The 115,343-nt window shown below is 37.4% G+C and carries 83 protein-coding genes, 1 tRNA gene and 7 pseudogenes (1 of these 91 cut by a window edge); 32 read left to right on the forward strand and 59 right to left on the reverse strand.

Annotation, left to right across the window (positions count from 1 at the left end):
• The 3 genes from BN200_RS00895 to BN200_RS00905 all read left to right on the forward strand — a co-directional run.
• Positions 1 to 419, forward strand: a 419-nt coding sequence (locus BN200_RS00895; RefSeq protein ID WP_019220519.1) for a uracil-DNA glycosylase, incomplete at its 5' end; no start/stop codon positions are given.
• A gap of 76 nt (positions 420 to 495) precedes the next feature.
• Positions 496 to 3,123 (forward strand): aminopeptidase N, encoded by a 2,628-nt coding sequence (gene pepN / locus BN200_RS00900; protein ID WP_019220520.1) that lies wholly within the window; start codon positions 496 to 498, stop codon positions 3,121 to 3,123.
• Between the two features lie 284 nt (positions 3,124 to 3,407).
• Complete coding sequence (locus tag BN200_RS00905; protein WP_019220521.1) at positions 3,408 to 5,729, forward strand: ATP-binding protein; 2,322 nt, start codon at positions 3,408 to 3,410, stop codon at positions 5,727 to 5,729.
• On the opposite strand, the gene BN200_RS00910 is transcribed toward BN200_RS00905, so the two are convergent.
• From BN200_RS00910 to BN200_RS00975, 13 genes are all read right to left on the reverse strand, one after another.
• Entirely contained in the window at positions 5,726 to 6,250 is a 525-nt protein-coding gene (locus BN200_RS00910; RefSeq protein ID WP_034988537.1) for a methylated-DNA--[protein]-cysteine S-methyltransferase, read from the reverse strand. The two genes, BN200_RS00905 and BN200_RS00910, sit on opposite strands and share 4 nt — an antisense overlap.
• Before the next feature lie 417 nt (positions 6,251 to 6,667).
• Entirely contained in the window at positions 6,668 to 7,495 is an 828-nt protein-coding gene (locus BN200_RS00915; RefSeq protein WP_019220523.1) for an outer membrane protein, read from the reverse strand.
• Between the two features lie 1,059 nt (positions 7,496 to 8,554).
• Positions 8,555 to 11,479, reverse strand: coding sequence for a bifunctional [glutamine synthetase] adenylyltransferase/[glutamine synthetase]-adenylyl-L-tyrosine phosphorylase (locus tag BN200_RS00925; protein ID WP_019220525.1), 2,925 nt, complete (start codon positions 11,477 to 11,479; stop codon positions 8,555 to 8,557).
• Positions 11,480 to 11,573: 94 nt separating this feature from the next.
• A complete protein-coding gene (locus BN200_RS00930; RefSeq protein ID WP_019220526.1) occupies positions 11,574 to 12,956 on the reverse strand; it encodes a sensor histidine kinase in 1,383 nt (460 codons plus the stop codon).
• Positions 12,953 to 13,639, reverse strand: a complete 687-nt coding sequence (locus BN200_RS00935; protein ID WP_019220527.1) for a response regulator transcription factor — start codon at positions 13,637 to 13,639, stop codon at positions 12,953 to 12,955. The genes BN200_RS00930 and BN200_RS00935 overlap by 4 nt, the downstream gene beginning before the upstream one ends.
• A gap of 80 nt (positions 13,640 to 13,719) precedes the next feature.
• The gene (locus BN200_RS00940; RefSeq protein WP_019220528.1) at positions 13,720 to 15,231 is read right to left on the reverse strand and encodes a Do family serine endopeptidase; all 1,512 of its coding nucleotides are present in this window, start codon (positions 15,229 to 15,231) and stop codon (positions 13,720 to 13,722) included.
• A gap of 189 nt (positions 15,232 to 15,420) precedes the next feature.
• Positions 15,421 to 15,879, reverse strand: coding sequence for a cytochrome c-type biogenesis protein (locus tag BN200_RS00945; RefSeq protein ID WP_019220529.1), 459 nt, complete (start codon positions 15,877 to 15,879; stop codon positions 15,421 to 15,423).
• Complete coding sequence (locus BN200_RS00950; RefSeq protein ID WP_019220530.1) at positions 15,876 to 17,861, reverse strand: heme lyase CcmF/NrfE family subunit; 1,986 nt, start codon at positions 17,859 to 17,861, stop codon at positions 15,876 to 15,878. The genes BN200_RS00945 and BN200_RS00950 overlap by 4 nt, the downstream gene beginning before the upstream one ends.
• A 7-nt stretch (positions 17,862 to 17,868) precedes the next feature.
• The gene (ccmE, locus tag BN200_RS00955) at positions 17,869 to 18,348 is read right to left on the reverse strand and encodes a cytochrome c maturation protein CcmE (RefSeq protein ID WP_034988540.1); all 480 of its coding nucleotides are present in this window, start codon (positions 18,346 to 18,348) and stop codon (positions 17,869 to 17,871) included.
• A 189-nt stretch (positions 18,349 to 18,537) separates the two neighbouring features.
• Positions 18,538 to 19,272, reverse strand: coding sequence for a tetratricopeptide repeat protein (locus tag BN200_RS00960; protein WP_034988542.1), 735 nt, complete (start codon positions 19,270 to 19,272; stop codon positions 18,538 to 18,540).
• 295 nt (positions 19,273 to 19,567) lie between these two features.
• Complete coding sequence (locus BN200_RS00965; protein ID WP_019220534.1) at positions 19,568 to 20,980, reverse strand: sensor histidine kinase; 1,413 nt, start codon at positions 20,978 to 20,980, stop codon at positions 19,568 to 19,570.
• Entirely contained in the window at positions 20,977 to 21,645 is a 669-nt protein-coding gene (locus tag BN200_RS00970; protein ID WP_019220535.1) for a response regulator transcription factor, read from the reverse strand. Before BN200_RS00970 ends, BN200_RS00965 begins: the two co-directional genes overlap by 4 nt.
• Positions 21,646 to 21,663: 18 nt before the next feature.
• Entirely contained in the window at positions 21,664 to 21,900 is a 237-nt protein-coding gene (locus BN200_RS00975) for a hypothetical protein (RefSeq protein WP_034988818.1), read from the reverse strand.
• A 368-nt stretch (positions 21,901 to 22,268) separates the two neighbouring features.
• Here BN200_RS00975 and BN200_RS00980 point away from each other — a divergent pair, with 368 nt between their 5' ends.
• The 4 genes and pseudogenes from BN200_RS00980 (at position 22,269) to BN200_RS00995 (ending at position 26,988) form a co-directional block, all read left to right on the forward strand.
• Positions 22,269 to 24,419: a transglycosylase domain-containing protein gene (locus BN200_RS00980; protein ID WP_019220537.1), complete on the forward strand. Its 2,151-nt coding sequence runs from the start codon at positions 22,269 to 22,271 to the stop codon at positions 24,417 to 24,419.
• Between the two features lie 17 nt (positions 24,420 to 24,436).
• Entirely contained in the window at positions 24,437 to 25,033 is a 597-nt protein-coding gene (locus BN200_RS00985) for a DUF1214 domain-containing protein (RefSeq protein WP_019220538.1), read from the forward strand.
• Positions 25,026 to 25,562: a DUF1254 domain-containing protein gene (locus BN200_RS00990; RefSeq protein ID WP_019220539.1), complete on the forward strand. Its 537-nt coding sequence runs from the start codon at positions 25,026 to 25,028 to the stop codon at positions 25,560 to 25,562. Before BN200_RS00985 ends, BN200_RS00990 begins: the two co-directional genes overlap by 8 nt.
• A 641-nt stretch (positions 25,563 to 26,203) precedes the next feature.
• Positions 26,204 to 26,988: pseudogene (locus BN200_RS00995) on the forward strand (DUF1499 domain-containing protein).
• Between the two features lie 1,300 nt (positions 26,989 to 28,288).
• Here BN200_RS00995 and BN200_RS01000 read toward each other — a convergent pair.
• A tRNA-Gln gene (locus tag BN200_RS01000) sits at positions 28,289 to 28,363 on the reverse strand.
• 1,021 nt (positions 28,364 to 29,384) lie between these two features.
• Here BN200_RS01000 and BN200_RS01010 point away from each other — a divergent pair.
• Positions 29,385 to 29,987, forward strand: a complete 603-nt coding sequence (locus BN200_RS01010) for a superoxide dismutase (protein WP_019220541.1) — start codon at positions 29,385 to 29,387, stop codon at positions 29,985 to 29,987.
• Positions 29,988 to 30,071: 84 nt separating this feature from the next.
• Here the strand turns inward: BN200_RS01010 and BN200_RS01015 are convergent, their stop codons facing one another.
• Complete coding sequence (locus BN200_RS01015) at positions 30,072 to 32,165, reverse strand: S9 family peptidase (RefSeq protein WP_019220542.1); 2,094 nt, start codon at positions 32,163 to 32,165, stop codon at positions 30,072 to 30,074.
• An 899-nt stretch (positions 32,166 to 33,064) separates the two neighbouring features.
• On the opposite strand from BN200_RS01015, the gene BN200_RS01020 reads away from it, so the two are divergent.
• Positions 33,065 to 33,502, forward strand: coding sequence for a Ros/MucR family transcriptional regulator (locus tag BN200_RS01020; protein ID WP_019220543.1), 438 nt, complete (start codon positions 33,065 to 33,067; stop codon positions 33,500 to 33,502).
• Positions 33,503 to 33,605: 103 nt separating this feature from the next.
• Here the strand turns inward: BN200_RS01020 and BN200_RS01025 are convergent, their stop codons facing one another.
• On the reverse strand, positions 33,606 to 34,016 hold the full coding sequence (locus tag BN200_RS01025; RefSeq protein WP_034988823.1) for a SufE family protein: 411 nt from the start codon (positions 34,014 to 34,016) through the stop codon (positions 33,606 to 33,608).
• A gap of 111 nt (positions 34,017 to 34,127) precedes the next feature.
• Positions 34,128 to 34,500, reverse strand: a pseudogene (locus tag BN200_RS01030) (DUF5330 domain-containing protein).
• A gap of 889 nt (positions 34,501 to 35,389) precedes the next feature.
• On the opposite strand from BN200_RS01030, the pseudogene BN200_RS01035 reads away from it, so the two are divergent.
• Positions 35,390 to 36,224 (forward strand): annotated as a pseudogene (locus BN200_RS01035) (peptidoglycan-binding domain-containing protein).
• 556 nt (positions 36,225 to 36,780) lie between these two features.
• Here the strand turns inward: BN200_RS01035 and ppdK are convergent.
• The 3 genes from ppdK to BN200_RS01050 form a co-directional block, all read right to left on the reverse strand.
• Positions 36,781 to 39,456, reverse strand: coding sequence for a pyruvate, phosphate dikinase (gene ppdK, locus BN200_RS01040; protein WP_019220548.1), 2,676 nt, complete (start codon positions 39,454 to 39,456; stop codon positions 36,781 to 36,783).
• 183 nt (positions 39,457 to 39,639) lie between these two features.
• Positions 39,640 to 40,296, reverse strand: coding sequence for a DsbA family protein (locus BN200_RS01045; protein WP_019220549.1), 657 nt, complete (start codon positions 40,294 to 40,296; stop codon positions 39,640 to 39,642).
• An 85-nt stretch (positions 40,297 to 40,381) separates the two neighbouring features.
• Positions 40,382 to 40,882 carry a DUF721 domain-containing protein gene (locus BN200_RS01050; RefSeq protein WP_019220550.1) on the reverse strand — a complete coding sequence of 167 codons (501 nt, stop codon included), beginning with the start codon at positions 40,880 to 40,882 and terminating at the stop codon, positions 40,382 to 40,384.
• 207 nt (positions 40,883 to 41,089) lie between these two features.
• Between BN200_RS01050 and mutY the strand changes: the two genes are divergently transcribed.
• On the forward strand, positions 41,090 to 42,148 hold the full coding sequence (gene mutY / locus BN200_RS01055) for an A/G-specific adenine glycosylase (protein ID WP_051007739.1): 1,059 nt from the start codon (positions 41,090 to 41,092) through the stop codon (positions 42,146 to 42,148).
• 50 nt (positions 42,149 to 42,198) lie between these two features.
• Here the strand turns inward: mutY and BN200_RS01060 are convergent, their stop codons facing one another.
• Positions 42,199 to 43,287: a site-specific DNA-methyltransferase gene (locus BN200_RS01060; RefSeq protein WP_425277063.1), complete on the reverse strand. Its 1,089-nt coding sequence runs from the start codon at positions 43,285 to 43,287 to the stop codon at positions 42,199 to 42,201.
• Between the two features lie 401 nt (positions 43,288 to 43,688).
• On the opposite strand from BN200_RS01060, the pseudogene BN200_RS01065 reads away from it, so the two are divergent.
• The 7 genes and pseudogenes from BN200_RS01065 (at position 43,689) to BN200_RS01095 (ending at position 53,561) form a co-directional block, all read left to right on the forward strand.
• Positions 43,689 to 44,389 (forward strand): annotated as a pseudogene (locus BN200_RS01065) (HAD family hydrolase).
• 958 nt (positions 44,390 to 45,347) lie between these two features.
• On the forward strand, positions 45,348 to 45,695 hold the full coding sequence (locus tag BN200_RS01070; protein ID WP_019220553.1) for a hypothetical protein: 348 nt from the start codon (positions 45,348 to 45,350) through the stop codon (positions 45,693 to 45,695).
• Positions 45,696 to 45,872: 177 nt separating this feature from the next.
• Positions 45,873 to 46,226 (forward strand): hypothetical protein, encoded by a 354-nt coding sequence (locus BN200_RS01075; RefSeq protein ID WP_019220554.1) that lies wholly within the window; start codon positions 45,873 to 45,875, stop codon positions 46,224 to 46,226.
• 240 nt (positions 46,227 to 46,466) lie between these two features.
• Entirely contained in the window at positions 46,467 to 46,832 is a 366-nt protein-coding gene (locus BN200_RS01080) for a hypothetical protein (protein ID WP_019220555.1), read from the forward strand.
• Between the two features lie 643 nt (positions 46,833 to 47,475).
• A complete protein-coding gene (gene thrC / locus BN200_RS01085; RefSeq protein WP_019220556.1) occupies positions 47,476 to 48,873 on the forward strand; it encodes a threonine synthase in 1,398 nt (465 codons plus the stop codon).
• Positions 48,874 to 48,957: 84 nt separating this feature from the next.
• Entirely contained in the window at positions 48,958 to 50,238 is a 1,281-nt protein-coding gene (locus BN200_RS01090; protein ID WP_019220557.1) for a M16 family metallopeptidase, read from the forward strand.
• Positions 50,239 to 50,676: 438 nt separating this feature from the next.
• Positions 50,677 to 53,561, forward strand: a pseudogene (locus BN200_RS01095) (EAL domain-containing protein).
• A 47-nt stretch (positions 53,562 to 53,608) separates the two neighbouring features.
• On the opposite strand, the gene BN200_RS01100 reads toward BN200_RS01095, so the two are convergent.
• Entirely contained in the window at positions 53,609 to 54,193 is a 585-nt protein-coding gene (locus BN200_RS01100; protein ID WP_019220558.1) for a YqgE/AlgH family protein, read from the reverse strand.
• Positions 54,194 to 54,264: 71 nt separating this feature from the next.
• On the opposite strand from BN200_RS01100, the gene BN200_RS01105 reads away from it, so the two are divergent.
• Entirely contained in the window at positions 54,265 to 55,119 is an 855-nt protein-coding gene (locus BN200_RS01105; protein WP_019220559.1) for a protein-disulfide reductase DsbD domain-containing protein, read from the forward strand.
• Here BN200_RS01105 and BN200_RS09520 read toward each other — a convergent pair.
• From BN200_RS09520 to cyoE, 5 genes and pseudogenes are all read right to left on the reverse strand, one after another.
• Positions 55,114 to 55,533, reverse strand: a pseudogene (locus tag BN200_RS09520) (integrase); the annotation flags it as partial. The gene BN200_RS01105 and the pseudogene BN200_RS09520 overlap by 6 nt on opposite strands.
• 228 nt (positions 55,534 to 55,761) lie before the next feature.
• On the reverse strand, positions 55,762 to 56,229 hold the full coding sequence (gene rnhA, locus BN200_RS01110) for a ribonuclease HI (protein WP_019220560.1): 468 nt from the start codon (positions 56,227 to 56,229) through the stop codon (positions 55,762 to 55,764).
• Positions 56,230 to 56,234: 5 nt separating this feature from the next.
• Complete coding sequence (locus BN200_RS01115) at positions 56,235 to 57,194, reverse strand: homoserine kinase (protein WP_019220561.1); 960 nt, start codon at positions 57,192 to 57,194, stop codon at positions 56,235 to 56,237.
• A gap of 23 nt (positions 57,195 to 57,217) precedes the next feature.
• A complete protein-coding gene (gene ispH, locus BN200_RS01120; RefSeq protein ID WP_019220562.1) occupies positions 57,218 to 58,249 on the reverse strand; it encodes a 4-hydroxy-3-methylbut-2-enyl diphosphate reductase in 1,032 nt (343 codons plus the stop codon).
• Positions 58,250 to 58,434: 185 nt separating this feature from the next.
• Positions 58,435 to 59,367, reverse strand: coding sequence for a heme o synthase (gene cyoE / locus BN200_RS01125; protein ID WP_019220563.1), 933 nt, complete (start codon positions 59,365 to 59,367; stop codon positions 58,435 to 58,437).
• A 395-nt stretch (positions 59,368 to 59,762) separates the two neighbouring features.
• Here cyoE and BN200_RS01130 point away from each other — a divergent pair, with 395 nt between their 5' ends.
• Complete coding sequence (locus tag BN200_RS01130; protein ID WP_019220564.1) at positions 59,763 to 60,302, forward strand: invasion associated locus B family protein; 540 nt, start codon at positions 59,763 to 59,765, stop codon at positions 60,300 to 60,302.
• 106 nt (positions 60,303 to 60,408) lie between these two features.
• Entirely contained in the window at positions 60,409 to 61,827 is a 1,419-nt protein-coding gene (gene tldD, locus BN200_RS01135; RefSeq protein ID WP_019220565.1) for a metalloprotease TldD, read from the forward strand.
• Positions 61,828 to 61,890: 63 nt separating this feature from the next.
• On the opposite strand, the gene BN200_RS01140 is transcribed toward tldD, so the two are convergent.
• From BN200_RS01140 to BN200_RS01175, 8 genes are all read right to left on the reverse strand, one after another.
• On the reverse strand, positions 61,891 to 63,144 hold the full coding sequence (locus BN200_RS01140) for a class I SAM-dependent RNA methyltransferase (protein ID WP_034988825.1): 1,254 nt from the start codon (positions 63,142 to 63,144) through the stop codon (positions 61,891 to 61,893).
• Positions 63,137 to 63,886 (reverse strand): TlyA family RNA methyltransferase, encoded by a 750-nt coding sequence (locus BN200_RS01145; protein WP_019220567.1) that lies wholly within the window; start codon positions 63,884 to 63,886, stop codon positions 63,137 to 63,139. Before BN200_RS01145 ends, BN200_RS01140 begins: the two co-directional genes overlap by 8 nt.
• A gap of 1 nt (position 63,887) precedes the next feature.
• Complete coding sequence (dxs, locus tag BN200_RS01150; RefSeq protein ID WP_019220568.1) at positions 63,888 to 65,810, reverse strand: 1-deoxy-D-xylulose-5-phosphate synthase; 1,923 nt, start codon at positions 65,808 to 65,810, stop codon at positions 63,888 to 63,890.
• A 192-nt stretch (positions 65,811 to 66,002) separates the two neighbouring features.
• Positions 66,003 to 66,260: an exodeoxyribonuclease VII small subunit gene (locus BN200_RS01155; protein ID WP_019220569.1), complete on the reverse strand. Its 258-nt coding sequence runs from the start codon at positions 66,258 to 66,260 to the stop codon at positions 66,003 to 66,005.
• 7 nt (positions 66,261 to 66,267) lie between these two features.
• Positions 66,268 to 67,374, reverse strand: a complete 1,107-nt coding sequence (ribB, locus tag BN200_RS01160) for a 3,4-dihydroxy-2-butanone-4-phosphate synthase (protein WP_019220570.1) — start codon at positions 67,372 to 67,374, stop codon at positions 66,268 to 66,270.
• A gap of 3 nt (positions 67,375 to 67,377) precedes the next feature.
• Complete coding sequence (aroC, locus tag BN200_RS01165; RefSeq protein WP_019220571.1) at positions 67,378 to 68,478, reverse strand: chorismate synthase; 1,101 nt, start codon at positions 68,476 to 68,478, stop codon at positions 67,378 to 67,380.
• Between the two features lie 130 nt (positions 68,479 to 68,608).
• On the reverse strand, positions 68,609 to 69,427 hold the full coding sequence (fabI, locus tag BN200_RS01170; RefSeq protein WP_019220572.1) for an enoyl-ACP reductase FabI: 819 nt from the start codon (positions 69,425 to 69,427) through the stop codon (positions 68,609 to 68,611).
• Positions 69,428 to 69,540: 113 nt separating this feature from the next.
• Positions 69,541 to 70,440, reverse strand: coding sequence for a DnaJ C-terminal domain-containing protein (locus BN200_RS01175; RefSeq protein WP_019220573.1), 900 nt, complete (start codon positions 70,438 to 70,440; stop codon positions 69,541 to 69,543).
• 270 nt (positions 70,441 to 70,710) lie between these two features.
• Here BN200_RS01175 and pdxH point away from each other — a divergent pair, with 270 nt between their 5' ends.
• A complete protein-coding gene (gene pdxH, locus BN200_RS01180; protein ID WP_019220574.1) occupies positions 70,711 to 71,334 on the forward strand; it encodes a pyridoxamine 5'-phosphate oxidase in 624 nt (207 codons plus the stop codon).
• A 712-nt stretch (positions 71,335 to 72,046) separates the two neighbouring features.
• Here pdxH and ubiA read toward each other — a convergent pair.
• On the reverse strand, positions 72,047 to 73,054 hold the full coding sequence (gene ubiA, locus BN200_RS01185) for a 4-hydroxybenzoate octaprenyltransferase (RefSeq protein ID WP_019220575.1): 1,008 nt from the start codon (positions 73,052 to 73,054) through the stop codon (positions 72,047 to 72,049).
• Positions 73,055 to 73,145: 91 nt separating this feature from the next.
• Between ubiA and purD the strand changes: the two genes are divergently transcribed.
• Positions 73,146 to 74,429, forward strand: coding sequence for a phosphoribosylamine--glycine ligase (purD, locus tag BN200_RS01190; protein WP_019220577.1), 1,284 nt, complete (start codon positions 73,146 to 73,148; stop codon positions 74,427 to 74,429).
• 610 nt (positions 74,430 to 75,039) lie between these two features.
• Here the strand turns inward: purD and BN200_RS01195 are convergent.
• From BN200_RS01195 to BN200_RS01225, 7 genes are all read right to left on the reverse strand, one after another.
• A complete protein-coding gene (locus BN200_RS01195) occupies positions 75,040 to 75,564 on the reverse strand; it encodes a DUF6101 family protein (protein ID WP_019220578.1) in 525 nt (174 codons plus the stop codon).
• Positions 75,565 to 75,713: 149 nt separating this feature from the next.
• Positions 75,714 to 77,123 carry an FAD-binding oxidoreductase gene (locus BN200_RS01200; protein WP_019220579.1) on the reverse strand — a complete coding sequence of 470 codons (1,410 nt, stop codon included), beginning with the start codon at positions 77,121 to 77,123 and terminating at the stop codon, positions 75,714 to 75,716.
• A gap of 2 nt (positions 77,124 to 77,125) precedes the next feature.
• On the reverse strand, positions 77,126 to 78,088 hold the full coding sequence (locus BN200_RS01205; protein WP_019220580.1) for an L-threonylcarbamoyladenylate synthase: 963 nt from the start codon (positions 78,086 to 78,088) through the stop codon (positions 77,126 to 77,128).
• Positions 78,085 to 78,756, reverse strand: a complete 672-nt coding sequence (locus BN200_RS01210) for a ribonuclease HII (RefSeq protein WP_019220581.1) — start codon at positions 78,754 to 78,756, stop codon at positions 78,085 to 78,087. The genes BN200_RS01205 and BN200_RS01210 overlap by 4 nt, the downstream gene beginning before the upstream one ends.
• 1,549 nt (positions 78,757 to 80,305) lie before the next feature.
• Entirely contained in the window at positions 80,306 to 81,223 is a 918-nt protein-coding gene (locus BN200_RS01215) for a 4-(cytidine 5'-diphospho)-2-C-methyl-D-erythritol kinase (protein ID WP_019220583.1), read from the reverse strand.
• Between the two features lie 270 nt (positions 81,224 to 81,493).
• Positions 81,494 to 82,345, reverse strand: a complete 852-nt coding sequence (locus tag BN200_RS01220; protein WP_019220584.1) for a S49 family peptidase — start codon at positions 82,343 to 82,345, stop codon at positions 81,494 to 81,496.
• 192 nt (positions 82,346 to 82,537) lie between these two features.
• The gene (locus BN200_RS01225) at positions 82,538 to 83,329 is read right to left on the reverse strand and encodes a tRNA1(Val) (adenine(37)-N6)-methyltransferase (RefSeq protein ID WP_019220585.1); all 792 of its coding nucleotides are present in this window, start codon (positions 83,327 to 83,329) and stop codon (positions 82,538 to 82,540) included.
• Positions 83,330 to 83,532: 203 nt separating this feature from the next.
• Between BN200_RS01225 and BN200_RS01230 the strand changes: the two genes are divergently transcribed.
• The 4 genes from BN200_RS01230 (at position 83,533) to glyS (ending at position 89,658) form a co-directional block, all read left to right on the forward strand.
• Positions 83,533 to 84,603, forward strand: coding sequence for a polyprenyl synthetase family protein (locus tag BN200_RS01230; protein WP_081585524.1), 1,071 nt, complete (start codon positions 83,533 to 83,535; stop codon positions 84,601 to 84,603).
• 91 nt (positions 84,604 to 84,694) lie between these two features.
• Positions 84,695 to 86,389 carry a tetratricopeptide repeat protein gene (locus tag BN200_RS01235; RefSeq protein WP_019220588.1) on the forward strand — a complete coding sequence of 565 codons (1,695 nt, stop codon included), beginning with the start codon at positions 84,695 to 84,697 and terminating at the stop codon, positions 86,387 to 86,389.
• 100 nt (positions 86,390 to 86,489) lie between these two features.
• Positions 86,490 to 87,443, forward strand: a complete 954-nt coding sequence (locus tag BN200_RS01240) for a glycine--tRNA ligase subunit alpha (protein WP_019220589.1) — start codon at positions 86,490 to 86,492, stop codon at positions 87,441 to 87,443.
• On the forward strand, positions 87,436 to 89,658 hold the full coding sequence (glyS, locus tag BN200_RS01245) for a glycine--tRNA ligase subunit beta (protein WP_019220590.1): 2,223 nt from the start codon (positions 87,436 to 87,438) through the stop codon (positions 89,656 to 89,658). The genes BN200_RS01240 and glyS overlap by 8 nt, the downstream gene beginning before the upstream one ends.
• Before the next feature lie 692 nt (positions 89,659 to 90,350).
• On the opposite strand, the gene BN200_RS01250 is transcribed toward glyS, so the two are convergent.
• The 9 genes and pseudogenes from BN200_RS01250 to BN200_RS01290 form a co-directional block, all read right to left on the reverse strand.
• Complete coding sequence (locus tag BN200_RS01250) at positions 90,351 to 90,845, reverse strand: F0F1 ATP synthase subunit B (RefSeq protein WP_019220591.1); 495 nt, start codon at positions 90,843 to 90,845, stop codon at positions 90,351 to 90,353.
• Between the two features lie 11 nt (positions 90,846 to 90,856).
• Positions 90,857 to 91,423 carry a F0F1 ATP synthase subunit B gene (locus BN200_RS01255; protein ID WP_019220592.1) on the reverse strand — a complete coding sequence of 189 codons (567 nt, stop codon included), beginning with the start codon at positions 91,421 to 91,423 and terminating at the stop codon, positions 90,857 to 90,859.
• A gap of 142 nt (positions 91,424 to 91,565) precedes the next feature.
• Positions 91,566 to 91,796: a F0F1 ATP synthase subunit C gene (locus tag BN200_RS01260; protein ID WP_004855165.1), complete on the reverse strand. Its 231-nt coding sequence runs from the start codon at positions 91,794 to 91,796 to the stop codon at positions 91,566 to 91,568.
• A gap of 58 nt (positions 91,797 to 91,854) precedes the next feature.
• Complete coding sequence (locus BN200_RS01265) at positions 91,855 to 92,613, reverse strand: F0F1 ATP synthase subunit A (RefSeq protein WP_019220593.1); 759 nt, start codon at positions 92,611 to 92,613, stop codon at positions 91,855 to 91,857.
• Positions 92,614 to 92,620: 7 nt separating this feature from the next.
• The gene (locus tag BN200_RS01270) at positions 92,621 to 93,046 is read right to left on the reverse strand and encodes an AtpZ/AtpI family protein (RefSeq protein WP_019220594.1); all 426 of its coding nucleotides are present in this window, start codon (positions 93,044 to 93,046) and stop codon (positions 92,621 to 92,623) included.
• Positions 93,047 to 93,279: 233 nt separating this feature from the next.
• Positions 93,280 to 93,675 (reverse strand): annotated as a pseudogene (locus BN200_RS09525) (integrase); the annotation flags it as partial.
• 949 nt (positions 93,676 to 94,624) lie between these two features.
• The gene (gene der, locus BN200_RS01280) at positions 94,625 to 96,052 is read right to left on the reverse strand and encodes a ribosome biogenesis GTPase Der (protein ID WP_019220596.1); all 1,428 of its coding nucleotides are present in this window, start codon (positions 96,050 to 96,052) and stop codon (positions 94,625 to 94,627) included.
• Positions 96,053 to 96,063: 11 nt separating this feature from the next.
• Positions 96,064 to 96,729, reverse strand: coding sequence for a DUF2659 family protein (locus tag BN200_RS01285; protein ID WP_019220597.1), 666 nt, complete (start codon positions 96,727 to 96,729; stop codon positions 96,064 to 96,066).
• A 671-nt stretch (positions 96,730 to 97,400) separates the two neighbouring features.
• A complete protein-coding gene (locus BN200_RS01290) occupies positions 97,401 to 99,173 on the reverse strand; it encodes an SLC13 family permease (protein WP_034988828.1) in 1,773 nt (590 codons plus the stop codon).
• A gap of 366 nt (positions 99,174 to 99,539) precedes the next feature.
• Here BN200_RS01290 and BN200_RS01295 point away from each other — a divergent pair, with 366 nt between their 5' ends.
• Both BN200_RS01295 and nhaA read left to right on the forward strand, forming a co-directional pair.
• Complete coding sequence (locus tag BN200_RS01295) at positions 99,540 to 101,231, forward strand: hypothetical protein (protein ID WP_019220599.1); 1,692 nt, start codon at positions 99,540 to 99,542, stop codon at positions 101,229 to 101,231.
• Positions 101,232 to 101,384: 153 nt separating this feature from the next.
• A complete protein-coding gene (gene nhaA, locus BN200_RS01300; protein ID WP_019220600.1) occupies positions 101,385 to 102,734 on the forward strand; it encodes a Na+/H+ antiporter NhaA in 1,350 nt (449 codons plus the stop codon).
• A 928-nt stretch (positions 102,735 to 103,662) separates the two neighbouring features.
• Here nhaA and BN200_RS01305 read toward each other — a convergent pair.
• A complete protein-coding gene (locus BN200_RS01305; protein ID WP_019220601.1) occupies positions 103,663 to 104,916 on the reverse strand; it encodes an aspartate kinase in 1,254 nt (417 codons plus the stop codon).
• Between the two features lie 193 nt (positions 104,917 to 105,109).
• On the opposite strand from BN200_RS01305, the gene ubiG reads away from it, so the two are divergent.
• Entirely contained in the window at positions 105,110 to 105,853 is a 744-nt protein-coding gene (gene ubiG, locus BN200_RS01310; RefSeq protein WP_019220602.1) for a bifunctional 2-polyprenyl-6-hydroxyphenol methylase/3-demethylubiquinol 3-O-methyltransferase UbiG, read from the forward strand.
• An 11-nt stretch (positions 105,854 to 105,864) separates the two neighbouring features.
• Here ubiG and grxC read toward each other — a convergent pair whose 3' ends face one another.
• Positions 105,865 to 106,128, reverse strand: a complete 264-nt coding sequence (grxC, locus tag BN200_RS01315) for a glutaredoxin 3 (RefSeq protein ID WP_034988830.1) — start codon at positions 106,126 to 106,128, stop codon at positions 105,865 to 105,867.
• 47 nt (positions 106,129 to 106,175) lie between these two features.
• Positions 106,176 to 106,961, reverse strand: a complete 786-nt coding sequence (locus BN200_RS01320; protein WP_019220604.1) for a ComF family protein — start codon at positions 106,959 to 106,961, stop codon at positions 106,176 to 106,178.
• Between the two features lie 185 nt (positions 106,962 to 107,146).
• On the opposite strand from BN200_RS01320, the gene BN200_RS01325 reads away from it, so the two are divergent.
• Positions 107,147 to 108,031, forward strand: a complete 885-nt coding sequence (locus BN200_RS01325; protein WP_019220605.1) for a methyltransferase domain-containing protein — start codon at positions 107,147 to 107,149, stop codon at positions 108,029 to 108,031.
• Positions 108,032 to 108,046: 15 nt separating this feature from the next.
• Here BN200_RS01325 and BN200_RS01330 read toward each other — a convergent pair whose 3' ends face one another.
• The 3 genes from BN200_RS01330 to BN200_RS01340 all read right to left on the reverse strand — a co-directional run bounded on the left by BN200_RS01330 (position 108,047) and on the right by BN200_RS01340 (position 113,673).
• A complete protein-coding gene (locus BN200_RS01330; RefSeq protein WP_034988559.1) occupies positions 108,047 to 109,402 on the reverse strand; it encodes an L-cystine transporter in 1,356 nt (451 codons plus the stop codon).
• A gap of 2,085 nt (positions 109,403 to 111,487) precedes the next feature.
• Positions 111,488 to 112,861, reverse strand: a complete 1,374-nt coding sequence (locus tag BN200_RS01335) for a glutamate--cysteine ligase (protein ID WP_019220607.1) — start codon at positions 112,859 to 112,861, stop codon at positions 111,488 to 111,490.
• 68 nt (positions 112,862 to 112,929) lie between these two features.
• Positions 112,930 to 113,673 (reverse strand): 16S rRNA (uracil(1498)-N(3))-methyltransferase, encoded by a 744-nt coding sequence (locus BN200_RS01340; RefSeq protein WP_019220608.1) that lies wholly within the window; start codon positions 113,671 to 113,673, stop codon positions 112,930 to 112,932.
• A gap of 203 nt (positions 113,674 to 113,876) precedes the next feature.
• Between BN200_RS01340 and BN200_RS09315 the strand changes: the two genes are divergently transcribed.
• On the forward strand, positions 113,877 to 114,020 hold the full coding sequence (locus BN200_RS09315) for a hypothetical protein (RefSeq protein ID WP_019220609.1): 144 nt from the start codon (positions 113,877 to 113,879) through the stop codon (positions 114,018 to 114,020).
• 90 nt (positions 114,021 to 114,110) lie between these two features.
• Here the strand turns inward: BN200_RS09315 and BN200_RS01345 are convergent, their stop codons facing one another.
• Positions 114,111 to 115,343, reverse strand: partial view of an AsmA family protein gene (locus BN200_RS01345; RefSeq protein ID WP_034988834.1) — the 3' portion only. 633 nt of this gene lie beyond the right edge of the window; 1,233 of the gene's 1,866 nt are visible here — the last part of the coding sequence; its start codon lies off the right edge, out of view; its stop codon occupies positions 114,111 to 114,113.

Here is a 115,343-nt window from a genome sequence, read left to right on the forward strand (position 1 = left end):
AAGGAATTCCTTTTGTAGGAAAAGCAGGAATGTTACTGAATAAAATTCTTGCATCAATTGGTTTAACAAGAAATAATGTTTACATAGCCAACACTATTCCTTGGCGCCCACCAGGAAATCGTACACCAACGCCAAGAGAAGTTGCATTATGCCGTCCTTTTATTGAACGGCACATTTATTTAGCTAATCCTCGTATTCTTATAGCACTGGGAGGGGTTGCTACACAGTTTCTTACGGGAACACAAAATGGAATTATCCGAACCCGAGGGAAATGGCACATCTATGAAAGCGAGAACAACATAAAAATACCTGTTATGCCAACCTTTCACCCTGCTTACCTTCTCCGGACGCCGAGTCAAAAAAAGCTTACGTGGCTAGACTTTCTAGAAGTAAAAAATCGCTTAGACAGCCTTTTATAATTCGTTCATTCTGCTTTACCTCAGTGCGTAAGCTTTCTCTCAATTTGTAACTCTTAAACACTCATAGGAAAAAATTATGCAACAATCAGCAGTCCCTATTTATCATCTGGAAGACTATCAGCAAACCCCTTACGCTATACCTAAAACAGAATTACACTTCCGTTTAGCACCAACAAAAACTTCTGTTACAGCAACATTGTTTCTTGAACCGCGTCACAATACAAAAGAATTAACACCTCTTGTGCTTTCTGGTGATGATCTTACATTAATTTCTGTTGCTCTTAATGGCGAGAGATTGTCTGAAGATGCTTATAAAGCCACTCCTTCACGTTTAGAAATTACCGCCCCACCAGCTGCTCCTTTTACATTGCAATTGGTTACGGAAATAAATCCTGAAAGCAATAGCCAACTCATGGGGCTTTATCTTTCAAATGGTGTTTATTGTACACAATGTGAAGCAGAAGGGTTTCGCCGTATTACTTATTTTTATGACCGCCCAGATGTTCTTTCAACCTATACGGTAAAAATTGAAGCGGATTCTCAAACAATCCCCATCTTACTTTCCAATGGCAATCTCATTGAAACAGGAACTCTTGAAGATAATTACCATTTTGCCATTTGGGAAGATCCTTATCCCAAACCATCCTATCTCTTTGCTCTCGTTGGTGGTGATCTGGATAAATTAGAAGACCATTTTACCACTATATCTGGTCGACGTATCAAACTGGCTATCTATGTGGAAAAAGGAAAGGCCAAACGTGCAACCTATGCAATGGATGCCCTTAAACGTTCGATGCGTTGGGATGAACACTGTTTTGGGCGCGAATACGACCTTGATGTTTTCAATATTGTTGCTGTTTCTGACTTTAACATGGGTGCAATGGAAAACAAAGGGCTTAACATTTTTAATGATAAATATGTTCTTGCAGATCCTGAAACAGCAACCGATCATGATTATAGAAATATCGAACGGATCATTGCGCATGAATATTTCCATAATTGGACTGGTAATCGTATTACTTGCCGTGATTGGTTTCAACTCTGTTTAAAAGAAGGCTTAACGGTTTATCGTGATCAAGAATTTTCCTCAGATCAAAATGTACGCAGCTTACAGAGAATTAACACTATAAAAACACTGAAAGCTACGCAATTTACTGAAGATTCTGGTCCCCTTGCTCATCCTGTACGTCCCCATCAATATAGCCAAATCAACAACTTTTACACCGCAACCGTTTATGAAAAAGGTGCAGAAGTTGTTCGCATGGTGCACACTCTTTTAGGCCCTACTCTCTTTTGTAAAGGGATGGATCTCTATTTTCAACGTCATGATGGACAAGCTTGTACAATTGAAGATTTTATCGCCTGTTTTGCTGAAGTCTCTGGACGAAATTTCTCACAATTTATGCTGTGGTATGAACAGGCTGGCACACCCACTGTAGAAATCGATAGCCATTATAGTAATGGTGTTCTTACGATTCATGCAAAACAACATATTCCAGCAACCCCTCAACAGAATACAAAAAAGCCTATGCTGATCCCTATTGCATTTGGTTTGTTAGGGCATAACGGGAAATCTTTAACTTATGAAGCCGATACAGATATTCAATCAGATGTTATGCTTCTCTCCCAAGAAAATCAAACATTCACCTTAAGAGGACTGAGCGAAAAACCTGTCTTATCACTGCTTAGAGACTTCTCTGCGCCTATCAATCTACAAACTCCATTTAATGAAAGTGAACTCATCTTTCTTGCACAAAATGACAGTAATCAACTCAATCGTTGGCAGTCACTTAACCATTTGATGACGCAAGCTCTCATTCAAGCCATTCAGGAGAAAAAGCCCGCAAAAGAGGATATGCCCTCTGCTTTGCTAAAATTAATTGAAAATATTCTTACAGATGAAAATCTTGAACCAGAGTTTCGTGCATTTTGTTTAAGTTTACCAAGCGAAATTGAACTTGCTCATATAATTGGTAACAATGTCGATCCAGAGCGTGTTCACTCTGTGCGCAATCAGTTTTTAGCTTCACTTGCACGTATACATGAAGAGCTCTTCACAAAAGTTTATGGACAAATGCAAACCAACGAGCCCTATTCACCAAACACCGTGCAAGCTGGAAAACGAGCATTACGGAATACTCTGCTAGACTATCTTTCCATCGCTGAAGCACACCCCAATCGTGCTGCTATACAATATGCAACAGCTGATAATATGACTGACCGTATGGCCAGTATAGCTATTTTAGTACAGCGCTTTCATGAAAGTGAGCAGGCGCAAAATGCCTTAAATGATTTTGAAAACCGATATCAGCATGACCCTTTGGTTATGGATAAATGGTTCTCGATTCAAGCAATGGTTGCGGGAGTATCAACACTTGATCATGTTCGAAAACTCATGCAGCATCCGCTTTTTTCACAAGATAATCCTAATCGTGTACGCGCCTTGATTGGTGTCTTTGCCTCTCATAATTTAACCGGATTTAATAGAGTTGATGGTGCATCTTATCATTTTCTCTGCCAAATCATTTTGGAAATTGACAAAAAAAATCCACAGCTCGCTTCATGGTTATTAACAAGGATGCGCTCTTGGCGACAATTAGAACCCATTCGGCAACAAAAACTTGAAACTGCATTAAAAACAATTGCAGCAGCACCTCAATTGTCAAGCGATGTGGCTGAGATCATCTCTCGTCTCCTCTCTTAAGAAAAAATATTTATAATCAGTATATTATAATATTATTTATAAAATAATATCAACGAACTCTTCGATCATATAGGCCTATAAATAGGTTATAAAATACTTGTTTATAGGTCATGTTAAAATTCCTTTCCCTTTCCATAATCCACATTCAATAATAGTAAAATACCTTTTTCTAAAAAAAGACTGGACAGAGGACTCATGTTTTGATTCACTGTAACCGATGGGGTTTACGATGAATATTGAAGCAGTTTTTACAATACATTATTCCATAATTAAAGGAACGAGAAATGGCTAAATTGGACGCATATAATGCGCCAACAGAGATGTATGCTGATTCAAAGTCGAGTGCTCAAAATCATAAAGCACAGACAAAGCGTATCAGTCTGCTTGTGGGCTCGACCTATCAAAAACTTCTTTTTACTGAACTTTTGTTGCGGCGTTCACTTCCATTTGTCATTATTATATTTCTCGTTGTATTGGCAGCAATTCGTTTTGTCTCAATTTATGATTTGCGCCATACGATAGATAAAAATACGTGCTCCACCCTTACTCTCTTAGCTTCTCATATCAGCAATACAATTGATCGTGACTTACTTGCCGCTACTGAGAAAAGAAAAATCGCTTCTCTTTCTCAAAATCATTTGCAAAATATCCTTAGCAATTTTGACAACCAAGGTCTGATCAAAACTGGCACTACTATCGCCATAGTCGATCAAAAAGGTAATGTGTTAGCATCCTCTAGTTCTGAAATAATTTTAGGAAAACCTCTACAGGATTTTACCTCTGAGAGCATTGCTTTACGCTCTCTTGGAAAACATGCTGGAATCATGAAAATCACAATAGGAAAAGATGCTCCTGCTCTCGCTTCATTCCACCAAACAGAAAATGGACAATATGGCGTTTTTGTCAGCGAAAAAACGCAACAGACCTATATGGAATGGCGCAAAATTTTCTCGTTAAATATGACCCTGTTCATAGGAACAAGTGGGGTTATTTTAGCTCTCCTCTGCGCTTATTATAATCAAATTGTACGAGCACGCAAAACAGATTCACTTTCAGAAAAAAATCAAAATCGCATTGATATGGCAATGATGCGTGGACGCTGTGGACTGTGGGATTGGAATATGGCAAGCGGGCGTGTTTACTGGTCACGAGCAATGTATGAAATGCTCGGATACATACCTCAAGATGCACTGCTCTCAATTTCCCAAATTACCGCTATTATCAACCCAAACGATGCTAATTTTTTTGATCTTGCGCAAGAATTAATGAGTGGTAAAAAAAAGCATATCGATATTAATGTCCCCATGCGTCATGCCGATGGTTATTATGTATGGATGCGCATTCGTGCTGAAGTAACGGATGAAGAAGAACCTCATTTGGTTGGTATTGCCTTTGATATTAGTGAACAGCGCCAACTTGCAGAAGAAACAGCACAAGCTGACCTTCGTATCCGTGATGCCATTGAAAATATTTCTGAATCTTTTGTATTATGGGATTCAGAAGGACGTTTAGTCATGTCCAACAGTAAATTTTGCGAATATGCCGCTATCCCTAAACAAGTTTTACAATCAGGAATTCAGCGTGCAACCGTTGAAGCCATGGCACGCCCTGCAATGAGTGAATATCCTCTCAAAGATGATGGTGCTGGCAACTTAACCAGTATTCGCCAAACTGCAGATGGTTGTTGGCTCAAAATTAATGAACGACGTACCCAAGATGGAGGGCTTGTCTGCATTGGTACAGATATTTCTGAACTGAAACAACAACAGGAAAAATTTGAAGACAGTGAAAGACGCCTTTTTTCTTTCATTCAAGAACTTAAACGTGCTCGAGGAAGTGCGCAACAACGTGCAACAGAAGTTGAAAAACTTAATAAAAGTTTGAAAGCAGAAAAAGAGCGCGCTGAAAGTGCTAACAAAGCTAAATCAGAATTTTTAGCCAATATGTCCCATGAATTGCGTACGCCACTTAACGCCATTCTTGGCTTTTCAGATATCATGTTGCAATCTACCTTTGGTCCTCTTGGTTCACAACGCTATAAAGAATATATGCATGATATTTATAATTCAGGAACCCACCTTCTCACTCTTATCAATGACATCCTTGATATGTCCAAAATCGAAGCTGGAAGATTTACTCTTGATTGTAAAAATATCGATCTTGAACCCATCATGAGTGAAGCAGTGCGAACGCTTACACCACAGGCTCAAGAAAAAAATATTTCTGTTACAACAAATATTGCTCCAGAATTGCATGCAGAAGTTGATGGCCGTGCTATGAAACAGATCTTCCTTAATCTTATCTCCAATGCTGTTAAATTCACACCTTCTGGCGGAAGTATTAATGTTTGCGCTTTCAAGAAAAAAAATAATCTTGTTTGTAGGATTAAAGATACAGGCGTTGGCATTCCCCAATCAGCAATCAAAAAACTTGGACAACCCTTTGAACAAGTAGAAAATCAACTCACCAAAACCCATACTGGCTCAGGTCTTGGATTAGCCATTTCGCGTTCCTTGCTAGAACTACACAAAGGGAAGCTTGAAATTATCTCTAAAGAAATGAAAGGCACAACTGTAACCATTACAATGCCCATTAAACAAAGTTAAATTTCTTCCTTTTGTTCCCGTTGTAGTAAAATCTTTTTCCGCCAGATACCCCAACGATATCCGGAGATAAAGCCGTCTTTGCGCACAACACGATGGCAAGGAATGAGTAAGGCTAGTTCATTACGTGCACATGCATTCGCAACTGCACGAAAAGCATTGGGCATACCAATGCGTTGTGCTAACGCTTCATAGGAAATTGTTTCACCACAGGGTACTTCACATAATACCGTCCAAACTTTCTTCTGAAAGACTGTACCTTTTATATCTAAGGCAAAATCATATTTCCTTACAAAGTGAGGACTTTCTATCATTGCTATAATATGTGCGACTTCTCTCTTAAATGTGCCATCATCATCCACTTGTTTGACATCGCTAAAACGCACCGTAAATTCCTGTAATAATTGTTCTGCAGTATCTGCCAATGCTATCTTACAAATCCCTTTGTGAGACTTTGCTACCAAAAGCACTCCTATTGAGACGTTTTTCAAACAAAATATTCTCTTTTGGGTAATGTTTAACATTTTGATTTTTTTTATATTTTTAAAAGATTTTGAACACCATAAATGAAATAAAGAAAGGAAGAAAATTTTCTTATGACCATCTTTGTCTCTCTCTACAAGATGATAAAAAAAATCACCTTGAAATCCATCTTCTTATCCATTGACTCAAAATCATACTTTAACTCTTTTCTAGAATAGAATGTGAAAATAACAATAAGAAGCTAAACTCTCTCTATACCTGTCCATTCATAACTCTATAGAAAACCAAATAATCATCAGCTTAAAGGCGTATCATTTTAATATAAAAGTACATAGTACACAAACTACTGCGCATAAAAGGATATCTCTCTTTAAAAAGAATACTTGATGATACAAACCTGAAAAAAGAAAAGCCTCATTCGAAAATGAGACTTTTTGACAATTTAATCTTACAAAAAATTAAAATTTATATGCTACACCAACGCGGAAATCATTCGTTTTGTAGCGCATTTCAATTTTTTCATCTGCGAATTTCTTCTTACCATAATCTGAATAACGGTATTCTGCACGTACAATAACATTATCAGTCATTGCAAAATCAACGCCCCCTCCAAGGGTATAACCAATCATTGTCTTTTTTTCATCATGCAAAAAATCAGAAATATCAGCCGCTTTTGCTGTTTTATTTGTTGTTTCGGTTTTGTCTGCTTCCTTTTCAAAGATATTTTGAAGCTGCGTATAAGCAACGCCTCCTGCAACATAAGGCATCATACGCTCCACAGCAAAACCAACTTTCACCCGTGTAGCACCAAACCATTTTTGTTTTAAAGTATGAGACACAGTTTCATACGTCGCCGCTGCAGAAGTTTCTTCTGTATCGCCTGAACTTTTCTGCAATTTTACTTCTGGCGTAACTGCTGGTGGAGTGATAGTCTTCGTATTCTTTTTACCAGACCACATTACATCTGTATCAATACCTATAATGAAACCATCATCGATATCAAAATTGGAACCTGCATAAATACCGCCTACAAAACCAGAAAGTTTAGGCAAAAGGTCCTTTTTAACAGGAGTCCATTTTCCTGTATTTCCATCTTTTAAATAACTTAAAGCTGTCTTACTTGAAAAATTACCAATTTGTCCACCAAGGTAAAATCCTGTCCAAGAAAAAGCAGGAACTGCAACCACAGGCACTGGTTGTTCTGGAACTATAACATCCGCTGCCTGAGCTATAGAAATTGAAATTAAAGAAAAAATAGATGTTGTGATTAAGTATTTTGTAGTCATAATTGCTCCCCTAAAAGCTAAAGTGACACATAATTGTAGATGGTTTCACATTTTTTTCAAAAAATCTGTAGCAAAAATAACACAGTTATAAAAAAAATAACTTTCTAGTTGAAAATTCCCCAAAAAATTCATAAATCGTGCTACTATTTGGATTCTTTATCTACTATTTGGATTCTTTATCTCAATTTCTTTTATAATTTCGTAGTTGCATGACATTACATAAATAATCGTAAGTTCATTTTTAAAAAAATGAAGTTTTTGAATGTAATCCGTAAAGCTTCTTACTCCATTTGCTTAATGTATTTCCGTTATGGAAGAAGTAAAAATATAGAGATACAAGCTTTGCAATATTTTGTCTCAATTCAGGTAATACAAATGCCAATTCTCACTCTTTTCTAAAAGAAATCTTCAGCCTCTCTCAGTACATGAAGATGTTCCACTTGAGAGAGTTTTACGACAGGCAATGCATTATTATAATATGCACTCAACCATAAAGGATGAAAAATACTCTCATCCCTTAAAAGGAAAAAAGTGCATTTTAATTTTATGAATGAATATAATATAAATCCGTAAATTAGCGTAAAAACCACTTCAATCAGCACAAAAAATTAACTGAAAATGGTTTTTGCTCTCTATTCCATTAAAGCAAATAACCAGAAAGTATAAAAAATCATGCATTGATTGGCGAAACTTCAGTGGAGAGCATGGACGTTTCATGTAAAAATCACACTCTCATTCATAGAATGACATCCGAAAGAATGTACTTCTCAAATTTAGACTAAACTTAATGATCCCATAATCGTAAAGTTTTTTTTCTATCGAACAAATAAACAGTGTTACCACTCGCGATCAAAAAACTTACAAAAAATTTCCAATAGAGACCTAAAAAAATAGAAAGCTCATATTTTATAAAAAATACTTTTCGCAGTAACTTGTTTATTTTACTGTTTTTTTTATGATTCATAGATATCTTTTTATATTATGTTTTTATAATCTATCATCCTATTTGGTTACATTTTATCCTTATAACCCCTATGCAATTTTCTCATAAAAACATCTTCAATATTTCATGACTTGTTTAAAAATTGAACATACTGATTGCCCCGTTTCCTCTATTAATTTTTCAACACGCTGTAAATCAGGTTCTCCAACACTGTTTAACAAAAGATCGCTTAATCCCGGTGGCATATCATTAAGATCAAGAGCATCATTTAAGCAAAGTCGTATAATTTGGCTTAAATTTGTGTAAATACCATAGGCACGATGTAGATCAGAAATAAATGACTGATGAAAAAAATTGCTTGGTAATTGAGTCAAAATATCTGCTGTCGTTGCTCCAATTTCAAACGCAATCATATGCGTAATAAGGGCAAATTGGGCAATAAACTCCAAATCCATGATGCCACCGGGTATCGTTTTCAAATCCCATCGATTCTCTGGCGGTTTTTCTTTTTCAATCAATAGACGCATTTCCCATATTGCTTTTGCTACATCCTTCTTGTTACGAGAAAAAGCAATAATCGCACAGACCTCCTTTTCTAACTTTTGTAAAAAATCGAGATCTCCTGCAATACCTCGTGCCCTTGTCAAAGCAAGATGTTCCCATATCCATGCTTCTCCACGATAATATTTCTTAAAAAATGGAAAAGAAACAGCAACGGGTCCTTTATTGCCTAATGGTCGCAATCTTAAATCAACGGCATAAAGAACACCTTGACTGGTAAGAGACGATAAAGCTGCAACCAAGTGCTGTGTCAAACGCGTATAATATTGGGGAATATAAAGCGGTTTTTTTCCATCAGATATTTCCGCATCCTCATCATGTTCATAAAGCAAAATAAGGTCAATATCCGAACCAGCAGTTAATTCACGGCTTCCAAGTTTCCCCACACCCAGTATGCCAAAACGCCCTCCTTTAACGCTACCGTGAAGATGCGAAAATTCCTCTTGAACTACAGCAAACGTTTTTGCGATCATAAGATCAGCAAGTGCCGTAAATGCAAAACCTGCTCTCTCACCAGTAATTGCACCATTCAAAATCCGAATACCAATCAAAAAACGTTGCTCATCAGCAAAAAGCCTTAAGTGGTTGAGAATTTCTTCATAAGAAGAAACACCTTCAAGAAAATATTCAAGCCGTTTTTCTAGATAAGCTTTTGTTGGCAATTCTGAAAAAATAGTTGGATCTAACATTCCATCAAAAACATGGGGTTTACGTGTAATAATTTCTGCAAGACGTGGAGCTGCACCCATGATAAGCACTAACATCTCCAACAGAGAAGGATTAGACTGCAAAAGACTAAAAAGCTGAATTCCTGAAGGCAACCCTTGTAAAAAACGATCAAAACACAACATGACTTCATCAGCTCGTTTTGTCGCGCCAAAAGCTTTCAAAAGTGCTGGAGTCAATTCTGTTAATCTCTCACGCGCTTCTGCAGATTGCGTTGCTTTATAACGCCCGCAATGAAGTGTGCGCATAATACGACAAATATCACTCGCTCTTTCAAAACCTAAACGGCTTAATGTTATTAATGTCTCTGGATCATCTTCTTCACCGGTAAAAACTAAATTGCCGATTTCCAAACCCAGTTCTTGTTCATTCTCAAACAATGCAGCATAATGTTTTTCGACAACCTGAAGCGTTTTTAATAAATCGCAGATAAAGCTGCTCGTGTCTTGATAGCCCATCAAATAGGCAACACTGGTAAATTGAGAAACATCATTTGGGAGAAGATGCGTTTGTTCATCCGAAAGCATTTGAATACGATGTTCTACATTGCGTAAAAAAGCATAACTTTTTACAAGGCTATCTCTCGTTTTCTCACTGATCCAACCCAGATTATGAAGTTCTGCTAACATTGCAACTGTCTGACGCCCACGCAATTGAGGAAAACGCCCACCAGCAATGAGTTGTTGTGTCTGGACAAAAAACTCAATCTCACGAATACCACCTCGTCCTAACTTTATATTATGACCATAAGCAGCAATTTGACCATAATTTTTATATGCATGGATTTGACGCTTGATCGAATGAATATCTGCAATTGCAGCATAATCTAAATATTTCCGCCACATATAAGGAAAAAGCTCTTTGAGAAAGTGAAAGCCTGCCCTTTTATCACCTGCAACTGGGCGTGCCTTAATCATAGCTGCCCGCTCCCAATTTTGTCCACGCCCCTCGTAATAACGCAAGGCAGTTCTTACCGGTAAAGCTAAAGGTGTTGAACTTGGATCTGGTCGAAGTCGAAAATCAAGACGAAAAACATACCCTTCTGCAGTACGTTCTTGAATGATACGGATTAATCGACGTACCATTTTAGAGAAGAAATCAATATTCTCAGAAAGATTACCAATATGAGGTGACATTTCATCAATAAAAACAATAAGATCAATATCAGAAGAATAATTAAGTTCTCCTGCCCCCAATTTTCCCATCCCCAGAATGATTAAACCACAGTCTTTTTCTGGATCTTCACGGCTCAATAAATTTATTTTACCATGATCATGTGCTTCTCTTAAAAGAAAACGGAGTGCCACACCTAATGCAGCTTCTCCCAAACGGGTCAACCAAGCACATGAAATTTCGTAAGTAAAAATACCACCCAAATCAGCTAAAGCAATGAGAATATGCGCTTCTCGTTTTTTGCGTCTTAAAGCCGTCATTAATGCATTTTCACGTATCGATTCACTTTTATCAATAAGCGCAATATCCTCTATAATTTCGCTCAATCTTGTTTCTATATCAACATGTAATAAGGGACTGAGATACGAGGGATTGGCAATCAAAGCTTCACGCAAAAAAGGCGATAAGGTCATAACTGCGCTTAGAAAATTAATCTGTTTTCCTTGATTTGAAAGAGAGAAAACAAGCGACTTTAAATTTTCTTTCCTCGCTTGTTCTTCAAGATCTTTTAACCATTGAGAACCACTTTCATCGAGAGGGCGTAAAGAAAGAAACTGTGTTTTTAAAAAAGCATTTTTCATTCGCACTGCCTAAAAAGCATTTAACCTTTCTTTCTTCTGCCTTATACTTAAAAAAGCTATTCTGTGTAAAAATAGAACGGTTAAGTAAAATACTTTAAGGAAATAATAAAACAGCTCTAAGCCCTGGATTAGCGTCTTCAAGTAAAAGTTCACCTCCATGAAGTTTCATAACAGCTTTTGCTATACTTAAACCAATACCAAAACCGGGTCGTGTTCGGCTTTCTTCAAGACGAAAAAAGCGCTCTGTTACTTTTTCACGTTTATCCGCTGCAATTCCCGGACCATTATCGCTAACGACAACTAACAAATGTTCACCACGATATTCCATCGATAAGCAAACTTTCGCCTTCCTTCCATCTTTAGATGCATATTTAATCGCATTATCGATAAGATTAAAAATCGATTGCGCAACAAGCTCACGATTTAATTTCAGCTCTTTATCAAAGATATCCCCTAACCGAAGTAAAACACCGGACTCTTCAGCAAAAGGTTCGTAAATTTCAATAGCATCTTCAAGGATCAGTTTCATATTCATAGTTTCAAGATGCTCAATTGTACTACTCGCCTCAATGCGTGAAATCATTAAAATAGCATTAAAAGTACGAATGAGTTGATCTGATTCAGCAATGATACCCTCAAGTGCTTGACTATATTCAAGCTTTGTCTTTTGCCCCGAAAGGGCTGCTTCAGCACGATTTCTAAGACGCGTGAGCGGTGTTTTTAAATCATGAGCAATATTATCAGACACTTGACGCAAACCAATATTTAATTCTTCAATGCGGTCTAACATAACGTTCAGATTAGCCGATAACCTATCAAACTCATCCCCTACCCCAGAAACAGGTAAACGCCCACTGAAATCCCCCTCCATCAAGCGCTGTGATGCAGCCGTTACATGATCAATTCTCTGCAATGCCCGCCTACCAACAAAAAACCATATGAGTAAAGCCCCTCCAACCATTGCTGCAAGAGCAATCATGACTGCTTTACGAATAACCGCCACAAAACGTTCTGGTTCATCTAAATCTCGCCCCACAAGAATTTTCATAGCATTGGGCAAATCAACAATAATTGCTAAAGCACGATGTTCACCTGTTTTGCCATGTTCTCCAAAACGTGAATATAAAAAAGAATTGGCAATAAAGCCATTACGATTCAAAAGGCCTAATTCAATACGTGCAACATTGCCTGCTAAAATACGCCCCATAGGATCAGCAACAAGATACAGAAAAGCTCCTGGTTGACGCGAACGATAATCAATAGTGCGTATTAATAAAGGGAGCCCACCATAGTTATAAGCGTTTTCGATACGTCTTAATTCTTCACGCAAAGCCTGTTCAGTTTGCTCGGTTAACAATGAAACAGAAAATGCCATTATATAAATAGAAAGACCTGTTGCAACTAACCCAAACAGTAAAATATAAAGTGCTGAAAGCCTTAGCGCAGTTGTGCGCATCATATTAAGTAAACGATTCATATTTTGTTATCTGGTGCCTTCAGCATATATCCTGCTCCACGTATGGTATAGAGAAGTGGAACATCAAAATCTTTTTCAATTTTTGCTCTTAAACGAGATATATGAACGTCTATGACATTTGTTTGTGGATCAAAATGATAATCCCAAACATTTTCTAAAAGCATGGTACGGGTGACAACCTGCCCAGCATATCGCATCAAATATTCAAGTAAACGAAACTCTCGTGGCTGTAACATAATATTTCTCTCACCTCGTTTTACTGTATGTGCGAGCCGATCTAGCTCAAGATTGCCTACGCAATAAACCGTTTCTGCCTCTTTAGGATTTTTCCGCCGTTGCAACACTTCAACACGGGCAAGAAGTTCAGAAAAAGCATAAGGCTTTGTCAAATAATCATCACCTCCTGCACGCAATCCCATCACACGATCATTCACTTGTCCTAAAGCTGAAAGGATGAGAGCTGGTGTTTCATTGCCTTTAGCACGCAATTCAGCAATAATAGAAAGACCATCACGATGCAAAAGCATCCGATCAACAACCATAACATCATAATTCCCCGTTTCAGCTAGAGCATATCCCGTCTCACCGTCATACGCAACATCAACCGAATGTCCTGCCTCCCCAAAAGCTTTTTCGAGATAACGCCCCGTTTCATGATCATCTTCGATAACGAGTATCTTCATAAAACGCATCTCCGTTATTTGATTAAACAGCGTTGTAGGACAAAAGTGTACAAAACTTTTGTCCTACCATTCATTAGGTATTATTTTTTTAAAATAGGAAGAGCAACAAAACGATTTTGCTCATTGGTTCGCACTTGAAGAAGTATGGCCTTCCGTCCTAACTTTTGAGCATTTTTGATTGTATCCGTAATATCAGAGACCTTTTTAACAGATTTATTATTCACTGTCACAATCACATCACCAGGACGTATTCCTTTATCTGCGGCATCGGAATCTGGATCTACATCCGTTACAACCAATCCTACACCATCATCAGAAGGAGCAACAATCAAACCATAATCGTCCAATGTTTCATCTGAATTCTTGTTCTCATTCGGATATTTCGAGCCATCCTTCATACTTTCATCTTCAGGCATCGAATCAAGTTTCACCTTAATATTCTCTTCCTTCCCAGATTTCCAAACACCTAAGGTTACTGTTTCTCCAGGGCTCATATTGGCAATACGCTTTGCTAGATCACGGACATCATTAATCTTTTCACCATTCACTGAAATAATAACATCACCTGCCTTGATACCCGCTTTTGCCGCTGGTCCCTTTAATGGATCAGTAATTAAAGCACCTTTAGCTTCCTTCAAACCAATTGAATCAGAAATTTCTTTCGTTACAGGTTGAATTTGAACCCCAAGCCAACCACGCTGAACTAAACCTTTTTCAATAAGTTGTTGCACAACCTGTTTTGCTGTTGCTGCCGGAATAGCGAAAGCAATCCCAACATTTCCGCCAGAAGGAGAAAAAATTGCTGTATTCACTCCAACAACCTTTCCATTGAGATCAAAAGTTGGACCTCCAGAATTTCCTCGATTCACAGCGGCATCAATCTGAATAAAATCATCATAAACACCAGTGCCGATATCACGCCCACGTGCTGAAACAATACCTGCTGTTACAGTTCCACCAAGACCAAATGGATTACCAATAGCAACAACCCAATCACCAACGCGAAGCTTTGTATCATCACCAAAATCAACATAAGAAAATTTTCTTTTTTCATTGACTTTTAAGACTGCAAGATCGGTTCGTGGATCTGTTCCAATGAGTTTCGCATTCAATTCCGTGCCATCATCAAGAACAACAGTGTAGCTTGTACCATCAGAAATCACATGATTATTGGTCACAATATAACCATCAGACGAGATAAAAAAGCCCGATCCAAAAGCTATAGGACGCAGTCTATGCGAATGTTGAAAAGATTTGTTGTTAGGCTTATCACGATTATAAAATTCTTGAAAAAACTTTTTCAAGGGATGTTGATCTGGTAATTGGTCAAAGCCTGGAGTACTAAAAAAGTCACTAAAGAACCACTCTTTTTTCTTTTTATTGCTCTTCACCTGCACTGAAACAACAGCAGGCTTCACTTGAGAAACAATATCTGCAAATCCCTGTTGTTGTATTAAGGAAGTAAATACAGAATTTGCATGCGCTTTTGTCGTCCACAAGCTTGATCCACATCCACTGAAAAACAGTGCAGATTCTAAAGCAGCAGAAAAACTTACTGCAGCTAATGTTGTGAAGAATTTCTTTTTAACCATTTGGTACATGCTCCTATTTAATCATATTGTTATCCCAATCCTGTCTGGCTCTTTATAAAATAACAGACCTTACCGTTTTCTGTCTAAATTGTTAAAGTTTTGTAAGGTTTAAAGACATAAATAACGCATCATGATGAAAAAAAGCTGATCTCAACTGAAATGACCCTATTTTTTCCTTTCACATCTGTGTTAACAAAAAGGTATTTTTGACTGTTTTTCTTTATCAGCGTTTAAAGTAATGCCTTTTTCGCGCATGGACCGTCTTATTCGGAAAAATATGGTGTTTGTACCAATGAGGATAATTATCAAAGGCGATAACCATAAAAACCAAGTCGTTTTATTAAATGACGGCTTTAAGAGGATAAATTCACCATATCGCTCAACAAGAAAATCAATAATCTGCTGATCACTCTTACCCATTTTTAAATGTTCACGGATTAAAAGCCGTAAATCGCGCGCTAATGCAGCATCTGAATCATCAATTGATTGATTTTGACAAACTGGGCAACGTAAATGTGATGAAATATGACGCGCACGCGCTTCAAGAACTGTATCCTTTAAAACTTCATCTGGCTCGACTGCTCTTACTAATGATTGAGAAAAAACAGTAATAAAAAAAAGCAAAGTGCAAAATAGTTTTTTTTTCATCTTAATGCCTTTTTAGAAACTTTAAAGCGAGAAACTTTCCTTTGATGCCCCACAATGCGGAACCAATAACCAAAAAGAGAAAAACATCCCCCCATAGCCATCATCAAGGCCCCTAACCAAACACATATTATGTAAGGCTTCCACCATATATGTAAAACAAGTCCTCGTTCATCTATTCGTCCTGGAACAATATAGAGTTGAGATAAACCATGATTTTGAAGACCAACTTCCGTTGTCGGCGTATTTTGACTTGGATAGAAACGCTTTGATGCTTTTACATTCCCAATCCTGTTTTTATTTTCATATATTGTAAAATAAAACTCTATTGCCGAATAATTTGGACCAGCTTTATCACGCATTTCATTTAAATGAAGAGTTTTACCCGCTATCGTTACCCTATCTCCTTTATGCATGATGAGAATACGCTCTTGCCCAAAAGTTGCTACATAAATAATACCAAATAATGTAACACTTAACCCCATATGCGCTATTGTTGCCCCAAAAACAGACCATGGTAATCTAATAAATCTCTTAACCCGCACTAGCAAAGTTATCTTATGATCTCCGCTCTTTGCCCAAAGATCAGCTAAACTGCCTAAAAACACAAAAGTTGAAAGTCCAATTCCTAGAACAACAAAAATATCACGCAAAGAAGCGACATAAAATGTAATGAAACAAACTATAGCGACTAATGCAAAAACAAACCACAGTCGTTCAAAAACCGCGAGCAAATCACCGCTTTTCCACGCTATCATTGATCCAAATGGAACCAAAAATAACAATAACATCATTAAAGGACCACAGGTAAGGTTAAAAAAATCCGCTCCTACAGAAATTTTTTGCCCTGTCAATACCTCAATAAAATAGGGATAGAGCGTACCAACCAAAATTGTCGCTGTGATTGTTGTGAGTAACAAATTATTTAAAACAATAAAACCTTCACGCGAAATTGGCTGAAAAAATCTTCCCGGTGTCAAAACAGGTACACGCAAGGCAAAAAGAAGCAATGCCCCTCCCGTGAAAAACAATAAAAGTGCAAGAATTGCTTGTCCTCGTGCTGGATCAACAACAAAACTATGAACTGACATTAAAAGACCAGAACGAACAAGAAAAGTTCCCATAAGAGAAAGAGAAAAAGTAAGAATGGACAAAAATAAAGTCCAATTTTTCAACGTTCCCCGTTTTTCAAGAACAAGAGCAGAATGTAAAAGAGCTGTTCCTGAAAGCCAAGGCATAAACGAAACATTTTCCACCGGATCCCAAAACCAATAACCACCCCATCCTAGCTCATAATAAGCCCAATAGGACCCCACCATAATACCCAACGTCAAAAAACACCAAGCAAGTAGAAGCCAAGGACGAATCCAATGTGCCCAAAGCCTATCGACATATCCCAGAATCAATGCCGCTACGGCAAAAGAAAAACAAAGTGAAAAACCAACATACCCTAAATAAAGAAGTGGTGGATGAATTGCTAATGCGATATCCTGCAAAAGAGGATTGAGATCTTTTCCCTGCAAGGCAGGCGGATTAACACGTAAAAAGGGATTGGATATAAAAAGAACAAATAAAAGAAAAGCGCTTGTCATCCAACTTTGGCATATTAAAACGAGTGCCTTAAACGGTTCTGGCAAATGCTGGCTGAACAACGCTACCAGTGTACTAAAAAAAGCAAGACTTAAAACCCATAACAACATAGATCCTTCATGATTTCCCCAAACACCAGTAATTTTATACAGCATGGGCTTTTCTGAATGAGAATTCTCAACCACATTCAAAACAGAAAAATCAGAAACAATATAGGCATGAACAATAATCAAAAAAGATAAGCATAATAATGTAAAAGTAATATATGTTAAGGAAACGGCTGTTTGCATTAATGAACGCTCACCCCGCAAAAAACCTAAAGCAGGTAAAAAAGCCCCTAATAAACTTACTGCAAAGGCTGCTGATAAAAAAAGATGCCCCAGTTCAACAAGCACAATCGAATTATTTCTCCACTTTGTGATGTTTATTCAAACGATCAGCTGTTTCTTGAGACATATAAGTCTCATCATGTTTTGCTAAAATACGCGTACCTATAAAAAAACCCTGTTTATCAAAATATCCTTCTACGATAACACCCTGCCCCTCACGAAAAAGATCGGGTAAAGCACCACTGAAAATCACTTTTTCATGTTTTACGTTATCCGTCACGAAGAAAACAATCCCCCTCTCTCCAAAATATTCAACAGTCCCCTTTTCAACAAAACCACCTAAACGCAAAGGATGCCCCATTAGAATATCTTCTTTTGTAACTTCAGATGGCATGCGAAAAAAGCTTACGGTATTACGCAATGCATACATAATAAGACTTGTTGCAATCGCTATAATCAAGCAACACAATAAAACCAACAGCAATCGCTTTTTTTTTCGTTGCTTTAAAATGACTCTCAATGAAGGAGAGTTATGGAATGATTGACTGTTCATAGGCTATCTTAGAAAATTCTTTTATTCATGCGGTATATCAATATTCCTTATCCCCATGTCTTATCTTTTAAAGACAGCTTGGCATATTTTTTCATATGGGCGCAACTTTTTATCAATATCTTTAATATTCTCAGATATCCCCTCTAATTTAAGTTTCTAAACTGGCTACAGTCGATTTTTCTTAAGATTCTAATCAGATGCAGCACGTAACTGAATAATCATAGCTTCAATACGTGATCTTCCTTTAAAATCCTCAGGCATTGTCTCAAGAAAATTTTGTAAAAACTGTACTGCCTGTACAGATTTCCCAGCTTGATGAAGCGCTTCAGCGAGTAATAAACGAGGATAAAAATCATTTGGCGCTAAATCTGCTGCTTTTTGAAAAACATTTTGTGCTTCTTGCATAATTATTCCGCCTTCATAACCAATCAATGCCAATCCATATCCTAAAAGCCTTGGAGCCGTTTCTCCATTTAAGCGAAGTGCCTCTAAATAAATGTTTACAGCATCCTGAAAATAGCCCTCCTCGAGATATCCTACTGCTAATGCGTCTGCCAGCTTGCCATCATGGGGTAAACGGAGAAAAAGGACTTGTAGACGAACAAGCTGTTCGTGTTTATTCAAGGTCTTTGGATCTTTCTCCATAAGTTCGCTAAAAAAATAACTTTTAACCTCTGGATTGCCTGTAAAACCGTAAATGCTCCAAGTTATAAAAAGAACAAATAAAATACTCAAAATATTAAGAACATATCTCTTTTTATCATGTGTATAAGACCTGTTAAACCCAACCGAATATATATGGTTTCTCTCACTCTTAATATCTTGAGCTCTCAATTCTTTTTTTGTTTCATAGTGATTTAGCGAAAGAAAAAGTATACTTGCCAGAAAAGTGAGAAAAACTGCCGATAAGATTAGTAAGAGCATATCATTTTGCTACCAATATAAAAATCAAAAAGTAGAACCAATTTATCTTCCTCCCTTCATTGATGAAAATACTGAGAGAAAAGCAATTTTCATCTGTAATATGGTAAAGTTTATCATCACTTTTTCCAATACGCATAAAAGCAATAAAAATAAAATTTTATTTCTCAAATCTGATTACCAACAGATGTTAATCTTCAACATTCTGAAATGATTTCCTGTTTTGCGCACTCCATGCAAAAATATTGCATCACTCTTATAAATTCTAATAAAGATGTTCTATAGAGAGAAATATCTATTACCTTCTTGGTAATAAAACTTTTGCATATAAACCTCCCAAATCAGAACGCGATAAGAAAAGGCGTCCGCCATATTCGCTAACCATATCAGAAACGATCGCTAATCCTAAACCTGTTCCCGGCTTACTTTTATCAAATCGACGCCCCCTTTTTAAAGCTTCATCAGTTTGTTCTTCTGTTAAACCAGCACCATCATCTTCTACGAGAAGGCTAAAGAATTTTGCTTCTTCAATATTTTTTTCTAAATGACAAGAGATCAGAACCTTTGTGCGTGACCATTGGGCAGCATTTTCAATTAAACTCCCTACAACTTCCTCTAAATCTTCCCTTTCACCAGAAAAAATAATATCACTGACATCCATGACAAAACGAAACTGTTTCTCAGGATTAAGCTTTTCCATGACCTGTACCAAACGATTAACGACTTTGCGAACAGACGTGTGATAAATCACACTATCGCGTTGTGCGGCAATGCGCGCACGTTGTGTATAATGATTTATTTGGTCCTGCATTACTTTAGTCTGCTCTTTCAATAAAATCGCTTGTTCTCCATACATTTTATCAGCCTCATTCATAATAACTGATAAAGGAGTCTTCAAGGAATGCGCAAGATTACCAACCTGTGTACGACACCGTTCAATAACACGTTGATTATTATGAATGAGAGCATTCATCTCTTGTGCTAGCGGCAAAACTTCGCTTACTAAATCTGTATTAACATAATTAACTCTCCCTTCGCGAATATCATTCAACGCTTGTCGAATAAGCTTCAACGGTTGAAAACTAAAGAGAATAAGAGCAATGTTTACAAGAACACTGCCTATACCAAAACTCCAAAGAAAAATTTGTAAAGTCCTTTTAAATTCATGCACTTGTGCATGTGCCTCATCAATATTCCCAATGAGACGAAAACGTGCAATATGGTCCTGATTATCAAGAACAACATCGCTCTCAATCACTTGTAAATTCTGATCATTGATCCCTTTTATTTGATAAGAACGAAAAAATTTATTGTTAAAAAGTCTATCAGCATCACTGGGGGAAAGTATTTGCCTGCTTCCCAATGATGGAGATGTCAATCTTCCTTTTAGGTTAGGTGATACAGCAACAACTTCCCAATACCAACCCGATGTTGGGTCTGCATAACGAATATCGTTAATCCCTAAATTTCCTTTTAATTCACCCTCAGGTGACACAGTCACCATCGCAATAAGGCTGTAAAGATGAGCAGAAAGAATACGCTCTAAGTTTTGTTCACTTGAACGCTGATAAAATAAAATACTGACTGCAGAAATCAATGAAAGCGAAATAACAACCCATAATGTTGACAAGATCATAACGCGTAAACTGAGAGATCTACAGATGAGAAAAAATATCCCCTTAAGCCGCTCCTTGTTCTTTAGAACACTCATTGATCACCTGGCATTCTCACTCGATAGCCCATTCCACGAACAGTCTCAATTAAATCCACCCCAAGTTTTTTACGCAAACGTCCTACAAAAACTTCAACTGTATTCGAATCTTTGTCAAAATCTTGATCATAAAGATGTTCGGTAAGTTCCGTTCTTGAAACTATTCTATCGCAATGATGCATGAGATACGAAAGAAGTCTGAATTCATAGGATGTCAATTTAATCAATTGACCATCAACAAAAACGCGAGAAGTTTTTGTATCTAATAAAACTTTACCACAACATAAAGTGCTTGTTGCATGACCAGTAGAGCGACGAATTAACGCTCGTAACCGTGCCATCAATTCCTCTAAATGAAAAGGCTTCACAACATAATCATCTGCACCTGCATCAATGCCAAGCACCTTATCAGACCAGCGATCTCGAGCTGTGAGCATTAAAACAGGCATGAGATGACCTTCTTTGCGCCATCTTTCAACAACACAAATTCCATCTAGACGTGGCAAACCAATATCAAGTATCACAGCATCGTAAGACTCTGTGCTACCTAAAAAATAAGCCTCTTCACCATTGAAGGCACTATCCGAAACATATCCCGCATTTCTTACGGCTTCCGCTAATTGACGATTGAGGTTGCGATCATCTTCAACGATTAAAATACGCATCACACTCTCTGCCAAGATCTAATCGGCGGGGACCAAAATTTCAACACGGCGCAGTTTTTTACCATCATGGGCAGGAACTACGACTACAACCACACACATATCTTTTCCATCCTGAAAAACTGGTGTGGAACGTACTAAAACAGCCGTCTTTTGACTAGCAATCTCCTTACCAATTTTAGCACACTGAGCAGCTTGCATAGAATCTGTACCTAGAAAAACTGCTATTATTAGAAATAAAAAAACTCTCTTCATCATAGATATTTTATAATCTATTTTAGGTGAATATAGAATGAACACTGTCTTTTTTGTCTCTCCAAAAATCACGCATGAGAAACATTCTCCATTCTGTATAACAGAATAAACGCTCAATTCTACCCCAAATTTTAACAATTTCAAAATAAAATCTGCTTGAAAGATTATACAATCATTGGAAAAGGCGTTTTTTAAACAAACCATAAAAGATGAAGATTATAATTTATAGAAGATAAAATCCTTATCTCAAAGTAAACTCTTTCTTCAATTAAGATCTTTCTTTGTCAAAACTATAGCAAAAAAGTATTTTTACTCCATATAACCATTACAGAGTTGTTTGGTGGCATTACTTTTTCATAGGCTCTCTTTCAATGTTTGACTTTTTTAAAAAAAAGAAAGCACAACAGGATAGACCCTTTCACAGTCCTGCACTCATTGAACTAGATGCACTTCTCGACACAGCACTTTATCGCCTCCGCTCTGCTAATGGTTCCTTCTGGAAAGGAGCAAAAATCCTCTCACAATCTTTTCATATCCAAGGATGGAAACGATTGATAATCGAAATTCTCAATGAAATACTCACATTAGGATTGATCGGTTTTACCCTTTTTACCATCGTTGGTATTTCTGTTTTCGAATTAACCAAAAAAGATTGGTATTCTCCTAAAAATTTTTCCATTCTTTTTCTAGATCGATATGGGAATCCCATTGGTCATCGTGGTGCATTACCGGCTCTTTCTGTTCCCGTTGAAGAAATACCTGATTATGTTATTAAGGCAGTTCTTGCAACAGAAGACCGCCGTTTTTTCGATCACTGGGGGATTGATTTACAAGGACTGACGCGAGCCATTTCCCAAAACATGCAAGCTAAGAGTGTGGTTCAAGGTGGCTCAACCCTTACACAACAATTGGCTAAAAATTTGTTCTTAACAAATGAGAGAACCATAACACGCAAAATCAAAGAAGCCTATCTTGCTCTTTGGCTAGAAGCAAATTTCAGCAAAAAACAGATTTTGCAACTTTATCTTGACCGTGCCTATATGGGAGGAAACAATTTTGGTATCGCAGCAGCTGCAAAATTTTATTTTGGAAAAAATATACGCAATATATCCCTTAGCGAATCTGCTATGTTAGCAGGACTCTTCAAGGCTCCAACCAAATATGCTCCTCATAGTCACCTCTTTGCTGCCCAAACACGTGCCAATGTGGTACTGGCTAATCTTGTTAATAGCGGTTTTATGACTGAAAGCCAAATTATCAACGCTCATCGTCATCCTGCCAGAGCACTTCTAAAAATAAAAAATACTCAACCTGATTATTTTCTTGATTGGGCATTCGACGAAGTCAAAAAAATGGCGGACCAATTTCCAAGTCATAGTTTAATCATTCAAACCACTCTCGATCCGGATATTCAAAAAGCAGCAGAAGAATCAATCGCGTATCATTTACAGCAATATGGTCAACAATACCGTGTTACACAGGCTGCTACCGTCATACTCGACAATAATGGCGCTGTATGTGCAATTGTTGGAGGAGTAGATTATAATAAAAGTCAATTTAACAGAGCAACACAAGGCGGCCGACAACCTGGTTCTTCATTCAAACCTTATGTTTACGCAGCTGCAATGGAACAGGGTCTGTCTCCCTCAACAATCGTCTCAGATGCTCCTATCAATTGGGGAGGCTGGTCACCGAAAAATAACTCAGGTCGTTATCTGGGTAAAATCGACTTGGCAACGGCTTTAGCTTTTTCCATCAATACCGTGCCTGTTTATCTTACCTATCAATATCTTAACCGCGATACAAAACCGATCATAGATCTGATCAAAAATATGGGAATTCATGCACATATTTTAGCACATAAAACTATGATTTTAGGGACCTCCAATATGACCCCTATGGATCAAGCAACCGGCTTTAATGTTTTTGCCAATGGGGGAATGGCTGGAAATCGCCATGGTTTTACGCAAATCAGGACAACAGATGGACATGTGCTGTGGGACTTTGAGCATAACGGAAATAAACCACATCGAGTCCTCAGTAGCCAATCAGCAGCTTATATGAATCAAATGATGGTTGGTGTCACAACAAGAGGATCCGGTAAACGTGCTGCCCTCCCTATGACCCTTGTTGCTGGAAAAACTGGAACATCACAATCTTATCGTGATGCATGGTTTGTTGGCTTTACTGGAAATTATACTGGAGCTGTATGGATGGGTAATGATGATTTTTCACCAATGAATCGGGCTTTTGGCGGTGGTGTTCCTGCCATGATATGGCACACCATCATGCTTTCTGCACACCAAAATATCATGCTCAAACAGCTTTATGGTGTTAAAGATTCTCTTCTCCCTTATCAACCACCAACACGTCCTTCCAATAATGATTCTGAACTTGCACTGCCAATATCCCATACACCCTCCTCTGAAACATTGAATATCATACGTCTGATTAACAATGATCTTAAAAAAATGTCTGTAACCTCTTTGAAAAAGGAAACTGTCGGAGCTTCAAAGCTTTGACTTCTGGAGTTTCTATCATGTTTGTTAAGATCATTATTCCCTTTTTCATTTGTGCTTTTTCCATTTTATGTGGAACACTGAGTGTCGATTATGTCCTCAATTCCTTTAATCATTTTGGACGCTTTACAATTGGAGAATGGAATGCTTACCCTGAAGTGGGAACATCCAACACTGATCCGTACACGCGCGCCCGCACTGCCAAACAAAGTGATATTTCAATTGGGAACACAGAAGGACTTACTTTTCAAATTTGGACAGATAACCACAGGCGTCCACTCCAACCCAATTGCCATTACTTACTTAAAGGTTACATCCCTGAAGCCCGCCTCTTTACACTTTATACAGCTGACAGATCACTCAAACCATACACTTCATCCAAGGAAATACCTTTCGAACTTTACACCAATAATATTACCTATGAAAGTGATGGTTCATTACGTATCAATATCTCACCAACACCGCAAACTGGCAATTGGCTTGCAACGGTTAGTCAAAAAGAATTCGGACTTATTCTTACTCTATACGATACCCCAATTCTCTCTGCAACGGCATTGCAAAAGCTCACCATGCCATCTGTAGAACAAATTCCATCAGGACAAATAAACTGTGATTAGATTCTTTCACGCTGCACTTCTTGCAATCATTGGCGCTACCATTGTCCATATTTGCGTTCTCTTTCTGATCCCCTATTGGGAAAAAAATAATATATGGACAGAACTTAAAAAATCAGGAAAACCTTATCAATTTGTTGACTTAGATAGGCATAACCCTCTTCAGCAGACCACTGATCCGTTCTTTCTCCTTAAAGTCTGTAGATTTGATCTCGAAAATGGTCCTGTTCATTTAAAGGCTTTGAAAACAAATCAATTTTGGTCACTCGCAGCCTATACACAGAACGGAATTATTTTCTACAGCCTAAATGATCGAACGGCTCCTGATACTACACTTGATCTCATCATTGGAAAACCGATACAAATCATAGAGATCAAACAGTCAAAGCCTAAAAATAACGCTAATTCAGTTTTGGTCGCTAAAAATTTGAATAAAGGTTTTGTGATCTTACGCATCTTTTCCCCTTCTTTACTTGCAAAAAAGGAAAGCGAAGCCTTCTTTTCATCTGCAACCTGCAGAACTATTGAATGAATAAAATCACACCGCCTTATCACTGTACAAAAATTCACTCTCTATACAATTGAACGAAAGCAATACCAAATATTCAGTTTCAAACGCAATCCGCTAAACATTAGAATTTGAATTGCAATTCTTATTCCAATTTTTAAATACCTGAATTTTTTCTTGGAATAAAAATCATCTAAACTGATTAATGCAATACTCTTTTGTTGAGACAATAATCTACTATACAACTTCGCAGAACAAATGAACATATTGATGGTAAAAGTGGAAATACAACGGGGCTTTTATTGCACTGAAAGCATATCATGTTCGATATGCAAAACCTCTCTTCAACCAGAAGAAAATAAATGAGAATAAAGTACTTTTTTGGCAAGCGCACTCATCACAAAGCTTGTCTTTTGAATTGACTTTCACGTTGTGACAATCCGCCCCGATAAAGTTTAAACCATTATATTGTTAAATCCATTGGGGGAGATAATAATTATCCAACCCAATTAGCGAAAAAGACTACAGAAGTTGATGGAGTATAAAGCATCCTTGATCTTAAAAGTAGGTGCTTTACTTTTGTTCTATAACGAGAAGCGTTCTATAAGATATGAAATCTCAGGAAAATTTCGCTTCTGTTCCATGATCGAGGGGAAGAAAGCTTCATGAAAAAGATATATGTTCGGTTAGTCTCAAGAGCAGCGGTATGGTCACCCCGTTTTGGCGTGCTGGCTTTCTCTATTTTGTTTTTTCAATCCTTTTACAGCGTTTTTCCATAATTGGCGTCGTTGATTTCATAATTTTAATCGTCATCTCTGCTTGCTGTGTTGTCGTATCCCTTTTTCTTGCACTCAAAGCACTATACAGTCTGTGGGTATACGGTGCTCTGGGGGGAATGAATGCTTTAAAAGGTATCATTTATTCGTTGATCACTGCTACGCCATTGGTATTATTTTTTGGATTTTGGTTTTCTTTGCCTGCTCTTCACGATGTTTCTACCGATACACAAAGACCGCCAGCTTTTTTTCGCACAGCACGTCCTAGTGATGCGTTGCCACTTAAAAGTGTTTTGATAGAACAAGCGGCATTACAAATGTCACAATGGCCCGAAATGTCGGGACGTCGTTATGATGGCTCACCTGATCGCATTCGCGATTCTGTTCTTAATGTTTTAGCTGCTTATGATTGGCCTATCATTGCTCAACAAGAGTTTAAAGATGAAGAACATGAGATTTATATTGAAACGATAGCAAAAACTTTTTACCTTGGCTTTATTTCGGATATTGTAATTCGTTTAACCGATGAAGGCGATACAACTTTTGTTGATATGCGTTCTGCTTCACGTTATTTGCCAAGGGATTTAGGGGCGAACGCTGCTTTTATTATCGATTTTATGGATGCACTTGATACAGAAATAGCATCACTTCCTCTTTCTCAAGATGATGAGTAAAAATTTAAAAGTCTTGTATGCTCTATTGGATAACACTGCTTATTGTTAAAATAAATTTTTCGATGTATAAAAACGAACAAATAGCTTATCAATTCCTATAACATATTAGCACTTCTTGACCGCATCTCCAAAAGACTTATAAAAGCTGCTCAGAACATAAATTGTGGTTAAAATCCTCGAATTCGAATTCTTAATTTTAAAATCATAGTGCATTGATCTTCATTATATTGTGAAAAATCTCATAACAATATTAAAGAATTGGTACAATAAGCTAAAAAATACTCTTTACAGGCTTATTTTTCTCAAGAAGATAATTAAATTCATCAATACATTAAATATTTTGATTAAAAATACAATGTAATTTAATATAATTAAATAAAAAATTAAATTTAAAGAACATATTTTATAAAAATATAAAAAATTAAATTAATAAATATTATAGCAATTAAAAAATATTATTTTTTGAATATTTTGTTAATAACTCTCTGTAAATTAGAGTTAATATCATTAAATTTATTTATAATGAGCGTAATAATTCTAAGCTTTATTTAAAAAATCTTAAAGCTCCCCCCTACTCTAGCGCTAAGTTTATAGACTGATATTTTATCCAATATGATGTCTCCTACTCTGCCCCATCTCTAATTCATACGTCTTGCAATCTACCAGAAATAGCTCTTCTAATTCTTCCTGCGATTTTTCCTCCAATGTTGTATCAACTTATAGCATGAGCATAATCTTTAATATCGCACACTGCTGATCAAATTGTTTAAACGATGTGAATCACTCTATAAGCGTACCCATTTTAATTCTCTTTTGATATTAAAAACCTAATTATAAAAATAAAATTTAAATAGATATTATGTAAATTAGATAAATTTTAAATATAATTCATAAATAATAAAATAAATTATTTTTACATTTTCATTATGAATCTTTATATTTTAAATTAAATGATAATTTTTATAATTTGTTTTCAAATAATTTGATTGTTTTTATAAAAAATATAAAGAGTATTTTTATAATTTTATTAAAATTAGTTTTATAGTTATTTTTTTGTGAACATATACTGCACGATGCTACACTTTTATTACTGATCGTACCTTCTTTTTTATTACACACAAAATCTTTTGTCGTCCTTATGGTAACTATCAAGCTGCTTTTCTCAGCGGATAGAAACATCTGACTATAAAAGTAATAAAAAAACTTCAAAAAGGTTCGGGATAGACAGAAAATAACTTAAAAGAATCAACGGAAATAAAATTCCCGCACTTTCTGATAACTCATTGATTTTATTAAAGTATGGCTGGGGTACCTGGATTCGAACCAGGGAATGCCGGTACCAAAAACCGGTGCCTTACCGCTTGGCTATACCCCAAAAGAAAAACACGCTCACAGCGACTTTTGCACCTTATAGCGATTCCTGTAATTGTACGCAATATCTGAAAATCAAAGCTCTTATTTTTTTATCATAAAGTTTTTAAATCTCGTTAGTGTTCCGTTGATACAAAGTTCGTAACAAAAACTTGTTTGTATGTACATCACTCAAACACGGGCTAATTAACCATCTATTATTTTGCATTTTTTGTGTTTTGTCATTTTATCTGTTGACTCCATCCTTCATTCATAACATAAAATCCCAATTTATATTTTGCTGACATATCTAGCATTGACTATCATTTCTTATTATAGCCTCTTTCTTGATGCATTTAAACCTAAGCTTTTTAGATAAAATCAGAAGAACGTAAACGTTTTGTATGTTCGACTTTTTTCTTCTTGACTGCACTCTTTATTTTCAGTTGTTCCACGCATAAAAATGCGTCCTCCCACCACTCAAAGGTTGTGGCAATAATATAGGGCGAACTGAATGAGATTACCATGGAAAATCCTACTTTTGGCTAATATGTGCACATTATCAGTCACAATTCAACTTATGAAATGTTTTAGACCTTTGCAAAATCAGTAATAACTTTAAAAGAATAATCGCTACCAGCCCATTGAAAAAGTCTGATAAAAACTCTAACATTTTTAATGTTAAGTAAGCTAAAAAATCTTTGCAAAATCCAATCAAGGATATTTTTGCAGAGTTTTAAATGTTGAAGAAATATTTTAACAAGTATGTGTATCAACTCATGAGAACGTGGGGGTTTTTTCATTCTTTAAAGAAGATGTTTGCTTTTTCTGTTAACCGACAGGTTCGTGAACCCCTTCAGGAGGAGGACTAAGTCAATCAATGGTAGTTTGATTAAGCAAATGCAGCTAAGAAGAAACATCTTTACACCAAGAAATGATCATGAAAACTTGATATAAACAAACTTCAACATTTGCTTTTAGATGCTGTAAATGGCAAATTAGACTTGTGGAGTGAGCTTAACAATTAGAATCGAGGAGATTTTTAAATGGCTTTTGAACTGGCACCTTTGCCTTATGATTACGATGCTCTTTCGCCTTATATGTCACGTGAAACACTTGAATATCACCATGATAAGCACCACCTCGCTTATCTAACCAATACTAACAACTTTGTAAAAGATTTAGACTTAGAAAACGAAAGTCTTGAAAACATTGTTAAAAACAGCTTTAATCAGAATATTGGCTTGTTCAATAATGCAGCCCAATACTACAACCATAATCATTTTTGGCATTGGATGAAAAAAGGAGGGGGTGGTCAAAAACTACCTGAAAAATTAGCAAAAGCTATTGAAGCTGATTTGGGTGGTTATGATAAGTTCCGCGCCGATTTTATTGCTAGTGGCGTTGCACAATTTGGTTCTGGATGGGCATGGCTTGCTGTTAAAGATGGTAAACTTGAAATAATGAAAACGCCTAATGGCGAAAACCCTTTGGTCCATAATGCCCAACCTATTCTCGGTGTTGATGTGTGGGAACATTCCTATTACATTGATTATCGCAATGCGCGTCCAAAGTATCTTGAAGCTTTTGTCGATCATTTAATTAATTGGGACTATGTTTTGAAACTTTACGAAGATTGTGGATTTTAAATTGTTTACATAACTTTTTATGTTGTATTAAAGGCTCCATACTTCATGAGGGTATGGAGCCGTTCAAAGAGAGAAGGTATCACATTAGCAACAGTTTTTTCCTGCTCTTTTTAAGATATACGCGTAGATATATGCAATTTCTTCCAGCTTTGAAAAACGCCCAGCCGATCCTGCATGACCTGAATCCATGTTAATACGTAATAAAATCGCATTATTGTCTGTTTTTAAGTCACGCAACTTTGCAACCCATTTTGCTGGTTCCCAATAGGTTACTCGAGGATCAGTTAATCCTGCAATTGCAAGGATAGAAGGGTATTTTTGAGCTTTAACATTATCGTAAGGTGAATAGGAGGCGATAAGATTGTAATCCTCCTGTGATTCAAGAGGATTCCCCCATTCAGGCCATTCTGGAGGTGTTAACGGCAACGAAGCATCTAACATCGTTGTTAAGACATCAACAAAAGGCACATTTGCTACGATCCCAGAAAAGTCCTGTGGTGCTATGTTTGCGATAGCCCCCATTAACATCCCTCCTGCTGAACCACCATGAGCAATGAGACGATCATGTGCCGTGAATTTATTATTTACAAGATAGCGTCCACAGGCAATAAAGTCTGTAAATGTATTGTATTTAAAACGGTGTTTCCCTTTCTCATACCATTCAACTCCCTTTTCTTTTCCTCCGCGAATATGGGCAATAGCATAAACAAAACCTCTGTTAACCAAAGACAGTAAAGTGCTATTGAAACTTACAGGAATAGAAATTCCATAAGCACCATAACCGTAGAGAAGACAAGGAGCACTGCCATCAAGAGTTGTGGTTTTATGATAAAAAAGTGAAATAGGGATTTTCTCACCATCCTCTGCAGTTGCCACAATGCGCCGTGCTATATAATCATCCTTGTTATGCCCTGAGGGAATTATCTGCGTTTTGAGAAGTGTTCGTTTACGACTTTTCATCTCATAGTCAAAAACTTGATCAGGTGTTGTCATAGATGAATAGGTAAAACGAATGGTTTGACTGTTATATTCTGCAGCCCCCTGTAAACTTAAAGAATAAGCCTCTTCTGGAACAGAAACGGAATGAATTTGTTTGGTGGTACGCTCCATTACTTTTATAAGAGGAAGCCCCTCAAAGCATTCAAGCCAAACAAGAAAGTCTTGATAAGCATCATGGCATAGAATCAAACGTCCAAGCTGATGTTTCACAAGTTCAGACCAATTTTCTGATTGTGGAGATGTGTATGGTGCTACCATAATTTTGAAATCTTTTGCGTTATCTAAATTGGTCAGAATATAAAAAACATCACCACCTTCTGTAAGAGAATATTCAACACCTTTTTGTCGCTTGCGTACACATTGGGGAACAGTGAGAGGGGCCTCAGCAGGGATCAGCCAAATTTCTGACGTTTCATGATCATGAATATTAATATAAATGACATCATTGAGTTTGGAACCACTCACGTTTAAAAAAAATCCTGGATTATCTTCACGAAAAATCAGCTTATCTTGCGATTGATCAGTATTTAATCGGTGATAATAGAGCTCTGAAGGCCGATGATTTTCATCCATCTTAGTATAAAAAAAACCTTCCGATTGAGCATCCCATACAATCTGTCCGGATGTATCAACAATTGTATCCGTATAATCAGATAATGTTTCCAAACTACGAATTTTAGCTGTGTAAAATTCTGATCCCTTATCATCATAGGTCCATGCAACATGTTTATGATCAGGAGATTCTTGAACTGAACCAAAATTGAAATATTCCTTCCCCTCAGCCAAAGCATCACCATTAAGATAAACGCTTTTTTGCTCTCCATTCCTCGCTGTCCGAAAATAATGAGGGTACTGACCTCCGGTAACATAAGAGAATCCATACGCAAAAGGCCCATGTTTTATAGGAACAGAACTGTCATTCTCTGGAATTCGTCCCTTCATTTCAGCAAAAAGCAGTTCTTGTAATGGCTTGGTATCAGCCATTTGAGCAGCTTGATAGGCATTTTCTTGTTCAAGATGATGCCTAATATTTTCATCAAGACAGCTAGGATTTTTTAAAACGTCTTGCCAATTAGATGCACGCAACCAATGATAGGGATCATCACGGCAAATACCATGATACAAGTCTTTATAAGTAATTTTGGGTGCTTTGGGTGGCAATACAGAAGAACGAGTCATATACGATCCTATATGAAAATATATCTATGGTTTCGTTTATAAATGGGAATCATATCATTTATGCGAATGCATAAATCTATAGGTTTAACGCACTTTCATAAATATAACTGCGATCATTTCCACAATTACTCTTTGGACTTCTTTTTATTACATTTTATAAGTACTGTCCTCTGAAAATTACGCCACTCTCATAAACACTCTAAAAAATTGCTCTCTTTGAGAGCAACGCTGAATTTTTCTCTAAATAGCAGAAATAACTCCTCAATAATACACAATAAAATTTATTTTAAGTGAGAAAATTTATTTAGAATGTATAATTTAAGGAGGAAAAAATTCTTCAATACCATAATAATATATGTTTATGTATTATCCTCATAACGTTTTACATCTGTTAAATAGAGTGTGACTTCTCAGTTTATTCACCGTATTTTTGCATTAAAGGAGATTTTCAAGTCGCTTTTCATATTCAGAAAAGCGCATCTTATCATGACATAAATAAGATTTTCAAAGTTTAAAAATAATAGTAAAATGTTATAAATATACAAAATGAGATATTTATTTTGTATTTACGTTTTTAAATTTAATATTTTATTTCTTTTTTTGCTAAAAAAGAAATAAAATATTTCTATACTATTTTTTATATTTATGATATATTTCAACATTATGCATGATTTTTTATAAAAAAACTATATTATAATAAAAAATAAGTCATTTCTTCTTATCCTGTATTATGACAAAAAGTAGGTTTTTGTTTGATTTTTTTGTGTTTCGGCGATTTTATAGAATAATTGAATTGACAAAAAAGATTTTTGTACAATATGAAACCTACGTGCATCGGATCTCTGTATTATGAGTATGAGTGCCAATGATATCTCGATTTTAAATTAAAGGAAAAAAGAATGGAACATCGTCCAGTCTTAGAGACTGAAAGCAATTTAGTTATTACATTAGTTGCTGATATTGTTGCTGCTTACGTAAGTAATAATTCGATCCGACCGACTGAAGTGCCAAGTTTAATTGCTGATGTCCATGCCGCTTTTCGTAAAGCAGGAAACGCGGATTTAATAGAGGTTGAAGTCGAAAAGCAAAGGCCTGCGGTTAATCCAAAGCGTTCGGTCTTTCCCGATTATCTTATTTGCCTTGAAGACGGAAAGAAATTTAAATCCTTGAAACGTCATCTCATGACCCATTATGGAATGTTGCCAGAGGAATATCGTGAAAAGTGGCAATTGGACAGTTCTTATCCTATGGTTGCACCTAATTATGCAAAAGCGCGCTCGGCTTTGGCGAAGGAAATGGGACTTGGACGTAAAAGCAAACGGAAGAAAACAAAATAACCACATTTTTCAAAAAAGCCTTGTCTCTAGTCTATGAAAGTGTTTTTGAGAAAGCACGTTTTCAATGAGGGTCTTGTACGGTTTTTGCTATGGGAGTTTGTTCTTATAGGTAACTTTCGTTGCGGATTCTCTCAATCATCGATTTAAGGCCATTCGATCGTTGTGGTGTAAGATTTTCTTTTAAACCAAGTGTTTCAAAAAGTCCTTCGGCATCGGAATCACGAATCTCGGAGGCTTTTTTTCCTGAATAGAAGGCGAGAAGAATATAGATAAGTCCACGCACAATGTGAGCATCGGAATCACCCTGAAAGGTCAGTATTGGATTTTCTGAATCATCACGTGAACATAAAAGCCACACTTGGCTTACACAACCAGGGACTTTGTGCGCATCATTTCGAGCATTTTGGGGAAAAGCTGGTAATTCATGGCCAAGTTCAATCACATAACGATAACGATCTTCCCAGTTATCCAAAAGAGAAAAATTTTCTATAATATCATCGATCGTTTCTGCCATAACCTTCAGTCCTGTTTTGTTTTTTATGATCATGTTGATGTATTTGGCTGACAGAATAAATGCTTATTCCTCTTAGCATAAAACCAATAGTGAGCATTAAAAACTTTTATTTCAAGGGAGTATTGGATGATTCTTTTTTTGTGGAGGCTTTTCATCCACATTGGGGGAAATATCTTTAAATTGAGCCATATTCTTGTCGCTTAATATATTTCCAAGATACTCGTAAGCTGCTTTTGCACCATAACGCGCACGTTCCCATAGTAAACTTAAAAGAGATTTTCCGACTTTGCAGGTTTCTGTATTACGGTCACAGAATCTTCCTAAGTCACTGAGAGTTCCTTTAAAAGCCGTCATTACATCACTTGTTGTTGTCTCAAACTCTCTCTGGCTAAAGGAAGGGTTATTGCTCGACTTTGCTGCAAAAAATGAAATGATGATAAAAACAAAAACAAAAAAATGATAATTTGATTAAAAAACGTATCATAGGCAGCCAATGTACTACATTTTCAAATAAAACAAAAGCTACAGTTTACGCTCTTTCTCGTTAATAAAAAACTTATAAAATCGAGCACTTGTTTAGCAGATTCGTGTCGTTGACTAAAAATATAGCATATGACTGTGCAAAAATGAGATGCATTATCTTTTCTTTAGCAATTTAACATTAAATTTACATAACCAAAAAGGAGCCATTGGAGATAGAGAGGATCGTACTCTCATCACACTAACCTTGAGAATGAATATATTTTTTCAAAAAAACAATAAGATAATAGTTGTAGTAATAGCTGAATCTTAAAATCCCTAGTCGCACCTGTTAGAATTTTCTGTTACTACAAAAAAGCTCCAATATTAGAGAGGATTAAACAAATTGTTTATTGATCTTACGGATATATTTTTGAAAATAAGTCCAGCTAAAGTGTACGCAATTTATTGAATATTAGGGGAATGGATTTATATCGGAGCATGATAGACCCATGCTAACAACCACACCATGAACAGAGAAGCGTAAAAGTGCGAGTATGAAAAACATTTGAGAAAAGCTGTCATCACTTTGTCAATGTTATAGGATGTCTCTAACTTAACTGCAAATGCTATCAAATATATGCGCAAAAAATATATAATAAGATAATGCATAGACTGTCTTTGAGATACTCATGAAGCATTGATTACGGGTGATAATGAAATTGAGAAACATGGATCAAGGATTTTGTTTATTTATAAATACCACTTTTGAATAAGATATTTTATTTATTTTAACAATTTTAAAGGATAGAGAACAATAACATAGCTTCCTCTCACTCTCGATGAAAGTGAGAATAATTTTATATTTGTTTCTATATAATTAACAATCGTAATTAGAATTAAAAATTAAATTAATGACAAAAAAAAGAAAAATAAGAAAGAAAAAAAATCAAAAAAATCGCTTACAGAGTAGTATTATTATAACAATTTTTCTCATAAATATTCTTTTATTTTTTTGTTATAAAAAAGATTTATCTCTATACACAAAAAAATACTTTGTTTTTTGTTGGTTTTATTCTTTTTACTATCAGTTTTGGATTTTTTGCATTTAATGCTCTATTTTCACAAATAAAAATACATCAAAATATTTTTACACAACCGAAATTCACATCCTTTCCAAATAGAGAACCAAATCCCGCTTTGTTCTTAAAAGAAGAAAAATTTCAAGCAAGTCCGCATGTTCCTTCTGTACGATCTCCGAGTTCTTTAAACAAAAACTCATCGTCACATTCTGCATCACAAAGCATACTAGAAATGCAAAAGAAATTAGCAAAACTAGGACTCTATGATGGTCCTTTAGATGGACTACAAGGACCTAAAACGCGTCGTGCCATGACACTATGGAAACAACAAACTGCTGAGAAAATGCAAAACAATGTTTTACAAAAAACTATAACAGACGAAATTGCGATGCTAATTAAGCAGAGCGAAATGGAAATGACCAATGAGAAAACAAAAGATCTGCCTCATTCAACAGAACCTGTTTTAGAGCCTACTGTTGCAGATATTATAGAAGTGCAAAAAGCTTTACGTATTTTTGGTAATCAAGAGGTCATTGTTACAGGTATAGAAGATCAAAAAACAGTAGAAGCTTTAAAACAGTTTCAAAAAATGTTTGATCTTCCCATAACCGGTCGGATCAATCATACAGTTTTGGTGAAAATGCGTGAAATCGGTTTATTAAATTGAATGTGATCAGCTATTTTACTAAAATAAACCTTGAAACCATGTTTGTATCCTATAGCTCTTTTCATACATTCATCAAAGATACACTCCCTCTCTCTCATATACGATTTATAGGATATCCTAGAGATTTTCTTTTTCTTAGTGCACCCAGGTTCATTTCACAACGCCGTCCGTGAAGGGTATAACGGTAAATCCATTGAACAACACTACTCTCTTTAGGCTTGTGAAGAAGCAAGACGGCACCATCGTACTCTTTGCCAACTCAAAATGTTGCGAGAGCTCTTGGCATTTGAGACGGTTCATAAGAGGTACTTTTCTCCTTATCTTAACAGTTTTTACCCACATGTCAGTCCCGCTTTTGACGTGCAAGCAAATAATTTTGATTGATTCAGCATAAACAGATTTGAAATGAGAAAATCTCGCGATATCCGGTGCTCCCATTCAAGCTGCAAAAACAATGAATTATCATTGTAAATCAATATCTTATTTCTGTAATGAAAGAAACGAAGAATCCGTAACAACTTATTTAGCCACTACAGCAACTCTACAGAAGAATACTCTAAAACGCCTCTCTCTTTTTTGCAATTGCTGCTTGCGCTGCTGCTAAGCGCGCAATTGGTACTCGGAAAGGAGAACATGAAACATAATCCAGATCATTTTCTTCACACAAAGCAATAGAAGCAGGATCGCCTCCATGTTCACCACAAATTCCCAATTTAATTTTTGCACGCTGCGAACGCCCACGCTGCGCAGCAATGGCAATCAGCTCTCCCACTCCATCACGGTCAATCGATACGAAAGGATCTTGTTCCAAAAGTCCTTTTTGAAAATAGGTTGCTAAAAAAGGTGCGGCGTCATCCCGTGAAATACCAAAAGTGGTTTGCGTCAAATCATTTGTACCAAATGAAAAAAATTCGGCAGTTTCAGCAATTTCATCTGCTAGAAGAGCCGCTCTTGGCAGTTCAATCATTGTCCCAACCATGTATTGAAGAGTGCGTCCCTTCTCCTTCATTACTTCACACGCTACCTGATCGATATGTGCTTTGACAAAATCAAGTTCAGATTTCAGTGCCACAAGTGGTACCATAATTTCAAGCATAACAGGAGATGCAGTTTTTTGAGCAGCTTCCGCAGCTGCTTCAAAAATTGCCCGTGCCTGCATTTCGACAATTTCGGGATAAGTAATGGCCAAACGGCATCCTCTTAACCCAAGCATAGGGTTAAATTCATGCAACTGCTGTGCGCGTTCAACGAGCGCTTCCTTAGAAACTCCCATAACTTTCGCAACATCAAGAATTTCTGCATCTGTTTTTGGCAAAAACTCATGGAGTGGCGGATCTAGTAAACGAATAGTAACAGGCAAACCACACATAATCTCAAACAATTGAACAAAATCTGAGCGTTGCATCGGCAAAAGCTTATCGAGCGCTTTACGACGCCCGCTTTCATCATCACTTAAAATCATCTCCCGCATAGCAATAATGCGTTCACCAGAAAAAAACATGTGCTCCGTACGACACAGACCAATACCTTCTGCCCCAAAGGAATGCCCCATTCTTGCATCAGAGGGTGTCTCAGCATTAGCGCGGACTTTTATACGCCGCATCCCATCAGCCCACTCCATTAATTTTGCAAAATCTCCGCCAAGCTTAGGTTGCAACATCGCAACCTTGCCTTTAAAAATTTCTCCACTCCCACCATCAATCGTAATGACATCGCCTTTTGTAAAACTTTGCCCTGAAGCAAACATTGTGTTTGTATTATAATCAATCCGCACACTCCCTGCCCCAGAAATACATGGCTTTCCCATACCACGCGCCACAACAGCAGCATGACTTGTCATACCACCACGTGTCGTTAAAATCCCTTCTGCAGCGTGCATACCGTGAATATCTTCTGGACTTGTCTCTACGCGTACCAAAATAACTTTTCGTCCTTCTACCGATGCAGTTTCTGCCTCGTCCGAAGTAAAAACAATTTCACCAGTTGCTGCACCCGGAGAAGCAGGTAAACCACGTGCAACAACAAAACGCCCTGCTTTAGGATCAAGTGTTGGATGTAGAAGTTGATCAAGCGATTTTGCATCAATGCGCATGACCGCCTCTTCACGGCTTATCAACCCCTCTTCAACCATTTCAATCGCCATTCTTAAAGCCGCACGTGCTGTTCGTTTTCCCGAACGAGTTTGCAACATCCACAATTTACCTTTCTCAATCGTAAACTCGAGATCTTGCATATCGCGATAATGCTGTTCAAGCTTTTGCCCAATCTGACACAATTCTCCAAAAGCTTCTGGCATAATTTTTTCTAAAGAGGGCCTATTTGAGTCCGCAGCAATACGTGCATTTTCTGTGATATTTTGTGGAGTTCGAATGCCTGCCACAACATCTTCACCCTGTGCATTAACTAAAAACTCACCGTAAAGCTCTTTTTCCCCTGTTGATGGATTGCGTGTAAAAGCAACACCTGTTGCTGAATCCTCCCCCATATTGCCAAACACCATCGCCTGGACATTAACTGCCGTTCCCCAACTTTCAGGAATATTATGTAAACGACGATAAGTGACCGCACGTGCTGTCATCCAACTTGAAAAAACCGCTCCAATCGCACCCCATAATTGTTGTTCAGGATCTTGCGGAAAAGGTTTGCCTAACTTTTCTTCAATATGTGCCTTGTAAGAAACAATAACATCTTGCCAATCAATCGCTGTCATTTCTGTATCAATAGCATAACCATTGCGTACTTTTGAATCATCAAGAATCTCCTCAAAATATGCATGCTCTAATCCCAACACAACATTCGAATACATTTGAATAAATCGACGATAACTGTCATAAGCAAAGCGTTCATTGTTGGTTTGTAAAGCAATTGCTTTCACAGTTTCATCATTCATGCCAAGATTAAGCACTGTATCCATCATTCCCGGCATAGAAGCCCGTGCTCCTGAACGAACAGAGAGTAAAAGTGGCCTTTTTTCGTTACCAAATTCACGTCCTGTTTGTTCACCAATATGCTTAAGAGCTTGTTCGACAGCCTCCTGTAATTCCTTTGGATAGGACTTACCGTATGCGTAATAAAAATTACAAACTTCTGTCGTCAGAGTAAATCCAGGAGGCACAGGCAGACCAAGATTACTCATTTCTGCTAAATTAGCCCCTTTACCACCAAGAAGATTGCGCTCACTTGCGCTTCCTTCGGCACTGCCATCACCAAAGCTATAAACCCATTTTGTCATCGTAAAAGTCCTCCCATATCAGCATCAAAACATCATTTGATCCCGGCTAATCCTCAAAAGCAATATTCAACTCAAAATTGGCTAAACCAAAGAAACATCGCTTTATCAATACGCAAAATCCCTTTCCTCCCAAAAGAAGGGCACCGATCATAAATATCAACACCTATCTTCTGAAGAAAAAATTTAGTTTTTAAGAAAACTCTCAATCACTGAAAAGAAGGCTTCTACTGACATCGCACCTTCATATTTATTACCATTAATAAAGAAGGTAGGTGTTGCATTGACACCAAGTTCTTTTCCACGTTCAAAAGACGCATTCACTTCATCCAAAATGGACTGATTTTTCAAACAAGCATTAAAACTTTCATCAGTAAAACCAGCCATTAAGCCAATTTTCTTCAACGGCGTGACAGCATCTCTTCCCCAAACCCACTCAGACTGCTTTTGAAATAAAACTTCTATCAAAGGAAAATAACGATCTTCTGGTGCACAGCGCGCTAACATAAAGCCTGCTGTTGCACGAGAATCAAAAGCAAAATCTCGGAAAATAAGTTTCACTTTGCCCGTTTTGATATATTTTTTACGAATTTGAGGAAGTACATCATTATAAAAATGTGCACAGTGAACACACGTTAATGAAGCATATTCAACAATTGTTATTGGTGCGTTTTCCTCTCCCTCAAACCTATCCTTAACCTTGCCTGATTTAAGAAGTTCCACCATATCAACAGTTGAAACTGGCTTAACTTCACCAGCTAAAACGGCGTTTACACTGATTTGTATGGTTGTTATTAGAGCAAAAATTACCGTGAAAGACAAAAAGGAACGACAGTTTATCATCAATAATACTTTTCTGTTGTTATTAAACGAATAAGAATCCAACACTCTTTCATATACTAAAGAAAAATATGCAAAACACTCTACTCTATTTATTCTTTTTTTCTGCAAAAATGCAACAGCCAAGTTCATAAAGTGATTGGCGTAAACTTTCATTTTCAACCCCCTCAAGCATTTTTTTTACGCATTTTTTGTCTTTTTCACTCACAGATAACTTTCTTGGCAACTGATCACTGAGAACCGAAACGCGCCTTTGTTCAATTTTGATGCGATTAAGGGCAACATACCCAAAAAAACCATTAATTCTTTGAATCAATTCCTCTGTCTCATGCATCAATTTTAATGCAACAAACCCTTCACACGCCACAACAAGTGTTCCAGGTTGAAAAATTTCATCTTGATCTACGCGACGTTTCCAAATAATTTTAAGTGGTACTGTATGTTTAGCGATATCACGTCCTACAATCTGTGACCAATTCTCTATAAGCGTAACATTAAGCCCTGTTCGCTTACGTAAAACTGGATCAAGCATTTTGAATACCGTCTCAGAAAGAGAATAAAAATGGCGCTTTTGCAATTGTTTGCTCATTTTTCTAAATTATCATCAAAACATTTACCCAATTATAACAATTTTTTCTTTCATCTAAAAATTCTTACTCTGAGAAATTAATGAAATATCGAGAAAATTCCACTGACTTAACCAAAAGTCCTATAATCAGAAAAAAACCAACTATGAATTGCAAAATAAGGACTTTTTTCTTTTGCATTTTATATCTCCCTATGGTTGACAAAAGTCATGCATGAAATTTCTTCACGCCTTCTTTCTTGGTACGATCAAAAACACCGGCACCTCCCCTGGCGTATTACTCCTGAAGAACAAATGCAAGGCATCCGCCCTGATCCTTATTGCGTTTGGCTTTCTGAAATCATGCTGCAACAAACAACAGTCGAAGCTGTTAAGCCCTATTTTAAAAAATTTCTGCAACTTTGGCCTAACCTTTCTTCTTTAGCAAAAGCCTCACAAGATGATATTATGAAAGCGTGGGCTGGTCTTGGCTATTATTCACGTGCACGCAATCTTAAAAATTGTGCTCAGCAGCTTGTCGAAAACTACGCAGGACAATTTCCACAATCTGTAAAAACATTGCGCACTCTATCCGGTATTGGAGATTATACTGCTGCTGCTATCGCAGCTATTGCTTTTAACCATCCTGTCGCTGTTGTTGACAGTAATGTCGAACGTGTTGTAGCACGCTTATTTGCTATCACCTCAGTCTTACCCAAAGCAAAAGCTGAAATTAAAGAAAAAACACAAAAAATTACTGCTTTAAATCGCCCCGGTGATTTTGCCCAAGCTATGATGGATCTGGGAGCAACAATTTGTACACCACGTAAACCATCTTGTTCTCTCTGCCCTCTCCAAAGTTTTTGTAGAGCAGAAAAAATGCAAAAAGCAGAGTTTTTTCCAGTCAAAGCTCCTAAAAAAGAACGTCTTTCAAAAACTGGTGCCGCTTTTGTTGTCCTTAATGAAAAGAAGCAAATTTATCTCGAAAAGCGACAGGGTGAAAAATTACTCGGTGGTATGACCCAAATTCCTAACAATATTGGAACAAAGAATCCAAATGGACTCCAAAATGCACCCTTTACTGCTAATTGGCAATTTAAAGGACAAATTACCCATGTTTTTACCCATTTTTCCTTGAAACTTGATATCTACTATATTGACGGTATTCGCGAAATAAAACATCAAAATGGCTGGTGGTGTAACATTCACCATCTTGCTGAACAGGCACTCCCTACCGTGATGAAAAAAGCCATTGCTGTCGCAATTCCCCATCCTTTCAAGTTTAAATAACGCTCCTCACTGAATAGATGAAGTCTTTAGTTAACGTAAACGCATTCACCTTATACAATACCCGTTTTTAACATCTGCGAACGTATTACCATTCTTAACTCATCTATTGATTTCAATTGTCCATTTTCCTCATAATACCAAAATGCCCAACCATTACAGCTTTGCGAATCTTGAGCCTTTCGCCCCATCGCATGAATAGAACCAGCTTCACCACTATACATGAGAGTGCCGTCGGCTCTTACAACAGCAGATACTTGCTTCTTTCGATCATAAAGAATTGCTCCAGGACGAATTAAACCCGCTTCAAGGAGACTGTTGAATGCAACACGCGGTTCTGCTTTTTTTCTATCAAAAATCGCTAATTCTGGTTCGGCTAAAGGTTCAACCTTAGCAATCCTTTCATAGGCTGCATCAATATATTGTTGCTCACGTTCAATACCCACAAAATCACGCCCCAACAGTTTAGCAACAGCACCTGTCGTTCCCGAGCCAAAAAACGGATCAAGAATAACGTCACCAGGCTTACTAGACGCCATAATAATACGCGCTAATAAAGGTTGTGGTTTTTGTGTTGGATGTAATTTACGTCCTGCTTCATCTTTTAAACGTTCAGCACCAGTGCAAAGAGGGAAAAGCCAATCTGAACGCATTTGTGTATCTTCATTGGCAGCTTTTAAGGCATCATAATTAAATGTGTATTTTTTATCCTTTTGATCTCGAACAGCCCAAATAAGCGTCTCATGAGCATTTTGAAAGCGGCGACCACGAAAATTAGGCATGGGATTATTCTTACGCCAAATAATATCATTCAGAATCCAAAAACCTAAATCTTGTAAAGCCGTACCAACCCGAAAAATATTATGGTAAGATCCAATAACCCAAAGTGTTCCATTGGGTTTTAATACACGACGACATGCAAGCAGCCACGCACGTGTAAATGCATCATAAGCAGCAAAACTCTCAAACTGGTCCCATGCATCATCAACTGCATCAACAAGCGAATGATCTGGACGGTATAAAGCACCCTCTAATTGTAAATTATAAGGAGGATCAGCAAAAATCACATCGACAGAATGTTTGGGCAGTTTTTCCAGTACTGCAACACAATCTCCTTTTAAAATTTCATTACGCCATGACATCTGTGAAGAAGTCTGGACAAAGTCTTTTTGAAGCTGAATAACTGACATGAAATACCCAACACAATGAACTGAAATTATCCCATAATCAAAAATGACTTATAGGCCCGCATTATTAATCTATATTCACAAAATAGAGTAAATGGATCGTTAAACTCATTTAAAATTGTTGCTCATTTCTGCAAAATTGATATTAGTTTTGCTTTTTTAAGAATAATAAAGCAATTTCATACTGTTAAATCCTTATTTCTCTTTGTTTCAAGAGACCCTTCACATATCCTTCCCTTTGTTTTATCAAACAATAGGAATCGTTTTCAGAGCATATTTTTATGAAATAAAGTCTTCTCACTGTCATTTTTAAGCAAATTTTCAAGCTTAATAAGTAACATATAAAGGAATATCTCATGCCCCAGATAGATCTCATTATTTTTGATTGTGACGGAGTTCTGGTAGACTCTGAATATCTCGCAGCACAAATTGGATCTCAATTACTTAAGAAAACTGGATATGAAATATCACCTGAAGAATTGAGTACACGTTATGCAGGGCTAATCTTTCTTGATATTCTTAAAAAAATTGAACAGGAAACAGGAAAACCCATTTCTGCTTCTCTTATAGATCAGATGACAGATCTTTTTCGAGCACAAATAAAAATTGAATTACGTGCTATCGATGGGATAAGAGAAGCAATAGACGCTATACAATCTCGCTATCCTTATTGTATATGCTCTAATGCAAAAAGCACAGATATAAAAGAGATGCTCACTATCGTTGATCTCTATGATTTTTTCGATGATAAAGATAAAATATTTTCTGCTCCTGAAGTTGGGACAAAAAAACAAAACCTGCCCCTGATGTTTTTCTTTTCGCTGCACAACAATTGCGCGCAAAACCTCAAAATACTCTTGTTATAGAAGATTCACTTCATGGCGTACATGCTGCAAAAGCAGCAGGTATGCGTGTTATCGGTTTTACTGGAGGTTCGCATAGCTATCTTGGGCATTCTAATGCACTTGTAGAGGCTGGTGCTGAAACAGCTATTACAAAACATGCCCATTTACTTGAAGTCTTAGAAGCTATGGCAGTATGGCAAGATTTATCATAAAAAAAGTCCCTTAGAAAGATATCAACTCATACTGTGTCTCAGTAATATTTTTACTAAAAATTTCTTGCCTTGATAAAGCATACCATAAAAATTAAGAACTGATTGCACTGGCTGCGTATGGCTAACAACTGCTCTTGATTATGCTTATAATCAATGGCAGTTCATTTTTACACAATGTATATTCTACTCATTGTGAATGAAAGTTATACATTTTTTTATAATAAAAAGCGCATATAATTGGATATGCTCCCTACTCTATTCAGCAGTTGGATAATAATAATTAGTTAATCGCAACAATAATAAATACAAAATGCAAATAAAATCTCAATACAATTCTTATCCTAGAGCCTACAGTTCATAACATTCACTATCACGTATAAATTTGCATTCATATTCAGATTATGACTAGATCAAAAATATCTTAATCATCTTATTAAATTTTTTATATCTCTTTTTAATACATAACAGAAATTAAACAGTGTATTCATCAATTTATCTTAAGAACTTTAAATCATAAATTATAAAGTTACATTTTGCATCTTAAGTTATTTTTTATAAATCTACATAATAGAAAATATTAATTAGAATCCATTTAATTATTATCATTTAAATCATAATTATGATTTAAAAAGAAAATTCTATAATAAAAAATATCCAAAATAAGAATAAATAATCATTCTAAAGATGAGAAATTCACGAAAATTTCAATAAGAATCTATAAAATATTTTTTAAAACATTTCTTTAAAATTTTTATCTTATTTTATCATATCTTTAATAATTATAAAAAATATAATTACATTGTGTATTTTTACTATTGATTAAATATAAATAATAATATACATTATGGTTAATATATCATTCTCTATGTGAATACAATTTGTATATATACAATCTATTTACACCGTATTTGATGATGTATTTAATTAATTTAAAAATATAAAATATTGAGGTAAAATTATGAAAAAAGTACTTAGAAATCAGCTCTTGAGTATTTTCACAGCTAGTGTTTTTTGTCTTTCACAAGTTGCAAATGTTCATGCAAATCACTTAGACAATGACTCTCAACCAGTATCCCGTATTTCCGTAGTAGAACAGGGAAATAAAAAAACAATTAATATGGCCTCTTTTTATATTCCAAGTTTAAATCATGGAACAGGGAATGAAGCTGCTTTTGAAGGAAAAGTTGAAAAGGTAGTTGGACCCCTTACAATAGGTGTAGGAGTAATGACCGCTGGATACGCCATCAGCGCAATTTCAACTATAATAGGATGGATAACGCAAATCATAGCACTCTTCAAAAAGTAAAGCACAAAAAAAATACCTTCATTATGTGCTTACAACATCATAAAAGCACATAATGGAGTGTATCTCCCCTCCCATAAGTGGCAAAGATCATCAAAAACTGCCATTTTCTGCATTTACTGGCTTCCTTGATGAATCTGCTTATCTTTATTAAAGAATAAAAGTATTTAAGGTAAAATTATGGTTAAAGTATTTAAAAGTCAAGTGTTCAATATTTTTATCGCGGTGTTTTTTTCTCTTTCACAAATCATAAGTGCTCATGCAAATCATTTGAGTAATAGTGCTCAGCAAGAGAAACTTTCTGTTTCTGAAATAGAACACGGAAAAAACAAAGAAATCAACATAACTACTCTTTATGCCGCAAACTTCAATCATCAAGCGGAAAACGAAACTGCTCTTGAAGGAAAATTTGAAAAAGTAGTTGAACCTATCACAATAGGGATTTTTGGTATTGGTATAGCAATCGGGTACGCAACAACTGCAGCGGGTCTGTTCTTAGGGTGGATAATAAATCTCATCAGATACAAAAAATAAATCTCCTTAGATACCAAAAAAGTTAAAGCTCACAAAACCTCTTTCTTAAATATGGAAACTTAATAATTCAGTATAGAAAACACAAAGAGTTTAAGCTCTTCTGTACCCATTATTTTGTGATCCATAAAACACATCGTTGGTTCTTGTGAGAAAAAACGAGCCAATTTCCTGTAACTGCATCTCCTAGCTTTTTAGATGCATTTGATGAACAATTAATTCAAAATATTTTGAGGTAAAATTATGGTTAAAGTATTTAAAAATCAAGTGTTTAGTGTTTTTATCACGGTGTTTTTTTCTCTTTCACAAATTATAAATGCTCATGCAAATCATTTGAGCAATAATCCCCAGCAAGAGAAATTTTCTGTTTCTGAAATAAAACACAGAAAGGAAGCAGTCAATATGGCTGCTTTCCATACACCCGGTTTCACTTATACAGCACAAAATGAAACTGACACTGAAGGAAAAATTGAGAAGGTGTTTGAGCCTATTACGCTAGGAGCTCTTACTGCTGCAGGAGCTATTGGTTTTGGCTTCCTGATCGGATCTATCATGGGTATATTTACTGGTATACTTGGATGGGCAGTAGGTAAAATTAAAGGAAAATAACTGTAAATTATCAGGCTACTTTTTTCTTTTTTAAAAGTAGTTTTTAAAATGCAGTCTGTCTCACATAATTGGGCAGACTGTTTCTTGTGCTTCTGTTATTCAATAACCTTATTCATTACCAATAAATACTGACTAGCAAAATATAATACCTATCAGTATGGAAACTGACACTTAAACGAAATAAAAATGACTCTAGAAGTACAGCTTAAACTCCATGAAATAACCTCATAAATCCTCCAACATGAATCATACTATACCATTTGTAAAATATTAATTTGTAGATGATATTTTTATTATAAAAATAATAATAAAAAACTAAGAATAATTGATTTTTAAATCTTTGCAAGAAATCTATTCAATAAATATTATCATCTATATTTTAATAATTGGCCAAAAATTTATCAAATAACATGAATTGTAAAATAAGAGAATGAATAATAGAAAAAAATCTCTCCTCTATGACAAAAATTCTATGAATATTCATGTTTTAAGTTTCAACACCCTCAAAAGTTAATCACACTGTTTTTCATCCTTTATAAGAAGAAGAAAACAAACTTCCATTGATTTAATCATTCAAATATCATTAAAAACATGAAATAAATAACTTCACCAACTTGTTAGAAATAAACGAAGGAAAAAACTTATGCGCTATATCAGCACGAGAGGTGAGGCTCCTGCTTTAGGCTTTATTGAAACTATCATGACAGGACTGGCTAATGATGGTGGACTGTACCTTCCAGAACAATTCCCTCAGTTATCATTCGATGCGTTACGAGCACTTCGTGGTCAATCCTATACGACAATCGCTAAAACTATTCTTTGGCCCTTTGTGAATAACGAAATCGAATATACCTCTTTTGAGAATATGATTTCTGAATCTTATGCTACCTTCCATCATCCTGCAATCTGTCCATTGCTGCAAACTGGCCCTGATGAATTTGTTCTTGAACTTTTTCACGGTCCTACTTTGGCGTTTAAAGATATCGCAATGCAGTTTCTTTCTCGGCTGATGGATTATGTTCTTATCCAAAAAAATAAACATGCAACAATCATTGCTGCCACATCAGGTGATACAGGGGGAGCTGCAATACAAGCTTTTGCAGGAAGAGAATATTCAGACGTTTTTATCTTGTTTCCTAAAGGGCGCATATCACCGGTTCAGCAGCGGCAAATGACAACCAATCATAGCAACAATGTGCACGCCATAGCCATTGAAGGGAATTTCGATGATTGCCAAGCATTGGTTAAAGCAATGTTTAATGACCATAATTTCCGGCAAAAAAAAGCGCTTTCGGGCGTTAATTCTATAAATTGGGCCCGTATCATGGCGCAGATTGTTTATTATTTTTCATCCGCACTTTCCTTAGGTGCTCCTGATAGAGCTGTCTCATTTACTGTTCCTACTGGAAATTTTGGTGATATTTTTGCAGGGTACGTTGCTGCCCGTATGGGGTTACCGATTGCCCAATTGGTCATTGCAACAAATGATAATGACATCCTCGTACGCACATTGACCAACAACACTTATGAAACACGGCCGATAATCCACACGACATCGCCCTCTATGGATATTCAAATCTCTTCTAATTTTGAACGCTTACTGTTTGAAAGTGGTGGGCGTGATCCGGTATGGATTCGCGATGCAATGAAAAGCTTGAAAAAATCAGGATATTTTAATCTCAACAAAAAGCAGCTCAAAAATATTCGCTCCCTGTTTTCTGCAGGGAAAAGTAATATAGCTGAAACAGCACAAACAATTGAAAGGGTTTATAAGGAAAGTGGCTATCTCGCTGATCCACATACTGCTGTTGCACTTAAAGTAGCTCGTGAAAACAGAAAACCTCATATTCCGATGATCGTCCTTTCTACTGCTCATCCTGCTAAATTTCCTGATGCCATCAAAAATGCCTGTGGACTTAATGCCCCATGTCCATCTCGTCTCAACAATTTAATGGAACGTGAAGAACATTTTATAGGTCTTGCTAATGATGAAAAAATAGTAAAAGATTATATTTCTTTAAAATCACGTGCATCTTATTAAAGTTAGCTGCATTAATTTAAATCAATAATATTCCAATACTTTTATAATGAAAGTATTTGGCTTGTTTGACGGAGTCGTGAATACATGGGTGTAGATATTAGCCGCCTGAGTAATGGTTTGACCATCGCTACACGTAGAATACAACAAATTGAAAGTGTAGCTCTCGGAATATGGGTTAAAGTTGGTTCACGTAATGAAACTTTCACGCAGCATGGCATGGCCCATCTTCTTGAACATATGGCCTTCAAAGGAACGGAAAACCGTACAGCTTTTCAGATTGCACGTGATATTGAAGATGTCGGTGGCGAAATCAATGCCACTACCAGTATGGAAACAACTGCCTATTTCGCACGCGTACTTAAAAACGATATCCCCCTTGCAATTGACATTCTTGCCGATATTTTGATGCATTCAAAATTTGATGAGGATGAATTAGAACGAGAAAAACAAGTGGTTTTTCAAGAAATTGGTGCTGCACTCGATATTCCTGATGATGTTGTTTTTGATCACTTTACTGAAACAGCCTTTCGTCACCAGTCTCTTGGGCGCTCTATTTTAGGAACACCAAAAACAGTTCAATCATTTACATCTGCTGACCTCCATAGTTTTATGAATAAACACTATAGCGCAGACCGTATGATCGTAGTTGCAGCAGGTGCTGTACAGCATGAAAATTTCCTACAAGAAGTTGAAAGCCGCTTTAGCACGTTTCGTCCCCATTCGACAGCACCTCTCACCAACCTTGCTAATTATGTCGGCGGCGATTTTCGTGAATATCGTGATCTCATGGACACACAAGTTGTTCTTGGTTTTGAAGGGCGTGCCTATCATGCACGTGATTTTTATGCTGCGCAAATTCTTTCAATCATTCTTGGTGGAGGTATGTCATCGCGACTCTTTCAAGAAGTAAGAGAAAAACGCGGATTATGCTATTCTATTTATGCTTTTCATTGGGGTTTTTCAGATATCGGACTCTTTGGCCTTCACGCTGCCACCGGACAAGAAAAACTAAAAGAACTTCTTCCTGTAATTCTCGATGAGCTCTCTAAGGCAAGCAAAAATATCCATACTGATGAACTGCAACGAGCACGAGCACAATACCGTGCGAGCCTTACAATGGCGCAGGAAAATCCCTCTAGTCAAGCCAGTTTCATTGCTCGTCAAATGCTTCTTTATGGTCGAGAAATTCCAATATCTGAAACGATTGAACGCTTAGAGCTTATTACTCCCGCAAGATTAACTGATTTGGCTAGCCGTCTTTTTATCAATTCTACTCCAACATTAGCAGCTGTTGGACCTGTTGGCTCTCTCATGAATTTTGATGATTTAACATCAACACTTTCATCAAATATGAAATCAGTTTAAATTAACCTTTCTCAAACGCTTTAATGCATTATTGGTGATGATGAAGTGTAAAAAACTGAATAATATAATCAATGTACGCGTCTTACGATAAAATTCACCACAAAAAATCTTCTTCCTGAATAATTTTAGAAAATATTTATCAAAGAAATGTACAAAACTATCCAACTTACGCTTCATGTGATAAGGAATCTCGTAAACATCTGTGAAATCTGGAAACTAATGGCTTAATTTTTTTCTCCCCTAAAAATGAAATTCTATCAATTTAAAACCTCATTGAGGTAAACAGATATGTAGTCTATATTTGTGTGAGACAACGTGACTTTTTAAAAGGAAACGATAACTTTTCGTTATGTAGAATAAATTATAAAAGGTGGACATATTTTCTTGAAAAGATCAATTTAAATGAAACATCATAAAAAATTCTGAGAGTGAAACATTGTGAAGAGTTTGCGTAAAATAATTAACATCATCTTTGTTATAATCCTCAGCTCTTTTGTCCATCTTACATCAGTACAAGCAATTGAGCCTGTTAAAATTTCTTCTCAGGATGCCGCTCTTGATCTTTCAAGAGCTATCGAAATTCATCATACGGACAATTCTATCTTTCAAACAAGTACAGTGCCAGGACCAGATGGTATTGTATGGCGCATTGAAGTGCAGGCGAAAAGTGAAAAATTTTCTGGAAATTGGGCGGTATTTTCTCTTGCAAATCCAACAGACGAACAAGTTGACCGTCTTATCGTTGCTCCCCATTATCGCATGGCACACTCCGGTTTCCTTTGGCCTGACCTTGGATCAGCGCGCATTCAATCCATCACGCCAAGCGAAGGTTTTTCCCTTGATCGCCAACCTAGTGCAAACTCTGATATCTTTCGTATTACCCTTAATCCTGGTGCTGTTGTTACATTTGTCGCAGAGCTTAATTCTGCAAATTTACCGCAAATCTATTTATGGCAACCTGAAGCCTATAAAGATGCCATTAATTCTTATACGCTTTATCACGGTATTCTTCTTGGTATATCAGGACTTTTAGCGCTTCTCTTAACTGTTCTTTTTGTCGTTCGTGGTACAGTTCTTTTTCCTGCAACAGCTGCTATCGCCTGGGCGGTGCTTTTTTATATTGGCATAGACTTCAATTTTTTAAATAAATTCTTTGCCGTTACACTAACAACACAGCCAATCTGGCGTGCTGGTACAGAAGTAGCGCTTGCCGCCACACTCTTCGTTTTCCTTTTTACCTATCTCTGTCTTAACCGCTGGCATTATCACTTCAGTTATGGCGCAATAGTATGGACTATCGCTCTTTGTAGTTTGGGAGCGTTTGCTATCTATGACCCAACGAGAGCAGCTGGAATAGCCCGTTTGTCATTTGGCATTACCGTTGTGCTTGGTATCATTTTAATCAGCTATTTTTCAATCCGAAGTTATGACCGCGCAATCATGCTTATTCCAACATGGCTGCTCATCAGCTGTTGGTGTTTGGGAGCCTATGCTTGCATAGCGGGATATGTAAACAATGATATCATGCAACCGGCTTTATCAGGTGGATTAGTGCTGATTGTTCTTCTCATCAGTTTTACTGTCATGCAACAAACTTTTTCCAATGATGCTTTCCATGAAGGAATATTTTCTGACCTTGAACAGCAAGTGCTCGCTGCAAAGGGAGCTGGAAATATTATTTGGGATTGGAATGTCGAACGTGATCGTATTGTTGTGCATCCAGATATGAAACCCCTCTTTGGAATTGAAATTCACAACCTTAATGGTCCTATGCAAAACTGGATTTCAGCTTTGCACCATGATGATCGTGAGCGCTTTCAAGCCGTCTTGGATATCATCCTTAAAAATAAAAAAGGACGCATCGATCAAATTTTTCGACTGTCCTCCGGTGGTGGTTATTATCACTGGTTTTCTCTTCGTGCACGTCCAGCTATGCAAAAAGATGGAAAAATTACCCGTGTTATTGGTACCATTGTTAATATTACTAACCACAAAAAAGCCGAAGAACGCTTATTGCATGATGCAATCCACGACAGCTTAACGGGACTCCCTAATCAACAAATTTTTTTCGACAGACTACAAAACTATACCTCTTTAGCTAAAGCAAATATTAAAATTAGACCAACCGTCTTTATGATTGACTTTGACAATTTTCGTCAAATTAATCGCAAATTAGGCATAGCTGTTGGTGACACTGTGTTGCTCATTATAGCACGCCGCTTGAACCGTCTTATTAACTTTCAAGATACCTTATCACGTCTTTCTGCAGATCGTTTTGCAATCATTTTACTCAGCGAAACTGAACCACAAAAAATTGCAGCATTTGCAGATCATCTGCACAAAACAATTTCAGCACCTATTGCACTTACAGAAAAAAAATAACGCTTTCAACATCAATTGGACTGGTCACATGGAGTGAAAATAGATCAACTGCCAAAGATATTTTAAATGATAGTGAACTGGCGATGATCCGCGCAAAACAAATGGGGGGGAACCACATTGAACCTTTTCGCCCTAATTTTCGCACGTTAGGCCTCGAGCATAATACTATGGGGCAAGATATTCACTATGCGATAAAACGTAATGAAATAAAAATTCTCTACCATCCTATTCTTAATTTATCAGATGGACATATTATTGGTTTTGAAACAATTGTGGAATGGCATCATCCAAATTATGGAAATCTTAACATCTCTGATTTTATCAAGATCGTAGAAAACGAACAAATTGTTATGGATTTGGCAGAATTTATCATCGATAATGCCGTTCTTGATCTCATCAATGTACAAGAAAAATTCTTCCAACACTCTTTCTTTATTTCAATCAATTTACCAAGCGCGGAAATGATTCACCCTCGCTTCATAAGTCAATTACGCTCCACTCTGCTTCGCCACCCACTCAGCAAAGGGGGATTGATGATAGAAATATCGGAGTTTGTCTTGAGAAAAAACCCTGAACAATCAGCGCATTTTCTTGAACAAATTAAAGCACTAAGACTAAATCTCGCATTGGATAATTTTGGAACAGGTTATTCATCACTTGCGTATCTCGTCCGCTATCCATTCGACATGGTTAAATTAGATCGTTCCCTTATCTCAATCGATTCCCCTAAGAAAAAACTTATTCTCAAGTCTATTATCAATATGGCAATTGATCTGAATTTACAAATCATTGCAGAAGGCGTTGAAAATGAAAAAGAAGCGCTCTTCTTACGTCAAGAAGGCTGTAAATATGTGCAAAGCACACTTGTTACTAAACCAATTGCCATTGAAGAATTAATCATTCTCGTTCAAAATCACTTCCCTTATAAAACCAAGGCATAAAATAGGAAACATTGTTGAATTAAAACTCAGAAAATAGTAGGATTTTTCTACGCGTGCCCTATTTCAGAAACAAGATAGGTCGGGTTGATTCCCATGCGGATTAAACTTTCATCATATTTACTACTTAAATTACTTTCAAAAAGAAAACTAGGTGATGTGGGGCTAATTAACCAGCCGTTCATGGAAATTTCTGCCTCGAGCTGTCCTGCTTCCCATCCAGCATAACCTAATGCGATCAATGCATGTTGAGGACCTTTTTCACAACTGATTGCTTTTAATATATCAATCGTTGTAGTAAAACAGATCTTATCCGCAACAAGAAGGGTTTCTTCACAAACATAATCATCCGAATGGAGCACAAAACCACGTGAAGGATCAACAGGTCCACCATAACGTACAGGAAACTTTTTTATGGGTTCAGAAAGATGTTTTTTTTGACCACTGTTTATGACCCCAAGATGAAACAAAAGTTCAGGAAAATCGATATGGTGCAATTGATTGAGAATAATCCCCATAGCACCAGAACCAGAATGTGCACAAATATAAATAACAGAACGAATAAAGCGTTTGTCATTCATCCCAGGCATTGCTATGAGTAACTGTCCACCTAAAAAGCCATCACGTTGCTTCATTAATCTGTTATTCTCCATAACTTATATGTTAAAATTTGGTCCAATTCATATAAAAAGAAAATAAAGCTCAAATGAAAAAAATTCAAATCTTTATAAAATTAAAAAATATTCTAATTTTATTTTATAAGGAATTTTTAGTTACTTTAAACTTAACATTCGTATTTTTAGGACTGCTTCACTACTCTGTCAGTGCTCAAACAAAACAAGACGCATATCTTGTTACAACACCTTGGTATGAATCAGATGGGGGACGCGTCAGGTTATCTCTCACCAATCCTTCTCTCTCGAGAGTAAGAAACGGCGTTATTGAAATTGTTCTTAAACCTGGATGGAAAACATACTGGCGTAATCCAGGTAATTCGGGCATGGCACCGTTTTTTAATTTCAAGCAACAAGTTTCTTATGAAATCTTTTACCCTACACCACAGCTTTATGAAACAGAAAATGACTGGTCAATCGGTTATGAAAATGAAGTCTTATTACCTTTCACCCTCGCCAATACAAGCGACAATCTAACTGGTTCTTTCACTCTTGGATTATGTAATAAAATCTGCCTACCATTTACTGTCAATTTTCGTTTTTCTCCATCCATTCAAAAAAATAAACAGCTTCCTTCATCCCTATTAAAGAAGGCTCAAGATGCCTTACCTCATACAACACATGATGAGTTAAAAATAAGCGCTAAAAAAGAGGCAAATACCCTCTTCATCAAAATACAAAATAACAAGAACACCATCCCGCTCTCTCTCTTTTTAGATGGAGGCGAAATGCAAATTGGGCCAGCAAAAAAAGTAAGTGATACAGCCGAGTATACACTCTTTAGCGCTCCACTTTATTTCATACCAGATCAAGAAAACCACACTATTTTTTATACAATTTCTTTTAAAGATTATGCTTTCAGTGGAACATTCATCGTTCCTCTCTGAAACAGGCAGATAGCCTAATTTAGAGAGAATATAAAGGTGTAAATGTAAAAACCAGTTCCCATCCTTACCATCATTCTTTAGTTTAGTTTTGCGATTTTCAAAAGCATCTACAGCAATATTCTTTTAAATAATAGAGATTACGCATTGTCTCACGCTTTTGTTTATTGCGTTCTTTAATGAGAACACGCCCCTCACGCACAATAGAACGCCACTTGGTTGCAATTCATGGGTTTGTTTAAAAAATATCTCTCAAGGCACCCAAGCCCATCTCAAACAGCTTCCGTGAATGGCATAACGGTAAATCCATTGAGCACCACCATCTTTATGCTTGTGAAATTAACAAGCTAGCACCATCTATTATTTACCAGCTCCCAATGTTGTGACAATCCTTGGGACACGATTCATAAAAGGCATTGTTCTCCTTCCTTCTATAGTTTTACCCACATCTCATCCCGTTTGTGACGTGCAAGTGAATGATTTTGAGTGATTCAACATAAACAGATTTGAAATGAGAGAATCTTACGATATTCGGGGCTCTCATTTAATATGAGTAACGATAAATTATCATTATAAAATAATATCTTGCATCTGAAATCAAACCTTCTTTTCATTCCGTGATTAAAAAGAAAAGCTTGCAAAAAACTATTTTGAAAAACATCCATTTTCCCGATATTCAACAATCGCCTTCCGTGCAAGTGCATCTGCACGCTCATTATCTGGATGACCTGCATGCCCTTTTACCCAGTGCCATCTGATAGTATGGTGAGAACAGATATTCTCAAGAGTTTGCCATAACTCTTTATTTTTAACAGGTTTTTTTGACGCAGTCTGCCAATTATTCTTCTTCCATCCTGCAAGCCATAAAGATATACCGTTGCGGACATAAACTGAGTCGGTATAAAGATCGACCGAACAAGATTCTTTAAGTGCCTTTAACGCACAAAGTGCTGCCATTAGCTCCATTTGATTATTAGTCGTTTGCACTTGTCCACCATAAAGCTCACGCTCATGACCATTCCAGCGTAAAATTGCTCCCCATCCTCCAATTCCAGGATTTCCTGAGCAAGCACCATCTGTATAAATTTCAACGACTTTTTGCTGATGTGACATAAAATTTAAAAACCTAATTCACTGCGTAAATCTACAGTACTGAAAAAACAAAGCTTGTGCCAATATTCCCATGGATCTTTCTTAACAACAACACTACCAGGCGGTGTATTGAACCAATCATAAAGACGTGTGAGTAAAAAGCGTAAAGCTGCACCTCGCGCCAATAAAACAATTGCATTCAATTCTAAAGGCAACAATGGCCTCATTTTTTGATAACTTTCCAATAGCCCACGTGCTTTGATAAGGTTATAGGAATGGTCATGTTCAAAACACCAAGCATTCAAACAAATAGCTAAATCATAAGCTAAAAAGTCATTACAAGCAAAATAGAAGTCAATAATGCCAGAAAGACAATCGTTCAAAAAAAACACATTATCATTAAACAAATCTGCATGAATAATACCTGTCGGCAAACTTGATGGCCAATTTTCTTCTAAAAAAGCCAACTCAGTATCAATTTTTTGTCCAAACTCTCTAAGCAACGGATCCTCTCTTACTTGACAACGTTTCCATAAGAGTTTCCAATCCACAAGAGAAAGAGTATTTCTTCGACTAAGCGAAAAATCCTGAGCGGCTAAATGCAACTGAGCTAGACTCCCCCCCACTTCGCAACAATGATAAACATTGGAGTGGTGAACCGACATCCCTTCCAAAAAAGTAATAATAGCAGCAGGACGTCCTGCTAATTCACCAATCATCGTCCCATCATTTTGAATAACCGGTTGAGGACAAGGAATTCCCCGCCGCCCCAAATGTTGCATGAGACTGCAAAAAAAAGGCAAATCATCTCTTGCAATACGTTTTTCATAAAGCGTTAGAATAAATCTTCCTTCTGTTGTATACAGCGTGAAATTAGAATTTTCGATCCCCTCCACTATGCCTTGATAGGAGAGAAGCGAACCTATTGAATAACGTGTTAAGAATGCCTTCAAATCATTTGAATCAATATCTGTATGAACCGCCATTATTCTGCTTTCATTGAAGGCATTTATATATCCTGACTTTTGCTTTTTAGCGTCTCAGCTTGACCATTCATAAAAGCCATGTCTTGAGGTGTCAAAACAACGTCACGTAATTCGCGATTGACCAAAAATGTCTCATTTTCCACTACTGTTTCAGCCAATTCTATGGTAACATCATAACGTTCACGAAAAGCAGAAATAATTTCATCAACAATAATTTCAGGAGCAGAAGCTCCCGCTGAAAGACTTACGACAGAAAGAGCACCCAAATGATCAAAGTCAATTTCGTCAGCCCGTTGAACTAAAATAGACTGTCGTGCACCAGATCGCTCAGCAACCTCTACCAAACGTCTTGAATTAGAAGAATTTGGTGCACCAACAATCAAAAATAAATCGCTCCCTAATGCAGCCGCCTTAACAGCATTTTGGCGATTCGTCGTAGCATAACAAATTGACTCGGCAGCTGGTGGTTCCAATGCAGGAAAACGTCTTTGTAATATATCAAGAATCCCTGCTGTATCTTCAACAGAAAGTGTTGTTTGCGTTACAAATCCTAACTTATCTGGATCATCTGGTTGATAATGTAGGGCATCTTCTACTGTTTCAATTAACGTCACGGCGCCTTTTTCAAGCTGTCCCATTGTTCCTATCACCTCAGGATGACCAGCATGACCAATCAATATAACATGACGTCCATGACGTTGATGTCGCATTGCTTGTTTATGAACCTTAGAAACCAACGGACATGTTGCATCGAGATAAAATAAATTATAGCGATCAGCCTGTTCTGGTACAGATTTTGGTACACCATGAGCAGAAAATATCACAGGTTGATTACGATGTTCTTCTGGAATCTCATCAAGTTCTTCCACAAAAATGGCTCCCCGTTGCTGCAGTCCTTCAACGACATAGCGGTTGTGCACAATCTCATGACGAACATATACCGGAGCACCATATTTTTTTAATGCAAGAAGAACAATCTGGATCGCGCGATCAACTCCTGCACAAAATCCACGTGGACTACAAAGACGTATTATTAAAGGGGAAAGTACAGACATAAATCCTCCTTAATATTTATAACTTTGACCATATGTTCAAACCTGCTATTTTTACGCACAATACAAACAGTGTAAAGAGAAAAATTTAAATAGCTTCGTGCCCTATAACAGCGCATCACCTATGATACATTCTTAATAATTATTTAAGCGGAGCTATTTAAAGTTTTCTCTTTAATTTCATTGTACTAGAGAATAAAATACCAAACAAAGAATTCAATCAAAAGAATTCCAAATATAGCCGCTAAATAAAATAACGAAAAGAAAAACGTCTTTTTTGCCATCAAAATAGTTGCATCATGCGTATCAGCTTTCCACAAACGATAAGCAAAATGCATAAAGATAATGCTCAAAATTGTTGAAAAAATACCATAGAAAACACCTGCAAAACCAGTAACAAAAGGTCCAGTAGCACATATTGCCATTAGAATAGTATAAAATAAGATTTGTTTTTTTGTCGAATGCTCACCTCGTACATTAGGCATCATAGGAATACCCGCTGCACCATAATCAAGAGATGAAAAGAGAGAAAGCGACCAAAAATGCGGTGGAGTCCACATAAAAATGATTAAAAATAATAAAAAACTCTCAATACTCACTGTGCCGGTTGCCGCAGCCCATCCAATCATAGGTGGAAAAGCTCCTGCTGCACCACCAATAACAATATTTTGCGGCGTTATACGCTTTAGCCAAATTGTATAGACAACAATATAAAAGAAAATTGTGAATGCAAGAAAAAGTGCTGAAAACCAATTAATGAAACTCCCCATAATCAATACAGAAAGTACAGAAAGAACCATGCCAAAAATAAATGCCTTCTTAGGGCTGATTTTACCGCTAGGAATAGGGCGAGTTTTAGTACGTTCCATCATCGCATCAATATCCGCATCATACCACATATTCAGTGCCCCAGCACCACCACCACCTACAGCAATACACAAAATTGCTAAAAAACCATACAATGGATTTATAGAAACAGGTGAGAGGATCAATCCAACCAGAGCAGTAAAGACAACAAGCGACATAACCCGTGGTTTTAATAATGTGATATAATCATAAATACTCGTTTTTGGAGAAATGGACTTACCACTTATAACCGATAATTCTCTTGGAATAGACATTCCGCTCACAAACCTTTCCCATCTCTGTCATCCATAGGCAAATATTTTCTGGCATACGGGAATGACCAACTAATGTACTTTTGAGAACATAGGGGATACTTATCTTATAGATATCCATTAAAAACAGAGAGAAGTATCTGCAACAAAAATACATTTTTTCCATATACATTTTTTCTTACATTTAAAAATGTATCATAAAAACAAAATACATCCTACCAAACATCATACAGCAAAGCTAAAAGCTTTTTCCTTATAGGATACTGTTTTTTCACTTTTCCTTTCATGAATATGGGTTAATATGTCTTTGGTAGAAACTGATTTTGTGTTACAATTCCAGTTTAAAATTTTTTTATATAAACCTCTGCACAATAGTGTTGATTTAGGTAAGGTTTTCTGTGATACTTTATAAATTGATAAAAAAAACTTTCTTTGTTGTTGCTATTCTTTACGCACTTTATAATATCTCTATCACTCACGCTGTTGCACAAACACCAAACATGCAAAATGTCCCTCCCCCACAAACCTATGGTGCATGGACAAAAGTTTGTTCTCTGCCGCCAGGTACACCGAATATACAATGTGAAGTTGTACAAAACGTCCATGCACAGAATCGCCATGATATTACCCTGCGGGTTACTTTTTATAAACTCCCTAAAAATCAGGGTGTTTTGATGCGTGTTTTTGTTCCCATCCGCGTTGAATTGCGCCCTGGTGTTGGACTTAAAATTGACGATAAAAATATGGGACGAATAGAATATCGTCGTTGTCTGGGTGATAACTGTGTGGCTGAAGCTGTTCTTAAAGATGATATATTACAATTTTTTTTAAAAGGTAAAACAGCAACTTATTTTATCTTCACAACTCCCGAGCAAGGAATTGGAAGCCCTGTTGACCTCCAAGGACTTAGTGATGCCTATAAAAATTTACCAATGTAATAAAATTATACACATTGATGAATCAAAATATCTCATAATTTGTTTTACAGCTTCTTGAAAAAATAAATGAAACCTTTCAGATATCAATGAAAAGAGAATAACAAGTATGAAATCCCTAATCGACCATTTTGATATTCCTTCAGCTAAAGTGCAATCACTTGTGCAAGAATCACTTCACCATGCTGATGATGGTGAGCTTTACCTTGAGTATACAGAAAGTGAAACGCTTTTATTTGATAATGGACAGCTTAAAAATGGCTCATTTCATCAAGATATGGGGTTTGGTCTGCGCGTTGTTGCGGGAGAAGCCACTGGATATGCGCATTCTAGTGAATTATCAGCTGCTGCACTCAAACGTGCCAGTGAAGCAGCAAAAACTGTTACTTACAAGAATCATGCGGGACCTTATAGCGCAGCTCCTCAACCAACAAACAAAAAACTTTATCAACCACATAATCCTCTTAATGTTCCATCATTTGAAGAAAAAAGCGCACTTTTGCAAAAAATTGATAACTATCTACGTGCAAAAAATGATAAATTGCATCAAGTAACTGTTTCTCTTTCCGGTTCACTACAGCATGTTGAAATTTTACGCGCTGATGGCCATCTTGTTCGTGATGTCCGTCCTCTTGTGCGACTTTCTATATCTGTGGTTGCTGCTGAGGGTAATCGGCGTGAAAATGGTTTCTACGGATGTGGTGGACGACAAGTATTTAGCCAATTCATTAGCGAAAACAATTGGAAAGAAGCTGCCGATGAAGCTTTGCGTATGGCTCTTATAAACTTAGAAGCAGAAGCAGCTCCAGCAGGAACATTTGATGTTGTTTTAGCCAACGGATGGCCTGGCGTTATGCTTCATGAAGCCGTAGGCCATGGATTGGAAGGAGACTTTAACCGCAAAAAAACATCTGCTTTTTCCGGACTTTTGGGCCAACAAGTTGCTGCAAAAGGTGTGACAGTTGTTGATGATGGTACAATTCCAGAATGCCGTGGTTCACTCACCATTGATGATGAAGGTACACCATCAGGATATAACGTTCTTATTGAAGATGGAAAACTTGTTGGTTTTATGCAGGACAGGCTAAATGCTCGGCTTATGGGTGTTAAGCCAACTGGAAATGGACGGCGTGAATCCTATGCATATGCACCAATGCCACGAATGACAAATACGATCATGTTAGGAGGCGATAAAACACCTGAAGAAATTTTATCCTCACTCAAAAGCGGTATCTATGCTGTTTCCTTTGGTGGTGGACAGGTTGATATTACTTCTGGAAAATTCGTCTTTGAATGCACGGAAGCTTACAGAGTAGAAAATGGCAAAATTGTAGCCCCCATTAAAGGTGCAACTCTTATTGGAAACGGACCAGAAGCCATGAAACGTATTACAATGATCGGAAATGATAGCAAACTTGATAATGGTATCGGTATGTGCGGAAAAGCCGGACAAAGCGTTCCTGTTGGCGTTGGACAACCTCATCTGCGCATTAATAATATGACAATTGGTGGAACAGCACTTGCATGAAAGATACAAATCAACTTGATTAAAAAAAATTCAACAGAATTTAAAAGAGTTTTTCCATTTAGGTTAGAACTTCCAGTGTGTCTTCGCTTTGCGCTTGCTCAAAAATGCAACAATTTCAACATGTGGTGACCATAAAAATTGATCAATTGGTATGATTTTCTCTATTGTGTAGCCACCGGCAACAAGAAGAGATAGATCTCGAGCCAGCGTAACGGGATTGCACGAAATGGCCACTACACGGGGGATTGTTGTTTTCGCTAGCTCACGTACCTGTTCTCGTGCACCAGCGCGTGGAGGATCAAAAACAACGCACTCAAAACACGACAGCTCCTTCGCAGAAAGTGGATGACGAAAAAGATCACGTTTTTCACAAGTGACTGTTTTTAAACCCGTCGCAAAACGTGCTGCCCGATCTAAATTTGCTAATGCTGTCTCATCATTTTCTACCGCATGAACATTCATCTTTTTTGCCATACGTAAGGTGAATGTTCCTACCCCTGAAAACAAATCAACGGCATTCTTTGCTTTCTTTAAATAGGCTAAAATAATATCGCCCATAATATTTTCTGCCTCACAAGTCGCTTGGAGAAACCCACCAGCAGGAAATTCAACACAAACATCTCCAAAGTAAATGAGTGGTTTTTCTTGTTCAACCAAAACTTCACCTTCAACAGATAAACGTGTCATTCCACATGTAAGAGCTGTATGAACCATTTTCTGTCGGATATACTCGTCCCTTACAATACACCCTTCAAAAGCAACATCTAAACCATTTGCAACAGATGTCATTGTAACCTGAAAACGCTTGGTATGATTGCCTATAAGAGCGCAAAGTAGCTTGATAGAATCGAGTTTAGAGATAATCTCTAAACGTGTAACTGGACATTCCTCAAGTGCGATAACATCATGAGATAAATAACGGTTGAAGCCAACAATATGACCTTTCCGAGTAGCAAGGGCTGTTAAAGTGATTCGACGGCGATTTTGATATCCACATTCAATTAAAGGAGAAACAAAAACATAAATCCCATATCTTTTTAACGCATCAACAACCAATTGTCGTTTCCAAGAGCGATAAGTATCAGCATGCCAATGCTGAAGAACACACCCTCCACAATTTTCAAAATGCTGGCAGACAGCATCAATGCGTTCTGATGATTTTTCTTCTAAAGCAATAAGTTTTCCATATTTTCCATGAAGAGAAACTATAGCGACTTCGCCTGGTAAAGTAAAAGGAACAGAGATAACGCCATGTGAGCTGTTGGAAATACCGTGACCACTTGCTCCAATATGGTCGATTACAACTCTGTTACTCACTCTTTTTTTCTCCGAATAACAAATATTCCAAATTGCCATCAGCACCTGTAATGGATGAGGGAAGCAAACCTTTTGCGGTCCACCCTCTTTGCGTATTGAGCCAATCAAAAAGTCCCTCAGCAGTTTGTTTTGCTCTTGAGAAATCTCTCAATATCCCCCCCTTACCAAGAAATTCTCGACCAATTTCAAATTGTGGCTTTACCAATAAAACGGCTTGTGCTCCCTGCTTTGCTAAAGACAAAACAGGAGGTAATGCAAGTTTGAGAGAAATAAAACTAACGTCTGAAACAATAAGATCAATCTCCCGTCCATCTAAATGTTCCTGTTTTAAATCTCTAACATTGAACCCTTCTAATAAGGTTATCGCACTGTTACCAACTAAACGTGCATCCAATTGATTATGACCAACATCAATAGCAATAATATGCTCTGCTCCACGCTCTAAGAGAACTTGTGTAAAACCACCTGTCGATGCTCCGATATCAATGGCTGTCACTTTATCGGTTATAATCGGAAATGCATCAAGTGCACATATCAATTTCAGAGCTGCACGTGAAACATAATTCTGTGCAGGATCACAAACGGTAATTTCTGCGTCATCAGAAATGATTTGCCCAGCTTTTAAAATAATTTCACCATTAACCTTAACCGTTTGGCGTACAATAGCATCACGTGCTCGCGAACGCGTCGTAAAAAAGTTTTTTTCAACTAAAAGAATATCGAGCCTTTTTCTAACGGCCATCTCATACTCGAACTTTCTGCACTGTCCGAATCTTACGTCCTAGAGCAGAAAAAACCGTATTAACAATACCAACAGCATCCAGTCCTATACGCGAAAGAACTTTCTCTGGTGAACCATGGTTCAAATATTCATCAGGAAATTTTAACGTGCGAACTTTTAAACCCTGTTCTAAAAGCCCTTCTTGCGCCAAAAATTGCAATAAGTGCGCTCCAAACCCGCCTATTGCGCCTTCTTCAATGGTTACTAACACTTCATGCTCACATGCTAAACGACGCATCAAATCTTTATCTAAAGGCTTCGCAAACCGCGCATCTGCAACTGTCGTAGATAATCCTTCCGCATTCAACCTATTAGCTGCCACCAACACTTCCGACATCCGCGTTCCAAAACAAACCAAAGCTATCCTGCTTCCCTCACGTAAAACACGTCCTTTACCAATCTCTAATAACTCACCGCGCTGCGGTAAATCCATGCCAATCCCTTCACCACGTGGATAACGAAAAGAAATTGGCCCCTGATCATATGCTGCAGCGGTACGCACCATATGCATCAGTTCCACTTCATCAGAAGGCGCCATGACAACAAATTCAGGAAGAGTCGTCAAAAAAACAATATCAAAACTGCCAGCATGCGTCGCGCCATCTGCGCCTACAAAACCTGCTCGATCAATCGCAAAACGCACAGGTAATTTTTGAATCGATACATCGTGGATAATCTGGTCATAAGCGCGCTGTAAAAAAGTAGAATAAATCGCAACAAAAGGTTTGTATCCTTCACAGGCCATACCAGCAGCAAAAGTGACTGCATGCTGCTCCGCGATACCAACATCAAACATTCTTGTAGGAAATCTTTCAGCGAAAGAATCAAGACCTGTTCCAGTGGGCATTGCCGCTGTTATAGCAACAATCTTATCATCATGACTTGCCTCTTCGCTTAAAGCTTTAGAAAATACTTTCGTATAGGGAAGAACATTGCTTGATGCTTTAACTTGTTCACCTGTTATAATATCAAAACGATTAACACCATGATATTTATCCAATGACGCTTCCGCAGGTGCGTATCCCTTGCCCTTATGCGTAACAACATGTATTAAAACAGGACCGGTAGGATATTCACAAACATTCTTTAAAACAGGTAACAAATGCTTGAAATTATGACCATCTATTGGTCCAACATAGTAAAAGCCAAGCTCTTCAAATAACGTTCCTCCAACCAAAAGTCCACGTGCAAATTCCTCTGAACGGCGTGCTTTATCTAAAAAGAATTTTGGTAATTTTTCGCCTATTGTCTTTACTCGTTCACGCAAACTACGGTAAGCGGGACGAGAAACCAATCGTGCAAGATGAGCACTCATTGCACCTGTTGGTGGTGCAATGGACATATCATTATCATTAAGGACAACAATCAAGCGTGCATCCAAAGCACCAGCGTTATTCATCGCTTCATAAGCCATGCCAGCAGACATAGCACCATCACCAATCACTGCAACAATGTTGCGTTTCGTTTCTGCTTTTAAAGCACTTGCTACCGCCATACCAAGACCAGCTGAAATAGAAGTCGAAGAATGCCCCGCACCAAAGGGATCATACACACTTTCTGAACGTTTTGTAAAACCTGACAATCCCCCCTCTTGACGCAATGTACGAATTCTAGCTCTACGTCCCGTTAAAATTTTATGCGGATAAGCTTGATGACCAACATCCCAGATAATCCTATCCTCAGGTGTATTAAAAACATAATGCAAGGCAATAGTAAGCTCAACAACACCCAGTCCCGCACCAAGATGACCACCTGTTACGGAAACCGCATCAATTGTTTCTGCACGCAACTCATCAGCTAACCGCACCAAATCAGATTCAGGCAATGCCCGCAAATCTTGTGGTACACGAACACGATCAAGCAATGGCGTTAATGTTCGAGACAAAAAAAACTCCCTAAATATTATCTTATCAAGAAAACGAAATAAGAAACTGTCTTCTTCACTTTTTGGTTTACAGTGTATGCATTTCTATCGGAATATTTTATCTCTGTGGAATTCTCTACAAATTTTCTTGATAAAAAAACCGATAAAAGGTGCTCCCTATAAAATTACAACCAATATTCCAAATATTTAGCATTATTCAGAATCAAGTAGTTCTACACCTTGTGGAGAACCTTCTTCTGAAAGTTGAATTCTTTCAACTTTAGCTTCTGCAGCTTTCAAAAGTTTCTCGCAATGTTTTTTAAGAGCTTCACCACGCTCATAAATATCTATTGATTGTTCTAAAGGTACATCCCCACGTTCCAAATTCTCAACAATCACTTCAAGCTGCTTTAGCGCTTGCTCAAAACTCAATGTCGTAACATCATCCGCCTTTTGTATCTCTTGTTTCATGCGATCCTCACAAGATATCTGTTCTGGAGATACGAATTCCAAAACCCTCTAAACCTACATAATGACGCTCTTTAGAAGCGTAAAGAATAACAGAACTAATCCCTAAATGTTTTAAGATTTGTGATCCTAAACCAATTTGACGCCATTCTTCTTCGCGTTCAATCGCTTGCGCATGGTTTTCTAAACCCTTCATTGCCAGTATCTGACTGCTAACAGCTGATTGTACACCAACAGATCCTTCACGCAAATAAACAAACACACCACGTTTTTCTTTTTCCATCATCCGCTGCGTAATCTCTAAAATATCTGAAGTTTGACCAAAAACATCATTCATAATATTTTCACGATGCAAACGCACAGGAATATCCTCACCATCACGGATATCACCAAAAATGATTGCAACATGTTGAACAGCCTCCCAAGGAAGTTGATAACTTTGAACAACAGCTGGTCCTACTGATGTTTCAATATGCATCTCTCCAACATGCTGGATCAACATTTCCTTACGTTGGCGATAAGCAATCAGATCTGCAACTGTTATGATATGCAATTGCTTCTCTTGTGCAAATCTTGTAACTTCCTCTCCATGTTTCACGCTGCCATCATCATTAACCAATTCACCAATAACGCCAACCGGTGGTAAACCAGCCAATCTGCATAAATCAACAGCTGCCTCTGTATGACCGGAACGCATGAGAACTCCCCCTTCATGCGCAATCAGAGGAAAGATATGTCCTGGACGGACGAAATCGCTTGCACCAGCATTTGAATTAGCAAGATTACGCACCGCTAATGCACGATCGTGTGCTGAAATCCCTGTCGTTGTTCCATGTTTAAAATCAACAGTCACAGTAAATTGGGTACGATGCGCTGAATTATTCTCTAACACCATAGGAGTAAGATTAAACCGTTGCGCTTCTTCTTTTGGCATCGGAGCACAAACAATACCGGTTGTATGGCGAATGATAAATGCCATCTTTTCTTCTGTGCAATGCACAGCAGCAACAGTCAAATCACCTTCGTTTTCACGGTCATCATCATCTGTAACCACCACAATTTCACCGCGTTCAAAAGCGCGAAGTGCAGCAACAATTTTTTTTTGATCATATGTCATTATTTACCTTTCGAAACACCCAACTTGTCCGCGATGCCTAAGATAATGATCCGCAAGGGCACAAGCAACCATTGCTTCACCAACAGGAACAGCACGAATCCCAACACATGGATCATGACGCCCTTTCGTTATAACATCTACATTATTGCCATCAATATCAATTGAACAACGAGGAATCAAAATCGAAGAAGTAGGCTTTACTGCAAAACGTGCAACTATTGGCTGTCCACTCGATATTCCACCTAAAATACCACCAGCATGATTGGATAAAAATAGCGGTTTTCCATCACTCCCCATCCGCATTTCATCTGCATTTTCTTCTCCCCTCAAGCGTGCTGCAGCAAAACCATCACCTATTTCAACACCCTTCACCGCATTAATCGACATCAGCAATGATGCGATATCTTGATCAAGTTTTGCGTAGATAGGTGCTCCTAAACCCGCTGGAACATTTTCTGCAACAATCTCGACAACAGCACCAACAGATGAACCCTCTTTACGAACTTTATCAATATAATCACTAAAAACCTGTACCATCTCTGCATCAGGCGTAAAAAAAGGATTGTTATCAACCTCTGACCAGCTCCAACGATTGCGATTAATCGTATGAGGACCAATTGCTATCACAGCTCCCCGTACAATCAAATCAGGAATAATTTTACGAGCAACAGCACCTGCTGCAACACGTGCTGCTGTCTCACGGGCTGAAGCACGTCCACCACCTCGAAAATCACGGATGCCATATTTAACATCATAGGTATAATCTGCATGCCCTGGACGATACTGATGAACTATTGCGCTATAGTCCTTAGAACGCTGATCCGTATTTCGAATCAAAAGGGAAATTGGTGTTCCTGTTGTCACCAATGTCATCCCATCATTCTGAATAATAACTCCTGAAAGGATTTCTACTTGATCCAACTCTTTGCGCTGTGTTGTATATTTGGATTGTCCTGGTTTACGTTTATCAAGATAAGATTGAATTTCCCAAAGAGTAAAAGCAATGCCAGGAGGACAGCCATCGATGACACAACCGAGAGCCTCACCATGACTTTCACCCCATGTTGTTACACGAAATAAATGACCAAATGTATTATGTGACATAAAAAATGACTCGTTTCTTTGTCAGAGATATGCAGCTAACGCATATATCGAACTTTGCACAAACAGCCCCCTTTTTAAAATACCCTTGGCCGTTTTGAATTCGGTTAAATCACCGCTGTTTCATAAAATTTTATTCTTTAACAACAGAAATATCTGGTGCATCAACAGCTTTCATACCTATGATGTTATAACCTGAATCTACATGATGCACTTCACCGGTAACAGAACGAGACAAATCTGAGAGCAAATAAAGAGCAGAATCACCTACCTCTTCAATTGTCACTGTACGACGTAAAGGAGCATTATATTCATTCCATTTTAAAATATAACGGAAATCACCAATACCAGAAGCAGCCAACGTTTTGATTGGACCAGCAGATATAGCATTCACACGAATATGTTTGGGACCTAAATCTACTGCAAGATATTTCACACTCGCTTCAAGAGCTGCTTTTGCTACTCCCATCACATTATAATTGGGAACAACCTTTTCTGCACCATAATAAGTTAGCGTTAAAATTGACCCGCCATCCGACATTAATTTTTCTGCCCGCTTTGTCAAAGCCGTTAAGGAATAAACAGAAATATTCATGGTCATCATAAAATTCGATTCGCTTATATCGACATAACGACCACTTAATTCCTCTTTATCAGAAAAACCGATAGCATGAACTAAAAAATCGAGCTTGCCCCATTTCTTCTCTATTGCGCTAAAGACTGCATCAATGGATGCACCATCAGACACATCACAATGACCACAAACAAAACCCTGTACTTCTTCAGCCAGAGGCTCAACACGCTTTTTCATTGCCTCACCTTGATAGGTAAAAGCAAGCTCTGCACCTGCGCTATTTGCCGCTTTAGCTATCCCCCAAGCGATAGAACGATTATTGGCTAATCCCAAAATTAAACCACGCTTGCCATATAATAAACCATTACCCTTAGCCATTAGCATTGCCCTGTTGCTACTTGAAATTAATAACTGTTTATTTGCCTATGACATAGGTTAACTTTTTCTTCAAGCAATTGCTTTAAAACCAAACAAATATATCTCGAAAATCATCATTTTTGCATTTGTAAAAACTGTTCTAATGCAGCATCTCCTCCTTCTGGCAACATGACACGAATATGCACATAAAGATCGTCTCTTTTGCCGTTTTTTAAACGAAGCCCTTTCTCTTTCAGCCGTAAAATACGGTCAGAACTCGACCAAGCAGGAATTGTTAAAACTACACGTCCCTCCAAAGTTTCAACTTCTTCTTTTGCTCCTAAAACAGCGTGCTTAAGAGGAACTGGTAAATCAAGATGGAGAGCCCTTCCTTCAACCCGCAAACGAGGATGTTTTTGAATGTGAATGGTTACCAATGCATCTCCTGTTTGTCCATAAGCAACCTCTTCTCCCTGACCTTTTAAACGAATAGTTTGCCCATCTTCAACATAGTCTGGAAGCTTAATTTTTAACTTTTTCCCATTAGGAAAAACAGCTTCCACTTTTTCTACACCAACCATCTGCTCTAATGTTACCGTAAGATTAGCACGAATATGAGCCCCCTGTTGAGGTCGATTATATTGCGCAGAATTTGAAAAGCTCCCTCCTCTGCCAAAAAGATCGCGAAAAATATCGCTCGGATCAAAACCTGCACTCCCTGAAGAACCAAAATCAAATCCCTTTGCTCCTCCTGAAAAAGGATTGTGTCTATTGCTAAAATTTTCACCAGCACCATAGGTTTGATAAAGTGGTTTTCCCTCCATATCAATTTCACCACGATCAAATTGCGCTTTTTTGTCTTGATTACCTATAATTTCATAAGCTTGATTAATTTCAGAAAACTTCTCTTTAGCCTTTGCATCATCCATATTGTGATCTGGATGATATTTTTTTGCTAATCTTCTGAATGCTGATTTAATTTCTTGCGGTTTTGCAGTACGGGACACACCGAGAATCGTATAGGGATCACGCATATTACCCTCTTTTCAATCTTTTCATTTTCAAAATATCAACTGATACGTTATTCAATATCCCTCACAGCTTCACCAAGCACTCCTCAAGAATAATATTTCTCTCTCTATATATGTCTACAAAGAAACTAAAATACCAGATAAAGTAGATATTTTTTTACTATAGCGCTTATATTCTATGCTAAAGAGAAAAAACAGCTTTTTAAGTTTCGATGATAAAATAAATTAATTCCTCAAAAGCCTCACACGTGCTCACTGACATCCGGAGATACTATGAGCAACACAGTACAAACAGATAATGACTTTATGCAAATGCAAAAACCTTTTGCACTCTTCGCAAAATGGCTTGAAGAAGCAACAGTAAGCGAAATCAATGATCCTAACGCTATGGCGTTAGCAACAGTTGATCCAACAGGTTTACCGAATGTTCGTATGGTTCTTCTTAAAGACTTCAGTCCCCAAGGTTTTGTCTTCTATACCAACTATGAAAGTACTAAAGGACAAGAAATTTTAAAATCAATGAAAGCATCCTTAGTTTTTCATTGGAAATCACTCCGCCGCCAGGTCAGAATTCGTGGAATTGTTGAAAAAGTTACTCCTCAGGAGGCAGATGCCTATTTTCAATCGCGACCACGTGGCAGCCGAATCGGTGCGTGGGCTTCTAAACAATCTCAACCATTAGAAAGCCGTTTTGTCCTCGAAAAAGCAATTGCGCAATATACTGCGCGTTACGCAGTAGGCAATATCCCACGCCCATCTTATTGGTCGGGTTTCCGTGTTAAGCCTCTTTCTATTGAATTTTGGTGCGACCGCCCATTCCGTTTACATGATCGCCTACTTTTTACACGCGATTCTATTGAATATGCCGATTGGCAAAAGCAAAAACTCTACCCTTAATCCTTCAAGCTTTTAAAAATAAACCCTTTGTTTTTCTTATAAAGAAACAAGTTTGTACCATTATTAGCCAGCTCAAAATGCTGCACCATCCCTTACTACTTGAAACGGTTCATTGAAAGCATTTTTATTCCTTTCTTAATCGTTTTTTATCCACATGCTCATCCTATTTGTGACATAAGTGATTTTCATTGATTCAACGTAAATTTGAAATGAGAGAGTCGTACGATATTAAGTTCTCTCATTCACGTTGCGAAATGATAAATTATCATTATTAATTAATATATTATCTAATTAAACGACTTATTTGCAAAAATATTAGAGTGAAATGTTGCTTTCAATTTAAATCAGAGAAATACATCCTTTAGGCAAAACTTATGTGAGAATAATCTTTTGCCAATTGTACAGCTTGAAGAGAGGTTACAACTATAAAGCTTATCCAAGTAAATGCTTTAGTTCAGCAAAACCAGATAAGGTAATTAGAAATAATCTGATTTAATTAAGAACATAGAGTTGTTAATTGCAACATCCTATCTCAAGCCTGTTTTAAACTTTTTTCTACAAATTGCGAAAATGTAACAAGATACTAATTTTACATGGAAAAGAATTTAAAGACTGAAATAAAAAATTTTAAAATCAAGAACAACACCCTTAGCTCTTCATTCCCTTCCTTTTCAGCATTAAAGAATATATGGATTTTATTCTCTTTTTCTGTCTAGCTAAATGTAGGATAAAGTATCCTTCCTATACCACCGCATATTAAACCGACAAAAATTACAAAACCAATAAACGAATTCGATTTGAAGAGCTTTAGACATTGCGAACCGTCATCTATATTAATAACTTTAATTTGAAGAAACATATGGATGCTTGCCACAAAAATCCCCAAAAAGCTTATAATGGGAACCTGCGCCAAATAAAACGCTAAACTGACGAACAGCAAAAAACCACTATACAAGTATACCAGAGCACGCTTGGTCCCTTTACCAAAAAGAAGAGCTGTAGAAAATACACCAACAGTAGCGTCATCTTCCTTATCTTGATGCGCGTAAATTGTATCATACCCGATTGTCCACAAGATTGATCCCACATACAATAAGATTGGTGCCCAACTCAAACGTCCACACACCACTGCCCATCCCATTAATGCGCCCCAATTAAATGCAATACCTAAAAAAAACTGCGGCCAATATGTTACGCGTTTCATAAAAGGATACAATGCAACTGCTACTAATGACGAGATACCTAAGAAAAAACTAAACCAATTAAATTGTGATAAAACGCCTAAACCAACCAAACATTGCACTAATATAAAAACTTTTGCTTGAAATCGACTCACATGACCTGTTGGTAATGGACGAGAACGTGTTCTCTCTACCTGAGAATCAATTTTGTAATCAATAAGATCGTTCCAAGTACATCCTGCACCCCGCATAGCTATAGAACCCAGAAAAAAAAGGAACAGATACCAAAACCAATTCGTTAACATTGGTAAAAGAGATACTCTCTGCATCTCATAAGAGAGAAAAGCCATCGTTGTTGACCAAAAACAAGGCCACATCAACAATTGCCATCCGATAGGCCGATCCCAACGTGCCAGTTGAGCATAAAACCACAAAGAGCAAGGAAGAAAATTGTAAACCCACTGCTTAGAGGAGGCATCCATAACCCTTCCCTGCTTCTCACAAGATTGAATATGTGCAACATTTTTATTTTTTTTCATCAAATGGCTTCACCTTTAGTCTTGCGATAGAAGCATTTCACTCTTATGACAAGAAAACTGATTTCATCATCTTCTGTGATAGGAGCAAGCAATGAACATTCTTCTTATCGGCTCAGGCGGACGGGAACATGCTTTAGCATGGAAAATAGCAGCATCTCCACTGCTCACGAAATTATATTGTGCTCCTGGAAATCCTGCAACCATAGAATTGGGTGAAAATATTGATTTGGACATTAATAATCACCCTCTCGTCATTGATTTTTGCAAAACACATTCTATTGACCTTGTGATTGTTGGACCAGAAGCTCCACTGGTTGCTGGAATAACAGATTCCCTTAATAATGCTAATATCTGTGTATTCGGACCTACTCAAAAAGCTGCTCAGTTAGAAGGTTCAAAAGCTTTTACAAAGGATTTATGCCGTAAAAATAACATTCCGACAGGAACTTACCAATGTTTTAATGATGCTGCAAAAGCAAAAGCCTACGTTCATCAACAAGGTGTTCCCATTGTCATTAAAGCTGATGGTTTAGCTGCTGGAAAAGGTGTTGTTGTTGCTATGACAATAGAAGAGGCATTTAACGCCGTTGATGCTTGCTTCAAAAGTGCTTTTGGTGATGCAGGACACAAAATCGTTGTAGAATCCTTTCTTGAAGGTGAAGAAGCAAGCTTCTTCTGTCTTTGTGATGGTAAAATTGCTATTCCCTTTGGATCTGCTCAAGATCACAAACGTGTCGGTGATGGTGATACTGGAGCCAATACCGGCGGCATGGGAGCGTATTCACCAGCTCCCATCATGACTAAAGAAATGGTGAATCGTACCCTCAAAGAAATTGTTGAACCGGTTTTACATAGCATGAATCAGATGGGATCTCCCTTTAAAGGTATTCTCTTCGTTGGACTGATGATAACGAAAAAAGGACCTGAACTCATTGAATTTAATGTACGATTCGGCGATCCAGAATGCCAAGTTTTAATGATGCGTTTACAAGATGATATTCTCCCGATTTTGCTTGCAGCAGCGCGGGGAAATCTTGAAAATACCTCTCTTCAATGGTCTGAAAAAACTGCGTTAACTGTTGTTATGGCGGCTGATGGTTATCCAGATTCTCCCCAAAAAGGAACTGTTATCCGCAACCTTGATAAGGTAAATGCTCTCCCTGATGTGAAAGTTTTTCAAGCCAGTACTCTATTGCGCAATGGAGAACTCATTGCCAATGGTGGACGTGTTTTAAATATAACAGCAATAGGAGAAACTATTCTGCAGGCGCAAAAACGCGCCTATGAAGCCGTCGATTGTATTGATTGGCCAGAAGGTTTTGTCCGCCGCGATATCGGATGGCGCGCTGTTGCGCGAGAAAAATCAACCCTTTGAACAATCTTTTTTGAGAATTCTATCATTTTATGGAAAAAGCACAGAGCATAAATTTGCTCCCTGTTCTGGGTGATTCATTATTTTAGAAAGAATATTGAATTTCCTCTTAAAAAAATTTGCTCATTACAAAATAGGTAAAATAAGAAGATTTTCTGAGTACGAAATAGTGATTGCAATCTTGTAAGTATCGTTACTACTGCTTTTCTTTCAGAATCGCTCTCTGATTACTTTTTACAAACACTCTTTTTCTTTCCTCTAAGCTTGAAAACAAGCATGATAGCCTCCCCTTGCCTTTATAGAGAGAAAAGTAAAGCTATGAATTTTTTTTACCTCAAAACCCCATGCAATGTTTGAATGATGCTACAAAAGCAAAGTCTAACTTTGTCGATAAGATGTTCCCATTGTCATGAAAACCAATAGCTTAACTGTTAGAAGAAAAGGTGTTGGTATTTTAACGATAATAGCAGAAGCATTTAACGCCACTAACACCTATAACACAGCGCTCTTTAGAATAAAACCCTCATCTCAATTCGACAAAAATACAGAATATAGCGAAACTCAAAGACTCTAGCGGCATAACAGCGCATAACATGCAAACATATTAATATGACTATAGTGCAACCCGATTCGCGATCATTAAACGCAAACCCAACGGATTGCGATAACGGAGCAAAAAGCGCTTTTGTTTAAAATGCAATGTCGTAGAAAAAAATCGACGTAAATCAGAACGATCTTTCACCACCATAAGACGATTATTGTCATCAATCATAAGCATCGGAAGACTATAAGTATCCGCCCATAATCGCCAATCTAGAAGAACATTATTCAAATCTCTAGAAACTAACAGCGGAATACAAGCTTCCTCATCTGCATGAAGCAGCTCTAATGCAACAGCCCTCTCTCCTGAAAGAGTTGTTACAGTACGTGCCGCAATTCCTTTGAAATGGTAAGATAGCACTAAACGTGATAGGCTTGAAGAAGTATCCGTTTTTAAAAAAACACCCCGCTCACTTAACAAACAAATCATTTGATTGCCCGTTTTCGCTGAAAAATACGTCGTTGTTTGTGGCAAATGGCACGGATCTAATCGAAATTCAAGCACCGCTTTTGCCTGATTAAAGCATTGATTAGCCATATAGAATGTCCCAATTTATCTTAACAATATACACCCTCTAACAGCTTTTCGTCATCGGATTATTAAAAGATTGAATAAAAAACAACTGGTTTCTTTTTTGGTTATTGAAATCTAAACAAAAATACATGACAAAATTCAACGCTCTTGAACTATAATATTTTTCCAGGGTTCATAATTCCTAAAGGATCAAGAGTTTTCTTAATCTTCTGCATAATATCTAATGCAACAGGTGATTTGAAAGTGCGAAGCTCCTCGCGCTTAAGCTGACCAATTCCATGCTCTGCAGAAAATGTGCCCTGATAGTGCATCACTAGACCATGAATGCGGTGATTCATTTGTGACCATAATTGCAAAAATGCTATAGTATCGGCTCCAACGGGCTGTGTAACATTATAATGCAGATTTCCATCACCCATGTGACCAAAACAAACCACCCGAGCACCTGGAGCAATCTCTTCAACAATAAGAGCCGCCTCAGCAATAAAATCAGGAATGGAAGCAAGAGGCACAGCAATGTCGTGCTTAATAGATCCTCCCGCTAATTTTTGTGCATATGATATACTTTCACGCAATTGCCAAAAAAAATCTTGTTGCTTTAATGATTGGGCAATAATTGCATCTTCTATTACAGTATCTTTTAAAGACTGCTCTAAAATGGTTCTTAACACCGACAGCGCCTCATTATCACCCTGTAATGATGAAACATTAAGTAATACATACCACTCATGCTCATGTTCAAAAAGATGCTTCTCGCACATCTTATACTCTAAAGCCATTTGCAAACTCAGTTTGCCCATAAGCTCAAAACCAGTTAACATCTCCCCCCCAAAGCATTGCGCAAGAGATAAAAACTCAAGAGCTTTAACTGGACTGTGTAAGCCGACAAAAGCAACAGCTTTTCCTTTGACCTTTGGAAAAAGCTTTAAAACGGCTGCTGTTATAACGCCTAACGTACCTTCCGCACCAATGAAAAGATTTTTCAAATCATAACCGCTATTGTCTTTCTTTACAAAACGCAAATCATCTAAAATACCGCCATCAGGTAAAACGACTTCTAAACCAAGACAAAGCTCACGCATATTGCCATAAGCTAAAACAGCTGTCCCTCCAGCATTAGAGGAAAGATTTCCCCCTATCTGGCATGAACCTTCTGAAGCCAAAGAAAGAGGGAAAAAACGCCCCGATTCATCTACTTTTTTCTGTAAAGTCTGTAAAATGACACCAGCCTCCACCACAGCAAAATTACCCTCAAGATTTATACATCTAATCTTGTTTAATCGTTCCATGGATAAAAGAACGCTGCACCCATTTTCATCTGGCTGTTGACCACCGACAAGACCTGTATTGCCACCCTGTGGTACAATTGGTGTACGTGTTTGACTAGCCAATTGCATAATTGATGAGACTTCCACTGTGGAAGATGGACGTAAAAGCAATGGTGTTTTTCCATGAAAAAGTCCACGCTCTTCACGCAAATAGGGTGCAATAAGAGCCTGATCTGTTATCGCGTGTGCAGCACCAACAATTTTTCTAAATCTTTCAATTAAATCCTGCTCCATTTTTATTTCCCCTTTGGAGCCGCTGCACGTATGAGACGATCATTAATAGCCTCACCCAATCCGTAAGACGGAATAGGTTCTACCGCAATAGATCTTACTTTAAGTGAATCTAATTGTCTCATATATCGAAACAAATGAGAAGCTGCCTCTTCCAACCATCCGCTTTCACTAAGATTTAAAACAGAAACGGCATTTTCAACCCCCATAATGCGTTTTCGACCAAATGCTAAAAGTGCTTCTCCATGTTCTACCTTGTGAACATTCAAACGAACCACAGCATTGGGCGCATAATGCGATTTTAACATACCTGGTGCCTCAATCGCAGCACATTGATCTATCCTTTTCAATGATTTTCCAGCAACTTCTTCAATTTCTTCAGCAGCAATCCCTCCAGGACGCAAAAGATAAATATTTTCATTACAAACCTTAATAATCGTTGATTCAAGCCCTATTTTAGAAAATCCTCCGTCAAGTATCAAAGGAACAGATTCTCCTAAGGATGCCAAAACAGCTTCAGCTGAAGTCGGACTAAGGAATCCTGATCGATTTGCACTAGGAGCAGCGAGAGGTCGACCAAAACGTTGTACAACTTCTGCAAAACAGCTATCTGGAAAACGAACAGCCAATGTATTGAGACCAGAAGTGGTTAAAGGATGGATATTATGCCGTGCCTTTAAAGGGAGAACGAATGTCAAAGGACCTGGCCAAAATACTTCCATTAAGCGACGTGAAAGAAAATCAATTTCAACATAGTGTTCCGCCATGAAAATACTGCTTACATGAGCAATAAGAGGGTTAAATTTCGGACGCTTCTTGGTAAAAAAAATAGAAGCGATAGTTTTCCCATTAGTTGCATCACCAGCCAATCCGTAGACAGTTTCTGTCGGGAGTGCTACTAATCTCCCCTGTTCAAGCAGCGCAACTGCTTCTTTTATCGAAGCATCATTGAGAGGTAGAATCGTCATGATATATTCTCTCTGTCGCGATTCTTAAGCGGTGCAAAACTATAACGATGTAATCCCACAACCGGTCCATATTTTTCAAGAGCGGTACGATGTGCGAGCGTTGCATAACCTACATGCTTTTCTAAACCATAACCTTTATAAACCTGCCCTGCGCATTCCATCATCTGATCACGCGTTACCTTGGCAATAATGGACGCTGCCGCAATTGAGACCGAACGCTGATCGCCTTTAATCAAAGCAGTTGCTGGACATGGTAGCTGAAAGGGAATATCGCGTCCATCAACCAGCGCATAGTGGGCTGGAACGGCTAATCCTCTAATACAGCGACGCATTGCTTCTAAGGTTGCTTTTCTAATATCAGATTGATCAATCGTACGGGCGCAAAGACTGGCTATTGAAACTGCTAAGGCACTTTGTAAAATTTTATGATAAAGCTCATCACGCCGCTGGGCAGAAAGTTTTTTCGAATCATTCAATCCATCTGGAATACGCTCTTTATCCAAAATAACTGCTGCTGTTACCACAGGTCCAGCCAGAGGTCCACGTCCAACTTCATCAACACCCGCTATATACAAGAAACCCTGTTTCTGCAAATTCAATTCACACGAAAAATTTGGTTTAAACGGCAAATTTAATATATGCGGTAAATTATCGATATTTTGAAACATGAAGTTATTTTTGCACCGCTATACGTTTTCCGCAAGTCCTGCAGAAGAAATAGCCCATAGAGTAAATCATTCTGCCTTCTCCACAAACAACAAAAAAACTTCATATATGAAATGTCTTATCAATATTTTCAATTTCTTTAAATATACCCCACAGCATCTTACATGCTACCGTATGAATTTGAAAAATATATACTCGGATAAAATGACACATCTGTGATAATACAATATTATCGCCTTTAAGCAATTTTTAAAGTTCTGTGATTACTTGCTAAACCAGAGGATAATTCAATATCGACTGGGAATCCTGTAAAAGAAGAAGCTTTTATCTAATCACAAGGTAATAGATTGAGAGTTTTCTGATTTATTGATGTGAAATTGCCATGCCCAATTCACATCCTCTTCATCTTGTCAAAGGAATCAAACAGCCATAGCAAAAATTTGCGTATTTGATTGAGCAACGCATTAGAAATATGGATAAATCCATAGAACGTAAAAGTTTTTTGACAACTAAAAAATAGGCTTGCCGAATTTACACTGTATCATACCTCTTAAACCAAGGTAAATTTATTGAAGGGTCGTATGGATTGTAAAGGAGTATGATACCATTGGCAGAACCTTGCTAAAAGTCATAAAAAGACAGAGAGAATTCATTTTGATGAAATTTTTCAATACCGTAGAAAAATTCTATACCAAGCAATCAAAAAACGCATATCATAGCCGATGTTGAACAACGCAAAAAATACCATCAACTGCTCAAAATTTTCTGAAAATATTCAAAGATCTTTTTAAGTGGGCAATTGAATAAAAATAATCTAGCTTTAGCGAATAAAAGCCCCCTCTCCCCAAAAGAGTGATTTGCTATTTGGACAAAAGAAGATGTTAAGAACATAGTTTCATAAATGGCATGATAGCTGTGAACACCTCTTGATTGATATTCTTTTTTACATGAGTTTACGTTGTGGAGATGCTGTTCGTATTGGTTGAAAAAATGGCAAAGATAATATTTCTCTTAAGACAGAGAAAAAAATTCTAAACAGATTATTTTACGTCCAATTTTGTCTGAACTAGTGGAAAGCCTGTAAGTTGGTTCCATCCGTGATGAAAAATTCCTTTTTGGTGAAAAAGGTAAGAAACTAGCTAAAGAAAGCTTCAGGACTTTAGTTTAAAAGCATGCAACCAAGCAGGTATCAAAAATCACCAATCGTAAAAAAATGAGCAGCGATACGCATAGCAAACTTATATGCAACGCTATCACAACTGAAAGCACTTTTGAGATTGAGAGAGGCTATTCTAACATCTCCTTCATATTTATACACAAAGCACAGATCGTAAAAAAAACTTGCTCTTTAATTGAGCAAAAAACCCTCCAAAAGTTAGAAATAAAGATAAAAAAATGAATAGAATCAATATTCTTCTTGCAACTGCTATAACCTATTGATTGTATCGCTCTCTATTCTCTCGCTAGGATCATAACACCATTGCTTTTTACAAATCGTGATGTTCTCCATTACCTTATCTTTACTTTTAAATCTTAGCTTAACATCAAAAACTAGGGTTTTGCTAAAGTTACAATAGGTCTAACAAACCAATCTGGATACATCGCTTTGATAAAAAGAGCAGCCTGTTGCGCTGTTTGCTTATCTTTAAAAATACCAAAACAAGTTGCGCCAGTCCCAGACATGCGAGAAAAAAGAGCTCCACTCTCATCTAATGCCCATAAAACTTCAGATAGTCGCGGTGCAATTTTTAAAGCAGGAACAAAAAGATCGTTACGTGTTTCCCGTAAGGCTTCAACCAATGAATCAACAGTCTTGAGAGCTGCCAAATCAATTTTTAAGGGGGGATGATCATGCTTCTCCAAAGCCTTAAAAACAGCTTGCGTCGCAATCTGTTGACCATGATTAACTAAAACCATTGCAACAGAACACGCCTCTTTTAGCCGTGTTATATCTTGCCCAATTTCTTTAACAAAAAGTGGCTGCTGATATTCCAATGCAAAAAGACACATCGGAACATCAGCACCAAGCACTAAGCTCATTTGCGCTAATTCTTCACAAGAGCAACCAAGAGCCCATCGCTGACGCAACAGACTTAAAACACCAGCCGCATTGCCCGAACCGCCACCAATCCCTGAAGCAACCGGCAGTAATTTAATAAGTCGAAAAAAAGCGGGTTGAGCACATTCAGGAAAGGTGTTACACATAAAATTATGCGCACGAACAACCAAATTCTCTGCATTAGAAACAAGTCCATCTGCAAATGGACCTGTCAAAACAAAGCGATTACTCTCAAAAGGGGTATAGCTTAAACAATCACCACTGAGACTAAAATAAACCAAACTTTCTATTAAATGATAGCCATCAGGCCGTTGCCCTACAACATGCAAAGCTAAGTTCAATTTAATAGGGGTAAATACATAAGAAAACCCTTGGAATAAAGCCTGTCCATCTCTTATATCATTTGACATAATATTGATCAGTGCGGGGATCTTTTACCAGTGTTCCCCTTATGTCAACTTGTGATTTAAACTGTGCACGGTAAACGTGACACCATACCCTTTGTAATCTTTTCCTTAACACACAATAAGTATAAAGAGCTATAATACAAACCAAACTTACTGCTATCATTCGTATCATTTTAAATCTCTTCTTTTCTAACAAGTGTTTTCAGGCAAAATCATCAACCAAACTTAACCAATATGAAATCACTCCTCATCATTATAAGCTATAATGCTTCATTATAAACCATAATGTTGCCAAAGTGCTCGCTCTTGCGCTACCGTCACCGCACTATCAATTGCTGTATGGACCGCATAAGCTGTAACTCCTGCAGGAGCTTTAGGTCCAAAAAGACTTTTTGGAGGCGTAATTAATCGCAGTTTTGCATCATCCCCAAACCGCTCCTTAATAACAGAGCGCACATCATTCAATCCATCAATAAGGCCGAGCTCAACCCCTTTCTTTCCGCTCCAAAACATTCCTGTAAAAATATTTGGATCATTAGATAACTTCTCTGCACGCCGCTCTTTCACCAAATCAATAAAAGTTTGGTGTACTTCGAGTTGCAGAGATTTCAAATGGTCAATATCCGCCTTTTTCTCCGGCTGAAATGGATCCAATGTAACCTTATTTTTTCCTGCTGTATAGACACGACGCTCGACTCCTATTTTCTTCAAAAGCTCAGGAAAACCAAAAGAAGTTGTAACAACACCAATGGAGCCAACAATCGAAGAAGGATCAGCAAAAATTTCATCTCCAGCACAAGCAATCATATAGCCACCCGATGCTGCTATATCTTCAATAAAGATAAGAACCTGTTTCTTCTTTTCCTCTGCCAAATCACGAATACGTTTGAAGATCAAACGTGATTGCACAGGGGAACCACCAGGAGAATTGATAATAAGTGCAACAGCTGGTGCTTTTTTGTAAGCAAAAGCCTTGTCCAAAAGATTTGCACACCTCCCTAATGAAAGGCTCCGCGTTATCGATGAATTTGAATCAATAATCGCACCATGAAGACGTACCACAGGAATTTCAGTTTTACTGGAACAAAAACGATGTGGAATACAATTTTTGATAAACTTAACCAAAGTAAAATTTCCTTATAAGTTCTTAAGCATTAAATAAGCAGGGACAACAGAAAGGAAGGACCTTACAACACCCGAAAATACCAATCAAACCCCACATTGCAACCAAAAATAAAACTTCACCCAAAATTGAAGTCTCCTGAAAAAATAAAATCTTTGTTCGAATTTAAAGAATAAATTGGAAAACACAAGATATCATTTTAAAAGTTCCCAAAAACTTATACGACCATTATTAATTGCATCAATTTCTGGTGAAAAAGCATGACTATCCCCTGCATGTATAACCAGTGGCGGCAATAGAGATAACGCCGCTCTACTGCCTCGTCTTGCATAAAACAAAACACGAATTGCGGCTTTTGTGGTACGTGCATGAATAGGAATTACACAAATATTGCCAAAACGTCCCTCTAGGGCACACAAGATATCAGTCAATGATTGCGGACGTGCAATTAATCCCAAATATCCACCCGGCTTAACAATTGCCGCTGCACTGCGCAACCAATCATCAAACATTGATTCAGGCATAACATGTGCCTCAAACTTCTGTTCATCAGGCGTATTGCGATCAGCAGGATTATTAAAAGGTGGATTCATAATTGCAAAATCAAAAGTATTATCCCTTAGTCCTGCTTCCAAACGAAACCTCCCTTTGAAGGTGATATCTGCTTTTAACAAGCAAACGCGCTTAGAAAGGCTTTCATTTTGTTTTAACAGAAGTGTTTTTTGAGCGTAAGAGACCATAAAAGCTGAACGTTCAACCAATGTAACATGAGCCTCCAAACAACGCGAAGCCACTGCCAATCCTGCAGCACCAGCACCAGCACCCAAATCAACAACTTTACCCTTGAAATTATTGGGCACCAAACTCGCCAATAACATAGCGTCCATACCAGAACGGTGACCACGTAAACGTGGTTGAACCAAATAAAACTTTCCACGATGAAACGCATCTATTGTTTCATCGCTATAATCCTGTGTTTTATTCATCTAAAATCCCAATATTTACCCTCATAATCCATACTCTTATCTGCCAAATCTTGTTACAATAAAAATGCTTTAAATTTCTCCCATAATTTCATAAAAACACGATGCCCCCCCCCAAGCATAAAAAATTTTTCCTTGCGGATATTACTCAAAGATTGCATTTTCAAACACGCTATCAATGCTTGAGTCAAAGCAAAACCCCCTTTATGCTATGGATAGGATTCATATATGTTCATTACAATACTCTAGGAGTAAAAATATTGCCTGCTGCCGTAAAATCAAATCAGAGACAAAATAATCCAATTTCTCTCCAATCCCTCATTAATCTCACCAAAAATGATATGGAATGCGTAAACCAATGCATCCTTTCTATGGCAAAATCAGATGTTGAAATGATTCCTGAAATTTCCAATCATCTCATTTCATCAGGTGGAAAACGATTGCGTCCAATGATCACATTAGCTGCCGCTCGTATGTTTGATTATCAAAGTGATGGACATATAAAACTCGCAACAGCTGTTGAATTTATGCATACAGCAACCTTATTACATGATGACGTCATCGATGAAAGCAATTTACGACGGGGGAAATCTACTGCAAGAATGATTTGGGGCAATCAGGCAAGCATACTTGTTGGTGATTTCCTATTAGGACAAGCTTTTAAAATGATGGTCGATGTTGGTTCCATAGAAGCGCTCTCTGTCTTAGCAAATGCTGCTGCAATTATTGCCGAGGGAGAAGTTATGCAACTTTCTGCGACAAAAAATATAGAAACGAGCATTGCAGAGTATCTCACAATCATCAATGCAAAAACGGCTGCACTTTTTTCAGCTGCTGCTGAAGTTGGGCCCATTATTGCCGGTTATGGACATAAAGAGCGTCTTGCCTTGCGCGAATATGGAACATTTTTAGGGTTAGCTTTCCAATTGATTGATGATGCACTTGACTATGGTGGAACTACTAAATATTTGGGAAAAAATATCGGCGATGATTTTAGAGAAGGAAAAATCACCATGCCTGTTATTCTTGCCTATACCCGAAGCAACGCTGCGGAAAAAACCTTCTGGAAACAAGCACTTGAAAATGACAATAGCAATGATGAAACCTTCGCACATGCACAACACTTAATAGAAAAATATGATAGTCTTACAGACACAATAAAATACGCGCGCAGCTATGGACAACATGCAATCAATGCTCTTGCTATAATAAATGAAAGCCCCTTTCATAAGGCATTAGTTGAAACTGTTGACTTTTGTATTGCACGTGTAAACTGATTATTTGTAATAATCACAATATTTTTCAATAAAGTAACCGGATATGGTTTATAAGGACAGTCTATTGATTATCTTAAGAAGGGTTAGCTTTATGCGCAGTGTAACAGTATCCGGCTTTTTTACTCTCATTATCACCGGTATTATACTGATACCATCCCACGGCTATAGTAAAATTGATACCACTCTCAATACAAGCTCATTTATAGGTGCTTATCTGGCTGGGAGAGTCGCAAATCACGAAAACAAAACTGATCTTGCCATCAATTATTTTAAAAAGGCTCTCAGTTATAAACCTGAAAATATTGAAACACAAATAGAGATGCTCGAAGCAATGCTCTTTTCAGGTGCTTTTAAAGAAGCTGCTCAACAAGCCCAAAAATTGAAGGAGCGAGGTATTATGAATCCCTTTGTTTCCTTGACGTTATCGATCAAAGATCTCATCAAAAAAGACTACAATAAGGCTAAGTCTCTTCTGCAACTCAAAACACCTCCCGCTAGCAACAATCCAATACCTGAATTAATCAGTGCTTGGGCTACATTCGGGTCTGGGCAAAAATCTCAAGCCATTGCTGACCTTCAAAAAATTCAAGGACCCGCTTGGTATAAGCTTTTTATAAACTATCATCTTGCACTCATGTGCGATCTCGCAGGACACAAGCAAGACGCACAAACATATTTCACTCAAGCGCTCAAAAACCAACAATCCCCTCTTATAGCCCCTAATACCTATGAACGTATTATCATAGCCTATGCTTCCTTCCAATTGCGTTCTAAAATGCGCACTCAAGCTATTGAGACACTCAAACACGGCGAACAGGTGCTATCAGGTCGAGAAATACTTAAAAACATTCGAAAAAAAGTTGAAAAAGGTGTTCCTTTAGAAAGATTCATTAAAACACCTCAACAAGGAGCTGGCGAGGTCTTGTATAATTTTGGAACAGCCCTCAACCATAAAAACTCGCAAAGAATTGCACGTATTTTTACACAATTATCTCTAGTTTTGTCGCCTAAAAATGATGCAACAATGTTTCACCTGGCAAATATCTCTGCAAAAGTGAATGACCTCAGTCAAGCCGTTAAACTTTACCGCTCTCTACCACAAAGCTCACCTTACTATAGAATTGGACAGTTACAGCTCGCCTTCATTCTTGCAAATAACGATAATTACAGTGAAGCTATCAAATTGCTCACTTCCTTAAAGAAAAAATTTCCCAATGATCATCACATTTTGATAACAATCGCTGCGCTTTATATGCAAGATCATAAATTTAGTGAAGCTGCCAAAACTTTGGATCATGCTATTGCACAGATAAAAAATTTTCAACAAGATGATTGGAAGCTTTTTTATCAGCGCGGAATCGCCTTTGAACGTTTAGAGCAATGGCCAAAAGCGGAAAGTGATTTACGAAAAGCACTTGATTTTTTTCCCAACCAACCGCAAGTTCTTAATTATCTAGGCTATTCACTTGTTGAGCGTGGTGAAAAACTTGAAGAATCACTTCATATGCTGCAAAAAGCTTCTGCCTTACAGCCTCAAAATAGTCATATCCTTGATTCTCTAGGGTGGGCTTACTACAAGCTTAAGCAATATAATCAAGCTGTTCAAATATTGGAAAATGCTGTCAGGTTACAACCTGAAGATCCAACATTGAATGATCATTTGGGCGATGCCTATTGGCAAGTTGGACGCAAACGCGAAGCAATATTTCAATGGAATCACGCAATCGATGGGGAGCCAAAAAATGCCAAGGAAATTCAAGAAAAATTGAAATTTGGATTGCAATAAATGATGTTGCTTGACCATAACCACATGAAACAATAGACAGTCATGGGGCTGAAATTTCTTTGGTCGCTATCTGTTGATAAAACATTAAAGAGTATAGAGCGTGAAACTGCCTGAATATCTCAATCCTACACATTCTTTTCAAGGACTTATTTTAACTTTGCAAAATTATTGGGCCCAGTATGGATGTGCAATTTTACAACCCTACGATATGGAAGTTGGAGCTGGAACTTTTCATCCAGCAACAACACTTCGCTCACTGGGACCACGTCCTTGGAAAGTGGCATACGTCCAACCCTCTCGACGCCCTACAGATGGGCGATACGGTAAAAATCCAAATCGTTTACAGCACTATTATCAATTCCAAGTGCTTCTCAAACCCTCTCCTCCCAACTTACAAGATCTTTATATCAAATCGCTACAAGCTATCGGTCTTGATACAAAACTTCACGATATTCGTTTTGTTGAAGACGATTGGGAAAGCCCAACACTGGGAGCTTGGGGACTTGGATGGGAATGCTGGTGCGATGGAATGGAAATTTCTCAATTCACTTATTTTCAGCAGGTTTGTGGCATTGAATGCGCTCCTGTTTCAGGAGAAATTACCTACGGACTAGAACGTCTAGCAATGTATATCCAAGGTGTTAATAACGTCTATGATCTTAATTTTAATGGTTTAGATGGAGAAAACCAAATAAGTTATAGAGATGTTTTTTTACAAGCAGAGCAGGAATATTCATACTATAATTTCGAATTTGCTGATACCAAATTGCTCCATCAGCATTTTATTGATGCAGAACGCGAATGTATCGCACTTCTTGAAGCTGGAAAACCAAATAAAGAAAATGGTTCACACTTATGTGTTTTTCCAGCTTATGATCAATGTATTAAAGCGAGTCATATCTTTAATCTTTTACAAGCACGTGGCGTTATTTCTGTGACCGAACGACAAAGTTATATTCTGCGCGTTCGTGATCTTGCACGCCGCTGTGGGGAAGCCTTCTTATTTACTGAAGCTGGGCAAATATACACTAACGGAGAAAAGCCTCATGTCTGATCTTCTTCTTGAACTTTTCAGCGAAGAGATCCCTGCTCGTATGCAGCGCAAAGCTGCCGCAGACCTCAAAAAATCTGTTACAGATCAACTTGTGAATGCAGGCTTAACCTATAAAGCTGCCCATGAATATTGGACACCTAGGCGCCTGACATTAGACATACGCGGTCTTTCTATACGTTCAAAAGATACCCATGAAGAACGCAAAGGCCCCAGTACAAAATCTCCACAGCACGTAATTGATGGCTTTCTTCGTGCAACAGGATTAAGCGATATTTCTGAAGCCTATATTGCACATGATCATAAAAAGGGGGATTTTTATATCGCTAAAATCGTCAAAAAAGGGCGAAGTGCAGAAGAAATTATTGCCGATATTCTCCCCAATATTATTCGCAATTTTCCATGGCCTAAATCTATGCGTTGGGGCAAAGATTCAGAAAAAAATGGAGCTTTGAAGTGGATTCGATCTTTACAAAACATTATTTGCGTCTTCGGACCAGAAATTGGTGAAACGCATGTTATTCCCTTTACAATTGGTTCTCTTAAAAGCAATAATTTAACCTATGGTCATCGCTTCTTAAGTGACGGAAAACCTATCCAAGTTCGCCGCTTTGACGATTATATTACTCAACTTGAAATCCATAAAGTCATTCTGGATGCCGAAAGGCGAAAGAATATTATTTTAGCTGATGCGCAAAATCTTTGTTTTGCAAACGGTTTAGAACTGGTTCAAGATAATGCTCTCTTAGAAGAAGTTGCAGGACTCATTGAGTGGCCTGTTGTGCTTATGGGAAATTTTGATAAATCTTTCCTTGATATTCCTCCAGAAATTATTCGCTTAACCATTAGAGCCAATCAAAAATGTTTTGTAACCCGCAAACAAGGAGAAAAAATTAAACTCTCTCATCATTTTATTCTTGTTTCTAATATTCTTGCAAGTGATGAGGGCAAAGAAATTTCTAAAGGAAATAGTAAAGTTGTCTGCGCTCGTCTTTCTGATGCACTCTATTTTTGGCAAACAGACCAACATGATTTGCCAGATATTAAATATTTGCAATCCTCTGCTCAAAAACTTGATCTTGATCTAAATAAGCCTCTCGATCAGAGAATGGCTAGACTTGATCATTTAAATGTGACTTTTCATGCAAAATTAGGCACACAAGGTGCGAGAGTCGAGCGAATCTCCATCCTTGCACAAAAAATTGCACCTTTGATACACGCAGACCCTTTCTTAGCTAAACGTGCAGCAATACTTGCCAAAGCTGATTTACAAACAGAAGTTGTTGGAGAATTTCCCGAACTGCAAGGGATCATGGGGCGAAAATATGCTCTTCTTCAAGGAGAAGATCCTCGGGTAGCTGAAGCCATTGAAGACCATTATAAGCCGCAAGGACCAGCAGATCGTATTCCGCAAGAACCTGTTGCTATAACAGTTGCACTGGCAGATAAAATTGACATGCTTGTCGGTTTTTGGCTCATTCATGAAAAACCAACCGGTTCAAAAGATCCCTATGCATTAAGACGAGCAGCATTAGGAATTATCAGACTTGTGCTTTTGCGTGACTGGAAAATCAATCTTATGCCGCTGTTTAATCTGGCAGCCAATCTTTTCTTACAACAAAAAATTCAATGTGAAATATTTCAAAGAGAATCTACGCAATCGCAGAATATACTTTCAGAAAAAACAGAACATATTTTATCGGATTTGTTATTCTTTTTTCATGAACGTTTGAAAATCTATTTAAAAGAAGAAGGCGTTCGTTATGATGTTCTCGAAGCAGTCTTAAACAGAGATTCTGACGATCTTTTATTAGTTACGCGTCATGTCGAAGCACTTATCGCCTTTACTAATACAGATGATGGAAAGAGCTTTTTAACTGCTGTAAAACGTACCGCAAACATTCTTGACACTGAATCCCAAAAAGTCTCAATCATAGAGGATGAAATTAACCCTGAACTCTTTATTGAAACAGAAGAAAAGCAGCTTTATCAAGCAATCAATGATATAGAAAAAAAAGTTCATGACTCTATCAAAACAACAAATTTACCACACATACTCAATACACTAGCATCACTGGGCAAATTTGTTGATACATTTTTTGAAAAAGTATTGGTGAACGATAAAAATCCCCATGTTCGGATGAACCGTCTTGCTCTTCTCAAACGTATTCATACTCTCACACAAGAGGCTGCAAATTTCTCAAAACTTGTAGTCTAAGCTGACTTTCTGTGCCCCTTAAGATTTGAGAAAGAGAAAAGCGTGAAAGCATTGCATTCGTAAAAAATAGAAATGCTATAATAGGGGGAGAGCATGACATCAACTACAGGGGTTCACAGAAAATTTACGATTTATTGAAGCAAATCTTTTAGAGTTCATGTGAAACTTAGCAAATCTTACTCACCCTTTTTTAGGGAAACACCACATAACTCTCATAAATCTTGAAAAAAAAACCTCCTTTATCGAATGCTCCTTTAATAAACTCAAACACTTCAGATAGCTCCCTCCTCTCATGATTTACTAAAAAAGCTTCTTCTGTTATGGAATTCTTGCTCTACAGTTTCATTGCTCTTCTAGCTTAAAGAGTGAAGTGAAAAAAAACAATTGTTTTGCAAACTAAAAAAATAATAAAAACTAGAACTCTTCTTTTTCAAGCATCATCATTGCATATTTTTAAAGAGCTTCATGCAATAAATTCACTGTAAATTTTAAGAAAACTTGAAAAAATTATAAGCATTTTTAGTATAAATAATACTTCATCACACTTAATTAGAAAGCTGAGTTAATCACCAATTCTAAAAATTGAGAGAGATAAAAGTGAGAAAATCACTACCAATCTTGAAAATGAATGCTCGGCATCAAGGATTATAGCTTGCAGCTCAGTTTTATCTCCCCTTAAGATAGGTTAACTCTTAATTAAGATAGGCTTTCATCTTGGTGAGCGATTCCTCAACTAGAGACTCTTTAATGAGTTGATTTGCTTTATGAGCATCTAATTCCTTTTCGATAAGTTCACGTGCAGCAGAAACCGCCAAATCGATAGCAGAGGATGACACCATACGTATCGCATCAGCTTCTGCTTGAGCAATTTTTTGCTCTGCTAATTTATTACGATTCTTTACGTATTCTTCTGTTTTCATACGAGCCTGAGAGACAATAGACTCAACTTCACGTTTAGCTGCAGCAATAATCTCTTGTGCATCCTTTTCCGCTTCCGCGTGTTTGCGCTGATATTCAGCCAAAACTTCCTGAGCCTCTTCACGAAGACGAAGAGCTTCATCAAGCTCATCTTTTATACGCTTTGCTCGCGCATCAAGATGACGCAAGGCCATTTCTGGAACTTTGAAATAAACCAAAAGAGCTAGAAAAAGAACTAATCCAACAAAAGCCCAAAAAGTATCTGTCATCTTTACAATCCTCAGTAACCTGCAGCTTTAACAGCCGAATGAACAGACTCTTTACTGACATCAACATCAATCAATTTTTTCACAATTTCAAGGGCTACTTCCTCAGCAATGGAGCCAACATTTTGCATAGCTTTATTGCGAATCCTTTCTATCTGTTTTTCAGCATCCGTTAACTTTTTCTCTAAATCTGCTTCAATTTCCTTTCGTTCAAGCTCAACCTTTTGTTTTATCTCTTCACTAGCTGCTTGCGCTATAATATGCGCTTGCGAACGGGCTTGCGCTAATTTACGCTCATAAGTTTCAACAACAATATCTGCTTCTTGTTTCATACGCATCGCTTGGTCCAGATCAGAGGCGATTCGATCCCGACGTGTCTCAATCACACCACCAATACGCGGTACAATCACGCGAGAAATGAAAAGATAAAAAAGCCCAAAAGAAATTGCCAACCAAAAAAGATGTGAACCAAAATGCACAAAATCAAAAGGTGGAAACACACGATCAATACGCTCTGCTACATCTTTAATACGCTCTAAAGGTGTTTCAGTGTTCTGCGCATAAGCACTGGAAATAAACATTCTCTCTCATCCTTTAAATAGCCTGACTTAAGGCTCTTTATTTTAGAAAAAATGACTGCCGATTAACGTTCCTTCCTCATACAAAACCAAAAGAGCACGCCTACCTCTCACAAAGAAAGCAGGTATACCCTTTTGAAAATGATTAAACCGCAAAAAGAAGCAACAAAGCAACGAGCAATGAAAAAATTCCCAAGGCCTCTGTTACAGCAAAACCAAAAACTAGACGACCAAACTGACTATCTGCAGCTGATGGATTGCGTAATGCACCAGAAAGATAGCTACCAAAAATATTTCCAAGACCCAAAGCTGTGCCTGCCATACCAAAGCAAGCAAGACCAGCACCAATATATTTTGCTGCAAGCACTAATTCCATATTATTTATTCTCCTTTAAAGTGAAATTACACCATTTGACGGAAAACCGCCAGTTTTATTAATGCCCCGGATGAACTGCATCATTAAGATACATACAAGTTAAAACCGTAAAGACATAAGCCTGAAGAAACGCAACTAAAAACTCAAGAGCGGTAATCGCTACAGTCATGATAAGCGGTAAAACAGAACCGCCAACGCCCATGATTCCTATTCCAATCATTGAGACAATAAAACCAGAAAAAACTTTGAGGGTAATATGGCCAGCAAGCATATTTGCAAACAAACGAAGCGAAAGACTGATAGGACGAGAGAAAAAAGAAATAACTTCAATCATCGTAACCAAAGGTAAAATCACAACAGGGACACCACTTGGAACGAACAGTTTCAAAAAACCAACCCCATGCTTATAAAAACCATAACCAATCACCGTTAAAATCACCAACATCGCCAATGAAAATGTGATCATAATCTGAGAGGTAATTGTATAAAAATAAGGAAAAAGACCAATAAAATTGGCAACCAAAATAAAAGTAAACAAGGAAAAAACCAAAGGGAAGAACTGCATTCCCTGCACACCAGATGCTTCTCGCAAAGTTGATGCTACGAATTCATACGCCATCTCTGAGATAGATTGCATCCGTGTTGGCACCAATCCTCGACTTGACGAGGAAAGAAAGAGAAAGATTGAGGTTACAACGACAGTTGCAACTATAAAAAATGATACATTTGTAAAAGATAAATCCATATTTCCTATGGAAATATTAATCAGCCGTGAAACCTCAAATTGATGAACAGGATCTGGAGCGTGCGATGTCACTTCAACCTCATTTATCGGACCTTTTACCGGCCCCTTTATCTTGGCGCGATGCGCCTTTTTGACCTAATTGACTGAAGGCAATATAACCCACAGACCGAAGAATACTCAAAACACCAGCAGCAAATCCAAGAAAAAGAAAAAATACCAATCCCCATGGTAATGAACCTGCTATCTGGTCAAATCCCAAACCTAAAACAACGCCTACGATAATACTCGCCAAAAACTCACTGGAAAGCTTAACCGCACGCGCCATAGTTCCTTCTGGCTCGCCCCCCTCTTTTCTATGCTCCCGCTTCTTTAATGCTTGTTTACGCATTAAAGCTAAACCTAAATTCCGACTACGACATTTCAAATCCTCTGAATGAAAACAGTCTTCTCGCCTTTTCCCTTCAGCTTCCCTTTTGGGTAAAACGGGCTCGTAACCCTTTGCCATAAATGGCTCCTTAATTAAAAAGCACAAGTCAAAACGCATTTCATAAGACCATGCGTAACATATTGGTCTGCAATTTATTCGTCAAGCTAATAAAAGAAATCTATCACAATTTATCGTAATAAATAACGTATCTTTCAATTTTATAAACAGTAACCCTGAATACACCTTCAAATGCCCCCTCACCGCAAGTGATAATACCCTATTGCATTACCTTGAAACAAAACCATAAATGCCTTCATATTCGTTTGGGTAATTTCTGAAACAGGTATAAAGCTTAACTCGGGAAACATATGAAGTTTTAGAAGTGTAAACCAGTTCCCATCTGTATCATCTCCTTTGAATTCAGCTTTACGACTTTCAAAAGCACTTAAGAAAAATATCTTTTAAATCATGCAGATTACGCACTGCCTCACGCTTTTGTCTCTCACGTTTTTTAAACAGGGTCACGCCCCTCATGTAAAAGCGAATTCTATTGGGCTTCCAATTCACGCGCTTTTTTAAAAAACATTTCTCAATACTCGCAAGCCCATTTCGCAACGCCACCCGTAAATGGTATAATGATAAAGCCATTGTGCACCAACCTCTTTACGCCTATGAAGAAGCAAGCTGACACCATCATTCTCTTTACCCCCCTAATTTTGCAACATCCCTTTGCATTGAAATAGTCTATAAGAAGTATTTTTACTCTTTGTCTTTAACAGTTTTTTCCACACGCCCCCCCCTTAACAACACACAAGGAAATAGTTTTGTTTGATTCAATATAAACACGTTTAGAATGACAGAATCTTAAGACCTTCAGGACTCTCATGCAACATGGAAAAATAATAAATTATATTTATAAATCAACTCATTGTACAAAATATAGAAACACAGTGAGAAAATATTTTGCAAGATAAATCCGTTATTTTAGGTTTCATTCATAAATAAAACGCATCCCTCTTTCAATGCGGAAAATACCTATAGATCTTCCCTTTCATACAGAATATGCACAAAGGGTTGTTAAACAGGATTTTAAACTACTTTGTGCAACTGCAGTCAAATTTGGCGCTTCTCTTCCTACCACTTGAATATTGATAACTTCTGAAAACGTTTTTATTTGCATAAATCACTGCAAACAATGGCATTTTTGCTCACCAATAATCTCTATCATCTATAAAATAGAATGATAAAGATGCTGCAAAACACTTTGCACAATTTAGCATCATAATGCTATTCTTTCGTCTCCAATCTTGCATCTGCTCCTGCATTTAGAAGATTGTGTTCTTTCTTAAACGATTTTTACCCACAGGTTGATCTTTTCTCTACTGTGTAAGTCAATCATTTTTCTCATTTTGATAAAGGGAATTGAAATGAGAGAATATTATCCTTCTGGATTTTTTTATTTAATAAAAGTAGAGACATCAATTATTTTTATAAATCAATTTATTATAAGGTAATTTTTATTGAAAAGAAAATTATTGTTTATTTTGTTGATCAATTGATTTTTGATATCAAAAGTCAATAATCCATGAAAAAGCTTCTTTTAAAAAACTTGTTTCTCAATACAAATTTTATAAACTTTAAGAAAAGAGAGAGCAATTATTTCTTTTTTGAACGTGCTGCAAAAGGATTTTCAGATGCCCTTAATGATATGCGAATTGGTATCCCAGGCATATCAAACGTATTCCGCAATTCATTAGAAAGATAACGTAAATAGGACTGAGGCATTAGTTTTGGTCGCGAGCAAGAAAACACAAATTCAGGAGGACGCGTCTTAATCTGTGTGACATATTTCACCTTAAGTCGACGCCCCAAAACCGCAGGTGGGGGGTGATGCGCAACGATCGTTTCAAGCCATCGGTTCAATTTGCCCGTGGAAATACGACGATTCCACACACGGTGCATCATCATGACATTTTCCATCAATTTATCAATTCCTTGACCATATTGACCCGATAAAGGAACAGCTCTCAAACCACGAACTTGAGGAAGAAGGCGCGTGCATTTTTCATGCAAATCAAACAATGTTGCTTGGCTATTTTCAATAAGATCCCACTTATTGAAAACAATAAGTGGAACACGCCCTTCACGGATCACAAGATCAGTAATTTGTAAATCCTGCTTTTCAAAAGGTGCTGTTGCATCAAAAACAATTACTACCACTTCCGCAAAACGAATTGCACGCAAAGTATCTGCAACAGAAAGTTTTTCTAATTTTTCTTGAATTTTCGACTTTCGACGTAAACCTGCCGTATCAAAAAGTTTAATCTGACGCCCTCGCCATTGCCAATCCACAGAAATAGAATCACGGGTTAATCCTGCTTCCGGTCCTGTCAACAAACGATCTTGCCCTAACATCCTATTGATGAGAGTTGATTTTCCTGTATTTGGGCGACCAGCAACCGCAATCCGAAGGGGTTTGCTTTCATCATAAATATTCTCCTTTTCCTCTAAATGATCGATATCATCATCAAGAGAGGCTGACTGTACAGTAATATGCTTTTCTTCAAGCTTGCTTTCAAAAATTCTCTCTTCGCCAATAGCCTCCATAATTGCATCACGAAGATCCGAAAAACCCAAACCATGTTCAGCGGATATTGGACAGGGCTCTCCTAACCCTAATGACCATGCCTCATATTCTCCCCCTGTTGCCGCTTTTGACTCAGATTTATTGGCAACAAGCACAATTGGTTTCCCTGATTTGCGAACCAGTGATGCAAAATTTAAATCACTCGGCGTTATTCCACTTTTTGCATCAAACACAAATAAAATAAGATCCGCTTCATCAATCGCAGCTTTTGTGTGAAAACGCATACGACCTTCAAGTGTATGATCACTAGATTCTTCCAACCCAGCTGTATCAATGACATCAAAACGCAAATCTTGCAGTCTCGCAGCGTGAATACGCCGATCGCGTGTCACGCCAGGTTTATCATCAACCAAAGCCAATTTTTGCCCAACCAAACGGTTAAAAAGTGTTGACTTGCCAACATTGGGACGACCAACTATAGCAATGGTAAGACTCATCAATTGATTCCTTAATTTGTCTTGCCTTCAGCTTGCATAAGCTCAAGCATAATTCGTGCCCTCTCTGTTATTTTTGAACCTGGAGCATTCTCTTTAGAAATCTTACGAAAATAATCAACTGCCTCATCCACTTTATCAGCTTTATACGCAGCTAATCCCAAAGCCTCCCTTGCAGACATACGCATAGGATCAAGATCATTTGCCATGTCTTTGACGCGTTTTTTGACATCCTCCAAGCTTCCCGTATCAACCAAAATATAAGCCGCCCGGATTTTGGCAATTGCTCGCAAAATCGCTGGTGCTTTTTTATCGATCGCGACAGAATCAAAGACCTCTACTGATTTAACAGCATTCCCTTGTTCCATGAACAAAGAAGCCTCACGTAAACGAGCAAGAAAAGGGTACCCCCCAAAGTTAGAGGCTTTAACAGCTTCCAATTGCTTCATCGCCTCATCAAAATGACGTGTATCTGCCAAATCAAGGACTTCTATAAATGCATCACCAATATGACCGGCTTTCTTCATCTGCAAATGATGATAAATTTGATAAATCACAATCATCAATACAAAAACAATGGTTGCCACAACAACCCACAAACCATAACGCTTCCAAAAAGCAAGAGCCTTTTCCTGACGAAACTCTGCATTAACTTCAGCAATAAAACTATCATACGACATATATCATAACCTTGAAAAAAATCACTTTCTGCACTTTTACGCATAAATGAATAAAGATGGTAGCCCTAATTAACTCAAAATCTTAAAATTGCCAGTCCATTCATTTCAAATCCCAGCCTATCTGTTTCAAATCACTGTATCTCTGATCAGATTGGATTTTCTCGAATGCATCACTCAAAAACACTGTTTATACTTTTTGGTTCACATTATAGCTTTTAAAAACTTTGATTTTGTCAAAATAGATAAAGTTATCACTGCCTTATCTTTGACTATTTTGCTTGCTTACAATCTCAATCGTGTCATCCTTACCACCTTAGCTATTTACTAGTTAGGATCCTGCTTCGTTGTATGTATAAAAAACCTTTTAAAATCTTAAAAGTAACGGTTATGTTGCAGGTTTTCAAAAAACTCGATTGTACAATGGCAATAGAAAGGCAATTCATTATAAAATATCTCGCAAAAGCCATACCCCAATTTTCATAATTGTGAAAACACTTTAAAACAAATAAACAGACATTGTTACCCTGCCTAAAAGAAATGCTTCCAATGCATAGGGAATCTTAATGTAAACTCGAAGCAAAACTCTTTGCCAAAAATCCCTCACTTCAACTTACCCTTTATAAGAAGATTAAAGACCTTTGTGAGGAATAATGATCGATTCTAAAAATATTCTATTGTAATGGCCAAATCCACATGAGCATTGGAACTGCAACGATTATTATTAATACCGCCAAGGGAGCACCAAAGCGTGGATAATCACTAAAACGATACCCCCCAGGTGCCATCACAAGCATATTACTTTGATGTCCAATAGGGGTGAGAAACTCACAGCCTGCACCAATGGCAACAGCCATCAGAAAAGCTTCAGGCTTATAATGAAGAGAATGTGCAAAACTTGACGCGATTGGAGCTACCATCATCACTGTCGCTGCATTATTCAAAAATGGTGTTACCAACATAGCTGTAATCAACATAAGCGCTAATGCACCAGATGGAGGAAAAAATACCGCTAATTGGCTCAGCCACTGACCCATAAGAGCGGTACATCCGGTCTTCTCTAAGGCTTCACTTACTGGAATAAGAGCTGCTAATAAGATTAATATTTGACCATCGAGTGCCTGATAAAAATCACGCGCTGGCAAAACGCGAAAGATAACCATTGCAGCCGCAGCAGAAAAAAAAGAAAAGGCGACTGGAACAATCTGAAAAGCAGTAAAAATGATCGCGATAAAGAGAATAGCTAAAGAAACAAAACCATGTCGTAAATTACCAAACACAATATTACGCTTTGCTAAAGGCAAACATTTCAGCTCCCGTAACAAGTTTGGGATAACCGTATCTTGTCCCTGCAAAACAATCACATCTCCAAGATGAAAATCAATATCACTGATCCTCCCCCGCACCCTTTCATGCTGACGACTTAACGCAAGCAAATTCACATTATAGCGATCAAAGAGTGAAAAACCTTTTGCACTGATGCCAATAAGAGGTGAATTATGTGTGATGACTGCCTCAACAATATCAATGTCGCTGTCTTTATCACCCTTAGAAATAGTTCGACCACTAGAAAACTCTAAACGAGCAGCACTCATCACACTATCTAGCCCTGTATGTGAGCCTTCCAGCAAAACAATATCATTTTCAGACAAAACAAAATCTGGCAATGGTGAAATAGACACTTTGTTTCTGATGATTTGAATCACCATGACATCACCACCGGATGGCTTCACCAAATCAACAATGGTTTTTCCCACAATTGGTGAATTTGTTGTTATATGTACTTCTGAAACATAGTTACGAATATCAATCGCATCATCAAACGACATACCTGAACGGACACGCACAGGCAAACGCCAAGAAAAAAAGACCAAATATAAAACACCAGCAGTAGCAACAGCTGCACCAACCGGTGTAAAATCAAACATGGTAAAAGAAGCCCCTGATAAACGTTCTCGCATAGCTGAAATAACGACGTTAGGAGAAGTTCCTATCTGCGTCATAAGACCTCCTAACAAAGAACCAAATGCCATTGGCATCAAAAAGACAGACGGTGAAACCTGAGAACGACGAGCAAATTGAAAAGCAATCGGAAGCATGATAGCCAAAGCACCAATATTCTTAACAAACATTGATAAAAGCACAACAGAAATAACCAAAAAGGCTAATTGAAGACGCACAGACTTTACCTCTGGCCAGATCCGTTGGATAATAAATTCCATGATACCAGAACGCGATACAGCCGTACTGACAACAAACACACTCCCTACAATGATCACAATATCATTACTAAAACCGCTAAATGCTTCCTTCGGGCTTACAAGACCAACGGCACAAGCAATCAATAATGTACAAATAGCGACAAGATCATAACGGAACCGATCCCAAATAAAAACAACCATCATCAGACCAATGATGGAAAAAGCCATTATTTGATGTTCTGTCATGATACCCATCTTTCCCCATTAAATTGTAATGAATAGCAACATATCTTCTATGTTTTAACTGTTCCTCTCAACAGCAGCAAGACAAAAGCAAAAATAGGAACGTCTTAGAGTGATTTAAAGTGATCAATAAGGGTCATCCTATACTTTCTTGTCTGCTATGAGTGCTTTTTTATAAAATGCTAAAACCAAAGAAAATTGGTGACAATTGATACAGTTGTATTATAAAAAAGTCGAGAATGACTCTGAAAAAAGAGAATAAAAATAGATAACTGTTGAAATTGGTGCATGCTATATTTTAACATTTGTCGTTATTTAAAGAAGTTTATTTTCATTCTTTGAAGAATAATAACAGCGAAAGAAGAAATAATGGTCAATCTTAATGGTGGGTACCAAAGCAATCTAAAACGTTGGCTTACACTGATTATTGGATTTTTTGCTATTCTGGCAATCATAGTTGTCGGAGGGTTTTATATGGCAAAACCCTATCTTGACAGTTTTGTGAGAAAAGAAATAGCGCGTCGTTTCATAAAAGCAGAAACATCCGAAGTGAGTATCATAGGCAAAGTCAACTTGACGAATGTCACCTTACCAGTTCCTGCTGGAATATCACTGAAAATTGGTGCCATTTCAGCCCGTCCTCCTCTGGCTTTTATCCCTGGGACTTTCACACTTTATAATGTTGACTTAAAATATAATAATATTCGTGCAAAAATCCCCCAAATTTCCCTCAATAGTGTCTTCTTAAAGGGAAAGAATAGCGCAATCAAATCGCACCTTTTGCAAGCAATTATGCGTCTTGAACTTGCCTCTATTTTTGCTCCAGATATCCTACTTTCTGTAGAAGATGCGATTAAGCGTGTTGAAAAATTTGAGATAAAGGGCTTTCAGCTTTCTAATCTTAAAAATGGTCGTATTGGTTCTCTTAGCATCAAAAATATCGATCTTGTAACGATAGCTCCAAATGGTACAAAACAGATGTATCTGAACGCTAAAAGTAATACAATAAAAGCGCATGATATTGACATCAATTACGCATATTCTATCATTCTCGGAAAAAGCAACGCTCTCAGTCAAGGAGAAACGGTTACTGGTTCTATTTCTCTAGAAAACATAATGGTCGATGTTTTTGCAGAAAAAGAGAAGAACACATCTTTCTCTCTTGGAAAATTCAAAACATCCGGCCTAAAAATGAAGCCGCTCCAGCAAACACCTGAAAAATTAGTTAAAGCTTATCTTAACGCAAAGAAAGCAAATAACCAAGAAGCTGAAAAAATAGCACGAAATGCTCTTATTCTAAACATTCTGCTTGCTACGACCTCAGCCGATGCCAAAATTGATAACCTCGCCATTGATACACCACAGTTAAAAGCAACCCTTGCATCATTCCAATTCAAACCAAGCCAATGGGAGCAGTCTATACCGAAAAAACTTCTGCTTTCTCTCGATAATCTCTCGATTGTACCTAAAAAAATAGACGAAAAAGATTTGGAACTCCTCAAAAATATGGACCTTGAACGCCTTGATCTTTCAGGACAACTGGATATCTCCTATGATGAAAAAAAGCGTACTCTCCTTCTTCATCCAATGTCTTTCAACATAAGAAATATTGGCTCTGGAGAAATATCTGCTAAAGCTATTGATGTTGATACAAAATTCTTCTCTGGACAAAAAGAGGCAATGATTGCTGTTTCTCAAGATTTTGGTATAGCTGAAATAGACATACGCTATAAGGATGCTGGCTTTATTGATAAGCTCTTTTCTTATCTCGCACAAAGTCTTAATGACAGCAAACATGATCTCAAGAAGGAACTTTATAATGATTTCTATCTTATGATGACACAAAGCCCTCGAATATTGCTGAAAAATCATGAAAAAGCTGACAATATCGCAAAATCCTTTGGTGACTTTGCCCAAAATCCACGAACATTGATTATTAAAATCAAAGCGAAAGACAGCAAAGGTCTTACAATAGCTGATCTCCAATCCGCTCTACAAAATGATTTGTCCACGGCTTTGAGCAAAGTAAACCTCACTGTCAAGAATGAATCATCACCTTAAAAAATATGTTGAGCTTTCAACATAATGATCTTGTCTATAAGATATAAGAGCTTTATTCCTCTTTTTTCTTTTGTATGGTACAAGAGGGCACCGTACAGGGTAATTTATACAGAAAATCTATATTGGTAAAATTGTCGATAGTTGGAGTTGTTCATGTCTGATTTCTCTTCAAATCGCCTGCCTAATCGCGCTTCTCGTGTTACAGACCAAGCGCTTTCAGCTATTGAGCGTTTTCTCCATATTGAGGCCCTCAGCGGTATTGTGCTTTTATTAGCTGCTGCTGCTGCACTCATATTTGCCAATTCTGAATATTCTTCTCTCTATGAATCCTTCTGGCATACACCTCTTGGCTTCAACTTTGGTCATTTCACCCTTTCATGGGATTTACATTTCTGGGTTAATGATGCTCTTATGACTGTCTTCTTTCTCGTTGCTGGAATGGAAATCCGCCGTGAAATTCATGAGGGCGCTCTTGCCGATTTTAAACAAGCAATTTTACCAATTGTTGCCGCAATAGGTGGGGTTTGTCTTCCTGCCATTATTTATTTCAGCTTCAACTTTAACAGTGGACAGACATATGGTTGGGCTGTGCCAACAGCAACAGATATTGCCTTTGCACTTGGCATTCTTACTCTTCTTGGAAAAAAAATTCCTGCTAACCTTCATATCATTCTCTTATCCTTAGCAATTATTGATGATATTATTGCTGTTCTTATTATTGCTTTCTTCTATTCAACGAGTATTGATCCGAGCGGTCTCTTTATTGCAGCAATAGGCATTGCTTTAGTATTATTTTTTCAATGGATTGGTCTCGCATCGGCATGGCTTTACATTCTACCTGGTGCAATCATCTGGTGGGGTTTAATGGTAACAGGCGTTCATCCATCACTAGCAGGTGTAATTTTAGGTATGATGACTCCAGTTTTTCCTACGCGTACGCTTGTAGCTCCGCTTACAATCCTGAGCAATGCCATGCAAATTCTCCAAGAAAAAAATACAAAAACAGATCTGCATCATATCTCAACGGCATTGAAAAAAATGCGCAAAGGGCAACGCGCTATGATTGCACCAGTAACACGTATTCAAAAAGCATTGCACCCATGGGTAGCATATGGTGTAATGCCAATTTTTGCTTTTGCAAATGCTGGCGTTAGTTTTGCAAATTTTGATCTTTCTTCTCATAAATCACTCTTGGTTGTTCTCGGTGTTGTAATTGGTCTCTTCGTTGGTAAACCTCTTGGTATCATCACTGCTAGTTATTTAGCAGTAAAATCAGGGTTATGCCGCTTGCCTCCTCAGATGACATGGACTGGGCTCTTGCTGATTGGTTTTTTAGCAGGAATTGGTTTTACAATGTCGATCTTTGTTTCAATGCTTGCTTTTAAGGATATTGTCTTGCTTGATTCTGCAAAAATTGGTGTTCTTTGTGGCTCTGGTTTATCTGCTCTTGTCGGACTTGGATATGGACTTGTTTATATCAAACGCAATAAAAAAGCATCTTAGAATTCTCAAGAAAACAAATAGCTATCGATTTTGTTATACCTATATTTGACAAAACAGTTTGACTGAGTTTTTATATTATGGCTGTTTCATGATTACAAAACTAAGTAAGGTAAAAGATTTTAATATCACCGGTGTGTAATTGAAAAAGACGTGTCTCTCTTTTAAAAACTCTCCAGTTCTGTCATGAAGTGTTATGATGGGGGGCTTATTATTATCATGCGCAATGCGTTTTTTCATTTAATTCTTTTAGATCCTGACATGTTAATGGAAATACATTGCGCGTGTAAGATAAGTGAAAAAACACCAAATAAATTGTCTAGTATAATATTTATTCAAAGGCTCTAGTGAGCAATTTCAAGTGTTTCGACTTTATTCTAGCTATAATGAATAATTATGCAAACTACGATTTTTATAAAGCAGTAAATTGTCATTCAATTTGATTAAGACTATGAACCTTTTTATCGCGGTTGATATAAACGAGGCCATATTCAAGCCTAATAAGGAAAGATAAATCAAATCAGCAAATTAGTGTGCAATGAAAAAAGGAATTTTGTACATTTTAAAAATTTAAAGTTCCTTCAACTTACAATTGCTGTACATTTTCCTTTACTCTAGATTTTTATCTATTCTTATGCAAAAAATAACATTAAATCCACTGTACCCGTAGAAAGTTTTCAAGACTCATTTGAAAAAATAAAAAGTGTTCATAGGATATCTCTATTAGCCCTGTTTTGCATAATGGCTAGAATAATCCAATAAAATCAAATCTATAGACCTCATAACCTTGATGAGCACGCACAAAATCTCCTACGTAAAATATATGTGTGAACCATTGGTATATTTCTCATCTTTCACTAAACGCTTATGGAGGAAATTTTCCGTTCCCCTCCAGGTATAAATGATCACCTTATTTGAAAAGCTTTTATGCTTAACCCTTATCAAGTCCATAAACAGCATGTAATGTTCTGACCGCAAGTTCAGTATAAGCACTGTCAATCAAAATAGAAATCTTAATCTCTGAAGTCGTAATTGCTTGAATATTAATGCCCTTTTCAGCCAAAGCTCTGAAAGCCGTAGCAGCAACACCTGCATGGCTACGCATTCCAATACCAATAACAGATATCTTGGCAAGACCGCTTTCAGATTGAAGAACATCAAACCCAATCTCTTTACGATTTTTCTCAAGAAGTGCAACAGCCTTCTCTACATCTGCTGATGGTACCGTAAAAGTCATATCGGTCTTTGAACCATCTTCAGAAATATTTTGTACAATCATATCGACATTAATGCGCTCTTCAGCCAAGGGTCCAAAAATTGCTGCAGAGATCCCTGGGCGATCTGCAAGTCTACGGAGCGAAATTTGCGCTTCATCCTTAGCAAAAGCAATACCAGTAACATTCTGTTGTTCCACGATTTCATCCTCATCGCAAATAAGTGTTCCAGAAGAATTCATTGGATCCTCCATTAATGCATGAGGGTCCTCAAAACTTGAGCGCACGAAGGTACGGACGTTATGAACCATAGCTAACTCAACAGAGCGAACCTGTAAAACTTTTGCTCCAAGAGAAGCCATTTCCAGCATCTCTTCAAAAGCCACTTTTGGTAAACGACGTGCCTTAGGCTCTACGCGTGGATCCGTTGTATAAACACCGTCCACATCTGTATAAATATCACAACGATCAGCCTTTACAGCTGCTGCTATTGCGACAGCCGTTGTATCTGACCCACCACGCCCCAAAGTAGAAATCCGATTATCTGGCGCTAACCCTTGAAAACCAGCAATAACTGCTACCTGACCTTCTTGAAAACGTTGTATTAAAAAAGATCCATCAATATCTGTAATACGCGCACTCCCATGCGCACTATCCGTGTGAATAGGAATTTGCCAACCAAGCCATGAACGAGCATTTACACCTATTTCCTGAAGTGTAAGGGCCAGCAAACCAGCCGTTACCTGTTCACCAGAAGCAACGACCACATCATATTCGTAAGCATTTTTATGTCTTGGTGAAGCATCACGTGTCCACTGAACAAGCTCATTCGTTTTACCAGCCATTGCCGATACCACTACGGCAACCTCATTGCCCGCATCTACCTCTCTTTTAACATGCTGTGCAACATTATAAATACGTTCAATGTCTGCTACAGATGTTCCGCCAAATTTCATGACAATCCGCGCCATCAATAATACTCTTACCTTTACGTTTCTTATCTCAAACGACAGTAAGAATAAGGACTTACTCCCGTATCAAAAAACCCCTTTTCACATACCCAATATCTATCCTTTGTGCAAGTCCACTCTATCTATGTTAATTTCCCTTCAATTTGAATAAAATCAACTTGACTTGATTATGAAAAAATAAAAAAAGAGCAACATGATAAATAAAACGCGCACCACACTTGATCAAAGTGAAATTGACCATTTTTCGCGCATTGCTGCTGAATGGTGGAATCCACAAGGGAAGTTTCGGCCACTGCATCAATTCAATCCAACACGCCTTGCTTACATTAGAGAAAAAATTTGTTTAGAATTTCATCGTGATCCTGTTTCACTGGCACCTTTTGAAAATTTAAAAATTCTCGATATTGGCTGTGGAGGTGGTTTGTTATGCGAACCAATGGCACGTCTTGGTGCTATGGTTGTAGGGGCTGATGCTGCTCAAACGAATATTGAAGTTGCAAAAATCCACGCAGCCCAAAATGGCCTTTCGATTGACTACCGCACCACTACTGCAGAAGCCCTCGCAACTGAGCGAGAACAATTTGATATCATCCTTAATATGGAAGTTGTTGAACACGTCGCTGACGTTAATCTCTTGATAGAGGCTACAGCAAAAATGCTCAAGCCACAAGGATTGATGTTTATTTCAACACTCAACCGTACATGGAAAGCATGGGGACTAGCTATTGTAGGCGCAGAATATATTTTACGTTGGCTTCCGAAAGGAACCCATAACTATAAAAAATTTCTTAAACCTCGAGAACTGAAAAACATCTTATTACAAAACGCTCTCACTGTCATTGATGAGATCGGTATTACTTATAATCCATTAAACAACAGTTGGAATCGTTCAAAAGATATGGACATTAATTATCTGCTTCTTGCAAAAAAGTCTTAAGCGAGCATGGTCTACAATTGCTGTACGTCCTGCAACAAAGAATCGAGCTTCCCCTCATCTTCTAAAGCGTAAAGATCATCACAACCACCAACATGGTAATTCCCTATAAAAATTTGTGGAAATGTATTACGTCCATTGGCTCGCTGCACCATTTCTTGGCGAAGAGACGTTGATGCATCAATATTTGTATATTTTACCCCTTTTTTATCAAACAAATCACGTGCTCTCTTGCAGTAAGGACAGTTAGGACGTATATAGAGTATGATCTCTTTCATCGTGTTTTCTCCAATGTTTTCAAAGTATTTATAAATTAAAGATTCTCTCAAGAATCAGGAAATATAGAAGCCTCTTTTAGTACACGTGAAAATGTTAGCACATCAACTTGACGCGCCCCTGCATGTTTTAATGTTGCTGCTGCGGCTGTAACTGTCGCGCCTGTTGTGAAAACATCATCAATGAGCAAAATAGAACGTCCCTTTAGATATTTTTTAACTTTACCCGGCACTTCAAAAGCATTCAGCACATTCAGTTTTCGTTCCCTGGCAGATAAATTCACCTGCGGGCGAGTATGTCGACAACGTACGAGCCAACCGGGCTTAAATTCTTTTTTCTGTGCTTTTGCAATATAACGCGCAAGCTCAGCAGATTGATTATAACGTCGCTTCAAAAAACGACGAAAATGCAAAGGAACAGAAATAATAATATCGCAATCCTCGATAATCTCCCGTCCAGCAGAAACCATCCAATTTGCCATAAAAGATGCCAATTCTATATGATCACCATATTTCAATCGCATTACCAAAGATTGTGCCACCCCCTTATGAACAATAACCGAGCGAACACGCGAAAAAGGATGAGAATTTTGAAGCGCTTCACCACTGAGAAAACCATCCCCCATATCACAAACAAAAGGGACACCCATAACAGGACAATAAGGTTTCGTGATAAATTGGAGACCTTTCCAACACTCAGAACAAATGGTACCATAAGCAGAAACTTTTTGCTTACATCCAGGACACATCGGCGGATACAAAATTGCGAGCAAGCGTTCAATAAACTTACTAAATATATTCCCGCCATTTAAAGCCACTTCTTGAAAGCAGAACATCGTTAATTTAGGCTTTTATAGCTTCCCTATGCAAAAAAATCCTTTTACATTTTTTAACTTTAATTCCTTTAAAAACTCTTACTTCTTATAAATTTGCTTTTCTTTCACATCATAAACTTGACAAAGCTTGTCAAAAATGAACCCTCTCAAAATATAAGCAGTACAAATCTAAAGACCTTAATGCTATGTCGCATCCTTTCATTTTTGACCACAACCGCATTGAACAATTCCGCAAACGTGCTTTTCAAAAAGCAAAAAAAGGATATGACTTTCTACTGTCCTACATGGCTGAAGATCTCTCTAAACGTCTCAGTACTGTTGATCGTTTCTTTACATTAGCTTTAGATTTACACAGCCATACAGACCTTGCAGCGCAAACCCTCATAAAATCTGGAAAAGTCCATTCTATAGAACGCGTTGAAACCGACATGCTTTATCAGAGCCATGACGAAAAATTTCATTTACGTTCTCGAGAATTTCTTGATTTTCCTCAAAATTACTGTGACCTTATCGTTTCACTGCTTTCATTACAACTGACCAATGATACCCCTGGTGTTCTTAGTCAGATAAAAAATATCCTTAAACCAGATGGCTTATTTCTAGCTGTTATGGCGGGGGCTGGTACGCTCGCAGAATTACGTGAATGCCTCTTGCAAGCTGAAATTGAAATCTATGGCGGAGCAAGCCCACGAATCTCTCCTTTTGCCGACATTCGTGAGGTAGGTGCTCTTTTACAGCGTATTGGTTTTGCTCTCCCTGTAGCAGATATTGAAGATGTCACAATACGTTACAATACAATGTTTGATCTCATAAATGACCTGAGAGCTATGGGAATGCAAAATGCGCTCATCAATCGCTCACGACGCCCTGTATCCAAGCGCTTTTTTCTCCGCGCGGCTGAAATTTATGCACAACGATTTAGCGACCCCGATGGCCGCATTCGCGCGCATTTTTCTTTCATTTGGCTCTCTGGGTGGGCTCCTCATCCCAATCAACAAAAACCTATAAAACCCGGCTCAGCACAAATATCTCTTGCAGATGCTTTAGTAAAACAGTCAAAAAAAACATAAGCTTCACCATGAAAATTATTTTTCAAAGATGCTTTTATCCGTCATCCGTAACATCTGACTGGTTATAGTTCCAGCCAACATTGAATCACTTACATTGAGAGCTGTGCGTCCCATATCAATAAGAGGTTCAATAGACATCAGTACAGCAACCAAAGAAACAGGAAGCCCCATAATTGGCAACACGATCAAGGCAGCAAAAATAGCACCACCACCAACACCAGCAACACCAATAGAACTCAGCGTTACAACACCAACAAGCGTAGCAATCCACATAGGATCAAGAGGATTAATACCCATAGAAGGGGCTATCATGGTTGCAAGCATTGCTGGATAAAGACCTGCACAACCATTTTGTCCAATTGTTGCCCCAAAAGAGGCTGCAAAACTGGCTATTGATTGCGGTACACCAATCGATTGCGTTTGGGCCTCAATATTTAAAGGAATACTTGCAGCACTTGAACGACTGCTAAAAGCAAATGTCAAAACTGGTAAAACCTTTTTGAAAAAACGAAAAGGATTGATTCCTGATATACCAAGTAATACCCCATGAATTGCAAACATAAAAATAATACCAACATAGGAGGCGATAATAAAAACCAATAAATTTAAAATATCTGCAACATGCGAAGATGCTCCTACTTTAGTCATAAGTGCAAAAATGCCATAAGGCGTCAAAGCAATCACAATACGGACTAACCGCATAATCCAAGCTTGTGCCACTTGAATAAATAAAAGTGCTTTTTCCCCTTTATCTGGATCATCTTTTTTTAAAAGAAGAACCGCTGCCCCTAAAAAAGATGCAAAAATAACAATACTGATAATTGAAGTACGCTTAGCCCCACTTAACTCAGCAAAGGGATTTTTAGGAATCAAGGATAAAATCATCTTTGGAATATTCATGTCCCCAAGTTGAGAAATACGATCCCCGAGAACAGCAGAAACATTTTGCTCTTCATGCACCAAACCACTCGCCGTTAATCCAAAGGCATTAACAACCAAAACGCCAACCAACGCTGAAAGAGCAGTTGTAAAGAGCAATATTGAAATTGTCATTATACTCATTTTGCCAACAGCATAAACAGAATGCAAATGAGCAACCGCTGAAACGATAGAGACAAAAACCAATGGCATAACAATCATTTGTAGCAACAAGATATAGCCGTTTCCAACAATGTTAAACCATTCAACGGATTTCAATAAAGTGGCTTCACCTTCTCCATAAATAACTTGCAAAACACTACCAAAAATCAAACCAACGATAAGCCCTAGCATAACACGTAGTGAGAGGCTCCATTCCATCCTCTTACTTTGGGCAATCCATAACAAAAAAATAATAAATAGAAATACATTGATGAAAAAATTAAATGCCATTGTATATGCCCACTATTGTTATGCGTGATATTTGAAAATGAAATATAAAGCTTACAAGGCATTTACAAAATCATTATTTTTTTTAATTTATAGGTTAGAAGAGAAATTTTTATCTACTAAAAATTCTTTAAGGAAGATAAAAAATCAATTGAAATTATTCCCCTGTTATTCATAAAATTTTCGAACAGCATCAAATATAAAAACTATCCCTTAGATTCCGATATGAAAAAACAGCTTCATTATGCCTTATCCGTATGCATAATGTTATTATTCTTTCTTGATCTGTAAAGCAACAAAATCTTTATTAATGATACATAAACTGCAGGACAATTGCAGAACGTCTGTTTCCGAATACAATAGCAAATCATCTTACCAATTTTATTATCGATATTTTGTGAGGGTCTTTATCACACCCTCTTTTAAAATATGCATCACTCTTATTGTTAAGAGCTTTTACACATCCTTTTCCATCTCTCAGCGTAATTCTCTTTTTTATAAAATATTCCTTCTAAACAATAAGAATATAAACGCGAAGATTTTTGAATCTATCACATCATGTTTAGAAAAATACGATATGTTTTATACGCCTCATTAATATAATTTTGCACAAATTATCATCAAATAAAGACAATACATACCCTTTAACCGATGTAAAAAAATGAATCATTCATCACGGTAACGATTTTATGGAAAATTTACCTCCTTATTCAAACGATAGCTAAGTTTCCTGATGCCGTATAACTTGATCTTCTGTATTGATCTTATTTGGATATAATCAGATAAATACTCCCAATCGGTACAATAAATTTTACCAGACATACTTCAATAAAAACTAGGAGGATTTAGAGTACCGTGAACAAATGAAAATAGCGAAAGAATATATTTCAGGAGGCACATAAAACCTGTTATATTTACAGAATATGATAACGGGCAATTTCGGCAATATTGAACAGAGTTACAAATTAATCCTTACAAATTGGATATTTCAAAATATTACCATATAATGCTTATTTTTGTGAACCCTTTACCGCTTTATGGCAAAGCGATAAAGAAAAATTAAGGCTGTTATCTTATAACTTCAAAACGAAATTTAAGACTTTTCCAAGCGAATACAATCAAATACAATGCTGATTGTAATAATTTAGAAAGAATTTTCTTTCTAGAAAAATGTCCTATAAATTTTCATGATCCAATGTTTGAGTAGGCAAAAAAGTTTTTACCTTCTCCAACTGATATGAGCTAATGAGAACAGATTATGCATCCAGAGAAAATGATAACGTGTAATTCTATAATTTTTAAAAAATATAACTATTTTTTACATTCTTACTATACAATTATATCATAAAAAAGAAGTGATAAGTCACCACTAAGATCGATAAAATCGCCAGTAAGATATTGTTATTTTAAAAGAGAAAAATAATGCACTCTCTGTCTTGAATTCACAACAAACTTTTTTGCTGCTTATCAGAACAAAAAATTAGCTCCTGTTCTGTGTTCCTATTTCAAGTAACAAAACGTTTTACATTTATAATAGATATTAACATGTCTTGATACAAAAAAGAAACAATTATAGGATAGACTATAGATAATGAGGAATAAAATAAGCGTTTACATTGAAAGCATATTAAAAAACACTTTTTAGAACAATGTATCAATTTATAAAGCTAATTTATTGTTTTTTCACTTTAATGAAAAGCTTTAATGCAACTATGTCTCCTCATTTGAAACCTGTCTTAGAATAAATTAAAAAAAATCTTTTTCTAGCTAAACCAAAAGGGGAATTGGTCTGTGAATAAAAAACTTAAGAAAGGGCTAAATACGCCTTTTCTTATTAAGAGTTTGAATGCAAAAATAGAGACAGCTTATGATTAAGAAAATATCATGATTGTGCTGATCTGTTGCTTGCATAAATAAAAAAGATAACAGTGCCTAATAAATTTTATGTTGTACACTTCATGGACAAGCACCAGAAAGTGGAATAAAGAAAAAGGTGAGAGATCTCTCTTAAAGAAAGTCTGCGAATGAACTGCAACAATGGTATGTACTTCTTCCCAAAATATACAGGGATTTTTCTTGCTTTAAAATTTAATAGACACATTCTAAAAAAACAGGTTCCACAGATTGATCCCAAATAGAATGATAAAGAGATAAAAATTTATCAGCCTCTGTTTGTCCCATTGCAATCACCTCTTCTAAGGGAACCAAAAAATTTGTTTCATCTAAACCATTAGCATCACACTGCCGACGATTTTTTAAACCCTTGCGTGAAATAGCAACAGCCTGACGGGCTAGCTCTAAAATGATTGTCTGACGAAAAGGTGTTTTTAATCCTTCTTTAGGGACACGTTTGCGCATATCCAAAACTTCTTCAAAACACCAGTCTTTTGTTAAAGCCTCGGCTTCATTAAGCGCTTCACTATCATAAAGAATCCCAACCCAAAAAGCTGACAAAGCACAAATATGCTTCCAAGAACCACAATCAGCACCTCTCATTTCCAAAAATCGTTTTAAGCGGACTTCAGGAAATAAAGTCGATAGATGATTAATCCAATCCCCCATATTGGGTCTTGCATTTACAACCTGCCCTCTTAAGGCTCCATTCATAAATTGACGAAAAGTTATATGTGTACAATCGTAATAGCGCCCCTCACGCAGAACGAAATACATTGGAACATCAAGCGCCCATTCAACGTAATCGACAAAACCAAAACGCTCAGAAAATACAAAGGGAAGAACCCCTGTCCTCTGATTATCAGTGTCACACCAAATTTCAGAACGCCAAGACAAAAAGCCATTCGGACGCCCCTCAGTAAAAGGTGAACTGGCAAATAATGCTGTGGCAATGGACTGCAATTTCATTGACACTTGCATTTTTCGCCGCATATCCGTTTCTGATGAAAAATCAAGATTAACCTGAACAGTTGATGTGCGATACATCATATCAAGACCACTATGACCAACTTTTGGCATATAATCGGCCATAATCTGATAACGTGACTTAGGCATTCGCGGAGTTTCAGCTAATGTCCACTTTGGACTAGCACCAATGCCTAGAAAACCAATACCCAAAGGCTCTGAAATTTTCTTGAGAAGAGTTAAATGCTCAATTACCTCGCAATAAGTATCACCAATCGTTTTTAGTGGTGCGCCAGATAATTCAAATTGTCCTCCAGGTTCCAAAGAAATAGCGCCTTGACCAACAGATCCGACAAGCCCAATAATATTTCCTTCATCTAAAATAGGCTTCCACCCTAACGCTCTTTGCATTCCCTCTAAAAGTGCGCGTATTCCCCTCGAACCTTCATAAGGAACAGGACGAAAATCGCCTCTATAAAAGGGAAATTTTTCATGTTCTGTACCAATACGCCAATCATGCTCTGTTTTACATCCCCCTTGGAAATAGCTAACCAAGGAATCCAAGTTAGAAATTTCACTTTCATCAGCTATATCAAGCGCCATAACTTATTGTATCCCATCATCAGTTTCATCCTTTTAAAGGAATCGTTTAGAATGACTTTATAGATTTCTCAATCCATTGACCAATCTCCTATAGTAGCATTCAGGAGAGCCAAAGCAGCAACAGCTGCAGTGTCAGCGCGTAAAATACGCGGGCCTAATGGTATCGAAATTACAAAGGGGTGTTTTTTTAAAAAGTTCCGTTCCTCTTGACTAAAGCCACCTTCTGGTCCAATAAGAACGCCCATTGCTGTCGTTCCACTCTTTTTTAAAAGAGGTAATGGATTATAGGGGGTGTACGCTTCATCACAAAAGAACAAAGGTTGTGTCTCATCCCAAAGTGTCAAAAATTCTGCTAACGACACAGCGGGTACGCATTGAGGCAAAGATAAAATACCACACTGTTGAGAAGCTTCAATAACATTAGATTCCATACGCGCCATATTGACACGGGTAACCTGTGTATGATGCGTTATCACGGGCTGCAAAACCGATACCCCCATTTCTACAGCTTTTTGCACCATGTAATCCAAACGCGCAGTTTTGAGTGGAGCAAAACAGTAAATAAGATTCGAAAGCGCTGTTTGAAATCTCTCTTGATGGATGAGCTGAACCACAACAAACTTCTTCTTAATGGTGACGAGTTTAGCAAGCCATTCACCATCCTGTCCATTAAAAAGTAAAATTTCCGCTCCTTCTTGCATACGCAAGACATGTACAATATAAGCAGCTTGCTGTCCTTCTATTTTTATTTTTTCATTTATAACAAGTGGCTGTCGAACAAATAATCTTTTAAGTTTATAATTTATGCGCATAAAAAATTGTGCCAAACTCACTATGGTCGTTGAAAAAATAAAGAAAATATATAACAAAAAGGTAAAGTTACATCTATAGAACTATAAAGTTTTTTTACATTTATGAGATAAGAATTGGAACAAAGAAAACACTAAGCGATTCTGTTTTTAGAATAGTTTGTATAACATAACCATTTACCATTATGTTTGTATGGAGGGAAAGTATGTCTGCTAAAAAAGCCACAATTATCACCATTGGGACCCTCCTCACCTTTATTCTAATCACTGTAGGGATTGGCTCCGTTGGAGCAGATGGGAATCCTATCCCCCCTGAAGATGGTTATGGTATTTCCTCTCAGATTCAATAGGTATAAGCACTACATTTTTAGAATTTTATACTCATATAAATATTTTTCAATCATTTTCTAAAGACTCCTGCTCATAATGAAGAACGGTGATCAATTCGTGGTGTTAGTGTCTTTTGTAACCCAAAAATTGCCACGCTCCTGCCCTTTAGAGCTAAGAGAAAAAGAAAAAGGCAACGCAAGACTGTTTGCAAGACATTCTACATCTCTACATAAAGTTTCCAGACTATTATTTTTTTGTAATTGTGCCTGTAATGTCAACTCATCCCGTCGCTCTTGAACAATCGCTCCTTGAATGGATAAACTCCAATCGGCTGTATGCATCAATGATTCGATCACGGTAACTGTACCATCTGAAAATTTTGTTTGAATATCCCAACGATTAAAGACTGTGGAGAAGGAATCATGATTCACTAAAAGAAATTTTTCCTTCTTAAAAAGCTTTGTCTGCAAATCATGCAAATCATATCCTAACAACCGTCCAGACAGCATATTCAGTGTTAATTCACCCTGCATTTTTGCAAAAATTTCCGACCAAGAACTGGCTAAAGTCTTCATTTTCATGATAAAATTGGTTTTGGACTGTACAAATGGGTGTATCCCTAGCGCCTCTGCAGCATCTTGGATATCAATGGAAGTCCCTGAAGCACGTCCTTCAAATTGCACCTTTTGACCAACTGATGTTATTTGAATATTACTTTGAAGTGCCCCACCAAAAATATTAACATGTCCAAGATCAAAAATGCCCTGCCCATTTTTTATTTGTATAGCGGCTGCTAAATCAGTCAGTATAATATTTCCTGCTTTTGCCTGCGGTGCAGAAAGTCTTATATCTATCCCAATACGATCCGTTATATCAAGGAATTGATTCTTCTCTTTAACTGAAGAAAATATTGATCCCAAGAGGTTAAAATCTAGATTATCGAATGCCAAAGATCCCATTATAATGGGTACATAGTCCTGAAAATCAACTTCTAAAGCCCCACGTGCATTTGCTGTACCCATTGCAAATGTAACATTATCCATTTGAATATGCATTGGCTGTGCTAAAAAACGAGACTCCCATACGATAGGTTCTTTTAATCTATACCCCCAAAACTGATTGCTTCCAATCCAGGCCAACGTCTGATTCCAACCCGGAGAACGCATCGATATTTTTCCGTCAAAAATATAGTATTCAGATAACCGTACCTGTCCTATAAATGTTATACCGCCACGCACAGAATTAAGGCTTGCTTTAACCTGGCTTTTCCCTCCTGCTAAAAGCAGCAACGCTTGATCGGCATCAATTGATAATTTTGTCAACTCTCCGCGCCAACGAGCATC

The organism is Bartonella senegalensis OS02 (assembly GCF_000312545.1).
Classification (GTDB): Bacteria; Pseudomonadota; Alphaproteobacteria; order Rhizobiales; family Rhizobiaceae; genus Bartonella; species Bartonella senegalensis.

Bases quoted from the DNA above. Each gene is read 5' to 3' on its own strand.
- cyoE (WP_019220563.1), bottom strand. From the start codon at position 59,367: ATGTCTATTCCAAGAGAATTATCGGTTATAAGTGGTAAGTCCATTTCT.
- rnhA (WP_019220560.1), bottom strand. From the start codon at position 56,229: ATGTCACATCAGCAAAAAGTCGTTGAAATTTATACAGATGGTGCTTGC.
- BN200_RS01235 (WP_019220588.1), top strand. From the start codon at position 84,695: ATGCGCAGTGTAACAGTATCCGGCTTTTTTACTCTCATTATCACCGGT.
- BN200_RS00960 (WP_034988542.1), bottom strand. From the start codon at position 19,272: ATGCTCTTACTAATCTTATCGGCAGTTTTTCTCACTTTTCTGGCAAGT.
- BN200_RS01045 (WP_019220549.1), bottom strand. From the start codon at position 40,296: ATGATAAACTGTCGTTCCTTTTTGTCTTTCACGGTAATTTTTGCTCTA.
- der (WP_019220596.1), bottom strand. From the start codon at position 96,052: ATGAGTCTTACCATTGCTATAGTTGGTCGTCCCAATGTTGGCAAGTCA.
- BN200_RS01330 (WP_034988559.1), bottom strand. From the start codon at position 109,402: ATGGCATTTAATTTTTTCATCAATGTATTTCTATTTATTATTTTTTTG.
- BN200_RS01215 (WP_019220583.1), bottom strand. From the start codon at position 81,223: ATGTCAAATGATATAAGAGATGGACAGGCTTTATTCCAAGGGTTTTCT.
- BN200_RS00930 (WP_019220526.1), bottom strand. From the start codon at position 12,956: ATGAATCGTTTACTTAATATGATGCGCACAACTGCGCTAAGGCTTTCA.
- BN200_RS01335 (WP_019220607.1), bottom strand. From the start codon at position 112,861: ATGGCGCTTGATATAGCTGATGAAAGTGAAATTTCTAACTTGGATTCC.
- BN200_RS01020 (WP_019220543.1), top strand. From the start codon at position 33,065: ATGGAACATCGTCCAGTCTTAGAGACTGAAAGCAATTTAGTTATTACA.
- thrC (WP_019220556.1), top strand. From the start codon at position 47,476: ATGCGCTATATCAGCACGAGAGGTGAGGCTCCTGCTTTAGGCTTTATT.
- BN200_RS01070 (WP_019220553.1), top strand. From the start codon at position 45,348: ATGAAAAAAGTACTTAGAAATCAGCTCTTGAGTATTTTCACAGCTAGT.
- BN200_RS00985 (WP_019220538.1), top strand. From the start codon at position 24,437: ATGTTTGTTAAGATCATTATTCCCTTTTTCATTTGTGCTTTTTCCATT.
- BN200_RS01155 (WP_019220569.1), bottom strand. From the start codon at position 66,260: ATGAAACAAGAGATACAAAAGGCGGATGATGTTACGACATTGAGTTTT.
- BN200_RS00910 (WP_034988537.1), bottom strand. From the start codon at position 6,250: ATGTTAAACATTACCCAAAAGAGAATATTTTGTTTGAAAAACGTCTCA.
- BN200_RS01250 (WP_019220591.1), bottom strand. From the start codon at position 90,845: ATGACAGATACTTTTTGGGCTTTTGTTGGATTAGTTCTTTTTCTAGCT.
- BN200_RS01060 (WP_425277063.1), bottom strand. From the start codon at position 43,287: ATGTCATGGCGTAATGAAATTTTAAAAGGAGATTGTGTTGCAGTACTG.
- BN200_RS01105 (WP_019220559.1), top strand. From the start codon at position 54,265: ATGAAAAAAATTCAAATCTTTATAAAATTAAAAAATATTCTAATTTTA.
- BN200_RS01225 (WP_019220585.1), bottom strand. From the start codon at position 83,329: ATGAATAAAACACAGGATTATAGCGATGAAACAATAGATGCGTTTCAT.
- BN200_RS01270 (WP_019220594.1), bottom strand. From the start codon at position 93,046: ATGGCAAAGGGTTACGAGCCCGTTTTACCCAAAAGGGAAGCTGAAGGG.
- ribB (WP_019220570.1), bottom strand. From the start codon at position 67,374: ATGACATATGATCAAAAAAAAATTGTTGCTGCACTTCGCGCTTTTGAA.
- BN200_RS00915 (WP_019220523.1), bottom strand. From the start codon at position 7,495: ATGACTACAAAATACTTAATCACAACATCTATTTTTTCTTTAATTTCA.
- BN200_RS01325 (WP_019220605.1), top strand. From the start codon at position 107,147: ATGTCGCATCCTTTCATTTTTGACCACAACCGCATTGAACAATTCCGC.
- BN200_RS01290 (WP_034988828.1), bottom strand. From the start codon at position 99,173: ATGACAGAACATCAAATAATGGCTTTTTCCATCATTGGTCTGATGATG.
- ubiG (WP_019220602.1), top strand. From the start codon at position 105,110: ATGATAAATAAAACGCGCACCACACTTGATCAAAGTGAAATTGACCAT.
- BN200_RS01080 (WP_019220555.1), top strand. From the start codon at position 46,467: ATGGTTAAAGTATTTAAAAATCAAGTGTTTAGTGTTTTTATCACGGTG.
- BN200_RS01115 (WP_019220561.1), bottom strand. From the start codon at position 57,194: ATGGCGGTTCATACAGATATTGATTCAAATGATTTGAAGGCATTCTTA.
- BN200_RS01230 (WP_081585524.1), top strand. From the start codon at position 83,533: ATGCTATGGATAGGATTCATATATGTTCATTACAATACTCTAGGAGTA.
- BN200_RS01075 (WP_019220554.1), top strand. From the start codon at position 45,873: ATGGTTAAAGTATTTAAAAGTCAAGTGTTCAATATTTTTATCGCGGTG.
- fabI (WP_019220572.1), bottom strand. From the start codon at position 69,427: ATGGCTAAGGGTAATGGTTTATTATATGGCAAGCGTGGTTTAATTTTG.
- ispH (WP_019220562.1), bottom strand. From the start codon at position 58,249: ATGTCTGTACTTTCCCCTTTAATAATACGTCTTTGTAGTCCACGTGGA.
- purD (WP_019220577.1), top strand. From the start codon at position 73,146: ATGAACATTCTTCTTATCGGCTCAGGCGGACGGGAACATGCTTTAGCA.
- grxC (WP_034988830.1), bottom strand. From the start codon at position 106,128: ATGAAAGAGATCATACTCTATATACGTCCTAACTGTCCTTACTGCAAG.
- BN200_RS00905 (WP_019220521.1), top strand. From the start codon at position 3,408: ATGGCTAAATTGGACGCATATAATGCGCCAACAGAGATGTATGCTGAT.
- BN200_RS01175 (WP_019220573.1), bottom strand. From the start codon at position 70,440: ATGCGTGATCCCTATACGATTCTCGGTGTGTCCCGTACTGCAAAACCG.
- BN200_RS01295 (WP_019220599.1), top strand. From the start codon at position 99,540: ATGGTCAATCTTAATGGTGGGTACCAAAGCAATCTAAAACGTTGGCTT.
- BN200_RS01050 (WP_019220550.1), bottom strand. From the start codon at position 40,882: ATGAGCAAACAATTGCAAAAGCGCCATTTTTATTCTCTTTCTGAGACG.
- BN200_RS09315 (WP_019220609.1), top strand. From the start codon at position 113,877: ATGTCTGCTAAAAAAGCCACAATTATCACCATTGGGACCCTCCTCACC.
- BN200_RS01090 (WP_019220557.1), top strand. From the start codon at position 48,958: ATGGGTGTAGATATTAGCCGCCTGAGTAATGGTTTGACCATCGCTACA.
- BN200_RS01210 (WP_019220581.1), bottom strand. From the start codon at position 78,756: ATGTTTCAAAATATCGATAATTTACCGCATATATTAAATTTGCCGTTT.
- BN200_RS00975 (WP_034988818.1), bottom strand. From the start codon at position 21,900: ATGATGAAGAGAGTTTTTTTATTTCTAATAATAGCAGTTTTTCTAGGT.
- BN200_RS00945 (WP_019220529.1), bottom strand. From the start codon at position 15,879: ATGAAAAAAAAACTATTTTGCACTTTGCTTTTTTTTATTACTGTTTTT.
- BN200_RS00940 (WP_019220528.1), bottom strand. From the start codon at position 15,231: ATGGTTAAAAAGAAATTCTTCACAACATTAGCTGCAGTAAGTTTTTCT.
- ubiA (WP_019220575.1), bottom strand. From the start codon at position 73,054: ATGAAAAAAAATAAAAATGTTGCACATATTCAATCTTGTGAGAAGCAG.
- BN200_RS01260 (WP_004855165.1), bottom strand. From the start codon at position 91,796: ATGGAATTAGTGCTTGCAGCAAAATATATTGGTGCTGGTCTTGCTTGC.
- ccmE (WP_034988540.1), bottom strand. From the start codon at position 18,348: ATGAACAGTCAATCATTCCATAACTCTCCTTCATTGAGAGTCATTTTA.
- BN200_RS01195 (WP_019220578.1), bottom strand. From the start codon at position 75,564: ATGGCTAATCAATGCTTTAATCAGGCAAAAGCGGTGCTTGAATTTCGA.
- BN200_RS01340 (WP_019220608.1), bottom strand. From the start codon at position 113,673: ATGCGCATAAATTATAAACTTAAAAGATTATTTGTTCGACAGCCACTT.
- BN200_RS01145 (WP_019220567.1), bottom strand. From the start codon at position 63,886: ATGGCCGTTAGAAAAAGGCTCGATATTCTTTTAGTTGAAAAAAACTTT.
- BN200_RS00970 (WP_019220535.1), bottom strand. From the start codon at position 21,645: ATGCGTATTTTAATCGTTGAAGATGATCGCAACCTCAATCGTCAATTA.
- BN200_RS01255 (WP_019220592.1), bottom strand. From the start codon at position 91,423: ATGTTTATTTCCAGTGCTTATGCGCAGAACACTGAAACACCTTTAGAG.
- BN200_RS00935 (WP_019220527.1), bottom strand. From the start codon at position 13,639: ATGAAGATACTCGTTATCGAAGATGATCATGAAACGGGGCGTTATCTC.
- ppdK (WP_019220548.1), bottom strand. From the start codon at position 39,456: ATGACAAAATGGGTTTATAGCTTTGGTGATGGCAGTGCCGAAGGAAGC.
- pdxH (WP_019220574.1), top strand. From the start codon at position 70,711: ATGAGCAACACAGTACAAACAGATAATGACTTTATGCAAATGCAAAAA.
- BN200_RS01025 (WP_034988823.1), bottom strand. From the start codon at position 34,016: ATGGCAGAAACGATCGATGATATTATAGAAAATTTTTCTCTTTTGGAT.
- BN200_RS01200 (WP_019220579.1), bottom strand. From the start codon at position 77,123: ATGGAGCAGGATTTAATTGAAAGATTTAGAAAAATTGTTGGTGCTGCA.
- BN200_RS01305 (WP_019220601.1), bottom strand. From the start codon at position 104,916: ATGGCGCGGATTGTCATGAAATTTGGCGGAACATCTGTAGCAGACATT.
- nhaA (WP_019220600.1), top strand. From the start codon at position 101,385: ATGTCTGATTTCTCTTCAAATCGCCTGCCTAATCGCGCTTCTCGTGTT.
- BN200_RS01010 (WP_019220541.1), top strand. From the start codon at position 29,385: ATGGCTTTTGAACTGGCACCTTTGCCTTATGATTACGATGCTCTTTCG.
- BN200_RS00925 (WP_019220525.1), bottom strand. From the start codon at position 11,479: ATGAAAAATGCTTTTTTAAAAACACAGTTTCTTTCTTTACGCCCTCTC.
- BN200_RS01015 (WP_019220542.1), bottom strand. From the start codon at position 32,165: ATGACTCGTTCTTCTGTATTGCCACCCAAAGCACCCAAAATTACTTAT.
- BN200_RS00980 (WP_019220537.1), top strand. From the start codon at position 22,269: ATGTTTGACTTTTTTAAAAAAAAGAAAGCACAACAGGATAGACCCTTT.
- BN200_RS01320 (WP_019220604.1), bottom strand. From the start codon at position 106,961: ATGTTCTGCTTTCAAGAAGTGGCTTTAAATGGCGGGAATATATTTAGT.
- aroC (WP_019220571.1), bottom strand. From the start codon at position 68,478: ATGTCACATAATACATTTGGTCATTTATTTCGTGTAACAACATGGGGT.
- mutY (WP_051007739.1), top strand. From the start codon at position 41,090: ATGCATGAAATTTCTTCACGCCTTCTTTCTTGGTACGATCAAAAACAC.
- pepN (WP_019220520.1), top strand. From the start codon at position 496: ATGCAACAATCAGCAGTCCCTATTTATCATCTGGAAGACTATCAGCAA.
- BN200_RS01285 (WP_019220597.1), bottom strand. From the start codon at position 96,729: ATGTCGTATGATAGTTTTATTGCTGAAGTTAATGCAGAGTTTCGTCAG.
- tldD (WP_019220565.1), top strand. From the start codon at position 60,409: ATGAAATCCCTAATCGACCATTTTGATATTCCTTCAGCTAAAGTGCAA.
- BN200_RS01100 (WP_019220558.1), bottom strand. From the start codon at position 54,193: ATGAAGCAACGTGATGGCTTTTTAGGTGGACAGTTACTCATAGCAATG.
- BN200_RS01205 (WP_019220580.1), bottom strand. From the start codon at position 78,088: ATGACGATTCTACCTCTCAATGATGCTTCGATAAAAGAAGCAGTTGCG.
- glyS (WP_019220590.1), top strand. From the start codon at position 87,436: ATGTCTGATCTTCTTCTTGAACTTTTCAGCGAAGAGATCCCTGCTCGT.
- BN200_RS00965 (WP_019220534.1), bottom strand. From the start codon at position 20,980: ATGAGTGTTCTAAAGAACAAGGAGCGGCTTAAGGGGATATTTTTTCTC.